The sequence below is a fragment of the Xanthomonas chitinilytica genome (assembly GCF_026107455.2).
Classification (GTDB): domain Bacteria; phylum Pseudomonadota; class Gammaproteobacteria; order Xanthomonadales; family Xanthomonadaceae; genus Stenotrophomonas; species Stenotrophomonas chitinilytica.
The window spans coordinates 1-114791 of the sequence record NZ_JAPCHY010000005.1; the positions used below are offsets into that span (position 1 = coordinate 1).

Below are 114791 nucleotides of genomic sequence, written 5' to 3' on the forward strand. Positions count from 1 at the left end.
AACGAGGAGCGACCCAAGAAGGTGCTCGGCGGACTGACCCCGAGCGACTACGCCAGCCAGCTGGCATCCGCTACGATTGATCCCGGACTCTAAACCGCCGTGCTACTGAAGGCGGGGGGGACGTCGGTGAGGGCAACGCTGGTGATGCCTGCTGCGAGCGCGATGTTGATGGCGTCGCACAGCTTGCGTGACTTGTTCATCTGCTCTCTCTCCAGATCTTGAGTTGTGACTGCGAGAGGTGCCCAAAGTAGGGGCGCCAAAAACCCGTCAGTGCTCCGATAGTGGCGAGGATTGGGCGCTAATTAAAGATAGGTTAAATGGTTGATTCCTGTGCCTTGACCCTTCTGCGGCTTCTGGAGTTCGAAAATGACTACGGCCCCTTTCGGGGCCGTAGTGTGGTATGGACCTTGGAACCTTTGGGATCAGAAGTTCTGCTGGTACTTGACGTAGACGAAGCGGCCGATATCGAAGCCGCCGTAATAGGCGAAGTTCGAGGACTGCTGCGAGTACATCGGAGCGGCGTAGTGGTTGAACACGTTGTTCGCGCCGACTGCGATGCGGGCGTCCCACGGGGCCGACCAGCTGACCTGAAGGTCGTGGAAGGCGTTGGAACCCAACTGGTTCTTCGGCACGATGCGGCCCAAGGTTTCAGGAGCCGCCCAGTCCGGGATATTGCAGCGGTCGGAGTACGAGCAATTCTCCTTGGTCCCGGAGTAGTAGCGCACGCCCCAGTTGACCGACCAGTCTTCCAGCTTCCAGTTCAGGTTGAAGTTGGAGCGGGTGCGGAAGTACGCATTACGGCCGTTCCACTGGTTCGGGACCGTTGCCGGATCGTTGGTGGCCTTGGACTCATACTTGCTGACGTAGGTGGTAGCCCACTTGGCAGTGAAGCGGCCAAAGCCGGTTTCGAACGCGTAGTTCAGGTCAACATCGAAGCCTTCCGTCTCGGTGTAGCCGGCGTTGCGCAGACCATACTTGAGGTTGGTGACGATGCCGGTAACCGGATCACGGGTGAAGTTGGCGCAACGCGATTCGATCAAGGCGACATAGCAGTCTTCCACGATCAGGTTCGGGCTGTCAGACACCATGGTGTCATCGATGCGGATGCTCCACCAGTCAACCGATGCGGTCAGCCCCGAAACGAAGCTTGGGCTGTACACCAGGCCGATCGTCTTGGACTCAGACTTTTCCGGCTGCAGGTTCGGGTTCGAGCCGCTGGTGAACGGTACCGGGGTCTGGTCGGAACTACTGGTGGTGGGGACGAAGCCCTGCTTCAGCTGACGATAGTCGGCAGCTACGTCCTGCAGGCAGCGTGCGCTGCCACGGGCAACGCCGTAGACGCTGTCGCATGGATCGGCAAAGCCGGTGGTAAAGGTCTGCGAGCCGCCGCCATACAGGTTGCCGATGGTCGGAGCACGGAAACCTTCAGCATAGGTCGCGCGGACCAGCAGGTCGTCGATCGGGCGCCACTTCAGGCCGAACTTGTTATTGGTGGTGTCGCCGAAGGTGTTGAAGTCCGAATAGCGCGTGGCGGCGTTGAAGGTCAGCTCTTGGGCGCCCGGCAGGTTGGCCAGGATCGGCACGTTCAGTTCCAGATAGACTTCATCGACCGCGTAGGAGCCGTACGTCGAACCGGCAGCCAGGTTGGTCGAGTTGCCGGACTGGGAGATTGCGTCGGGCGAGAAGCCACCTTCTTCCTTGCGGTATTCATAGCCGACCGCGAAGCCAAGGTCGCCAGCCGGAAGGGCGAACAGCGAGCCGGCAAGGTTGGCGAAGTAGCTATTGGTTTTGGTGTTGCCGATGGCATGTTCTTCGCGGAACAGGAAGTTGCGGACTGCCTCGTCGTCCAGCGAGTTGGCGACCGCGCCGGTGCCGAAACCGGCAAACGGGTTCCACGGCACGCATTCCGTCAGGCTGATGGGGTTGGCGGCAGTACCGCACTGAACCTGGCCGGAGGAGTTCAGGAACGACGGCCCGACTGCAGCTTGAACGGCCGGAATGTAGAAGTTGCCATTGTTGACAATGCTGGTGTCGCTTTCGTTGAACAGGTAGCCAGCATCCCAGTCGAAGTAACGCTCACCGATTTCGAAGGAGCCTTCCAGGGCGGCGGTAAAGCGCCAGGTGGTCTGGTCGGTGGCGGTGGTGCGCGGCACTTCCCAGCCACGACGACGCCAGTCAACCACCGAATCGCCACCGGTCGGGTTGAAGTAACTGTCGGTGGACATCGGCGCATCCACGGCGGTGGATTGCAGCGGATAACCCGCGATCTGGCGGAACGACTCGCGCTTGGTGTAGCCGATGTCGGTCGTGAAGCGGATATTGTCGGTGATGTCGTAGTTGGCGTTTACATACAGCGCGCGACGCTCGAGCGGAGTCAGCAGGTGCATCTGGTCCGAGCTGCGGCTCGTGTCGTCCATGGTCTGCACGTGGAAATCGGATTCTTCCAGCGCATCGCTACCGCGATTCGGGGCATACCAGGGGGCCGTGGAGGCAGCGCCCACGCGGCGCCAATTGCCCCACTGGCCGACGGTCGTCAGGCCGGAGGTCGGGTAGCCCGGACGGGTGTCTTCGGAGAACCAGCGATCCTGGGCCCAGACTGCTTCTTCCTTGTGATATTCCGCGCCGACGGTCACCGAACCACGTTCGCCGGAGAAGCCGACCATGAAGTCGTAGCTCTGCTTCTTGCCGTCGCCCTGGCTGTACTGGCCGATATAGGCATTGGCTTCAGCACCTTCGAAGTTCTTGCGGGTGATGATGTTGATCACGCCCGCCATCGCGTCGGAGCCATAGATCGACGAGGCGCCGTCCTTCAGTACCTCGATGCGCTCGACCATCACACTCGGAATGCTCGACACGTCTTGGTAACCATTCGGGCTGATACCCAGGCGCTTGCCGTTGACCAGCACCAGAGTGCGCTGGGCACCCAGGTTGCGCAGGTCGATGTACTGGCCGCCGGCCTCCTGGTTGGAGGTCAGCGGGGAGGCACGGCTGAACGAGGGGCTGCCGGCGGCCGAGATGTTCTGCAGGATATCGGCGACAGAGCTGAAGCCCTGGGACTCGATGTCCTGGCGGGAGATCGTCAGAACCGGTTGAGCGGATTCGACATCAACCTGGCGGATACGCGAACCGGTGACCTCGATACGGTCAAGGTTGGTGGTGCTGCCGGATTCCTGAGCGATGGCAACGCCGCTGCTGCCTGCGCCTACGACTAGCGCGAAGACAACCGCGTCGCGCAGCTTGTTGGTCTTGCAATTCATTGGCTCTCTCTCTCCAAGTGAACTTGGACATTGCGAAGGGTTTGGCCTGCGGTGGAGTCGAAGGACGACGCCAAGAACCGAAGGGTGACCCGATGGTAGCCGGCCCCGATGAAAAATTAAAGCGGCGTTAAGAAGAAAGAGAAGCGAGTGTGATAACGGGGGGGGCGCGCAGAAAAAAAGCGCCCTGCAGGGCGCCTTTGGGCTTGTCGTTGGAACACCGGACTGGGAATGATCGGCCTAAAGGTCCTGCTCGTACCTGACGTACGGGACCGTACCTTCGCCGTTGCTCTCGTTGCGCGGCGAGAACGGGTTCTTGCCGCGGGTGATGACGTTCTCCGCGCCTACCGTGAGCTGGCCGCTCCACGGGGTGCGCCAGGTCAGGCCCAGGCCCAAGCCTTCCCATTTGCCTGGCTGGCCGGGGGCGTCGACGACGCGGCCGATGATGTTGGCGCTGAACGGGCCGTAGCCGCCGCCGATGCTCAGGCTCTTGCTGTCCCACTGGTCGACCAGGGCCGGGCCGGCGTCGGCCAGCGGCACCAGACGGGCCTTGGCGTAGGTGCCGCCGATGGAGACGAAGCCTTCGCGGCCGATGTTCTTCTGGCCGAAGACCGTCAGGTCGTTCTGTTCCATGCGCATCGCCGGGGTCTTGCCGTTGCCGGAAAGCCATGCGGGCAGGGTGTCGCGGCCGGTGCCGGCGGACAGCCCGACGCGCCCGCCGGGCCGGTTGAAGCTGGTGGTGGCGGAAATCCGCCGGCCCAGTCCGTTGTCGTCCTCGTCGTCATCGCCCAGGCTGGCGAGCATGCAGTGGCTGGCCAGCCCGCTGATGCTGCTGCCGCGGCTGCTGTTGCACAGCAGGCCGAGGGAGTCGCCGGAGGAGAGCCCGAAGGCGGCATCCAGCGAGTTGCGGCCGAAATGCCAGCGCGCGCCGGTCATCTGTTCGCCGGTGGGCTCCAGGTACAGCAGCGCTTCGACCTTGCCGCTGCCCTTGTTCCAGATCGGCAGCACGGTGCTGTCCTGGGTGCCGGGCACGCTCTGCGCGTGCACGCCCGTGATCGCGCCAAGGGCGATCAGCAGGGCTAGCGGCAGGCGCAGGAGGGGTCGCATGGGATATCTCAGACACGGGGGCAGACAGGAAGTTCCCGCAGCAGCGGGCTCCAGATCCTAGGTCGTTTATGAATCCTTAACAAGTCTCCGTCCTCCCCAGAACGCAACTCGTCACAGTTTCACTGCAGCCGGTCCGGCGCACGTTGCGTGGCCGGTGTATCGGCGAACAATACGCCGAATTCGGTCAAAGGGAAGTGATATTCGCGCCCGCAGAACTCGCAGCGCACTTCCACCTGTCCGGTGGGTTCGGCGGCGGCGCGGGCTTCTTCCTCGCCCAGCGACTGCAGCATCGAGCCCACCCGCTCGCGCGAGCAGGAACAGGCGAAACGCAGCGGCTTGCTGCCCAGCCGTTCCGGGGCTTCCTCGTGGAACAGGCGGTGCAGCAGTTCCGGGGCGGGCAGGTCCAGCAGCTCGTCCTGTCCCAGGGTGTCGAACAGCGCGCCGACCCGGGTCCAGCCGTCGTCGTCGCCGCTGTCGCCCGGCAGCTTCTGCAGCAGCAGGCCGGTGGCGCGATCGCCGTCGGCGGCCAGCAGCAGGCGGGTGGGCAGCTGTTCGGACTGGCGGAAATAGTCCTCGAAGGCCTGGTCCAAGCCTTCTGCGTCCAGCGCCACTAGGCTCTGGTAGCGCTGCGGCTCGCGCGGGTCCAGTCCCGGGTTCTCGATGGTGATGGCCAGCAGGGCGTCGTCGCCCAGGCGGCGCAGGTCCAGCGGTGCGTCCTCTCCCTCCTGCAGTTGCACGATGCCGCGCAGGGTGCCGGCGGCGGTGCATTCGGCGAACAGGGTGCGCAACGCGCCGCGGCTGCGCAGCTGGATGGAGAGCCGGCCGTCGACCTTGGTGTGGCCGGTGAACAGTGCCGATGCCGCGCAGGCTTCGCCCAGCAAGCGGATGGCCGCGGCGGGATAGTCGGCATGGGACAGGATCTCGCGCCAGGTGTCGGCGAGCTGGACATGGACGCCGCGGACGCCGGCTTCGGGGAGCAGGAAGCGGACGAGGAGGTCGTGCTGGTCGGTCATGGGTTCGGTGTCTGTGCGTAGGGGAAGCCGGTTGCCGGATAATGCGGCAGACACCGGATCGGGAAGGGATGCACCTGCAATGGGGGCTGGGCACGACAAGGTCAAGGCAGCAGAGGCGGTCGCCGCGCGGCGGCCGTGGCGCCGTCGCCTGTGGCGGGTGTTGCTGGCGCTGCCGGTGCTGTTCGTTGCATTCACCGTGCTGCAGGTGCTGGTGCTGCGGTTCGTCGACCCACCCTGTTCCACGGTGATGGCATGGCGGCAGCTGGAAGCCTGGGGCGAGGGCGACTGGAAGTACCGGGTGCATTACCAGTGGCGCGACCTGGGACGGATGTCGGCCAGCGTCCCGATCTCGCTGGTGGCGGCCGAGGACCAGCGGTTCCCGCTGCACCGCGGTTTCGACCTGGAGGCGATCAGGAAGGCGCGCAGCCACAACGTGCAGGGCGGGCGCCTGCGCGGGGCCAGCACCATCAGCCAGCAGGTGGCCAAGAACCTGTTCCTGTGGCAGGGGCGCAGCTGGCTGCGCAAGGGGCTGGAGGCCTGGTACACGGTGCTGATCGAGGCGTTGTGGCCGAAATCGCGGATCCTGGAGATCTACGCCAACATCGCCGAGTTCGGCGACGGCATCTATGGCGTGCAGGCGGCATCGCAGCAGTTCTGGGGCAAGGATGCGGCGCAGTTGAGCGCCAACGAAAGCGCGCGCCTGGCGGCGGTGCTGCCGGCGCCGCGCCGCTACGACGCGCGGCAACCGGGTCCCTATGTGCAGCGACGCGCGGCCTGGATCCAGCGCCAGGCCCGCCAGCTGGGCGGCAACGCATATCTGGAAGAAGGCCGTTGACGGCTGCGCCCTGCGCCGCCGCCGCATAGAATCGTCCGATGAATAGCGATCGCCTCACCGTTGTCGTCGCCGCCCATGACGAGGCCGCCGCGCTGCCGCTGGTGCATCCGCGCATCCGCCAGGCGCTGGACGCGATTCCGGGACTGGAAGGCCACGTGCTGTACGTGGATGACGGCAGCAGCGACGCTACCTGGGAGGTGATGCAGCGGCTGGCGCAGGAAGACCCGCGGGTCGCCGCGTTGCGGCTGTCGCGCAACTTCGGCAAGGAGGCGGCGCTGACCGCGGGGCTGGATTTCGTCGAGGAGGGCGCGGCGCTGATCCTCGATGCCGATGGCCAGGACCCGCCGGAACTGATTCCGCAGTTCGTGGCGTTGTGGCGCGAGGGCTACGACGATGTCTTCGGCACGCGCCTGGCGCGCGAGGGCGAGGGCTGGATCAAGCGCGCCACGGCCTCGGCGTTCTACCGGGTGATCGGGCGCCTGTCGAAGACGCCGATTCCCGCCGATACCGGCGATTTCCGCCTGTTGTCGCCGCGCGCGCTGGCGGCGCTGAAGCAGCTGCGCGAGCGCCACCGCTTCATGAAGGGATTGTTCGGCTGGGTGGGCTTCCGGCGGGTGGCGCTGCCGTACCGGCGCGGGCCGCGGCTGGCCGGCAACAGCAAGTTCGGCTGGTGGCGGTTGTGGAACTTCGCGCTGGAGGGCATCACCAGCTTCTCCACCGCGCCGCTGCGCGTGGCCACCTACCTGGGCCTGTTCACCGCGGCCTCGGCGTTCGGTTTCGCGCTGTGGGTGGTGGGCAAGGCGGCGCTGTACGGCGACCGCGTGGCCGGCTGGCCGACGATGATGGCGGTGATCCTGTTCCTGGGCGGCGTGCAGCTGATCGCGCTGGGCCTGATCGGCGAGTACCTCGGGCGGCTGTACGAGGAGGCCAAGCGCCGGCCGCTGTACCTGGTTGACACCTGGCAGGCGCCGGGCGTGGCAGTATCGGTGGTCGAGCCCCTGGTTGGAGGAGAGCGAGATGCAAACCGTTCGGCAGTTGCTCGGAGGGAAGGCCCCTGAGGTCTATGCGGTATCCCCGGACGCCGCGGTGATCGAGGCGATCCGCCTGATGGCGGAAAAGGGCGTGGGCGCGGTGCTGGTGATGGACGGCAGGCGCCTGGCCGGGATCATGTCCGAGCGCGACTACGCGCGGAAGATCGTGCTGCGCGACCGCTCCTCGGCCAACACGCCGGTGCGCGAGATCATGACCGCCGAGGTGGTCACGGTGGCGCCGGATGCGGAAGTCAACGAATGCCTGCAGGTGGTCACCAACCGCCGCATCCGCCATCTGCCGGTGCTGGAGCAGGGCGAAGTGATCGGGGTCATCTCGATCGGCGACCTGGTCAAGGCGGTCATCGAGGAGCAGCGGCAGGAACTGGACCACCTGCAGCACTACATCGTCTCCGGCTGAGCCTCACTTCGCGTACTTGCCGCCGCAGTCGCTGTCCTCGCCCGGGCCGGGTTCGAACGTGGCCAGCAGCGCGGCCGGCGGGGCGATGCTGGCCAGGGTCACGGCGAGCGCGCCACGCAGGCCCAGCGCCTTGAAGTCGGGCCGGAACGAAGGGTCCTTGAAGCTGCCGCCGATGCGCAGCGGCGAGCGCAGCACCAGCAGGCTGATGTCCTTCGGCCGCGGTTTCAGCAGCAGGTCCAGGGTTTCCTCCTTCAGGCTGATGCTGCCTTCGCCGACGATCAGGGTGTCGCTGGTATCGAAGGCCAGCGCCCGCGATTGCATCACCCCGTCCTTCACCCTGAAGTCGCCGAACGCGCAGCGCAGGGGGATCTGGCGGTCGCCGGTGAGCAGGAACTTCAGCGATTCGGCCACGTCCAGTCCGGCCAGTTCCATCACCAGGTTGCCGATGTGGCCGCGGCCCATGCCCAGCGCGATGTTGCCGTCGGAGCTGCCGAGCATGGCGGCGATCGAGTTGCCGTTGCCGGCGATGTCGATCTCGCCGTTGATCCCGCCCGACGCCTGCTCGGCCAGCCTGGCGTCCGGGAACAGCTGTCCCAGCTGCAGCCCGCGCACGCTGGCCTGCAGCCGGGTGGAGATGGTCTGTTTGCGCGCATCCATGCGGATCGTGCTGCGGATGTCGCCGCCGGCGACACCGAAGTTGAGCGGCTCCAGCCGCAGCAGGCCGTCGTCGAGCAGCAGGTGCGCATCCATGTCGTCCAGCGGCAGCGGCGGCGAGTCGATGCGCTGCGCCTTCCAGCGCACGTCCGCGTCCATCGCCCGCAGCTTGCCCAGGTCGTAGGGCGTGTCCGGCAGGATCCGGCCGCTGGCCGCCAGCTGCGCCGCCTGCGCCTTCTGCGCGGCGTTGGCCGATTCGCCGGCGCCGGTCTTCGGCGGCGCGCCGACGAATCCGGCCAGGTCGTCGAAATCCAGCCGTTTCGAGACCAGGTCGGCTTTCAGGAACGGGCGCTCGCCGCCGACGTCGATCTGCGCGGTGCCCGCCAGGTCGCTGTCGCCGGCGGTGCCGGTGAAGTCCTCGTAGTGCCAGACCTCGTTGTCGCGCTTGAGCCGGCCATCGAGCCGGTAGGGCGGGGTGGAGGGGATGGCCAGGCCGATCAGCGGGTACAGGTCCTCCATGTCCTGGCCGCTGAGCGTCAGTTGCAGGTCGAAGGTGCGCAACTGGAAGGGATTGGTCAGGGTGCCGCTGGCGATGGCATGGGTGCTGCCGGCGCGGCCATCGAGATGGATGCGGAACGGATGGTCGCTGCTGGTCAGCTCCAGTGGCGATTCGGTGTTGCCGTGCAGGGTGAACGCATTGCCCTGCCAGCGGCCCTTGCCGCGTACCAGCAACGGCGGCGCGGCGTCGCCGTCCTTGCGCTCGCCGCTGTCGAGCGTGACCTGGATGTCGGTCCTGCCGGCGGCATCGACGAACTGCAGGCGACCGTCGTCGATCAGCAGGCGCTGCAGTACCGGTCCATCGCCACCGCCGGGTTCGCCGAGGAAATCCCAGTTGCCCGGTTCGCCCGCCGTCGGCGCGGTCTGCAGCAGCAGGTCGGGGCGGGTGAGGCGGATCTCGGGAATGTGCACGCGGCCGCGCAGCAGCGGCCAGAGGCGTAGGTCGATCTCGGCGCGGTCGGCGCTGGCCATGTCGGCACGTTCGGCCCATGGCGCGTTGGCGAACGTCAGGCGGTCGCCACGCAGGGTGGTGGTACTGCCCAGGTCGACGTCGAGATTGCCGGCGATGCGGAATTCGCGCCCGGTACGCGCCTGTACCGCCCGTTCCAGCGGGCCCTTGAACCAGTTCCAGTCGAACAGGGCGAAGAACAGCGCCAGCAGCCCCAGCACCATCGCCGCGGCGGCGAGCCAGCGTTGGCCACGGGTTCCGGGAACCTGCCAGCGGCGGCCGGTGGCCGCACCGCTTGCGGGAGTCGGGGCGCCATCGTTCATGCGCCCATGGTTGGCGATGCGACGTGCAGGCAGCGCGAAAGCGCGTTGCCCGCACGGATCGCGGCGTCGCTCAGAGGATCTGCGCGGTGACCGAGACGAAGTGGCAGACGCTGCCGCCGATCACGAACAGGTGCCAGATCGCGTGCGAGTACGGAATCGATTCGCGGTGGTAGAACCAGGTGCCTAGGGTGTAGAACACGCCGCCGGCGAACAGCCAGCCGATGGTCCAGCCATCCAGCGAGCTCCACATCGGCTTGATCGCCACCAGCACCAGCCAGCCCATGGCGATGTAGACGATGGTGGACAGCAGCTTGAAGCGGCCGGTGTAGAACAGCTTGAACACCACGCCGAACAGCGCCAGCGCCCAGATCGCGGCGAACAGGCCCCAGCCCCACGGGCCGCGCAGGCCGATCAGGGTGAACGGGGTGTAGGTGCCGGCGATCAGCAGGTAGATCGCGCAGTGGTCGAACACCTTGAGCCGGCCCTTGGCGACCGGGTGCTGGATCGCGTGGTACAGGGTGGAGGCGGTGTAGAGCAGCAGCAGGGCGACGCCGAAGACGATGGCGCTGGCCAGTTGCCAGGCGTCGCCGTAGATCGCGGCCAGGGTGATCAGCACGGCGCCGGCGGCCAGTGCGGCGACGGCGCCCAGGCCGTGGGTCAGGGCGCTGGCGATTTCTTCACGGATCGATGCGGCGGAGGTCATGGAAGTCCGGAGTGCGGGGTGGGGGGAGCCCGCTCCCCGCTATCATCGCCGCGATGGCCCGCGCTTGCACGCGGGCCTGCCGGGTTCACTCGACCGAGACGCTGTGCGCGGCCTCGCGGGTGGCCGAGAAGCGCACGTCCGGCGCGCGCTCCTGCGCCAGTTGCAGGTTGACGCGGGTCGGTGCGAGATAGACCAGTTGCCCGGCCGCGTCCACGGCGAGGTTGTTGGCGTTCTTCTCGCGGAACTCCTCCAGCTTCTTCGCGTTGTCGCAATGCACCCAGCGCGCGGTGACCACGCCGACCGGTTCGAAGATGGCTTCCACGCCGTACTCGTCCTTCAACCGGTAGGCGGCCACGTCGAACTGCAGTACGCCGACCGCGCCCAGGATCAGGTCGTTGCTCATGATCGGGCGGAAGAACTGGGTGGCGCCCTCCTCGGACAGCTGCGCCAGGCCCTTCTGCAGCTGCTTGAGCTTGAGCGGGTCCTTCAAGCGCGCGCGACGGAACAGTTCCGGGGCGAAGTTGGGGATGCCGGTGAACGTGACCGCCTCGCCCTCGGTGAAGGTGTCGCCGATGGAGATGGTGCCGTGGTTGTGGATGCCGATCACGTCGCCCGGCCACGCCTCGGCGGCGATCTCGCGGTCGGAGGCCATGAAGGTCAGCGCGTTGGCCAGCTTCATCTCCTTGCCGCTGCGCACGTGGAAGGTCTTCATGCCGGCGTTGAAGCGGCCCGAGCACACCCGCATGAACGCCACCCGGTCGCGGTGCTGCGGGTCCATGTTGGCCTGGATCTTGAAGACGAAGCCGGTGAGCTTGTCTTCCTGCGGGGCGATGTCGCGGCCGGTGGTGGCGCGCGGCTGCGGCGCCGGCGCATGCTCGACGAAGAAGTCCAGCAGCGGCTGCACGCCGAAGTTGTTGACGCCCGAGCCGAAGAACACCGGCGTCTGCCGGCCGGCCAGGTACTCGGCCACGTCGAACGGGTGGCTGGCGCCCTGCACCAGTTCCAGTTCGTCGCGCAGCTCGGCCAGCATCCGCTCGCCGATCTTCTCGGCCAGTCCCGGCGCATCCAGCGACGGAAAGATGGTCGAGTCCTGGCGGGTGAAGTTGCGGCCCTGCTCGTACAGGTGCACCTCGCCGGTGAGCAGGTGCACCACGCCCTTCAGGCGCTGGCCCATGCCGATCGGCCAGGTCACCGGCGCGCACTGGATGCCGAGCACGGTCTCCACTTCGTCCAGCAACTCGATCGGGTCCTTGCCCTCGCGGTCGAGCTTGTTGATGAAGGTCATGATCGGGGTGTCGCGCAGCCGGCACACTTCCATCAGCTTGATGGTGCGTTCCTCCACGCCCTTGGCCACGTCGATCACCATCAGCGCCGAGTCCACCGCGGTCAGCACGCGGTAGGTGTCCTCGCCGAAGTCGGCATGGCCGGGGGTGTCGAGCAGGTTGACGATCTTGTCGCCATACGGGAACTGCATCACCGACGAGGTCACCGAGATGCCGCGCTCCTTCTCCAGCGCCATCCAGTCGGAGGTGGCGTGGCGGCTGGTCTTGCGCGACTTCACCGAGCCGGCCATCTGGATCGCGCCGCCGAACAGCAGCAGCTTCTCGGTCAGCGTGGTCTTGCCGGCGTCAGGGTGGGAAATGATGGCGAAGGTGCGGCGGCGCGCAGCTTCGGTAGCGACTTCGGACATGGCGAGCGCGCCCGCCGGGGGCGCATCAGGAAAAAGGAAGGCGGTGATTATAGCGGTCCGCCCGCCTGCGCGCGGATCAGGGCGCGCGGGCGTCGTCGTCGCTGTCGCGCGGGAAGCGCAGCTCGCCGCGGGGGGAGGTCATGCGGAACGGGATTGACTGCAGGCGCAGGCCGGTATTGGCCTGTACCGCGAAATGCAGGTGCGGCGCGGTGCTGAAGCCGGTGTTGCCGGACAGGCCGATGCGCTGGCCGGCCTCCACCCGCTGCCCGGGGCGCACCGGCACGCCAGCCAGCAGGTGCGCGTAGACCGCCATGCTGCCGTCGTCGTGGAGGATGCGCACCAGGTTGGCGCGGTCGGCCGCGCGTTCGCGCTCGCGGCTGCCGTCGGCATGGCCGTCCTGCACCTGCATCACCGTGCCGGCGCGCGCGGCCAGCACCGGCGTGCCTTCGGGCAGGGCGAAATCGACCGCGTGGCGGTTCTGCGCGTCGGCATGGCTGAAACGGCCGCCGAAGCCCTGGTCGACACGGATGCGCTCGCCTTCGAACGGCAGCCGGTAGAGATGGTCGCGCGGCCGTGCCGCCGGATCGCCGGGCACCGCATCCAGCACCAGGTCGAGGCCGCTGCGGCTGCCGTCGGTGGCCAGGTGCAGGTGGGCGAGTACCCGGCTGGCACCGGTCGGCAGCACGGTGCGCAGCGGCAGCGCGGGCAGGGCGGTGGCTTTTCCCGGCTGCCGGTCGCGCAGCTGCACCTGCAGCGGCCCGGCGAGCAGGTTGTCCACCCGTGCCTGGTAGCGCGGCGCGGCGCCTTCCAGCCGCAGCCGCGCCAGTGCGCCGGCATCGCCGGCAGGGGTGTCGTCGGCCGGAGGCGGCGTCGCCGGGCGGGTCAGTCCCCAACCCTGGCGCCACTGGCTGCCGGCCGGGGTCGCGGCCAGGGACAGCGGCAGGAGCAGCAGGACGGACAGGCAGGCGATGGAGCGGCGGCAGCGCAAGGTGGCGGGAGAGTCGTGGCGTGGGGAGCGGCCGATTATGCGGCCGGCGCCGTCATGCCGGAAAATCATATCGCTTTATCCGAATAAAGAGATTGACATGTGCCGAATGGGCTGGCATCGTGGCCGCACCATCGAGACCGGCGGAGGGACAGGCCCTTTGATGCCGGGGCAGCCCGCGGAAGCGCAAGCGACCGCGTAGGTGCCAAATCCTGCGGGGACCTGCGCGTCCGCCGAAAGATGGTTCGAACCGTGCCTTCGCACGTCGAACGCGAGCTCCGCGAAGCTCGATGGCCGTTTCCACCCGGATATCGCCATGAGCCTCGTGAACACTGCCAGCGCCCCCGATCCGTTCCTCGCCCCCACGCCGCCCGCCGACGACGATGGCGGTTTCGCCGTGCGCGGCGAGGTCGCGCTGGCGCTGCCGATGCGCCATGCCGGGCTGCGGCCGCTGCGCGTGCGCTACGAACTGGCCGGCGCGGCGCAGGCGCCAGTGGTGCTGCTGGCCGGCGGCATTTCCGCCCATCGCCATGTCGCGGCCAATGCGGTCTTCCCGGAAAAGGGCTGGGCCGAAGGCCTGGTGGGCGCCGGCCGCGCGCTGGACCCGGCGCAGCGGCGGGTGCTGGCGTTCGATTTCGTCGGCGCCGACGGCGGCCTGGACGCGCCCATCGACACTGCCGACCAGGCCGATGCGGTCGCGCTGCTGCTCGACGCGCTGGGCATCGCCCGGCTGCACGGATTCGTCGGCTACTCCTACGGCGCGCTGGTCGGCCTGCAGCTGGCGATCCGCCATCCGCAGCGGTTGCAGCGGCTGGTGGCGGTGAGCGGCGCGCATCGCCCGCATCCCTATGCCTCGGCGTGGCGCGCATTGCAGCGCCGCGCGGTGGCGCTGGGCCAGCTGCAGTGCGCCGAAAGCCACGGGCTGGCGCTGGCGCGGCAGTTCGCGATGCTCAGCTACCGCACCCCGGAGGAATTCGGCGAGCGCTTCGACGCCGCGCCGGAAGTGGTCAACGGCCGCGTGCGCGTGGCCGCCGAGGACTACCTGGACGCCGCCGGCGCGCAGTACGTCGCCCGTACCCAGGTCGATGCCTACCTGCGCCTGTCCGAATCGATCGACCTGCACCGGGTCGACCCGGCCGCGGTGGCGGTGCCGACGGTGGTGGTCGCGGTCGAGGGCGATCGCCTGGTGCCGCTGTCCGACCTGGTCTCGCTGGTCGAGGGCCTGGGGCCGCGCGGCAGCCTGCGGGTGCTGCGCTCGCCCTACGGCCACGACGCCTTCCTGAAAGAAACCGATCGCATCGACGCGATCCTCGCCACCGCCCTACGCACCTCCGGAGAAACCGCATGAGCCTGTCCACCGCGACCGAGTCTTCCTGTAGCAGCGCCACCGCCGCGGTACGTGCCGGCATCGACTGCGACACCGCCCACGGCGCGGTGACCCCGCCGATCGTGCTGTCGTCCAACTTCAGCTTCGACGGCTTCGGCAACAAGCGCCAGTACGACTACACCCGCAGCGGCAACCCCACCCGCGACCTGCTCGGCGAGGCGCTGGCGCAGCTGGAAGGCGGCGCCGGCGGCGTGGTCACCGCCACCGGCATGGGCGCGATCAACCTGGTGCTCAACGCGCTGCTGCAGCCCGGCGACCGCCTGGTGGTGCCGCACGACGCCTACGGCGGCAGCTGGCGGCTGTTCGACGCGCTGTCGCGCAAGGGCCACTTCGAGCTGATCACCGCCGACCTGACCGACCCGCGCTCGCTGGCCGACGCACTGGCGCGGTCGCCCAAGCTGGTGCTGATCGAGACCCCCTCCAACCCGCTGCTGCGCATCACCGACCTGCGCTTCGTGATCGAGGCTGCGCACCGTGCCGGCGCGTTGGCGGTGGTGGACAACACCTTCCTGTCGCCGGCGCTGCAGAAGCCGATCGCGTTCGGCGCCGACCTGGTGATCCACTCCACCACCAAGTACGTCAACGGCCACAGCGACGTGGTCGGCGGCGCGGTGATCGCGCGCGATGCCGAGCTGCACCAGCAACTGGTGTGGTGGGCCAATGCGCTGGGCCTGACCGGTTCGCCGTTCGATGCGTTCCTGACCCTGCGCGGCCTGCGCACGCTGGATGCGCGGCTGCGCGTGCACCAGGAGAACGCCGCGGCCATCGTCGAGCTGCTGCAGGAACACGATGCGGTGGCCAGGGTGTACTACCCGGGGCTGGCCGCGCACCCGGGCCATGCAGTGGCCGCGCGCCAGCAGACGGGGTTCGGCGCGATGATCAGCTTCGAGCTGCAGGGCGGCGAGGAGGCGGTGCGCGCGCTGGTGGACGGGCTGCGCTACTTCACCCTGGCCGAATCGCTGGGCGGGGTGGAAAGCCTGGTCGCGCATCCGGCGTCGATGACCCATGCGGCGATGACGCCCGAGGCGCGCGCCACCGCCGGCATCGGCGACGGCCTGCTGCGGCTGTCGGTGGGCATCGAGTCCGCCGACGACCTGCTGGCCGACCTGCGGGCCGGGCTGGCGCGCGCGCAGCAGGCGATCGACGCCGGCGCGAAAGCGCCGCGGCTCGAGCGGGTGGATGCGTGAGCGCGCTGGCATCGGAGCTGCTGCGGCAACCGCCGGCGACGGCGCGGGCACCGAAGCTGGCGCTGCTGGGTACCGGCACCGTGGGCAGCGCCTTCGTGCGGCGCTACCAGTCGCTGCTGGCGCGCGGGCTGCACCTGCCGCAGTTTTCGTGGCTGGCCAATTCGCGCATCGCCCACGCCTGCGTGCGGCCGCCGGAGCAGGTGCTGGCCGACGCCAACCGCGCGCCGCGGCTGGCCGTGCCGTTGCAGCCCTGGGCCGAGGCCGAGGGCCTGCAGGCCGGCGACGTGGTGGTCGATGCCACCGCCAGCGAAGAGGTGGCCAACTGGCACGTGCAGTGGCTGACGCGCGGCGTGCACGTGGTCACCGCCAACAAGCTGGGGCAGGGCGCGCAGCTGGCGCGGGCGCAGGCGATCGGCCAGGCGCGGCGCGACAGCGGCGCGCGCTACGGCGACAGCGCCACGGTCGGTGCCGGGTTGCCGTTGCTGGGCAGCATCCGTGCGCTGGTGGCCGGCGGCGACCATATCCATGCGGTCGAGGGTGTGCTGTCCGGCTCGCTGGCCTGGCTGTTCCATCGCTACGACGGCAGCACGCCGTTCTCCGAATGCGTGCGCGAGGCGGCGGCGGCCGGCTATACCGAGCCGGACCCGCGGATCGACCTGTCCGGCGAGGACGTGCGCCGCAAGCTGTTGATCCTGGCCCGCGCCGCAGGCGTGTCGCTGGACGCGGAGCAGGTGCGGGTGGAATCGCTGGTGCCGGCGGCGCTGGCCACGGCCGCGCCGGCCGCGCTGGACGCGGCATTGCCGCTGCTGGATGCGCCGCTGGCCGCGCGCTGGCAGCAGGCGCAGGCGCACGGCCGGTGCCTGTGCGTGGTCGGTCGTTTCGACCGCGACGGCGCCAGCGTGGCCCTGCGCGAACTGGCGGCCGACCATCCGCTGGCGGCCGGCAGCGGCACCGACAACCGCGTCGCCATCCACAGCGATCGCTATGCCGCGCAGCCGCTGCTGATCCAGGGGCCGGGCGCCGGCGCCGAGGTCACCGCCGCAGCATTGCTGGATGACGTGCTGGCCATCGTCCGCGGCGGTCCTGCGGGTTGAGCGTCAGCGGTCCGGTCGTGCAGGAACGCCGGTGGTGCGCAGGGCTTCCAGCAGCGCGGCGTTGAAGCGTCCGGGGTCCTGCACCTGCGGCGAATGGCCCAGCTGCTCGAACTCCACCAGCCGCGCGCCGGGAATCGCCGCGGCGGCGGCCCTGCCCAACCGCGGATAGTCGCCGAGCGTCGCCTTCAGCGCGGGCGGCGCCAGATCGCGGCCGATCGCGGTGCGGTCCTTCTGGCCGATGAACAGCGTGGTGGGTACGCGCAGTTCCTGCAGTTCGTAGACCACCGGCTGGTTGAACACCATGTCCGAGGTCAGCGCCTGGCTCCAGGCCACCGCCTGCCTGCCGGGACCGGCGTACATCCCGGCCTGCATCCGCGCCCAGCGCTCGTACTCCGGCTTCCACTGGCCGTCGTAATAGACCTCCAGCTGGTAGTTGCGGATGCTGTCGTAGCCGGTCTTCAGCTCGTTGGCGTACCAGGCGTCGACGCTGCGCCACGGCACGCCCAGTGCCTTCCAGTCCTCCAGCCCGATCGGGTTGACCAGCGACAGGCTGGCCACCTGCTGCGGGTACATCAGCGCGAAGCGGGCGGCGAGCATGCCGCCCATCGAATGGCCGACCACGTGCACCTGGCCGCCATCGATGCCCAGATGCCGCAGCAGCGCCTCGGTGTTGGCCGCCAGCTGGCCGAACGAGTACTGGTAGGCGGCCGGCTTGCTGGACTTGCAGAAGCCGATCTGGTCCGGCGCGATCACCCGGTAGCCGGCGGCGGCGAGCGCCTGGATGCTGTCTTCCCAGGTGGCCGCGCAGAAGTTCTTGCCGTGCAGCAGGACGACGATGCCGGCGAACGCGGAGCCGGCCGGCGGCACGTCCAGGTAGGCCATCTCCAGCGCCTGTTGCTGCGAATCGAAAGCGAAGGTATGGACCGGATACGGGTAGTCGAAGCCTTCCAGGCGCGGGCCATGGGACTGGGCATGGGCCAGGGCGGCGCTGCCGGCCAGCAGCAGGGTGGCGAGGATGCGCGAGGAACGGGGCATCGGTGCGACTCCGGGGGGAATTGTCCGCCACGTTAATGGAGCCGGGCCGGGAATGGCCAACCCGGAGGTCCATCGGGATGGCCGGAGCGCGACCTCTGCGCAGGGGGAGCCGGGGCCTTCGCCACACGATGCGGGGCATGAGGATCCGGGCAACCGGTGGAACCGGGCATCGGGGATGTGGTGGATGCATGGGGTCGCGGTTGTGAGCCGCTCCTCCCCGGCGAGGGTCGCTGCCGCCACGATGCCGCGCGAGTGTGGATCGGGGCGGCGGGCGATGCTGGCTGTACGTACCCGCTCAACCGGGCGCCGGCAGCACGCTGTCGGTGGGCGCGGCGTTGCCGGCATGCAACAGCTGCAGGCAACCGCATTGCGTCATCTCGGCGGAGGGGCCGTGCAGCGCGTCCAGCACCTCGTCGACAGTCGCCGTCGCGGTCGGGCGGTACGCCGCCCAGCCGTTGCGGCCGTGCTGCTTGACCCAGTACAGGGCGCGGTCGGCCAGCACCAGCAGCTGCTCCCAGCCGATCCTGCCTTCCGGGTCGGCGATCATCGGGAATTCGGCCAGCCCCAGCGAGCAGGTGACGTGCCCGTCGTGGTCCCCGCCCAGGTCGAACGCATGCGTGGCGATCGCCCTGCGCAGCCGCTCGGCGGTGGCCGCGAGCTGGTGGCGCGGAGTGGCGCGCAGCACCAGCAGGAACTCCTCGCCGCCCCAGCGCACCACGTAGTCGCTCTCGCGCGTCTGCCGTTGCAGCAGCTGCGCCATCTGCTGCAGCACGGCGTCGCCGGCATGGTGGCCGGCGCTGTCGTTGATCGCCTTGAAGCGGTCGACGTCGATCAGCACGAACAGCATGCCCGGGCTGTCCGGTTCCAGATTGCGCGGCATGCGCCGGTACATGGCGATGTCGCGACGGATGTGCATCGACAGGTAGCGGCGGTTGCGCAGCTGGGTGAGGTCGTCGGTGAAGCTGGCTTCCTGCAGCTTCTGGTTGGCGCCCTGCAGGGCCTCGGTGCGTTCGCGCACCAGCCGTTCGAGCACGTTGCGCTGGCGGCGGTGCCAGGCCAGCATCACGCGCCAGCCGGCGGCCAGCGTGGCCAGGGCGGCAAGCACCAGCAGCGCATGGAACCAGGCGGTCTCGTGGAAGCGGGGGGCGATGCGGAACGCCAGCGCCGCGGGAGCCTCGGCCCAGTGGCCGGCGTTGTTGGAGCCGGTGACCTGGAACAGGTAGTCGCCGGCCGGCAGATTGGTATAGGTGGCGCTGCGGCGGCGCGGGTCGCCCACGCCGTGCCACTCGGCGTCGTAGCCGAGCAGGCGGTAGCGCAGGTCGACGTTTTCCGGGGCCTGGAACGAGGGCACGGTGAACTCGAAGTCCAGGTCGCGCGCGTCGGCCGGCAGCGACAGCACGCCGTCGCCATCGGTGTCGTGCCAATGGCCCTGCGCACGCACGCGTTCCACCCGCGGCAGCGGCACGACCGGGTTGGGCAGGATGTCGGCGGTGTCCAGCGCCACCACGCCGTCGCGGCTCGGCAGCCACAGGGTGTTGCCATCGACCACGCCGCGCGCGCTGCCGGCGCCGTTGCAGCAGGGGCCCTGGATGCCGCCATGGCGTATCCCGCGTTCGTTCAGTACCAGTTCGCCGTGCAGGCGCCTGCCGGGCGCGCGTGCGGCGGCGACCAGCCCGGACAGCGAGGTGCGGTAGACCCCGCGCATGCCGGCCACCCACAGTTGTCCATGGCGGTCGTCGGTGAGGAAGAACGGTGCATTGGTGGGCAGTCCCTCGGCCTCGCCGAAGGCGCTCCAGCGGTCGCGGTCGAACAGCCACAGCTGCTCGCCGAGGGTGCCGGCCAGCAGCTGGCCATCGGGCAGTTCGTGCAGGGCGCTGATGTCGGCCGCGGCGAGCTGGGCGTTGCCCTGGTCCAGCGCCACCAGCCGTTGGTCTTCGTCCAGCGCATACAGGCCGGCCTGGGTGCCCAGCAGCAGGCGGCCGTCGCGCGCCTGCATCACCAGCCGCACGCGTGCGTCGCGCAGGCCTTCGGCGATGCCGTAGTGGCGCCAGTGCCGGCCATCCCAGCGGTGCGCGCCGTTGCTGGTGGCGAACCACAGCCGTTGCTGCCGGTCGCGCAGGATGGCGTTGATCTGGAGCCCGCCCAGCGGCGCCATCCAGGGCGGGGCGGTCGCGCGTCCGTGCTCGTACAGCAGCGCCCCGCGACGGGTGCCGACCCACAGCCGCCCGGGTTCGGCGAGCAGGGCGTAGGCATCCTCCTGCGGCAGGTCGGCGGCGCCGAGCACGCGCCGGTAGCGGCCATCGCGCAGCAGGAACACGCCGCCCTGCGTACCCACCCACAGGCCACCGCTGTCCGGGTCGCGCGCCACCGTCCAGGCGAGCGGATCGGCCAGCCCCTCGGCGCGGCTGAAACGGCGTGTCCAGCCGTTCCACAGGCGGGTGACGCCGAAGTAGCGGCTGCCCAGCCACAGGTTGCGTTCGCGGTCCTCCAGCAGCGTGCGCACGCCCAGCCCGCGCTCGCCTTCGACCACGTGTTCGGCGACCTGGCGGTCGACGATGCGCAGCAGGTGGTCGGCCTGGCTGACCCACAGATTGCCGCCGCTGTCGGCATGGAGCGCGTCGATCGGGGCGCCGGTGGCGACGGGCGAGGCGGTGTAGCGCCGCCACTGGCCGTCCTGCAGCCAGAACAGGCCGCGGCTGGTGCCGGCCCAGAGCGTTCCCTGGGCGCGTACCAGCCGGCGGACCTCGGCGGCGCTTTCGTGCGCCGGCAGCGGCATCGGCCGGCCGGTGCCGGCGGCATCGAGCCGCAAGACCGTACCGGTGCCGCCGACCAGCAGCCCGGCAGCGTCGGGCAGCAGCGCGAACGCGCCGCCGGCGACGGTGGCGTGCAGCACCAGTTCGCCGCCATGCTCGCGGTAGACCCCGTCCTGCGCCGCCACCAGCACCTGGCCGTCGCTGTCCAATGCCAGCGCCTGGATGTCCAGCAGCTCGGGATGGCCCTTCACCGGAAGGTTGCTGAAGCGGCCGTTGCGGTGCAGCGCCAGCCCCTTGTAGGTGCCGATCCACAGCTCGCCGTCGCGACCGGCCAGCAGCGCCTGGATCCACGGTCCCGGCAGCCGCGCCGGCGGCGCTTCGCCGTAGGCGGTCATGCGTACGCCGTCGAAGCGCGCCAGGCCACCCTGGGTGCCGAACCACAGGTAGCCGTCGCTGTCCTGCGCGATCGCGTAGACGCTCAGCTGCGGCAGGCCCTGCTCGATGCTCCAGCGCTCGCGGACGTAGTGGTTGAACGCCTTGTGCGGGTCCAGCGCGGCAGCCGGCCCGCTCCAGCCCGCCAACAGCAGCGCGCAGCCCAGCAGGCATGAGCACAGCCACCGGTGGAGCGGGAGAAGGCGGTATGGCATTCCCTGACCTGGACACGGGTACCTGATCGGTATCGGCCGTGCCGGGGCGGGCTTGAGTCCAGGGGGAAGGGGACGCTGCGGAGGGCGTGTTCAGCAAGCGGCCGGAAGGGACCGGGGCATCGGTCCGGCAGCGTTCCCGCCACGGGGCCGACGCTGCGGCGCGCTCAGCACTCGATGACGTTCATCGCCAGGCCGCCGCGGCTGGTTTCCTTGTACTTGCCCTGCATGTCGCGGCCGGTGTCGCGTACGTCCAATGGGGCGATCCAGTGGGCCAGGCGATGGATCACATCGGATCACGGCGAGCAGTGAGTGCATGGCGACCGAGACAGCGTCGATTTGAATGCGGGCCGGCCAGTCCTCGCGACGCTTGCCGGCGACCCCGCGCCCGGGCGCGACCTTTCAGCGACGCAGGATTCTCTCGGCAAGGTGGCGTTGCACGTCGGCCCGGCTCATGTGCTTTCCCTCGCGGTCGACCACGCTGAAATCCACGCCGTTCTCCCAGAGCTGGGGGGCGGACAGCACGGCGATGTCCTCCGGTGCGGTCCCCGACTGGAGGTCGAGCAGGCGCTGGTTGAAGCCGGCGTCGCGCAGCCATGCCCGGTAGCTTGAGTCGTGGTCGGTGGCGAACTGCACCTGGTAGTGGCATTCCTCGCGTTCGGGCGAGGGGCGTGCGTCGCACTGGGCGTTCCACTGGTGCAGGCCGATCAGCGCCTCCGGCTCCATCTGCCGCTGCGCGGCGGCGGCCCAAAGCGCGACGCACATGCTTGCGCAGTGGGATTGCACGCGCACGGTGAGGTTGCGCCTGCGGATCATCCGCGCCGCTTCCAGGCCGGGGCCGGCGTATCCACCGCCGCTGGTGATGTCGATGCGCCGCAGCGACGGGTTGGCGTCCAGAGCCGCCCGCAGGTTGTTGGCGAAGTTCCTGCCGACGTTGCCTTCGATCCGCAGCACCTCGCCCAGTGCGTCCACCGACATGCGGGCCTCGTTCACGGTCCGCAGGGTGGTGGATTTCTCGCCCCGCACCACGGTGGCTGCGGGATGCGGGGCGGCAGCCGGGGCCTTGATCGCGGGCGCGGCCGCTTCGGCATCGAGGGCGGCCGGTTTGTTGCGGTTGCCGATGAACCAGGCCAGCAGTAGCAACGCGCCGGCCGCAAGCACCAGCCTGGTCAGGCTCAGGCCGCCCTTGCGCGGCGCGGCGTGCGCGCGGAGGGCGCGCGGGACGGACGGCGGTTGGTTGCCCGGATCCTGTTCGGAATGCATTCGTTTCCCTGGAAGAGTTCGCGTGGCGGGATCGCCGCGGCGCTCAGCACTCGATGACGTTCACCGCCAGGCCGCCACGGCTGGTTTCCTTGTACTTGTCCTGCATGTCGCGGCCGGTGTCGCGCATGGTCTTGATCACCTTGTCCAGGCTGACCTTGTGCTTGCCGTCGCCGCGCACGGCCATGCGCGCGGCGTTGATCGCCTTGACCGCGCCCATCGCGTTGCGCTCGATGCAGGGGATCTGCACCAGCCCGCCGATCGGGTCGCAGGTCAGGCCGAGGTTGTGTTCCATGCCGATCTCGGCGGCGTTCTCGATCTGCCCGGGGGTGCCGCCCAGCGCGGCCATCAATCCGCCGGCGGCCATCGAGCAGGCCACGCCGACCTCGCCCTGGCAGCCGACCTCGGCGCCGGAAATGCTGGCGTTCTCCTTGTAGAGGATGCCGATGGCCGCGGCGGTGAGCAGGAAGTCGAACACGCCCTGCTCGCTGCTGCCGGGGCAGAAACGGTCGTAGTAGTGCAGCACCGAGGGGATGATGCCGGCCGCGCCGTTGGTCGGGGCGGTGACCACGCGCCCGCCGGCGGCGTTCTCCTCGTTCACCGCCAGCGCGTACAGGTTGACCCAGTCCAGCGTCGTCAGCGGATCGCGCATCGCCGCTTCCGGGCGCGCGGACAGTTCGCGGTACAGCGTCGGCGCGCGCCGCGAGACGTGCAGGCCGCCGGGCAGGGTGCCTTCCTCGCGGATGCCGCGCGCAACGCAGGCCTGCATCGCCGCCCAGATCTCGCGCAGGCCCGCGCGGATCTCGTCCTCGCTGCGCCAGCACTTCTCGTTCTCGAACATCAGCGCGGCGATGCTCAGGCCGCTGCGCGCGGCCTGCGCCAGCAGCTCGTCGCCGCTCCTGAACGGATACGGCAGCGGGGTCTGGTCGGGCACGATGCGGTCGTCGGCGGCATCGTCCTCGTTGACCACGAAACCGCCGCCCACCGAGTAGTAGTCGCGGGTGGCGATGACCTGGTCGTCGGCGTCGTAGGCGGTGAAGCGCATGCCGTTGGTGTGGTACGGCAGCTTCTGCCGCTTGTTCATGGCCAGGTCGCGCTTCTCGTCGAAGGCGATCTCGCGCTGGCCCATCAGGTTGATGCGCTTGCGCGAGCGGATGCGGTCCAGCGCGGCGGGGATGATGTCCGGGTCGATCAGGTTCGGGCGTTGGCCTTCCAGCCCCAGCAGCACCGCCTTGTCGGTGCCGTGGCCGCGGCCGGTCAGCGCCAGCGAGCCGAACACCTCGGCGCGGATCCGTACCACGTCCTGCAGCCGGCCCGGGTCCAGCAGCCAGCGGTGCACGAAGCGCTCGGCCGCGCGCATCGGCCCCACCGTGTGGGAGGAACTCGGACCGATGCCGATCTTGAACAGGTCGAACGTGCTGACGGACATGCGTTTCTTCTTTCCGTGGCGAGGCTGCGTGAAGGGTGGCTATTCTATGCCGGGCGCGTTGCCGGCCCCGCCCGCAGCGCAACATCATTCATCGACGCCACATCTTGCATGAACCTGATCCTGTACCAGCGCGACGACTGCCACCTCTGCGACCTGGCGCTGGAGGCGCTGGCGCAGGCGCGCGCACCGGAGTTCGAAAGCGTGTTCATCGACGACGATGAGGTGCTGGAAGCGCGCTATGGTATCCGCGTGCCGGTGCTCAGCGACGGCACGGGACGCGAACTGGACTGGCCGTTCGATCCGGCCGGGCTGCAGCGGTGGCTGGCGGCCGCAGGCTGACCCTGCCTGCGCCGGGCCGGTGCATGACCGGCCGGCCGACCACCCGATCCATTCCCGCCCCGGTGCAGCCGCGCTTCGCGGCGGAGACCCGGCGCCGGCCGGTGCGTCGATAGCTGTCTGGTCCTGTCTTCCTGCCGCGGTGGCCTGGCTGGAGTTGCGCGGGCGCGATATCCGGTTCGAATGACCCTGGACCGCGGAGCGCTGGCCGCCGCGGCTGCATCCCCGGCCGTGGCGCCCGCTGCCTGCGCAAACAGGCGCGAATCGCTTGTTGTCCCGCACCATCGCACTGCCGTGGCGGCGCGGATCGTGCCCTGCGCGGACGGAATTCTGTGATGGGACGCCAGGATTCCGATGCCCGGGGAAATATCTTTTGACAGCGCTGCCATCGCTGCAGAAAGGTCGCCCTCGGATCGCCGTAATCGGGGCGATTCCATCCGACAACCACGCAAGAACCTCGAGGAGGCCAGAATGGACTGGTTACGCGCTCCCGTTGTTTCTCTCGTTTTTCTCGCCGGCCTGGCCGCATCTTCCGTCACGCCGGATGCGCATGCGCAGACCCTGGTATGGCAGGACAATTTCGACGGACCCGGCATCGACGGAAACAAGTGGACCTACGACGTCGGCACCGGCTGCCAGATCGGCATCTGCGGCTGGGGCAACAACGAACTGCAGTACTACACCAGCCGGCCGGAGAACGCCCGGATCGAGAACGGCGTGCTGGTGATCGAGGCCCGGCGCGAGAATTTCGAAGGCAGCGCCTTCACTTCCGCCCGGCTGAAGAGCGAAGGGCGCATGCACTTCAAGTACGGCACGCTCGAGGCCAGGATCAGGACGCCCGAGGTCGGCAACGGCCTGTGGCCGGCGTACTGGATGCTGGGCACGATCGGCGTCTGGCCCGGCCGCGGCGAGATCGACCTGATGGAGGCCGGCTCGGCGGCGGCGATCGCCGACGGCATGGCCAACCGCCGCATCGGCGCGGCGGTGCACTGGGACTACAACGGCTCGCAGGCGGACTACGGCCACGACTACGACAGCCCGTCCGACCTGCACACCGCCTTTCACGTCTATCGGTTGACCTGGGACCCGCAGTTCATCCGCGTCTCGATCGACGGCCAGCAGTATTTCGAGTTCGCCATTTCCGACATCGAGGGCGGCTCGCTGCACGAGTTCCACCAGCAGTACTACCTGCTGCTGAACCTCGCCGTGGGCGGGACCTACACCGGCGTGGGCTCGGCGGCGGGCGTCACCGCGCCATTGCCGGGCAGGCTGGAAGTGGATTACATCCGGCTGTACCAGAATCCCGGGGACGAGCTCTACGTCGGCGCCGATCACGCCGTCCCGGCCGGAAAGTTCGGCGTCTTCACCGAACGGATGGACACGGTGGGCCAGGTGAATTTCGGCCAGGACGGCGAGCTCTACCTGTGGAACAACCTGACTCCGATCCCCGAAGCGCCGTTCGAGGGCTCGGAAGTAATGGCATTCCTTGCCAACGCCGGCGACTGGTTCGGCATGGGCATCGTGACCAGCGACCGCAACATGGGCGCGTATGCCGGCGGTGCGCTCAAGTTCCAGCTCAAGACCACCACGCCTTCCACCTTCAAGATCGGCATCAACACCTCCTTCGGCGACAGCTGGGTCGATTTCGTGCAGGGCGGCCCGCAGTACGGCCTGGTCCGCGATGGCGCCTGGCACGAGGTGAGCATTCCCTTCAGCGCCTTCCACGACCTGGACCTGCAATCGGTGAAACAGATGTTCATGCTGGTGGCCGACGCGCCGGCCTCGCACGTGGACATCGCCATCGACGATGTCTACTACCAGTCCGGCGGCAACGGCAACGGTGGCGGCAATGGCTGGACGACGCGGGTGGAGGCCGAGGACTACGCCTTGATGAGCGGCGTCGATGTCGAGCCGTCGTCGGAGGGCGGACAGAATGTCGGCTGGATCGATGCCGGCGACTGGATGGTCTGGAACATCGACCTGCCGTCGTCCGGCAGCTACAAGGTGGAATACCGCGTCGCCGGCTTGAACGGTGGCCGCATCCAGCTGGAGAAGGCCGGCGGCAGCCCGGTATACGGCGGCATCGACGTGCCGGTGACCGGCGGCTGGCAGACCTGGCAGAGCATCTCGCACACGGTGACGCTGGACGCGGGGCCGCAGCAGATCGCCATCTACGCGCCGGCGGGCGGCTACAACCTCGACTGGATACAGTTCACCCGGCTGTGAGGCGGTTCATGGCGATCCCGGTCCCCGGGCCGGGATCGCCGTGCAGTGCAGATGCCGTGCGGGGAACGGCCGCATCCTGGCGGAAGAGGATAGCGACGGGGTAGGGGGGATTGGGAATGGTTGTCGGGGTAGGGGGGTGCAGTTTCCGACCCAAAGCGGACATGTGGGAATGCGGTGCGGCAATATCGAGCGCTTGAGCTGCCGGACGGCTATGCCTGATCGGTGGGCATCACCCAGAGCTCGGCGATGGACGCCCGTCGGGGTCGGGTGACCATGAAGGCGATCGCGTCGGCGATGTCATCCGGTGCGAGGCGCTCGTGTTGCGCGTTGAATGGCTCCAGCATCTCGGTTCGGATCTGATCGTTGTTGTGGGATCCCAACTCGGTGTCGACCGCACCCGGTTCGACTACTCCGACGCGGACGTGTCGTTGCGTGATTTCCTGCCGGAGCGATTCGGTGAAGCCGTTTACGCCGAACTTGGTCAAGTTATAGACCCCGAAGTTGGCCCAGGCCTGCCTCCCAGCAATAGAGCTGATGTTGACGACGTCCGCCACTTGCCTCTCGCTCTTGGCAGCAGCACTCAACAAGTGCGGCAAAGCGGCGCGGGTCGTGTAAAGCAGGCCGCCAACGTTAATCGCCAGCATGCGCTCCCACTCGCCTATGTCCGCTCCCACGATGGGACCAAGCAACATGAGCCCCGCATTGTTGACAAGGATATCGAGCCTACCGAAGTGGTCGACGACCGCTTGGACCGCCGCCTCTGCCTCCGCGCGCCTGGTGATGTCGGCTTGGACGGCATATGCAGTCCCGCCCGCAAGGTGGTGGATATCAGCCACCAGCTTGTCCAGTCGTTCCTTGCGACGGGCGAGGACTGCGACCGCAGCTCCCTCCTGTGCGAGGCGACGTGCGGTCGCCTCGCCAATGCCACTGCTCGCGCCTGTGATAAGCGCCACGGTGCCGGAAAGCTTGGGTGTCACGATCGTTCTCCAAGAACTTGTGTAGTGGATAAGGTCGGTGCGTTCGGCGCGTCGAAGCCCAAAGACGAAGACAAAGAGAGCTGCGCATCCGACTGGGCAAGCAGAGCGGATGCCTTCGCCTGGAAGACCTGCACGGCATCGGCACCGGCTGCGAAGCGCATCGGCGGCTCCTCCAGTCCGGCAAGATGGACCAGCGCCTCCGCCAGCCTTTTCGGGTCGCCGCCCTGTTTGCCGTCCATCCTCTTCCAAGCGGCGACCGTCTCGCGGGTGCGCTCGGCATAGTCCGGGATAGACGGCGGTGCGTACGTGGTGGAGCCGGTCGTAAGCAGGTCGGTGCGGAAGAAGCCTGGCTCGACCAGCATCGAGCGGATTCCGAACGGCTCGATCTCGACAGCCAATGATTCGATCCAGCCTTCGAGGCCGAACTTCGCGGCGGAATAGGCCGAGCAGAACGCACCACCGACGATGCCCGCCGTTGAAGACACGGTCATCAGCAAGCCAGCTCGACGCTTGCGCATGTGCGGTAAAGCCGAACGTGTGACGTTCATCGGACCGAATAGCAGCGTCTCGAGCTGGTCGCGGATCTGCTGCTGGGTGAGCTCTTCGAAAAATCCTGCGTAGAAGTTTCCGGCGTTGTTGACCAGCACGTCGATGTGGCCGAAACGCGCGATTGCGGCAGCCACGGCCGCGTCCGCCTCCTGCGGGCGCGTCACGTCGAGTCGGAGGCTGAGCAGGTCTGCCTGCGCGCCGATGGCAGTTTCGACTTTGCTCGGGTCGCGACCTGTGGCGACGACCGCATGGCCCGCTGTGAGGGCGGCCCTGGCGATGTGGGTGCCAAGACCCCGGCCGGCGCCGGTGATGAACCAGACTTGTTTGTCGGTCACTGGATTCTCCTCAAAGGTTGTCTGCGAAGAAGGTGGAGAGCTTCGCGACGGCTTGGCCCACGTGCGCAGGACCGTCGTACAAAGTCATGTGGGTCGCGCCATCCACTACGAACAGTTCCTTGGCCCCTGCGGCCTTGGCGACCAACTCCTGGCTCTGCCACAGCGAGCCGGCTTCGCTGCCGGCGATCATGAGCAGGGGTTGGGTGAGCAGGGTATCGGCGCCGCCGAACCCGTCGAACGAGATCGCATGGGCGGCGCTGGTGAGCAGCATCTTGTTCGGGGCGTTGGCATGCTGGCCGCGAGGAGTCAGGTAGTACTCCGCCGCCTCCTGCAGGTCGCGCGGAGCCGTGCGGTCGCCCACCTCCGGCACGTAGGGGACGTACACCGGCGCGGCGCCCGCCGCTTCGGCGGACCGCTGTTTGGCCACTGCGTCCAAGGTCGCGAACTGCAGGGCCGGATCAGCCTTGCCGTCCCAACCACGTCGCGATGCCGCGCCCACGTCCACGGCGCTGACGGTTCCGATAGCCTTGATGCGTCGCTCGGTCATAGCTGCCTTGACAGCCGCGCCGCTGCCGGCACAGATGCCAAGCGCGCCAAGACGGCCTGCGTCGACTCCGGGCAGTGTCGTCAGGTAATCCACTGCGCTGTAGATGTCCTTGACCCGCTGCATCGGATCGTCGAGATACCGAGGCAGGCCACCGCTCGCACCCTGGTGCGATGCGTCGAAGGCCAAGGCGACGAAGCCCTGCTCTGCCAGCTTGCGCGCGTATAGTCCGGCGACCTGTTCCTTGACGCCACCGCCCGGGTGGACGACGACGACCGCAGCATGGTGCTTACTGGGGTCGAAGCTCGCTGGGAAATAAACGTTGCCGGCCATGGTGATGCCGCCGTTGTCGAAGCTGACTGTCTGCATCGTCGCAGCTTGTGGGGACTCTACGGCCGGGGCAGCTGCGAAGGAGGTCGCGGGCAACATCAGGGCGACGCTCAACGCCAAGGTGCCCAGGACGAACGCGCGGCGCCCGGCGTTGGAGTAGATGGGGTTGCGGGCTCGCAGGTTCATGTCGTGACCTCGATGGGGAATGTCGTGGAGTGCCCAGTCAAGATATGCCTGTCCAATTATTCCTACTAGACACTAATATCTGGATGTACCTATTACGGAGACAAATAAATGAACCGCGACGAGATGGCGGACCTGACCGCATTCGTGGTGGTTGCAGAGGAACGCAGCTTTACAAAGGCGGCTGCCAAGCTGGGGATCTCGCAATCGTCGTTGAGCCAGATCGTGCGCCGCGTCGAAGGCAGGCTGGGACTGCGCCTGCTCACGCGGACAACCCGCAGCGTGGCCCCGACCGAGGCAGGTGAACGCTTGTTGCGAACGCTGGTGCCCGCACTGCGGGAACTCGACGCTAGCTTGGAGGAACTCAGTTCGGTCCGGGAACGGCCTGCGGGAACGATCCGAATCTCGTCGGTCGAGCACGCAGCGAAGACGGTGATCTGGCCGGTCCTCCAGCAACTCCTACCGGACTACCCTGACATCACGGTGGAGCTCTCGCTCGACTACGGGCTGGTCGACATCGTTGCGGAGCGATTCGATGCCGGTGTTCGCTTGGGCGAGCAGGTGGACAAGGACATGATCGCCGTGCGCATCGCTCCGGACATGCCGATGGCCGTTGTCGGCGCGCCGTCCTACTTCGCGCGGCATGCGCCGCCAAAAACCCCGCAAAAGCTGGTGGATCACGCGTGCATCAACCTGCGCTTGCGCACCTCGGGCGTGCTGTATCCATGGGCCTTCAAGAGAAAAGGCAGGGAGTTGAATGTGCGGGTACGGGGACCGCTGGTGTTCAACACCATCGACCTGATCCGCGACGCCGCGCTTGCGGGCTTCGGCCTCGCCTATCTCCCGGTCGACCAGGTACGTGAACACCTCGACGACGGCCGGCTCGTCAGCGTCCTCGACGATTGGTGTCCCCGACTGTCGGGCTACCACCTGTACTACCCGAACCGCAAACCGCCGGCGGCGTTCGCGCTGTTGGTCGAAGCGCTCCGGTACAAGGGTTAGCCATAACGGCGGACGGTAGCCAGTGCGTGTGTCCGCTTCTGGCCGCTCCCCGACCCTCTACGGTCGAGGAGCGAGCCTTATGGCTTCAGACATCCATCTGCTCGGCGATCTCCAGAGCGTCATCGACCTCTATACCTAGGTAACGCACGGTGCTCTCTAGCTTCGTATGCCCAAGCAATAGCTGAACCGCCCTGAGGTTTCGCGTCCGGCGGTAGATCAACGAAGCTTTGGTCCTGCGCATCGTGTGCGTGCCGTAGGAACCCGACTCGAGGCCAGCATCTTCTACCCAGCGATGGACGATGCGGGCGTACTGCCTCGTCGACAGGTGGGGCGAGTCCGAAATACGGCTTCTAAATAGAAAATCCGACTGCTTGAGCTCAGCGTGGGTGATCCAAGCCTGCACGGCCTCGCGAGTCGATTGGGTGATCTCGAACTGGACGGGTCGGCCGGTCTTCTGCTGCATCACGATGGCGCGGGATGCCATTTGACCGCTATGGGAAACATCCGATACCCGCAGCTTCACCAAGTCGCAGGCGCGTAGCTTGGAATCGATCGCCAGGTTGAAGAGGGCGAGGTCACGGACCTTGTGGCCGAGCTGAAGGCGAATGCGAATAGCCCAGATGTCTTTCAGCTTGAGCGGTGCCTTCTGCCCGATCAGCTTGCCCTTGTTCCAGGGCTCGTGGTGCTGAGATGTGTGAAGAATTGCCATGCCCAACTCCTGATGAAGGGTTGGTCAGGCTTCTCCTACACCCAGAAGGAAAGCGTGATGCGACCCAAAGCGGACTCAGGCACGCAGCGCATCGACCACCAACCGGAACGCAGGTGATGGCTGCCTCCGACTGGGGTAATACAGGTGGTATCCAGGGAATGGCGGGCACCACCGCGCAAGCACCCGTACGAGTTCGCCCGATTCGAGGTGCGGCGCGAACTCGTCTTCGGGCAGGTAGGCGATGCCCAAGCCACCCAGCGCGGCCGCGACGATGTGGTGGCTGGCGTTGAAGATGACTTGCCCTTCCACGCGCACGTTCTGCTGCCGACCAGCCCGCTCGAACTCCCACACGTAGAGCCCGCCATGCGTCGGGAACCGGATATTGATGCAGCGATGCGCGACCAGGTCCCGTGGCGTCTTCGGCGGAGGATGCTTTTCCCAGTATGCGGGCGATGCGACTGCCGCCATGCGTAACCTGGGCCCGATCGGCACGGCGATCATGTCCTTGTCGATCTCCTCGCCCATCCGCACGCCGGCATCGAAACGATCCGCCACGATGTCCCGTAAGCCATAGGAGACATCGAACTCGATGTGGATGTCGGGGTACTGATGCATCAGCGGCGCGAGCTTCGGCAGCAACGTGGTGCGCAGCACGTGGTCGCCGCAGGTGATGCGTACCGTCCCGGCGGGTTTCTCGCGCAGTTCGGTAATGGCATCGAGCTCGGCCTCGATTTCGTCGAAGCGATGTCCAATCGCCCGCATCAGGCGCTCGCCGGCAGGCGTTGGCGCCACGCTGCGCGTGGTGCGGGTAAGCAGGCGGATCTGCATCCGCGCCTCCAGGCCGCTGATCGCCTGGCTAACGGCCGATTGGGTGACCCCCAATTGGGCGGCAGCACGCGTGAAGCTGCCCTCGCGCGCGACGGTGACGAAGGCAAGCAAATCGTTGAGGTTGCTCCTGGCCATGGAAGCCAGTGTGCCACACACATCAATTAGCAGAGCTAATGGATGCATTCAGTAATCAGTACCTAGTCGCTGAAGCGACGCGGCGCCAGACTGGCCGGGCAATGGTGGTCTTCCGACCACCGCCAGGAGACTCAAATGAAAGCATTCGCACTGTCCGCCGCGCTGATGTTGGCCTTGTCACCCCTTGCCGCCGGCGCCCAAGACGTCCCGACCTCAGGAGGAAAGACGATGGCGCTGACCCAGGACTGGGACAAGGTGTTCCCAAAGAGCGACCGGGTCGAGCACCGGAAGGTAACGTTCAAGAACCGCTACGGCATCACGCTGGCGGCCGACCTGTACCAGCCGAAGAACGCCAGCGGCAAGCTGGCGGCGATCGCGGTGGGTGGCCCCTTCGGCGCGGTGAAGGAACAGTCGTCCGGCCTGTATGCGCAAACGATGGCCGAACGCGGTTTCGTCACCCTGGCGTTCGATCCGTCCTACACCGGCGAAAGCGGCGGTGAGCCGCGCAATGTCGCCTCTCCCGACATCAATACCGAAGATTTCAGCGCCGCCATCGATTTCCTCGGACTGCAAGCCAACGTCGACCGCGAGCGCATCGGCATCCTCGGCATCTGCGGCTGGGGCGGCATGGCGCTCAATGCCGCCGCCGTGGACAAGCGCGTCAAGGCCGTCGCGACCAGCACCATGTACGACATGACGCGCGTCATGTCCAAGGGCTACAACGACAGCGTGACCCTCGAGCAGCGCACGCAAACCCTGGAGCAGCTGAGCCGGCAGCGTTGGCAGGACGCGGAGAAAGGCGCTCCCGCGCATGGTCCGGCCATGAACGAGCTGAAAGGCGGCGAAGCGCAATTTCTGGTGGACTACCACGACTACTACAAGACGCCGCGCGGCTTCCATCCGCGGTCCGTCAATTCGAACGGCTCGTGGACCGTCACCAACCCGCTGTCGTTCATGAACATGCCGCTGCTGACTTACATCAACGAGATCGCGCCGCGCCCGATCCTATTCATCCATGGCGAAAAGGCCCACTCTCGCTACTTCAGCGATACCGCCTACGCGGCCGCGGCGCAGCCGAAGGAGCTGATGATCATCCCGGACGCGAACCACACGGACCTGTACGACCGCGTGGACGTGATTCCGTTTGACAAGCTGACGGCCTTCTTCCGGCAGAACCTGGCCGCGCAATGACCACGTTGATGGACGTTCCGGCAGTCACCGGCCAATACGAGGCCACGGCGCGCCCCGCCCACTGGGGCGGTGTGCTCGCCATGACGCTGTGCGTGTTGGCGCTGATCGCGTCGGAGTTCATGCCCGTGAGCCTGCTGACGCCGATGGCCGCCGACCTGCACGTCAGCGAAGGGCTGGCGGGCTATGGCATCGCCATCTCCGGCGCGTTCGCAGTGATCACCAGCCTGTCGATTTCCACGCTGGCCGGCAGCATGAACCGCAAAACCCTGCTGCTGGCGCTGACCGGACTGATGGCCGTGTCCGGTGCGGTGGTCGCGCTGGCGCCGAACTATGTCGTCTACCTGGCGGGACGCGCACTGATCGGCGTGGTGATCGGCGGTTTCTGGTCGATGTCGGCCGCCACCGCGATACGTCTGGTGCCGACCGCGCAGGTGCCGCGCGCGTTGGCAGTCTTCAATGGCGGCAACGCGTTGGCGACCGTGATCGCGGCGCCGCTGGGCAGCCACTTGGGTTCGGTGGTCGGCTGGCGCGGCGCCTTCTTCTGCCTGATCCCGGTGGCTGCCGTCGCCTTCATCTGGCAGTGGATCAGCTTGCCGTCCATGGCCGCCGAGCGCGCCGACGGCTCCGGCAATGTATTCCGTCTGTTCAAGCGTCGCACCGTGGTGCTTGGGATGGCCGCCTGCGGTGCGTTCTTCATGGGGCAGTTCACGCTGTTCACGTATGTGCGGCCCTTCCTGGAAACGGTGACTCGCGTGGATGTGTCCACGCTGTCCCTGATCCTGCTCGCGATCGGGATCGCCGGCGTCATCGGTACGGCGATGATTGGCACCTTCCTCAAGGGGGGCCTGTATCGCATCCTGATCGTCATTCCTGTTCTGATGGCGGCAATCGCGCTCGCGTTGATCCCCTTGGGTGCTTGGATGTGGCCAGTTGCAGTTCTCTTCGCGTTGTGGGGACTTCTGGCCACTGCGGCACCCGTCGGCTGGTGGAGCTGGATCGCGGATGCGATGCCGGAGGAGGATGCCGAAGCCGGTGGCGGCCTGATGGTCGCCGTGATCCAGTTGGCGATCGCATTGGGCTCCACCGTGGGCGGGATGTTGTTCGACGGCAGCGGCTACCGAAGCACGTTCGTGGCGAGCGCAGTGGCTCTTCTGCTCGGTGCCTTCCTGACGTTGCTGACGTCGCGCGCGTCGGCCGGACGGGCCGCTTGAGCAATGGTTAATAGGCGGCCCCTCGCGTTTAACGATGCTCGTTCCACATTGCGGCTGTTGCGGCAAGCGAGCCTGCTGGTGCTCGGCCTGTTGATACTGGGAGGCTGCAATGCCAGTGAGCGAAAGGAACCTGTCGGGAATGTTCAAGAGGTCATCGAAGTACCTGCCACACAGGAGAGAGCCCGCATGTGGATGACCATCGGCGAACATCGCTTCTCTATCACGTTGGCGGATACCGATGCCGCGCGGGCATTCGCGGCCCGGCTCCCCTTGACATTGGAGATGGCCGAGCTCAACGGCAACGAGAAACACGTCGACTTGCCGCAAGCATTGCCCACCGATGCAAGCCATCCCGGCACGATCCGGAACGGCGATCTGATGCTCTATGGCTCGAAGACCGTGGTCCTCTTCTACGAGACCTTCCGTTCGTCCTATTCCTATACCCCGCTGGGACACGTGAACGATCCCCATGATCTAGGACGGGTGCTTGGCCATCGTAGTAGTCGAGTGGCCTTTTCAGAATGACCGCTTCTGGCCGCTCCCCGACCCTCTACGGTCGAGGAGCGAGCCTTATGGCTTCAGACATCCATCTGCTCGGCGATCTCCAGGGCGTCATCGACCTCTATACCTAGGTAACGCACGGTGCTCTCTAGCTTCGTATGCCCAAGCAATAGCTGAACCGCCCTGAGGTTTCGCGTCCGGCGGTAGATCAACGAAGCTTTGGTCCTGCGCATCGTGTGCGTGCCGTAGGAACCCGACTCGAGGCCAGCATCTTCTACCCAGCGATGGACGATGCGGGCGTACTGCCTCGTCGACAGGTGGGGCGAGTCCGAAATACGGCTTCTAAATAGAAAATCCGACTGCTTGAGCTCAGCGTGGGTGATCCAAGCCTGCACGGCCTCGCGAGTCGATTGGGTGATCTCGAACTGGACGGGTCGGCCGGTCTTCTGCTGCATCACGATGGCGCGGGATGCCATTTGACCGCTATGGGAAACATCCGATACCCGCAGCTTCACCAAGTCGCAGGCGCGTAGCTTGGAATCGATCGCCAGGTTGAAGAGGGCGAGGTCACGGACCTTGTGGCCGAGCTGAAGGCGAATGCGAATAGCCCAGATGTCTTTCAGCTTGAGCGGTGCCTTCTGCCCGATCAGCTTGCCCTTGTTCCAGGGCTCGTGGTGCTGAGATGTGTGAAGAATTGCCATGCCCAACTCCTGATGAAGGGTTGGTCAGGCTTCTCCTACACCAAGAAGGAAGGCTTGATGCGACCCGAAGCGGAAATTCGCAGCATTGGTCCCTACAGACCAGCTTTTTAGGCTGATGAGACAAGATTGGATGTTAATTTAAGCTATCAATCCAGTTGAGGTATCTGTGGACGCTTTCGAAAACAGCCTATCGCAGCTAGGCACCAGAGTCCGGTCACGCCATGACGCCGGCCTGGTTGGTGAATCTACCGGCCGCACGCGTAACGACGGCGACGGCTTGATGGTGCAGATCCGTTTTCCGGGCCAGCAGCCACGCTTCGAGATGGCCGAGGACCTGGAGCCTGCCGATACCGAACTCGACGACCGCGATCAGGTGCTGTCCGGCAAGTTTGCCAGCGCGACACATCTGCGCAAGCGCTTGACCTCGGTCCAGCTGGCGGGCCAGTTGTCGGAGATGATCTACAGCCTAGACACCACCGATACCCAGTTCATGCCGCACCAGTTCAAGCCTCTGCTCGCATTGCTGGACTCGCCGTCAAAGGGGGTGCTGATCGCTGATGAAGTGGGCCTGGGCAAGACCATTGAGGCTGGGCTGATCTGGACCGAGTTGCGCTTCCGTACCCATGCCACCCGCTTGTTGGTGGTTTGCCCGGCCGTGCTGTGCGACAAGTGGAAACAGGAGCTGTATCGCCGTTTCGGCACCACCGCCCAGGTAATGAATGCGCGCGAGCTGCTACAGCACCTGCAAGCGGGCGAGGCTGCACCCAAGGTGCCGGCCATCATCTGCAGCCTGCAGGGCATCCGGCCGCCGACCGACGCCACCGATGACGATGCGAACACCACATCGACGGTCGTGCGGTTAGCCCGCCACCTCAATGACGCTCAGGGCCAGACCTTGTTCGACCTGGTGGTGATCGACGAAGCGCACTACCTGCGTAATCACCAGACATCTTCGGCCTTTCTCGGCCAGCTGCTGCGGCCGGTGGCGGAGTACTTCGTTCTGCTCTCGGCCACGCCAGTCAACAACTGCAGCACTGACCTGTTCAACTTGGTGTCGCTGGTGGACCCTGACCAGTTCCGCTTCGAGGGCGAGTTCGAGAACGTGCTCCGCGCCAACCAGCCGCTCGTGCGTCTGGCCAACCAGCTCAAGCGGCCGGAGGCCAGCATCGGCATGGTGCGCGAAGCGCTGGACGAGGCCGAACTGCACTGGCTGTTCCGCAACAGCGAAAGCCTGAAACTGCTCAAGGACAGCTTGGGCGTGCGTGACGATGCCGAGGTGCTGGTGCCGGAAGAGCGTGTGGAGATGAACCATCGCCTGGAGCGCGTCAACCTGCTGGGACAGGTGATTGTCCGCTCGCGCAAGCGCGAAGTTCTCGAGAACCGGGTGGAGCGACTGGTGCAAAATTTCCCGGTGCCCATGACTACCCTCGAGCAGGACTTCTACCAGCGGGTGACCGAAGCGGTGGTCACCTATGGCCTGCACAATGGCGGAGTACAGGGCTTCCTGCTGGCCACGCCGCAGCGGCAGATGTCCAGCTGCATGTTCGCGGCGGCATCGCGTTGGCTGGGGCGTGCTGGCGAATGGTGCGAGGAAGAGGCTGAGGCTTTCGCTTACGACGCCTTCGGTGAAGACATCGAGCCTAGGGACCTGACATCGGTGTCCAGGCATGTCGCCCGTGCGCTGGTGGGCCATGTCGACCTGACGGCGTTGCGCGCCCATGACTCGAAATACGAACAGCTAGAGGCGCTGCTGAAGGAGTATGCCTACGACTATCCACGGGAGAAAGTCATCGTCTTCAGCTATTTCCGGGACACGCTCGGTTACCTGAAGGAGCGGCTGGAGGCGGTGGGCATCCCGGCGCTGATCGTGATGGGTGGCGACGACAAGCAGGCCCGCATCGACGAGTTCCGCCAGTCCGATCGCTACAAGGTATTGCTTGCATCGGAAGTCGCGGCAGAGGGCGTGGACCTGCAGTTCATGCGCTTCTTGGTCAATTACGACCTGCCCTGGAACCCGATGCGGGTGGAGCAGCGCATCGGCCGCATCGACCGTATCGGCCAGCAGGCCCAGGCCATCTCGATCGCAAATCTGGTGTACCAGGACACCATCGACGATCGCATTCTGACCCGCTTGTTCGAGAAGCTGAAGCTGTTCGAGGATGCACTGGGCTGCACGGAAGACGTGCTCCAGGACGGCATCAGCCTGTTGACGCGTGACTTGCTCAGCGGCCACCTGACCCCCGAACAGCAGGAGCGGCGCATCGACCAGACGCGCGCGGTGATGGAGCAGAACCGCCGCAATATGGCCGAGATCCAGGAGCACGAGGCCGATTTCGTTGGGCTGGGCGAGTTCGTGCGCAACAAGGTCTCGCATGCGCACGACACCCAGCGGCGCATCACCGACCAGGACTTGCAGCTGCATATCCGCGAGTATCTCGAAGAGAACGCACCCGGCTACGCCATGCGGATGGATCCCGGTGGCGCCACCGGCAGCATTCGCTTGGGCGCAGACGCCACCGCCAAGCTGATCCGCTTCCGGGAACGCCACCAACTGCCGCGCTCGAAGCTGGAAAGCGGCGGTGATTGCGAGGTGGTGATTCGCAACCATGTCAATCGTGGCGAGCATCCGCCCAAGTATGAGCTGATCAACCAGTACCACCCGCTGGTGCGCATGATCGCCGACCATGAGGGCCGTGGCCAGCATCGCGACTTGGTGGTGGCGGCCGAGGTGGAACTGGCGGAACTCGGGCTGGACATCTCATCGGGTGACTACGCGTTTGCGGCCGAGATCTGGCAGTTCGAAGGTGCGCGACGTGAGGAGACCATCCGCGCATGCTTCCTTCCTGTGCGCGGAGGCGAACCTATCAGTGGGGAAAGCGGCTTCGACCTGATCAACGCATTGCGTGCACAAACTCGCGACTGGGTGGACATAGGGTCGTGCCTGCCAGATAGGAAGGCTTCTGCCGACCTGCTGGAGAGCACGAAGGCAGCATTGCTGCGCCAGTTCCGCGAAGCGAGGCGAGTCTTCCAAGCCGAGAACGCCGATCGCATCCGCATCCAGCGCGAAAGCCTAGCGCGCAATCTTGAGCGCCGTATCGACAAGCTCGAACTGGCTATGCAGCGGGTGGCAGAATCGCATCGCGCTAACTATCGGCGGATGGCGGAGGGGCAGATCCGCGACTTGCGCCAGAAGCATGATGTGGCGGTTGCCGGCCTGGATCAGCGAGAGCAACCCAGTGTGACGCGAAGTGCATTGATTTCAGGATTCGTCAGGATCAGGGGCTGACCGGATGGAAAAGGGGAAAGGGAAGTCGAAGCCGACGCTGCGGGATTCCGCCGCGGACTTCATGGCGCACTGGAAGGCATCTAGGCCCAAAGAGCCGGTGGCAACCGCTGGCATGAACGGCGGCGACGCGAGATCCGGGCGCTCGGAAGACGTTGATAATGCGCTTCGAAACTGGAAGCGCGGCGGTGGTGAAGCCACTAGCAGGAAAGGTGCTCCCGATGTCCAAGTTCGAATCAAAAGGAGAGTTGCTGCTCCTTCACTTACTAGGGAAGGAAAGGGAGCGAAACACCGCTCGAATACGCGGAATCAGGAAGCAGCTGCTCCTACCTACGCGCGTTCCGAGCTGAATCGGCCTTCCAAGCCCATGGGCAACCAGCTAGGGGTTAGGACGTCGGGCGTCTGGCAGGAAATCACCACGAGAAAGCCCCAAAAGGTCGAGACGGGGTCGCGAAGGCCACCTCCTATTACTGCACCTCCAAGCTCAGCGAGGGGGCTTGGGCAGCGCCTGCTCGAAGCCTCGGCTGATGTGCGCAATCTTCGGATTGCCGCCGGCATGTCACGCCCGCGTGGCGTGGCCGGGCTGACTCCGGTAATCGAGGCCCAAGATGGCAGACTTGCCATCCTCGGGCTGGACTTCGGCACCGCGTTCACCAAGGCTGTGGTGCGCTGGTCCGGCCGCCACTACGCCGTCGACTGGTCCGATGCGGTCGAGGGTGGAGACCACCATCTGCTGGCCTCGGTCTTCAGCGAAGCGCCGGATGGACGCTGCGTGCTGGGCGCACATCCGGCCGTAGGTTGGTCCGTCCGCGAAGGTATCAAACTCCAGCTTCTATCTTCCGACGGAGCGAGCATCGATGGGCGCATGGCGGACGCGGTAATCTTCATCGCCTTAGCGTTCCGCTATGTGGATGGTTGGCTGCGCCGGACGAACCGTGAAGTCGAGCAGGGCCTGAGGTGGCGCCTGCATGTCGGCTTGCCGACAAAGTCGTGGGATAGCGACGCCACCACGGAGACGTTCAAAACGGTCGCGCAGGCTGCGAGAGTGCTGGCCTGTATGCCAGCGCCGGTGACGCGAAGCGCGGCGCTTGAGGCCTTGCGGATGACAGACCAGGTTGACAGGCCCGCCGTGGACGTCTTTCCTGAGTTTGCATGCCAGTTGTATTCCTACCTGCTATCGTCCGAACGCAGGGAAGACCTGCATGCGTTGATCGACATCGGAGCGGGCACGCTGGACATCGCCTACTTCAACGTGTTCATGAAAGACGGCGAGACAATGCTGCCCATCTTCGCTTCTGAGGTAGACAGTTTGGGGGCGCATTACCTCATCGCTGCCTTATCAGGCGCGGAGAATCGTCTCGTCTGGTCGGATAGCGAATCCTCTCTGTCAGACGAGGAGGTCGGAATAAAGCTCGATTGTTCGCCCAACGAGGTAGGCAGCCGACGATCACTCTACCTAAGTTCGGTGGCAGAAGTATTCAGCCTAGCCACCATCGCGGCAAAGGCGGCGTACCCCACGTCCCCGGCATTCCGACGGGAGGAAAACGTGCGTCTCTTCCTGTGCGGCGGGGGAAGTCGCATCCCATCGTTGCAGAAGCGGTTTGAACGTATCGCTAGGGAAGCCCCGAGTTGTCTTGACATCAGGTTCCAGATCTCGGATCTGGTTAGGCCGCCCGATATCGTGGGCAAGCTGCACTCGGGGTTTGACCGACTCTCCGTCGCCTACGGGTTGAGCCAGAACGCAGCGAATATCGGGAGCGTGATGCGCAGTGCAACGCTTGAACCCGTCCTAAACAGATCGGTGGTTGAACGCGAAGATCGAGATGCGAGCAGGTAGTGAATGTCTGCTTCTGGCCGGAGGCGGCCGTTCCAGGTCCCTGACGGTCATGGTGCGCGGCGACGGCTGCGCCGCACACCATCCAGACCGTTGCATGCCGGATACCACGGTGGTGAACCCGGCGAGGCCACCGCCGCGGGCACTTACTTCGCCTTGAACACCACCCGCGTGCTGATCGCGGTTTCGTTGGGGATGGTCTTGGTATCGGCCCAGTCGCCGCCGCCGACGTCGAAGTCCAGCCGCTTGACCGTGGCCTTGCCGGCGAGCACCGGCTGCGTGCCCGGGGTCCATGTGAAGGTGAGGGTGACCGGCTTGCTGATGCCGCGCAGTTCCAGCGTGCCGTCGGCCGCGTACTGGTCGCCGCCCAGGGCGCGGAACTTGTCGGCCCGGTAGTGCGCGGTGGCGAACCGGGCGACGTTGAAGAAGTCCGCGCTCTGCAGCGTGGAGTCGCGGTCGCTGTTGCCGCTCCTGGCGCCGGCCAGCGGAATGGTCACGTCCAGCTTGGCGTCGGCCAGGTTGGCCGGGTCGAAACTCAGGGTGGTGGCGAAGCCGGGAAAGGTGCCGGCGAAGACTTCGCCGTCGTACTTGGTGGCGAACGCCAGGGTCGAACCCGGGGCCTGCACGTAGTCGGCGGCCAGCGCCGGGGCGGTGGCCAGCATGGCCGCCAGGGCGGCGGCGACGGTGGCCGGGGAGGTCAGTCTGATGGTCATGCGGCATCCTTCTTCGGGGTCTTGAGCCAGCCTTGCGGCAACATGCGCGCGAGGGTGTCATCGCGCTGATGAACATGGTGGTAAAGCGCGGCGCCGGCATGCGCCAGCACCACCGCGACCAGCAGCCAGAAGCCCCATTCGTGGATGGCGTGGGAGATCTGGCTGGTGCGTTCGTCCGGCGCGCTGAGCTTGGGCATCTCGACCAGGCCGAACAGCCGGAACGGACGCAGCCCGCTGGCCGAGTCGTACAGCCAGCCCGACAGCGGCAGCGCGAAGATCAGCGCGTACAGCAGCCAGTGCGTGGCCGAGGTGATGCGCTCCTGCCAGGTGGGCGTGCCCGGCACCGGCCGCGGCGCGCCGGCATACAGGCGCCAGCCCAGCCGCAGCACCGCCAGCGCCAGCACGGTGATGCCCAGCGACTTGTGCGCGGTATACACCCAGAAGTACTTGGGCGTGCGCGGCAACTCGCCCATGGTCAGGCCGACGATGCCCAGCAGCAGGATCAGCGCGGCGATCAGCCAGTGCAACGACTGGCTGACGGCTCCCCAGCGGTCGGCGGTGTTCTTCAGGGGCATGGCACGGGTTCCGGATCGGGGGGAGGGGTGTCCTGCGGCAACGTATCGGCCGGTGCAGGGTCGTCGACGGCGTCGTCGCGGTCATTGGCCCGTCGTTCGCGTACCGCCTCGGCCTCGATCCGCAGTTCGACGCGGTCGCCGATCACCGACTTCCAGGCGTCGATGCCGAACTCGGCACGGCTGAGCGTGGCGGTGGCGGAAAAGCCGGCGGTGCGCCGGAACGGCGGCAGCGGGTGGCGCTTGAGCGCGTTGAGCACCACTTCCAGGGTCACCTCGCGGCACACCCCGCGCAGGGTCAGCAGTCCGGTCACCCGCGCGCGCTGCGCGTCCACCGGCTCGACCCGGGTGGAAACGAAGCGGGCCTGCGGGAAGCGCTCGCCATCGAGCAGGTTGCGCGCCAGCGTGGCCTGGTTCCATTTGGCATCGCCCAGGTCCAGCCGTTCGACCGGGATCGTCACCTCCAGCTGCGCCTGCGCCCAGTCGTCGGGGTCGAACACCAGCACGCCCTCGCTGCCGGAGATCGTGCCCAGCGCCTGCGAGAAGCCGGCGTGCTCGACCGCGAACAGGATCCGGGTATGTACCGGGTCCAGCGCGTAGCGGACGGGAGCGGCCAGCGCCAGCGCCGGCAGCGCCCACAGCAGGACTAGGAGGATGGATCGCTGCAATGGCTGGCTCCGGCTCGGGATGGACGGATTCTAGACACAGTCCCGTCGCCATCGGTGCGGGAATGCCGCAACGGATCGTTACGGTGCTGGCGCCATTGCCGCCGGCCAGGCGGCGCTGGCGACCGGCGCCGGCGTGCTTTTTGCCGCAGCGGCGGGTATACATTGCGGCTTCCGGAACACGGGCCGGCGCGGCGTGCGTGCCGCGCCGGACGTTCCCCGCCGGGGAGAGCGGCGGGTACCAGAGGAGAGCCGGCAGCGATGACGTGGGAATGGAGACGTGCGGGCACGGGACTGCTGACGCTGCTGCTGGTGTGGCTGCCGTTGCAGGCCGTGGCGGCCGGGATCGCGGAGACGCCGCGGATGCGCCGCCTGGGCGCGGCCGAGGGCCTGCCGTCGCGGATGGTGCTGGCGCTGGCCGAGGACCGGCAGGGCTACCTGTGGGCGGCGACCGACGACGGGCTGGCGCGCTACGACGGCGTCGGCCTGCGCGTGTGGCGGCACGATCCGGGCGATCCGGCCTCGCTGCCCAGCAATACCCTGGAAACGCTGCTGGTGGACGCGCACGACCGCGTGTGGGTGGGCAGCAACGGCGGCGGCCTGAGCATGCTGGACACCGATCGCGCCGGCTTCCGCCACTTCCCCGAACTCAACCGCGTCTGCGAGCAGCAGGTATGGGCACTGGCCTACGCGGAGCAGTCGCTGTGGGTCGGCACCAGCGGCGGCGGCCTGTGCCGGCGCGACGAGGATGGCATCATCACCCGCTACCACGCCGAGGAAAACGACCCGCGCAGCCTGCCCGACGACACCATCTATTCGATGCTGGCCGATGAGCAGGGCCGGGTCTGGATCGGCACCAGCGCCGGGCTGGCGCGCTGGGACGGCGACGGCTTCCGCCGCATCGCCCCGGCGCAGCTGGGCGACAAGAACGTATTCCGGCTCAGCCGCGAAACCGACGGCACCGTCTGGGCCGGCACCAGCAACGGCCTGTACCGGGTGGACGGCGACGGCCGTGCCCATGCGGCGACCTGGGCACAGGGCGCGCAGGCACGCGCGGCGATGGTGCTGCACGACCGCCACGGCGGCTACTGGGTGGGTACCGCCAACGGCCTGTTCCGCGGCGACGAACGCGAATTGACGCTGCTGCAGGGCGACCGCGGCAGCGGTTTCCTGACCGACCGCAGCGGCGTGCTGGATCTGCTGCAGGACCATGAAGGCGGCATATGGATCGCCATGCTGACCCAGGGCCTGGCCTACCTGCCGCCGGACTGGAAGCGCTTCGCCACCTATTACCAGCTTGACGGGCAGCCGCTGGAAAGCCTGTACCTGCTCAATGCCGCGGCCGACGGCGACGGCTTCCTGGTCGCCGGCGCGCATGGCGTATACCGGCTCGACGGCGAGGGCGTGCTGTCGCAGGTGGTCGGCGAAGCGGGGATCGGCAAGGGCAGCGTGTGGTCGGTGCTGCCGCGTACCGATGGCGGCCTGTGGCTGGGCCGCATCGGGCGGCTGGACCTGTACCAGCCGGCGGGAGGGCGTCTGCAGTCGTTCGACCTGGGGGTCGGCAGCGACCCGCAGCGGCGTGTGGACCTGCTGCGCCCGGCCGCCGACGGCAGCGTGTGGCTGTCGATCGTCAACTACGGCCTGCAGCACCGCGCCGCCGACGGCCGCCTGCTGGAGGACGTGCCGTTCGGGTCCGGGCGGGACCTGCCCGATGCCCTGGTGGAGCAGTTGCTGGTCGATCCGGACGGGCAGCTGTGGGTGGCCGGCGGTGCCGGTCTGCTGCACACCCGCGACGGCCGCTTCGTCGCCGTGCCCGGGGTGGCGCCGGGGATGGTGTACGACGTGATGTTCGGCCCGCGCGACGACGTGTGGCTGGCGCGCCAGGGCGCGCTGGAACGCTATCGCCGCGACGGCGGACAACTGCTGCTGGAAGAGCGGGTGGACACCGCGCAGGGCGTGCCGGCGGTGGCGATCGGCGGGCTGGTGCCGGGCAGCCATGGCCAGGTGTGGGCGACCACCCCGCGCGGCCTGCTGTCCTGGCAGCCGGAAACCCGCGCCCTGCGCCTGCATGGCGAGCGCGACGGCCTGCCCGACGTGGAATTCACCCTGCGCCCGCCGGCGCGCAATGCCCGTGGCCAGGCGCTGGCGGTATCGGCCACCGGCCTGGTCAGCTTCGACCCGGACGGCAGCGGGGTGGCATTGCCGCCGTCGCAGCTGGTGGTCGACAGCCTGCATGTGCGTCGCGACGATGCCGAGCAGGAACAGTCGCTGGCGCTGCCGGGACCGGTCACGCTGGGGCCGGACGACCGCGACCTGCGCATCACCGCACGCCTGCTCTCCTATGCCGATCCGCTGCGCAACCGCTACCGCTTCCGGGTCGTCGGCTACGACCAGAACTGGGTGGAACAGGGGCACGAAGGCGAGCGCACGCTGTCGCGGCTGCCGGCCGGCAGCTACCTGCTGGAGGTGCAGGGCGCCGCGGCCGGCGGCGCGTGGTCGCCGCCGCAGCGCATCGACCTGGAAGTGCTGCCGCCATGGTGGCGCAGCCACGCCGCGCTGGCCGGCTATGCGCTGGCGGCATTGCTGGCACTGTGGGTGCTGGTGCGCGGCTACCGTGCACGCCTGCGCCGGCGCCATGCGTGGCAGCTGGCGCTGCACAAGCAGCAGGTGGCCGAACAGGCCTCGCAGGCCAAGACCCGCTTCCTGGCCACGCTCGGCCACGAGGTGCGCACGCCGATGACCGGCGTGCTGGGCATGAGCGAACTGCTGCTGGCCACGCCGCTGGACGACACCCAGCGCAACTACGCCGGCGCCATCCAGCAGGCCGGCAGCCACCTGCTGCGGCTGGTCAACGATGCGCTGGACCTGGCCCGGATCGAGGCCGGGAAGCTGGAACTGGAAGAGCGGTCGTTCGACCTGACGCGGCTGCTGGAGGAGGTATCGGCGCTGATGATGCCGATGGCGCGCCGGCGCGGACTGGCGTTCCAGCGCGACATCGAGTTGCCGGCGGCGGTCAGCGTCCGTGGCGACGCGATGCGGGTGCGGCAGATCCTGATGAACCTGCTGGGCAACGCCATCAAGTTCACCGATCGCGGCCATGTCGGCCTGGCCGTGCGCCTGCTGCCCGAAGGCGGCGGCCTGCAGCTGGAGGTCAGCGACACCGGCCCGGGCATCAATGCCGAACAGCAGGCGCGGCTGTTCCAGCGCTTCGAGCAGGCCGAGGGCCCGCGCACCGCCTCGCGCTATGGCGGCAGCGGCCTGGGCCTGGCGATCTGCCAGGAACTGGCGGTGGCGATGGGCGGCCATATCCGCATCGAAAGCCGCCCCGGCGCCGGCGCGCGTTTCGTCGTGCAGCTGCCATTGCCGTGGAGCGTGCTGCCGCCGGGCCGTACCGCCCACCCGACGGCACCGGCGCCGCCGGCGCGGCCGCTGCAGGTGCTGCTGGTGGAGGACGACCCGACCGTGGCCGAGGTGATGCTTGGGCTGCTGAAGGCGCGCGGGCACCGCGTCGTCCACGCCGCGCACGGGCTGTCGGCGTTGTCCGAAGCGGCGGCGACCGCGTTCGACGTCGGCCTGCTGGATCTCGACCTGCCGGCGCTGGATGGCCTGGCGCTGGCGCGGCAACTGCGCGGCATGGGCTACGAATTCCCGTTGATCGCGGTGACCGCGCGTTCCGACGCGCATGCCGAAACACAGGTGCGTGCCGCCGGTTTCGATGGCTTCCTGCGCAAGCCGGTGACAGGCGACATCCTCGCCGAGGCGATCGCCGCGGTCTGCAGCGCCACCGTGGCGGCCGCGGAGGACATGCGGTGACCCCGGCCCGGCGCCGCAGCGGCCGACGTGCGCCGGTAGCGGCGTCGGCGCTGCGCCGCTGGCTGGCGGCGGGCCTGTGCCTGTGGCTGCTGGCCGCCATCGCCCCGCTGCATGCGCAGGTGCCGGCCACGCCGCAGCCGCGCCAGCTGACCGTGGCCGACGGGCTGCCGTCGAGCAGCATCAATGGATTCGCCGAGGACCATTTCGGCTACCTGTGGCTGGCCAGCCGCGACGGCCTGGCGCGCTACGACGGCCGCGGCTACCGCTTCTGGCGGGCCGAGGACGGCCTGCGCGACAACCTGGTGTGGAGCGTGCACGTCGATGCCCGCAACCAGCTGTGGATCGGGACCCAGTCCGTCGGGCTGGTGATGCTGTCGGCCGACCGCCGCCACTTCCGTTTCTACAACCGCCGGACCCATCCGCAGATCGGCAGCAACACGGTCTGGAGCATCGCCTCCACGCCCGACGGCAGCGTCTGGTTCGGCACCGCCACCGGCGGCCTGCACCGGCTGGGACCGGACGGCCAGGTCCGTCGCTTCATGCCCCAGGAAGGCAACCCGCGCAGCCTGCCGTCGCCGGCGGTGGGCTACCTGGCGGTCACGCCCGACGGCAGCCTGTGGGTGGGTACCAAGAACGGCCTGGCGCGCTGGACCGGCGGCGGCTTCGAACGGGTGGACGACGACCTGCTGCCTTCGCCGAAGGTCAACGGCCTGACGGTGGACGAGGACGGCAACCTGTGGGTGGCGTCGGTCGCCGGCGTGGTGGTGCGCGGCAGCGATGGCCGCTTCCGCGATCCGCCGTGGCGCGGGCAGGCGCCCGGGCACGTGCTGGGCATGATGCTGCGCGACCGCGACGGCGGCTATTGGCTGGATACGCTTTCCGGGCTCGGCCGCGGCAGCGGCGAGGTGGTCCACAACGTCCCGCTGTACAGCGCGGTGGCGCGCGGCATGGTCAAGCCGAACTGGTCCACTGCCTACGAGGACCGCGAGGGCGGACTGTGGTTCGCCAGCACCAACGCCGGGCTGTGGCACCTGGCGGCCAACTGGCGGCAGTTCTCGGTGCTGTCGCGGCGCGTGGACGATCCCGGCTCGCTGCGCAACGGCTATGCGCTGGGGCTGGCCGCGGCGGCCGATGGCGGCATCTGGGTGGTCGGCACCCGCGGCGCACTGGACAAGCTGGATCCGGCCACCGGCGAGGTGGAACACCACCTGGCGGTCATCGACGGCGCCAACTGGGCGCAATCGGTGGCCGAGGACCAGAACGGGCGGGTGTGGATCGGCAGCGTGGACGCGCTGGTGCGCTACGACCCGCGCGACGGCGGCGTCGTGCGTTGGTACCACGGCCAGCCGCGCGATGCCGCCATGCCCGGCGAAAGCGAGATCATCCGCGTCTGCGAAGGCGGCCTGGTGTGGATCTTTTCCGAGGACAGCGGACTGCAGCAGCGCGACCTCGACGGCCGCGTGCTGCGGCAGGTCGCGCCGGGAACGGCCGGGCTGGCGGCCAACCAGACCATCGAGGACATGCACTGCGGGCCGGAGGAGGCGCTGTGGCTGGCCACCAGCCAGGGCCTGATGGGCTGGAGCGAGGCCGATGCGGCGTTCTTGCCGGTGCCCGGTGGCCCGGCCAGCCACCTCTACACCTTCAACGTCACCGATGCCGGCGTGGCCTGGCTGGTCGGCATGGGCACGATGGAGCAGTACCTGTGGGATGGCCATCGGCTGAGCCTGCTCGACCGCATCGGCATCGAACGCGACCTGCCGGCGCTGGCACCGGGGGCGCTGCTGGTCGACGGTGCCGGCGTGGCCTGGGCCAGCAGCGCCCGTGGCCTGATCCGGATCGACCCGGCGAGCAAGGCGGTGCGCCGCTACGGCGTGCACGACGGCCTGCCCAGCCAGGAGTTCCGCCGCCGCGCGCTGGTGCGGTCGGGCAACGGGCAGATCGCCGGCGGCACCCCGGAAGGACTGGTGCTGTTCGACCCGGACCGGGTGCGTCCGGCCACCCGGCAGCCGCCGCTGGTGATCGAGCGCGTCGACGTGCGCCGCGGCGACGAGGTGCTGGACCTGACCCATGTCATGCCGATGGAGATCGCCGACGGCGACCGCGACCTGCACATTGTCGCGCGGCTGCTGTCCTTTGCCGACTCGGCGGCCAACAGCTACCGGTTCCGGCTGGGCGGCTACGACCCGGACTGGGTGGATGTCGGCGCCAGCGGCGAGCGCGTGTTCTCGCGCCTGCCACCCGGGCGCTACCTGCTGGAAGTGCAGGCCAGGACCGCCGACAACGTGTGGTCGCAGGTGCAGCCGTTGCGCTTCCGGGTACTGCCGCCGTGGTGGCGAAGCACCGGCGGCATCGCCCTGTTCGTGGCCGCCGGGCTGCTGCTGGCCTGGTGGCTGGCGCACCTGTACCGCCGCCGCCTGCGCCGTCGCCATGCGTGGCAGCTGGCGCTGCACAAGCAGGAGCTGGCCGAGCAGGCCTCGCTGGCCAAGACCCGCTTCCTGGCCACGCTCGGCCACGAGGTGCGCACGCCGATGACCGGCGTGCTGGGCATGAGCGAGCTGTTGCTGGCCTCGGAACTGGACCCGAAGCAGCGCGGCTACACCGAATCGATCCGGCGCGCCGGCGAGCACCTGCTGCGGCTGGTCAACGATGCGCTGGACCTGGCGCGGATCGAGGCCGGGCGGCTGGAGCTGGTGCAGCAGCCGTTCGACCTGCAGCAGCTGATCGGCGAGGTGCACGGGCTGATGGCGCCGCTGGCGCAGCAGCGCGGGCTGCGCTTCGTGCTCGACAACCGGCTGCCGCCGCGCATCAGCGCCAGTGGCGATCCGATGCGGGTACGCCAGATCCTGCTCAATCTGCTGGGCAACGCGATCAAGTTCACCGCACGCGGCTCGGTGTCGCTGTGCGCCGAGGCGTTGCCCGGCAACGTCGGCCTGCGCTTCGAGATCGCCGATACCGGGCCGGGCATCAACGCCGAGCAGCAGCAGCGGCTGTTCCAGCGCTTCGAGCAGGCCGACGGCGCACGTACCGCCGCGCGCTATGGCGGCAGCGGGCTGGGGCTGGCGATCTGCCAGGAACTGGCGGTGGCGATGGGCGGGCGCATCGGCATCGACAGCACCCTGGGCAGCGGCAGCCGCTTCAGCGTCGAACTGCCGTTGCCCTGGGTGGAGTCGGTGGTCGAGGCGGACGCTGCCGTGGCGGACGCTGCCCGGCGGCTGTCGCCATTGCCGCCGCTGCGGATCCTGCTGGTCGAGGACGACGCCACCATCGCCGACGTCATCAGCGGCCTGCTGAGCGTGCGCGGGCACCAGGTGGTGCACGCCGCGCACGGCCTGGCCGCACTGGCCGAGGCGGCGGGATCGACCTTCGACGTCGGCCTGCTCGACCTGGACCTGCCCGGGCTGGATGGCCTGGCACTGGCGCGGCAGCTGCACGTGCTCGGCTACGACATGCCGCTGATCGCCGTCACCGCGCGCTCGGACGCCAATGCCGAGCCGCAGGCCTACGAGGCCGGGTTCGACGGCTTCCTGCGCAAGCCGGTCACCGGCGAACTGCTGGTGGAGGCGATCGCGCGGATACTGCAACCGCACCTGCACCCCGATGCCGGTGCGACGGAGAAGGACGTGGACCCATGAATGGATTGCGCTCGATGCTGCTGGCCGGCCTGCTGCTGCAGCCGTGGATGCCGGCAATGGCCGACCCGGCGCAGTCGCCGTTCCTCGGCGGCTTCCTGCAGGAGAGCCGGGTGGTATACCCGTTGCACCTGGACGGCTGGGAGGCGGACAAGGAACACCGCTACGAACAGCCGGAGGAAGGGGCCTCGGTGAACTATCGCGATCCCGACAACCCCGGCGCGCTGCTGAGCGTGTACTTCTATCCGGCGGGCATATTGCCGGCCGGGCAGCTGGAGCAGATGGCCCGGCACACCCTGGACGGCATCGCCGCCCTGGCCGACGACCCGCGGGCCAGCTACGACAAGGTCGAGACCGGCCGGCTGGTGCCGGTCAAGCTGCCGGCCAGGGACGGCGCGAAGGCCCCGGAAGCATGGTTGGCGACGATGCGGATCGAGTCCGGCGGGCAGGCCTTCGACTCGGCGCTGGGGCTGATGGTCAAGGACCTGTACTTCATCAAGCTGCGGTTGAGCATGGCCAAGGGCAAAACCCGGCCGGCCAGGCTGCGCAGGGAGATGGAGGGGCTGCTGCGCGAACTGGCCGGACGCGCGCGGATCGTCAGCACCGGCGACTGCTGGAACCCGTTGCCGCTGGTGGCCCGCGAGCGGCTGGACCCCGCGGCCGAGGGCGCGCTGCTGAACATGAGCACAGAGGGAGGGGGCGCCAGCGCGGTGGCCTTCGACGACCGGGTGGAGGCGTTGGATACGGGCTCCTCCGAGGCGCTGGTGGTGCAGGCGCTGGCGTCGGCGCTGCTGGGGCGTATCGCCCCGGGGTGCGTCATGCCGCAGGACATCGACCCGGAGGTGGCCGAAGGCATGCGCGAGCTGCGGCTGGAGTACCGGCGAGCGCGGGCGGCGAAGATGGGCGCCGACGCGGTCGCGGACTGATCATTCCGCCACTTCCTCCACCCGGCGCGGGTGCGGCCGGGTTTCCGGCAGCTGCCAGAAGATCAGCGTCGAGGTCAGGGTGATCGCGCCGACGCAGACGAAGGTGGCGTGCAGCGCGGCGAGGGCGTCGTGGCTGGCGGACAGGTGGCTGCTGAACGCGGCCAGCAGGCTGCCGGCCGCCGCCGCGCCGAAGCCGGTGGCCAGCATCATCACCATCGACAGCAGGCTGTTGCCGGCGCTGTCCTGCTCGCGGTCCAGGTCGCGCAGGGTCACGGTGTTCATCACCGTGAACTGCAGCGAGTTCACCGCGCCGAACGCGGCCAGCTGCGCGATCCGCCAACCCAGCGGCTGATCGGCCGACACCAGCAGGAAGCTGGCCATCGCCACGCCCACCAGCACCGTGTTGACCATCAGCACCCGGCGGTAGCCGAAGCGCTGGACCAGACTCACCGCGGCGCGCTTGGAGGCCATGCCGGCCAGCGCCACCGGGATCATCATCATCCCCGCGTGCATCGGGCTCATGCCCAGGCCCACCTGCAGCAGCAGCGGGATCAGCAGCGGCATCGCGCCGCTGCCGATGCGCGCGAACAGGTTGCCGAGGATGCCGATGCGGAAACTGGCGACCTTGAACAGCGCCAGCGGGAACAGCGCCGCCGGGCGTCCGGCCGCATGCAGCCAGTAGCCGGCCAGCGCCGCCAGCCCGGCCACGGCCAGCAGCATCACCAGCGCGTGCGGCGTGCCCAGCCCGGAAATGCCGTCCAGCGCCAGCGACAGCGCGACCATGCCGAACGCCAGCATCAGGTAGCCGGCCAGGTCGAAGCGGGTGCGTCGCTCCGCGCGGTGGTCGGGCATGATCCGCATCGCGGCGATGAACCCGGCCACGCCGATCGGCAGGTTGATCAGGAACACCCAGTGCCACGAGGCCACTTCCACCAGCCAGCCGCCCAGGGTGGGGCCGAGCAGCGGGCCGACCAGCGCCGGGATGGCGATGAAGCTCATCGCGCGCAGGAACTGCTCGCGCGATACCGAACGCATCACCGCCAGCCGTCCCACCGGCAGCAGCATCGCTCCGCCGATGCCCTGCAGCACGCGCGCGGCGACCAGCTGCTGCAGCTGCTGCGCCAGCGCGCAGGCCAGCGAGCCCAGGGTGAACAGGATGATGGCGACCAGGAAGGTGCGGCGGGTGCCGTAGCGGTCGGCGACCCAGCCCGAGGCCGGGATGAACATGGCCACCGCCAGCGCGTAGCTGAACACCACCGACTGCATCTGCAGCGGGCTTTCGCCCAGGCTGCGCGCCATCGCCGGCAGCGCCGTGTTGACGATGGTCGAGTCCAGCATCTGCATGAAGATCGCCAGCGACACCAGCCACAGCAGCGGTTTGTGGGAATTGTCGGCGGCGGGTGCAGGAGTCGGCGGGGTCATCGGTATTTCGGGACGGCGGGGCAGGTACCGATTGTCGGCAACGGTCGGTGCAGGCGATGCGTCGCCGGATGCGCCAGCAAGGCGGTGCAAGCCGTTCCTGCAGGGGAATGGGAGGGACGCGGAATCCGCCGGAGGATCGTCAGGCTGCCGCCAGCTTGAGCCTGCCGACGTTCCTCAGGTCGACGTGCTGGCGTGCGACCCAGAGGTCATGCGCGTCCTGCATGGCCAGCCAGCTCTCCGGGCTGCGGCCGATGGCCTTGGAAAGGCGAAGAGCCATTTCCGGAGTGACGCGGCTGGAGCCATTGAGGACGCGACTCAGCGTGGAGGCCGCAACCCCGAGCTTTTCGGCGAGCTCGCGGCCGCTGATGTTGTTCGGCTCCAGGTAGACGCCGGAGATGAACTCGCCGGGATGGGGAGGGCAGTACATGTTCATTCAGTGATAGTCCTCGTAGTCAAGCACGTAGGCATTGCCATCCTTGAACTCGAAGGTGACGCGCCAGTTGCCATTGACGGCAATCGACCAACGGCCGTTCATCGTTCCTTTCAACGGGTGAAGCCCGAAGCCCGGAATATCCATGTCCTCGATGGACTGGGCGGTATCCAGGGCGGCGAGCTGGAGCCGAAGCCGCTTCGCATGGCTTGCCTGGACGCCGGAGGTGTTCCCCGTTTCATGGAGGCGGCGCAATCCTTTGTGCCGGAACGACTTGATCATGTCCGGAGCTTAGCATGTTGCGCACCGCGCAACAAATTCGATGTAGGAGCGACGTCAGTCGCGATGGGGCCTTGCCGGGAAACCTCCCATCGCGACTGACGTCGCTCCTACAAAGGCAAGAAGTCGTCAGCGTGCGCTCAGTTCGTGCACCGCCTGCACCAGCACGGCGACGTGTTCCGGGTCCATGTCCGGCGACATGCCGTGGCCGAGGTTGAACACGTGGCCCTCGCGCGAGCCGCCGTTGCCGTCGCGGTAGCTGTCGAGCGCGCGCCCGACCTCGCGCCGGATCGCCTCGGGCGAGCCGTACAGCGTGGCCGGGTCCAGGTTGCCCTGCAGTGCCACCCGGCCGCCGCTGCGGCGCGCGGCATCGCCCAGCTCGATGGTCCAGTCCACGCCCAGCGCGTCGGTGCCGCTGGCGGCCAGCGCCTCGACGTGGCTGCCGTTGCCCTTGCCGAACAGGATCAGCGGCGTGCGCGCGTCGCCCTGGCCACGCTCCAGTTCCTGCGCGATGCGGGTCAGGTAGCGCAGCGAGAATTCGCGGTACATCGCCGGGCTCAGCACTCCGCCCCAGGTGTCGAACACCTGCAGCGCCTGCGCGCCGGCCGCGCGCTGCGCCGACAGGTAGGCGATCACCGCCTCGGTCACCACCGCCAGCAGCCGGTGCAGCGCCGCCGGCTCGTTCAACGCCATCGCCTTGATGCGGGCGAAGTCCTTGCTGCCGCCGCCTTCGATCATGTAGCAGGCCAGCGTCCACGGGCTGCCGGAAAAACCGATCAGCGGCACCTTGCCGTCCAGCTCGCGGCGGATCAGGCGCACCGCGTCGGTGACGTAGCGCAGTTCGGTTTCCATGTCCGGCACCGCCAGCCGGGCGATGTCGGCTTCGCTGCGCACCGGGCGGCGGAACTTCGGGCCCTCGCCGTCGACGAAGTAGAGCTCCAGGCCCATCGCATCGGGAATGGTGAGGATGTCGGAGAACAGGATCGCCGCGTCCAGCTCGAACCGCTGCAACGGCTGCAGCGTGACTTCGCAGGCGATCTGCGGATTCTTGGCCATGGCCAGGAAGCTGCCGGCGCGGGCGCGGGTGGCGCGGTACTCCGGCAGGTAGCGGCCGGCCTGGCGCATCAGCCACACCGGCGTGCAGTCCACGGGCTCGCGGCGCAGGGCGCGCAGGAAACGGTCGTTGCGAAGGGGGCTGGACAAGGTGGGATCCTCGGAAGTCAGGCCGGGGATGGCGTCGCCCGGGCCGGGGAAAGAAGGCGGGCGCCCACGGCCGGGGCGGGCCGCGGCATCACTGTGGCTGCGCGCCGCTGGTGAACATCACCTGGAAGCCGCGCTTGAGCTGCAGGTCGCGGGCCTTCTCGAACGCGGCGCTGGCTTCCTCCTGCAGCAGGTATTGCTCGCGCCGCAGCTGGGCGCGGCCGCCGATCTGGCCGGCCTCGCGCAGCAGCTCCCAGCCGCCGAACAGGTCCGGTTGCAGGGTGAGCTGGACGTAACGTGGATTTTCGTTGCCGCTGGGCGGTTGCTGCAGGAATACGCGCATGGCCCGATTGTAGCCGTTGCCGCGGCATCCGGCCGCGTCGCGGCGAAAGGCCGGTTACCCCTGCCGCAGGATTTCCAGCACCCGTGCTTCGTCCACGTCGGCCACCACCTCGGCCTTGCCGATGCCGCGCCACAGCACCAGCCGCAGGCGGCCGGCGATGTTCTTCTTGTCCAGCCGCATGTGGCCCAGCAGCACCTCCGGGTCGAGTCCGGGCGGGACCGCGGTGGGCAGGCCGTAGTCGTGCAGCAGCGCCTGCAGGGTGCCGGTATCGGCCGTATCGGCCATGCCCAGCGCCGCCGACAGTTTTGCCGCCAGCACCATGCCCACCGCCACCGCCTCGCCGTGGTTGAGGTTGTCGTTGCCGGGGGCGCCGTAGCCCTGGGCGGTCTCGATGGCATGGCCGAAGGTGTGGCCGAGGTTGAGCAGGGCGCGTTCGCCCTTCTCCAGCGGGTCGCGCTCGACGATCTCGGCCTTGTGCTCGCAGCTGCGGGCGATCGCCTGCGCCAGCGCGTCGGCGTCGCCGGCCAGCAGCGCGCTGCGCTCGGCCTGCAGCCAGCGGAAGAACAGCGGATCGCGGATCGCGCCGTACTTGATCACCTCGGCCAGCCCCGCACGCAGCTCGCGCACCGGCAGGGTGCGCAGCGCCGAGGTGTCGGCGATCACCGCGCGCGGCGGATGGAACGCGCCGACCAGGTTCTTGCCCTGCGGGATGTCCACCGCGGTCTTGCCGCCGACCGAGGAGTCCACCATCGCCAGCAGCGTGGTGGGCAGCTGCACGCAGTCCACGCCGCGCATCCAGCAGGCGGCGGCGAAGCCGGCCAGGTCGCCGACCACGCCGCCGCCCAGCGCCAGCACGCAGGCATCGCGGGTGGCGCCGAGCGCGGCCAGCGCGGCGATGGCGTCGCCGAAGCTGGCCAGGGTCTTGGAGGCCTCGCCGGCGGCGATGACGAATTCGCCGATCCGCAGCTGCGGCCGCACCGCCTGCAGCGCGTCGCGCACGCCCGCCAGGTACAGCGGCGCCACCTGGCTGTCGCTGAGCAGCAGCACGTGGCGGCCGCGCACCTGCGCGGCCAGCATTTCGCCGTCGGCCAGCAGGCCGGGGCCGATGCTGATGCGGTAGGGGCGTTCGCCGCCGACGGCGACGGTGCGGGGGGAAGCGGTCATGCGGGGATTTCCGTCATCTGCCATTGCGCGGCCAGCCGTACCACCAGTTGCGCGGTGGCCTCGGCCGGGGTGTATGCGTCGGTGTCCATCGTCAGGTCGGCGACTTCGCGGTACAGCGGATCGCGCTGCCGCGCCATCGACTGCAGCAGCTGCTCGCGGTCCTCGCGCTGCAGCAGCGGGCGGGTGCGGTCGCGCTGCAGGCGCTGCAGCTGCGCCCGCACGCTGACCCGCAGGTACACCACGAAGCCGCGTTCGCGGATCAGCCGGCGGTTGCCGGCGTCGAGCACCGCGCCGCCGCCGGTGGACAGCAGGATCCCGCGCCGTTCCAGCAGCGCGGCCAGCACTTCGCGCTCGCGTTCGCGGAAACCGGCCTCGCCGGCATGCTCGAAGATCGAGGTGATGCTGGCGCCGGCGGCCTCGACGATGGCCTGGTCGGCATCGACGAACTCCAGGCTGAAGCGTTCGGCCAGGCGCCGTCCGATGCAGCTTTTGCCGGCGCCCATCGGGCCGACCAGGATGAGGTTGGGGGCGGGATTCATCGCTCCGGATGCTAGCACCTCGTGCCGGCGCCTTAACACGCATGCGGCGACCATGGCCCCAGCTGCGGAACCCCCGCAGTCCCTGCAAAGGAGTTCGACATGTCAGTTGCCAAGGTCATCGAAGTGAACGCATCGTCCCCGACCAGCGTGGAGGACGCGGTGCGCAGCGGCTTGAAGAAGGTGGCGGAGACCGTCAAGGGCATCCGCGGGGCGTGGATCAACGAAACCAAGGTCGTCACCGACGACAGCGGCAACATCAAGGAATGGCGGGTGAACCTGCGCGTCACCTTCCTGGTGGAGTAGCCCCGACGGTTCGTGCCTGCGCGCCCGGATGACGGGCGCGCGCTGGCCGCTGGCGGCCGCAGCCACCGTTGCGGTGGGTGAGGGCCGGTTCGGGGGCAGGATCATGCGATGGCTTGGGCGCAGCGGCATGCGGGCGGCGGTGTTGGCGGGACTGTTCGCCGCAACGGTGGCGGGTGCGGTGCCGCTCACCCACCTGGACGATTTCAGGCAACTGCACGGCCGCTACGCGCCGGCGGGCGACTGCGGCCGGCAGCCGCAGATCGTGGTGGACCGCAGCGGCTTCGGCTTCGAGATCGGCACGATCCGCGAGCACGCGGCCACCCCCGAGTTCGCCGCCAGCTACGGCGGCAACTATTACCAGGGCATCAGCCTGTGGTTCTTCCCCTGGTTCGGCGACGACAGCCCCAAGCCGCTGCTGCTGGTGTTCAACGCCGACGAGCAGCCGGGCGTGCTGGTGGTGGAAGCCAACGACCACGACTATCCCGGTGGCCCGGCGTTGCCGGCGCGGTATCGCACGCTGGTGCAGGGTTCGCCTTATCTCAGGTGCGAGTGAACGCGAACGCGCGCTGCGTGCGGCTCACTCCAGCGGGCGCCGGAATGCGTCCAGCCGCACCACGCGGTCGGCGATGCCGGGCAGGGTCCGCAGCGCCTGCCGGCTGACGCGCTCGTAGAACTGCACGAAACGCTCCAGCTGGGATCGGGTCATGCCGCTGCGGCCCGGGGCGGCGGCCTGCATCGACTGCTCCTGCTGCCAGCGCCAGCGCGGCACCACCGAGAAATCCGGCGGCTGCAGGAACCACAAGCGGTCGCAGCGTTGCCACAGCGCCGGGTAGTCGTGCGCCAGCGCGTGGTTGCACCAGCGCCGCCAGCGGCCGTCGCCGTCGGCCTGGCGCTCCAGGTCGTTCAATGGCTCGGCCAGGCTGTCCGCGTCCTCGGCCGGGGTACCCAGGAACCAGCCTTCGAACACCAGCAGGTCCAGTGGCGATTCCTCCGCCGGCCAGTGCGCTTCGGCCAGGCGGTCGTCGGCCAGCTTGTCGAAGCGCGGCAGCCTCAGCGGGCGGCCGTCGCGGGCGGCGTCGAGCGTGGTCAGCGCCAGCGGCAGGTCGTGGGTGCCCGGCGGGCCGCGGGTGGCCAGCAGTGGGTGGACGCGGTCGGCCAGGCGCTGGCGCTGGGCGCGGGTCAGGTAGGTGTCGTCGATCGACAGCGTGGCCGCGCGCAGTCCGCGCGCCTGCGCGGCTGCCACCAGCTGGCGGGCGAAGGTGGACTTGCCGCTGCCCTGCAGGCCGCTGAGCGCCAGCACCGGGGTGCGCCGGTCCGTCGCCAGCGCATCTTCCAGCGCGGCTTCGACCAGCATGCCGGGAAAGCCGGCGACACGGGGCATGTACGGATCGGATGGCATGCGGCCACAATAGCGCAACCGTTGCCGTCCGAATCCGCCATGACCGATCTGTACGCCGAAGCGCTATCCACCTTCGCCCGCCTGTTCGAAGAGGCCAGCGCCGGCGACGAAATCGAACCCAATGCGATGACCGTGGCCACCGCCTCGGTGGAAGGCCGGCCCTCGGCGCGCACGGTGCTGCTCAAGGCGTTCGACGAGCGCGGATTCGTCTTCTACACGCACCTGGACAGCCACAAGGGCCGCGAACTGCAGGCCAATCCGCAGGTCGCGCTGCTGTTCCTGTGGCGGCGGCTGCGCGAAGCCGGGGTGCAGGTGCGGATCGAGGGTGTGGCGCAGCAGGTCGCCGCGGCCGAAGCCGACGCCTACTTCGCCTCGCGGCCGCGGTTGAGCCAGATCGGTGCCTGGGCCTCGGCCCAGTCGCGCACGCTGTCCTCGCGCGAGGAGTTCGAGCAGCGCGTGGCCAAGGTCGAGGCCGGTTTCGAGGGGCGCGAGGTGCCGCGCCCGGAAGGCTGGAGCGGGATCCGCGTGGTGCCGCAGCGCTTCGAGTTCTGGTACGGCGCGCAGTTCCGGCTGCACGAGCGCTGGTGCTACGAAAGCGACGCGGCCGGCGACTGGAGCAAGCGGATGCTGTATCCGTGAACGGCGAAGGCGCGCGCATCCGGCGTGCGCAGGCCGGCGACCGGCCGGCATGGGCGGCGATGCGCCGTGCGCTCTGGCCGGACTGCGGGACCTCGCTGGCCAGGCTGCAACAGCTGATCGAGGTTCCCGACAACGCCTGTTTCATCGCGCTGGACCGGCAGGGGCAGGCGATGGGCTTGGCCGCGGCCAGCCTGCGCCGCGACCACGTCAACGGCACCGCCGGTTCGCCGGCGGGATTCCTGGAGGGACGGTCTGTGCGTCCGCCGGCGCGCAGGCAGGGCACGGCTCGGCGGCTGGTCGAAGCGGTCGCGCGCTGGACCGTCGCGCACGGTTGCCGCGAGCTGGCCTCCGACGCCGCGCTGGGCGATCCACGGGCGCGGGCGGCGCACCGGGCCTGCGGCTTTGCCGGGACCGAGCGCGTGGCGTACTACCGGATGGCCGTCGGCCCGGAGGAAACATGAGCCTGCACCTGCACCCGGTCTACCGCGTCACCGTGTTCGTGCCGCCTTCGCATCTGGAAGCACTCAAGCACGGCATCCTCGCGGTGGACGCGTTGGCGGCCGGCGGCTACGAACACGGCATGTGGGAGTCGGCGCCGGGCCACGAGCAGTACCGCGCCCAGGCCGGCACCGCGGCGGTACGGGGGGAGGCCGGCGAGCCGGTGCGCGAACCGACGGTGCGGCTGGAGTTCTGCATCCCGCGCGATCCGCAGCGGCTGCAGCGGCTGCTCGACCAGGGCATCGCCGCCCACCACCCCTGGTGCACGCCGGCGGTGTTCGTCGACGAAACGTTGTTCGCCGCGCCATGACCGGTCCGCGCCGCATCGTCTGCCTGACCGAGGAGCCGACCGAGACCCTGTATGCGCTCGGCGAGCAGGACCGCATCGTCGGCATCAGCGGTTTCACCGTGCGGCCGCCGCAGGCGCGGCGCGAGAAGCCCAAGGTCAGCGCCTTCACCAGCGCCAAGGTGGAGGAGATCCTCAAGCTCCAGCCCGACCTGGCGATCGGTTTTTCCGACATCCAGGCCGACATCGCCGCCGAGTTGATCCGCCGCGGGGTGGAGGTGTGGATCGCCAACCACCGCAGCGTCGCCGGCATCCTCGACTACGTCCGCCGGCTCGGCGCGCTGGTCGGGGTGGCCGCGCGTGCCGAAGCCTATGCCGATGAACTGCAGCGCGGGCTGGACGCCATCGCCGCACAGGCGGCGCGGCTGCCGCGGCGGCCGCGCGTCTATGTGGAGGAGTGGGACGAGCCGATCATCACCGGCATCCAGTGGGGTGCCGAGCTGGTGGAGATCGCCGGCGGCATCGACGTGTTCCCGGAGCTGTCGCGCGAACCGCTGGCGAAGGCGCGCATCCTCGCCGACGGCGACCCGGTGGTCGCGCGCAACCCGGACATCATCATCGGCTCATGGTGCGGCAAGAAGTTCCGCCCCGAGCGGGTGGCCGCGCGGCCAGGCTGGGCGGCGATCAACGCGGTGCGCGATGGCGAGCTGCACGAGGTCAAGTCGCCGATCATCCTGCAGCCGGGGCCGGCGGCGCTGACCGATGGCGTGCAGGCGATCGCGGCCATCGTCCAGCGCTGGGCGCAGCGGCACACGTAGGTGCGGGGCTTGCCCCGCACGGGCTTTGCCGGTAGAGCTTCATGCGGGGCAAGCCCCGCATCTACGGGATGCTGGTCGATACCTGTAGCTGGGGACGGCAGTGGTGCCCGATGGCGTGCATGTGGTTACGGCCATCGTCCTGCATTGAGCGCAGCAGCACGCGTAGGAGCGCACCTTGGTGCGCGATGGAGCTTTCCCGGTAAAACCCCATCGCGCACCAAGGTGCGCTCCTACGGGTTGGGTGGTCGTCGCCTCACGGCTTCAGGCCGCGGGTTTCGTCGTCCAGCCTTTTCTCCAGATTGGCGCGCCCGGCCCGGGCGTAGCGTTCGCAGGCCCCGGCATCGACCAGCGGTTTGCCGGGCACGCCTTGCAGGCGGTCGAACAGGTCCGAGGCCCGGGGATGCGGGGTCATCTGGATGTCGCAGGGCAGCGCGGCCAGCGTGTCCAGTCCACGGCGGAACGCGGCGACCATTGCCGGGTGGTCGAGGTAGCGGTATGCGTGGTCGGAAATCGCGCTCGTGCTGTCGGTGTAGGCCATGTCCAGGCAGCGCGTGCCCCCGCAGGAGCGCCAGGTCCAGCTGGTGCCGCCGGGCGTGTGGCCGGGCGTGGCATGGGCGGTCAGCGTCAGCGGGCCGACCTGGACGATGCCGTCATCGCCGATGGCCTCTACGCGGGCCACCGGCGGGAACGCCGAGTGCGGTTCGAGCTGCTGCGGGTCGTCGCGGCCGCTGCGGCCGTTGCGCAGGGTGGCGATGGCGGGTTCGCGCGCCAGCAGGGGCGCGCCGGTAACGCCTTGCAGATAGGCCAGGCCCGCCGCGTGGTCGTGGTGCTCGTGCGTGTTCAGCAGGTACTTCACGTCCTTCGGGTCGAAGCCGAGCGCGCGTATGTTCGCTTCGATCAGCGGACCGGCCGCCTCGGTGGCGCCGTCCAGCAGGACGTGGCCCTGGTCCGAAGTCACCAGCAACGCGCTCAGGCCGCAGGTGCCGACGTACCAGGTGTTGCCGAAGATGCGCCGCGGCGGCGCGCGGTCGTTCCAGCCATCCATCACCGTTGCATCGGCGGGGCAGGGCGTGACCGTGGCCGCCGTGTCGTCGGTGTGCGCCGGTTCCGCTGTGCCCGATGCGGGAACCATTCCGCGTGGTCCGGGCTGGCAGGCGGCCAAGGCCACGGCGGCGGCGAGGATGGCAAGGGTGCGAACGGGGGCACCCGGCAAGCGGCGGGCCACGGGGTTCGGCAATGCAGGTGAAGTCGTCATCGGTATCTCTCCCGGTAGGCGCAGGAGTGTAGGGATGGCCCGCGCATCGGCACCAACGCGAAAAATGAGGCCCAGCCATGAACTGGGCGCATGCCTCGCAGGCTACAGCGGCCGGCCCGGCGCCAGCCCGGTGTAGCGCGCACGTGGGCGGATCAATGTGCCCAGCGCCTGTTGTTCCAGCGCATGCGCCAGCCAGCCGGTCAGGCGCGCGGTGGCGAACATCACCAGCGCATGCGCGGCCGGCAGTTCGTGGACGTAGCAGATCGCCGCCAGCAGGCCGTCGATGTTGGGGGGCTGGCCGCTGTGCTCGGCGGTGGCCGCCAGCACCGCTTCGACGTGCTGCATGCGTGGCGTGCCGCCGCGCAGTTCGCGCAACTGGCGCAGCACCTCGGCGCCACGCGGGTCGCCATCGGGGTAGAGCAGGTGGTTGAAGCCGGGCAGGTCGTCGCCGCGCCGCCAGCGTTCGGCGATGAACGCAGCCGGCTTGCCGCTGGCCTGCGCGTCGAGCAGCAGCGCATGCGCGCGCGCGGTGGCGCCGCCGTGGCGCGGGCCGGACAGCGCGGCGAGCCCGGCACTGACGGTGGCGTGCAGGTGCGCGCCGGTGGAGGCGACCACGCGCGCGGCGAACGCCGACACGTTCAGTTCGTGGTCGGCGCACAGCACCAGCGCCGAGCGCAGCAGTTCGGCGAAACCGGCGTCGCCGGGCCGCCATGCGTCGGCGAGCAGGCGATGTACCGGGCGCGCGTCGGGCTGGGTGCCGACCAGCAGCGCGGCGTTCTGCCGCAGCAGCAGCGCGGCCACTTCGCGCCGCACCGGGGCCGCGGCGTTGAGCGATTGCCGCTGTTCCAGCGCCAGCAGCGGGATGCAGGCCATCGTCCGTTCCAGCGGCGGCAGCGTGGCGTCCAGTGCCAGCGTGGCGATGCGTTGCGGCCACGCGGCGGGCGGCGTCGCCGCGAACGGATCCTGTTCCTCGCACTCCCACAGCAGCCGCGCGATGTCTTCCAGCGTGGCGCCGCCCTGCGCCGCGGCGACCGCCGAACGGCCACGGTAATAGGGCGCGTCGGGGCGGATCAGCGAGATGCGCGTTTCCAGCACCGGCAGGCCGCGGTCAAGGCTCTGCGCCGCGCCGCGCGCCGCGCCGCGGCCGGCGCGTTTGCGCTGCGCCAACCGTTCCACCTCCGCACGCAGGTACACCCGGCTGCGCGGGTCGGGGCCGGGGCGCGAGCTGAGCTGGCCGCGGCTGACGTAGGCGTACAGGGTGGCCGGGCTGATGCCGAGCAGGGCGCAGGCGTCGCTGGCCGGGATCAGTTCCGGATCGGGAGAATTGGAGGGCGTATTCAATATGTTGATTTTTTGAATCAAGATTGATCAATGCGTGCGATGGTGCCAGATTGTGCGCCATCGCGGAACGGCCCCGCCGTCGCCGCCCGATCAGGAGCCAAGCCATGAGCCTTTCTTCCGCCGGCGCCCACTTCCGCGCCGCCCTCGCCGCCGAGAAACCCTTGCAGGTGATCGGCGCGATCAACGCCAACCACGCGCTGCTGGCCAAGCGCGCCGGTTACAGGGCCATCTATCTGTCGGGCGGTGGCGTCGCCGCTGGCTCGCTGGGCCTGCCGGACCTGGGCATCAACACGCTGGAAGACGTGCTGATCGACGTGCGCCGCATCACCGACGTCTGCGACCTGCCGCTGATGGTGGACATCGACACCGGCTTCGGCCCCAGCGCGTTCAACATCGCGCGCACGGTGAAGTCGCTGATCAAGGCCGGCGCGGCCGCCTGCCACATCGAGGACCAGGTGGGCGCCAAGCGCTGCGGCCATCGCCCGGGCAAGGAGATCGTCACCCAGGGCGAGATGGTGGACCGGGTGAAGGCCGCCGCCGATGCCAAGACCGACCCGGATTTCTTCCTGATCGCGCGCACCGATGCGATCCAGGTGGACGGCGTGGATGCGGCCATCGAGCGCGCCATCGCCTGCGTCGAGGCCGGCGCCGACGGCATCTTCGCCGAGGCCGCCTACGACCTGGACACCTACCGCCGCTTCGTCGATGCGGTGAAGGTGCCGGTGCTGGCCAACATCACCGAGTTCGGCAAGACCCCGCTGTTCACGCGCGACGAGCTGGCCTCGGCCGGCGTCGCCATCCAGTTGTTCCCGCTGTCCGCGTTCCGCGCCGCCAACAAGGCCGCCGAGAACGTCTATGAGACCATCCGCCGCGATGGCCACCAGAAGAACGTGGTCGATGCGATGCAGACGCGCGAGGAACTGTACGACCGCATCGGCTACCACGCCTTCGAGCAGCAGCTCGACGCATTGTTCGCCGCGAAGAAATAACAGTCCCCAACTACCCACCTGCAGGAGCGACGTCAGTCGCGACCGGGCATTGCCGGGAAAGCTTCATCGCGACTTACGTCGCTCCTACAAGGGCAACCCATCGATCGGGAGAAACCACGATGAGCGAGACCACCGCCACCCCCGGCTTCAAGCCGAAGAAATCCGTCGCCCTGTCCGGCACCGCCGCCGGCAACACCGCGCTGTGCACGGTCGGCCGTTCCGGCAACGACCTGCACTACCGCGGCTATGACATCCTCGACCTGGCCAACACCAGCGAGTTCGAGGAAATCGCCCACCTGCTGGTGCACGGCAAGCTGCCGACCCGCGCCGAACTGCGCGCCTACAAGGCCAAGCTGAAGTCGCTGCGCGGCATCCCGGCGGCGGTCAAGGCGGCGCTGGAAGAGCTGCCGCCGTCGGCGCACCCGATGGACGTGATGCGCACCGGCGTGTCGGTGCTGGGCTGCGTGCAGCCGGAGAAGGACGACCACAACCACCCCGGCGCGCGCGACATCGCCGACAAGCTGATGGCCAGCCTCGGTTCGATGCTGCTGTACTGGTACCACTGGAGCCACAACGGTCGCGTCATCGACGTGGAGACCGACGACGACTCCATCGGCGGCCATTTCCTGCACCTGCTGCATGGCGAGCAGCCACCGGAATCGTGGGTCAAGGCGATGCACACCTCGCTGATCCTGTATGCGGAGCACGAGTTCAACGCCTCCACCTTCACCTGCCGCGTCATCGCCGGCACCGGCAGCGACATGCATTCGTGCATTGCCGGCGGCATCGGCGCGCTGCGCGGGCCGAAGCACGGCGGCGCCAACGAAGTGGCGTTCGAGGTGCAGAAGCGCTACGAGACGCCGGACGAGGCCGAGGCCGACATCAAGGCGCGGGTTTCCGCCAAGGAAGTGGTGATCGGCTTCGGCCACCCGGTCTATACCGTGTCCGACCCGCGCAACAAGGTGATCAAGGAGGTCGCGCGCGAGCTGTCGGCCGAGCAGGGCAGCATGAAGATGTACGACATCGCCGAGCGCCTGGAATCGGTGATGTGGGACATCAAGAAGATGTTCCCGAACCTGGACTGGTTCAGCGCCGTCAGCTACCACATGATGGGCGTGCCGACCGCGATGTTCACCCCGCTGTTCGTCATCGCCCGTACCGCCGGCTGGAGCGCGCACATCATCGAGCAGCGCATCGACGGCAAGATCATCCGCCCGAGCGCGAACTACACCGGTCCGGAAGACCAGCAGTTCGTGCCGATCGACAAGCGCGCTTGATGCTTGAAGCTTGAAAGCCCCTCTCCCTGCGGGGTGAGGGGGGCAGCTTGCGAACCCCCGGTTCGCTGCCCCACGAACGCCCTTGCGCCAGCGCAAGGGCCGGGGCGCGGAGCGGGGGGGGGTGAGGGGCGATGGAGTCCCGATGGTTCGGTTATCAATGACTCCGCTCGCCCCTCATCCGCCCTTCGGGCACCTTCTCCCGATGGGAGAAGGAAAAGCGGGCTACTGCGCCTCCATTCCCAACTCCCAGCTTTTCGAGCCAGCCATGAACAGCCAGCACCGCAAATCCCTCCCCGGCACCACGCTGGACTACTTCGACGCGCAGGCCGCCGTCGATGCCATCGCCCCCGGCGCCTGGGCCACGCTGCCCTACGTCTCGCGCGTGCTGGCCGAAAACCTGGTGCGCCGCTGCGACCCGGCCACGCTGGCCGATTCGCTCAGGCAGCTGATCGAACGCAGGCGCGACCTCGATTTCCCGTGGTTCCCGGCGCGCGTGGTCTGCCACGACATCCTCGGCCAGACCGCGCTGGTCGATCTGGCCGGCCTGCGCGACGCCATCGCCGACAAGGGCGGCGACCCGGCCAAGGTCAATCCGGTGGTGCCGGTGCAGCTGATCGTCGATCACTCGCTGGCGGTGGAGTGCGGTGGTTTCGACCCGGATGCGTTCGCCAAGAACCGCGCCATCGAGGATCGCCGCAACGAGGACCGCTTCCACTTCATCGACTGGACCAAACTGGCCTTCGAGAACATGGACGTGATCCCGCCCGGCAACGGCATCATGCACCAGATCAACCTGGAGAAGATGTCGCCGGTGGTCTACGTGCAACGTGCTGATAACGGCAGGGGCGTGGCGTTCCCGGACACCTGCGTCGGCACCGACAGCCACACCCCGCACGTCGATGCGTTGGGCGTCATCGCCATCGGCGTCGGTGGGCTGGAAGCGGAGAACGTGATGCTGGGCCGCGCCTCGTGGATGCGCCTGCCCGATATCGTCGGCGTCAAGCTGACCGGCAGGCCGCAGCCGAACATCACCGCCACCGACGTGGTGCTGGCGCTCACCGAGTTCCTGCGCACCGAGCGCGTGGTCGGCGCGTGGCTGGAATTCTTCGGCGAGGGCGCCTCGGCGCTGACCATCGGCGACCGCGCCACCATTTCCAACATGTGCCCGGAATACGGCGCCACCGCGGCGATGTTCCATATCGACCAGCAGACCCTGGACTACCTGCGCCTGACCGGCCGCGAGGAAGCGCAGGTGCAACTGGTCGAGAACTACGCCAGGACCACTGGTCTGTGGGCCGATGCGCTGGCTACCGCGCAGTACGAGCGCGTGCTGGAATTCGACCTGTCCAGCGTCGTGCGCAACATGGCCGGCCCGAGCAACCCGCATCGCCGCCTGCCGGTGTCCGACCTCGCCGAACGCGGCATCGCCGACGAGGCCAAGCTGGCAAGCGGCAAGGGCGAGGAAGCACAGGGCCTGATGCCCGACGGCGCGGTGATCATCGCCGCCATCACCTCCTGCACCAACACCTCCAACCCGCGCAACGTGATCGCCGCCGGCCTGCTGGCGCGCAACGCCAACGCGCGCGGCCTGCTGCGCAAGCCGTGGGTGAAATCGTCGCTGGCGCCCGGTTCCAGGGCGGTGCAGCTGTATCTGGAAGAGGCTGGCCTGCTGCCCGAGCTGGAAAAGCTGGGCTTCGGCATCGTCGGCTTCGCCTGCACCACCTGCAACGGCATGAGCGGCGCACTCGATCCGAAGATCCAGCAGGAGATCATCGCGCGCGACCTGTACTCGGTGGCGGTGCTGTCGGGCAACCGCAACTTCGACGGCCGCATCCATCCCTATGCCAAGCAGGCGTTCCTGGCCTCGCCGCCGCTGGTGATAGCCTACGCCATCGCCGGCACCGTGCGCTTCGACATCGAGAAGGACGTGCTGGGCGTGGATGCCGACGGCAACGCGGTGCGGCTGAAGGACATCTGGCCGAGCGACGCCGAGATCGACGCGGTGGTGAAGGCATCGGTGAAGCCCGAACAGTTCCGCAGCGTCTACGACCCGATGTTCAACGTGCGCGTCGAGCATGGCCGCAAGGCCAGCCCGTTGTACGACTGGCGCCCGCAAAGCACCTACATCCGCCGCCCGCCGTACTGGGAAGGCGCGCTGGCCGGCGAACGCACGCTCACCGGCATGCGCCCGCTGGCGGTGCTGCCGGACAACATCACCACCGACCACCTCTCGCCCAGCAACGCCATCCTGCCGTCCAGCGCCGCCGGCGAATACCTGGCGAAGATGGGCCTGCCAGAGGAGGACTTCAATTCCTACGCCACCCACCGCGGCGACCACCTCACCGCACAGCGCGCCACCTTCGCCAACCCCAAGCTGTTCAACGAGATGGTGCGCAACGACGACGGCAGCGTGAGGCAGGGCTCGCTGGCGCGGGTGGAGCCGGAGGGCAAGGTGATGCGCATGTGGGAGGCGATCGAAACCTACATGCAGCGCAAGCAGCCGCTGATCATCATCGCCGGTGCCGACTACGGGCAGGGCAGTTCGCGCGACTGGGCGGCCAAGGGCGTGCGGTTGGCCGGCGTGGAAGCCATCGTCGCCGAAGGCTTCGAGCGCATCCACCGCACCAACCTGGTCGGCATGGGCGTACTGCCGCTTGAGTTCAAGCCCGGCACCGACCGCAACACGCTGGGCATCGACGGCACCGAGACTTACGACGTCGTCGGCGAGCGCAGGCCGGGCGCCGACCTGACCCTGCTGGTCCATCGCAGGGACGGCAGCACGGTGGAGGTACCGGTGACCTGCCGGCTGGATTCGGACGACGACGTGGCGACCTACGAGGCCGGCGGCGTGCTGCAGCGCTTTGCGCAGGACTTCCTCGAAGCCAGCGCCGCTTGATACTGTGAACTCCATGAAGATGTGTTGGCACCATTGATGAAGCGGTGATCCTGCCGTTCCAGCCCGTGGAATGGGTCAATCGCAGCCGGGTGAAGCCGTTCCCGGCTGCGGTTAATCCGGCAGTTGGAGTGGCCCCCATGTTCAGGATCGGCTACACGCGGGAGCATCCACGGAAATACGGGCAACGCGTTGTCATCCGGTAGAATTTCCTGTCGAAATCCAGCCTGGCCGGGCGTTGCAGGGCAGGCTTCATCTGCGCACGGGGTTTGCATGCATATCAGGGAAAGCACCATCGAGCAGGAGCTGATCGAAAAGCTCGGGCAGCTCAAGTACACGCTGCGGCCCGATATCCGCGACCGTGCCGCCATGGAACGCAACTTCCGCGAGAAGTTCGAGGCCCTGAACCGGGTCAAGCTGACCGACGCCGAGTTCCAGCGCCTGCTGGACGGCATCGTCACCCCGGACGTGTTCAAGGCCGCGCACACGTTGCGCCACCGCAACGCCTTCACCCGCGACGACGGCACCCCGCTCAACTACACCCTGGTCAACATCAACGACTGGTGCAAGAACGACTTCGAGGTCGCCAGCCAGCTGCGCATCAACACCGATTACAGCCACCATCGCTACGACGTGCTGTTGCTGATCAATGGCGTGCCCGTCGTGCAGATCGAGCTGAAGACGCTGGGCATCAATCCGCGCCGGGCCATCGAGCAGATCGTCGAATACAAGAACGACGTGGGCAACGGCTACGCCCGCACGCTGCTGTGCTTCATCCAGCTGTTCATCGTCAGCAACCGCGACGCCACCTATTACTTCGCCAACAACAACACGCGCCACTTCGCCTTCAACGCCGATGAGCGCTTCCTGCCCATCTACCAGTACGCCGCGCCGGACAACAGCAAGATCAGCGGGTTGGATGCCTTTGCCGATGCCTTCCTGCCCAAGTGCACGCTGGGGCAGATGATCAGCCGCTACATGGTGCTGGTGGCCAGCGAGCAGAAGCTGCTGATGATGCGGCCCTACCAGATCTACGCCGTCAAGAACATCGTCGAGTGCATCGACAAGAACCTGGGCAACGGCTACATCTGGCACACCACCGGCAGCGGCAAGACGCTCACCAGCTTCAAGGCCTCCACCCTGCTCAAGGCCAACCCGGCCATCGACAAGTGCCTGTTCGTGGTGGACCGCAAGGACCTGGATCGCCAGACCCGCGAAGAGTTCAACCGCTTCCAGGAAGGCTGCGTCGAGGAAAACACCAACACCGAATCCTTGGTGCGGCGGCTGCTGTCTGACGATGCCGCCGACAAGGTCATCGTGACCACCATCCAGAAGCTGGGCCGCGCGCTGGACCCAACGCGGGCCGACTACGCCCAGCGGCTGGAACCGCTGCGCCAGGCGCGCATCGTCTTCATCTTCGACGAATGCCACCGCAGCCAGTTCGGCGAGAACCACCAGGCCATCAAGGCGTTCTTCCCCAAGGCCCAGCTGTTCGGCTTCACCGGCACGCCGATCTTCGACGACAACGCCAGCTACAAGCGCATCGAAGGCGACGAGCAGACGCTGAAGACCACCGACGACCTGTTCCAGCAGTCCCTGCACGAATACACCATCACCCATGCCATCGAAGACAGGAACGTCCTGAAGTTCCACGTCGAGTACTACAAGCCGGATGGCAAGCTCGCACCCAAGCCCGGCGAAACCCTGGCCAAGCGCGCCGTGGTGGATGCCATCCTGGCCAAGCACGATGCCGCCACCGGCGGCCGGCGCTTCAACGCGCTGCTGGCCACCGCCTCCATCAACGATGCCATCGCGTACTTCGACCTGTTCAAAGCGGCGCAGGCCGAGAAGCAGCAGGCGGAGCCGGACTGGCAGCCGCTCAACATCGCCGCCGTGTTCTCGCCGCCCGGCGACGTCAGTGCCGACGTGCGCCAGTTGCAGGAAGACCTGCCGCAGGAGTTGGAAGACAACAAGCAGGACCCGGAGGCCAAGAAGGCGGCGCTGAAGGCCATCATTGCCGACTACAACGCGCGCTTTACCACCAACCACCGCATCGAGGAGTTCGACGCCTACTACCAGGACGTGCAGCAGCGCATCAAGGACCAGCAGTTCCCCAGTGCGGACCTGCCGATGAAAGGGCGCGAGAAGCTGGACATCGTGATCGTGGTGGACATGCTGCTCACCGGCTTCGACAGCAAATACCTCAACACCCTGTACGTGGACAAGAACCTCAAGTACCACGGGCTGATCCAGGCGTTTTCCCGCACCAACCGCGTGCTCAACGACACCAAGCCGTACGGCAACATCCTGGACTTCCGCGGCCAGCAGGCGGCGGTGGATGCCGCCATCGCGCTGTTCTCCGGGGCACGGAAGGACCAGGCGCGCGAAATCTGGCTGGTGGACACCGCGCCCGTGGTCATCGACAAGCTGAAGGAGGCGCGCGCCGCCCTCGACAGCTTCCTCGCCTCTCAGGGCTTGAGCGGCAAGCCGGAAGACATCGCCAACCTCAAGGGCACGGCGGCCAAAGTGGCCTTCGTCCAGCACTTCAAGGACGTGCAGAAGCTGCAGACCCAGTTGGACCAGTACACCGACCTGAGCGTCGAGCAGCGCGAACAGATCGAGACCATCCTGCCGAAGGACGAGCTGCGCAGCTTCCGCGGCCAGTACCTGCAGAAGGCCGAGGAACTGCGCGCCGACCAGAAGAAGCCCGGCGACCTGGACGAGGCCACGCGCAACGCGGTGGAGCAGCTCGACTTCGAGTTCGTGCTGTTCGCCTCCAGCACCATTGACTACGACTACATCATGAAGCTGATCGCCGACTACTCGGGCAAGGCGCCGGGCAAGGCCAGCATGAGCCGCGAACAGCTGATCGGCCTGATTGCCAGCGATGCCAAGTTCATCGGCGAGCGCGAGGACATCAGCGCGTACGTGCGCGGGCTGAAGGCCGGCGAAGGCCTGAGCGAGGACGCCATCCGCGCCGGCTACGAGAAGTTCAAGGCCGACAAGGCCGCGCAGGACATGGCCGCGCTGTCCGCAAAGCACGCCCTGCCGGTGGCAGAGGTGCAGGCATTTGTGGACGGGATCCTGTCCCGCCGCATCTTCGACGGCGAACAGCTCACCGAGCTGCTGGCCCCGCTGGAACTGGGCTGGAAGGCGCGCGCGCAGAAGGAGCTGGCGTTGATGGGTGACCTGCTGCCGCTGCTTAAGAAACGGGCGGGCGGGCGGGAGATCGCCGGGCTCAAGGCGTATGAGGATGCGCAGTGATGGCGAAGCAGGGAAAAGCGGCGGTTACGCCGCGGTTGCGGTTCCCAGAATATCGCGGCTCTGAAGATTGGACGAAGGTCGAGCTTCGGCGGCTCGCAGTGATCATCAATGAGCGTGTGGGCGCGACCCGCTGCACGCCCTACACCATTACTTCGGGTGTGGGATTGGTCAGTCAGCAGGAAAAACTGGGTCGCACGATTGCGGGAAATTCCCTCAAGAATTACATCGTCCTTCAACGAGACGATTTCGCCTACAACAAGAGCGCAACAAAGGCATTCCCTCAGGGTTTCGTTGCCCGGTATGTCGGCGAGGAGCGGGCGGCTGTTCCCAACAGCATCTTCACCTGCTTCAGAGTCAAGGAAGACAAGGTTGCTCCTGCGTTCCTAGACGACTTGTTCGCAACCAATCTTCATGGCAGCTGGCTACGCAGCCGGATAGCTGTTGGTGCTCGTGCGCACGGCTCGCTCAACGTTAGCGACGATGATCTGATGGACCTGCCGGTACCTTTGCCTGGCGGCTCGTCATCGCTTGCGGAGCAACAAAAAATCGCCGACTGCCTGACCTCGCTGGACGAGGTGATTGCCGCGCAGGGGCGCAAGGTGGAGGCGTTGAAGGCGCACAAGCGCGGCCTGATGCAGCAGCTGTTACCCCGCGAAGGCGAAACCCGTCCCCGCCTCCGCTTCCCCGAGTTCCGGGATGCACCGAATTGGAGGGAAACGCCTTTGGGCGATCTGGTTGATCTTCTGTCCGGCTACCCATTCGATGGGAAGGACATTGTTGAAGACAGTTCCGGTGAGCCTCTTATGCGGGGAATCAACATTACGGAAGGCGCTGTCCGGCACAGTGTCGAGATCGACCGCTACTATCTAGGCAGCGTGGATGGGTTTGAGAAATTCCGTCTCAGGAAGAACGATCTTGTAATCGGGATGGATGGATCGAAGGTCGGAAAAAACTCTGCGCTGATCGGAAACGAGGACGTAGGCGCCTTGCTCATCCAGCGAGTTGCTCGGCTTCGAGCCGAGTCCGCGGAATTGATGGCCTTCCTATTTCAGCAAGTCCACTCGCCTAGGTTTCACGCCTATGTGGAGCGCATAAATACGAGTTCTGGAATTCCGCACATTAGTGCAAGGCAAATCAAGGATTACCCAATCCACTCTACGAGCGAGGCGGAACAACGGCGCATCGCCGACTGCCTCTCCTCCCTCGACACCCGGATCACCGCCGAAACCCACCACCTCGCCGCCCTCAAGACCCACAAGCAGGGCCTGATGCAGCAGCTGTTCCCGGCGCCGGAGGCGGCCACCGGATGAGCGGCCTGATCCTCTACACCAGCGAGGACGGCAAGAGCCGCATCCAGCTGCGCGCCGACGGCCAGACCGTCTGGCTGACCCAGGCGGAGATGGCGGAACTGTTCGACGTCAGCGCCGACAACATCAGCCTGCATTTGAAAAACATCTTTTCAGACAAGGAGTTGGAACCTGAACGAACTACCGAGGAATCCTCGGTAGTTCAACGGGAGGGCGGTCGCGCCGTGCGCCGGCCGGTCACGCTGTACAACCTCGACGCCATCCTCGCCGTGGGCTACCGGGTGCGCTCCCCGCGCGGCGTGCAGTTCCGCCGCTGGGCCAGTACGGCGCTGAAGGAATACCTGCTCAAGGGCTTCGTCATGGACGACGAGCGCCTGAAGAACCCGGATGGACGGCCGGATTACTTCGACGAGATGCTGGCGCGCATCCGCGATATCCGCGCCTCGGAGAAGCGCTTCTACCAGAAGGTGCGCGACCTGTTCGCGCTGAGCGTGGACTACGACAAGACCGACCGCGCCACCCAGACCTTCTTCGCCACCGTGCAGAACCTGCTGCTGTACGCGGTGACCGGGCAGACAGCAGCGGAGCTGATCCTGGCCCGCGCCAATCCCGACGAGCCGCACTTCGGCCTGCGTGCCTGGAGCGGTAGCCGGGTGCGCAAGCAGGACATCCTGATCGCCAAGAACTACCTCACAGAAGATGAGATCGACACCCTCAACCGGCTGGTGGTGATCTTCCTGGAAACCGCGGAGCTGCGGGCCAAGAGCCGCCAGGAGATTCCCATGCGCTTCTGGATGGAGAACGTGGGCCAGATCATCGCGTCCAACGGCTTTCCGTTGCTGAAGACCGCCGGCTCGGTCAGTCACGAGCAGATGGAAGCCGCCACCAGCGAGCGGTACCTCGCCTTCGACGAACAACGCAAGCAGCAGGAGGCGCGTGCCGCCGATGCTGCCGACGCGGCCGAACTGGCTGCTATCGAAAACAAGATCAAACGACGCCTGAAACCATGACCGACGACGACCAGAAACAACTCGGCAAGACCCTGTGGGCCATTGCCGACCAGCTGCGCGGCAGCATGAACGCGGACGACTTCCGCGACTACATGCTGTCGTTCCTGTTCCTGCGCTACCTGTCGGACAACTACGAGGCGGCGGCGAAGAAGGAGCTGGGGTCGGACTATCCCGACCCCCAGGCCATCGGCAACGGCGGCAAGACGCCGCTGTCGGTGTGGTACGCGGCCAACCCGGACGATATCGCTGCGTTCGAGCAGCAGATGCGGCGCAAGGCGCATTACGTCATCCAGCCCAGGTACCTGTGGGGCAATATCGTCCACCTGGCGAAGACCCAGGACGGCAGCCTGCTGGACACCTTGCAGAAGGGTTTCAAGCACATCGAGGAAGATTCCTTCGAGAGTGAGTTCCAGGGCCTGTTTTCGGAAATCAACCTGACCTCGGACAAGCTGGGCAGGAAGTACGAGGACCGCAATGCCAAGCTGTGCTCGATCATCAGCGAGCTGGCCCGCGGCATGGCGCTGTTTTCCACCGAGGCGGACACGCTGGGCGATGCCTACGAGTACCTGATTGGCCAGTTCGCCGCCGGCAGCGGCAAGAAGGCCGGCGAGTTCTACACGCCGCAGCAGATTTCCAACATCCTGTCGGCCATCGTCACCCTTGACAGCCAGGAGCCGAAGACCGGCCCGCGCGGCAAGCTGGAGAGCGTGTTCGATTTCGCCTGCGGTTCGGGCTCCCTGCTGCTCAATATCCGCCACCGCATGAAGAAAGCGGGCGGCAGCATCGGCAAGATCGTGGGGCAGGAATACAACATCACCACCTACAACCTGGCGCGCATGAACATGCTGCTGCACGGGGTGAAAGACACCGAGTTCGAGATCTACCACGGCGACACGCTGAAGAACGACTGGGACTGGCTGCGCGAAACCAACCCGGCCAGGAAGCCGCGCTTCGACGCCGTGGTCGCCAACCCGCCTTTCAGCTACCGCTGGGAGCCGGGCGAGGCGATGGCGCAGGACCCGCGCTTCAAGAACCACGGCGTGGCACCCAAGAGCGCAGCCGACTTCGCCTTCCTGCTGCACGGCCTGCACTACCTGAAGGACGATGGTGTAATGGCAATCATCCTGCCGCATGGCGTGCTGTTCCGCGGCGGCAAGGAAGCGGATATCCGCCGCAAGCTGCTGGAAGACGGCCACATCGACACGGTGATCGGTTTGCCGGCCAATTTGTTCTATTCCACCGGCATCCCGGTATGCATTTTGGTGCTGAAGAAGTGCAAGAAGCCGGACGACGTGCTGTTCATCAATGCGGCCGAGCACTTCGCTAAAGGAAAGCGTCAGAATCAGTTAAGCGATGCGCATATCGAGCGGATCGTTTCTGCGTATCGCGACCGCTCGGAACAGGAGCGCTACTCCCGCCGCGTATCGATGAAGGAGATTGCCGACAACGACTACAACCTCAACATCTCGCGTTACGTCAGTACTGCTGAGGCGGAGAAGGAGATCGACCTGGCAGTGGTACATGCCGATTTGATGAAGATTGAGGCCGAGCTGGCTGAAGCGAAGGCGCGGCATAACGGCTTTTTGGCTGAGCTGGGATTGGCACCTCTGCCATGAGCGATTTTGATGTACAGCCAAGCCATTCGTAGCCATGCCGTCACATGGTGTCGTGCAACAGCCGGAGCGCTCCCGTCATGAGTCCCTGTCTTTCAAGCCCCCAACTCCGCATCCCCGCCACCTACATGCGCGGCGGCACCAGCAAAGGCGTGTTCTTCCGCCTTCAAGACTTGCCGCTGGAGGCACAAACACCCGGCGCGGCGCGCGACGCGCTGTTGATGCGGGTGATCGGCTCGCCCGATCCCTACGGCAAGCACACCGACGGCATGGGCGGGGCGACGTCGAGCACCAGCAAGTGCGTGATCGTCGCCCCGGCCTCGGTGCCGGAGCATGACGTGGACTACCTGTACGGGCAGGTGTCCATCGACACGCCGTTCGTCGATTGGTCGGGCAACTGCGGCAACCTCAGCACCGCGGTGGGGCCGTTCGCGATCGCCAACGGCTTCATTCCCGCCGAACGCATTCCGCGCGACGGCACCGTCACCGTGCGCGTGTGGCAGGCCAACATCGGCAAGACCATCCTCGTGCATGTGCCGGTGCGCGACGGGCAGGTGCAGGAAACCGGCGACTTCGAGCTGGACGGGGTGACCTTCCCGGCGGCGGAGGTCGTGCTGGAGTTCATCGACCCGTCCGATGACGGTGAAGGCGAGGGTGGCTCCATGTTCCCTACCGGCAACCTCGTCGATGATCTCGACGTGCCGGGCATCGGCACGCTGAAGGCGACGATGATCACCGCCGGCATTCCCACCGTGTTCGTCAACGCCGCCGATATCGGCTACGACGGCACCGAGCTGCAACCGGCGATCAACGAGGACAAGGCGGCGCTGGCGAAGCTGGAAGCCATCCGCGTGGCCGGCGCGCTGCGCATGGGGCTGATAAAAACGCCGGAAGAGGCGCTCAAGCGCCAGCACACGCCGAAGGTGGCATTCGTCGCGCCGGCGGCCGACTACGCCTCCAGCAGCGGCAAGCAGGTCGCGGCGGGCGACATCGACCTGAACGTGCGCGCGATGTCGATGGGCAAGCTGCACCACGCGATGATGGGCACCGCGTCGGTCGCCATCGCTGCCGCGGCGGCGGTGCCGGGCACGCTGGTGAACCAGGCTGCCGGTGGCGGGCAGCGCGAGGTGGTGCGTTTCGGACACCCCTCCGGAACGCTGCGCGTCGGCGCCGAGGTGGCGCTGGTCGACGGCCAGTGGACGGTGACCAAGGCGGTGATGAGCCGCAGCGCCCGCATCCTGATGGAAGGCTGGGTGCGGGTGCCGGGCGACAGCTTCTGAACGATGGGGCAGGGCCCGGGGGCTCCGGCCTGCGCCAGCGTCGGCGGGCGGCGCAGCGCTCCCGGGCGAGACGCGTCATTCCCGCGGATGCGGGACGGCATGCTGATGCGGATGGGGACTTTGGCGTGGGTGGGCACGTGCCGGCTACGAGCACGGCGGTGGCTTGCCGCGTCACGCCGCGCCGGCCCGACCCGCTCTGTGGGTCATCCCGTCGGTCGGGAAGCGCCGGATGCGGCGATCCGCGTCCCCGTCCATCCCGGTGAAACGCGCTCCGGGCAGCATGGCAGGGAGCTCCGGGCGGGGGGGGCGCAATCAATCTGCCGATGGGGCGGTTGGCGCGAGAAACGGCCGGCACCGGAGGGCATCGCCCAGGGCGCATGGACGTGGCGGCAACCTTCCCCGGGCGATGATCCGCAGTCCAGCCGCTGCCCCATCCAGGAGACCGCCATGTCCGTCCATGCAGCGCCTTCCGCCGCCCGCCCCGACTGGGACGGGGTGCTGGTCGACATCGTCGACTACGTACGCGACTACCGCGTCGATTCCACGCTGGCCTGGGACACCGCCGGCCACTGCCTGATCGACAGCCTCGGCTGCGCGCTGGAGGCGCTGGACTATCCGGCCTGCACCCGGCTGCTGGGGCCGCTGGTCCCCGGCACCGTGGTCCCGCACGGGGCGCGGGTGCCGGGCACCGGGTTCCAGCTCGATCCGGTGCAGGCCGCCTTCGACCTCGGCGCGATGATCCGCTGGCTGGATTTCAACGACACCTGGCTGGCGGCCGAGTGGGGCCATCCTTCGGACAACCTTGGCGGCATCCTGATGGTCGCCGACTGGCTCGGCCGCAGCCGCGTCGCCGCCGGGCAGCCGCCGCTGGCGATGAAGACGGTGCTGGAGGCGATGATCAAGGCGCACGAGATCCAGGGCTGCCTGGCGTTGGAGAACAGTTTCAACGACGTCGGCCTGGACCACGTGCTGCTGGTGAAGGCGGCCAGCACCGCGGTGGTGGCCGGGCTGCTGGGGCTGGAGCGCGAGCGGATGCTGGCGGCGCTGTCGCTGGCGTGGGTGGACGGCCAGAGCCTGCGCACCTACCGGCATGCGCCCAACACCGGTTCGCGCAAGAGCTGGGCCGCCGGCGACGCCAGCAGCCGCGCGGTGCGGCTGGCGCTGATGGCCCGGGCCGGCGAGATGGGCTATCCGTCGGCGCTGAGCGCGCCGTTGTGGGGCTTCTACGACGTGTCGTTCCACGGCAGGCCGTTCGCGTTCCAGCGCCCCTATGGCAGCTACGTGATGGAGAACGTGCTGTTCAAGGTCAGCTATCCGGCCGAATTCCATGCGCAGACCGCGGTGGAGGCGGCGATGGTCCTGCATGCGCGGCTGGCGGCCGCCGGGCGGCGGGTGGAGGAGATCCGGCGGATCACCATCCGCACCCAGCAGGCCTGCCTGCGCATCATCGACAAGCAGGGGCCGCTGGCCAACCCGGCCGACCGCGACCACTGCATCCAGTACATGGTGGCGGTGCCGCTGATCTTCGGCCGGCTCACCGCCGCCGACTACGAGGACGCGGTGGCCGCCGATCCGCGCATCGACGCCCTGCGCGCGCGCATCGCCTGCATCGAGGACCCGCGCTTCACCGCCGATTACCACGACCCGGACAAGCGCTCGATCGCCAACGCGCTGGCCATCGAGTTCGACGACGGCACCTTGCTGGAGGAGGTGACGGTGGAGTACCCGCTCGGCCACCGCCGTCGCCGCGCCGAGGGCATCCCGCTGCTGCTGGAGAAGTTCCGCCGCAACCTGGCGCGGCGGCTGCCGGCCGAGCGGCAGGCGGCCATCCTGGCGCTGTCGCTGGACCGCCCGCGGCTGGAGACCACGCCCGTGCACGAATATGTGGACCTGTTCGTGCCCTGAAGCCCGCCGGCAGGGGCGGAGCGGCAAGGGTGTCCGTCTATACTCTGGCCGACATCCAGGGAGTGACACGATGGACACGAAGTCGGAGCCGAACCGCGGACAGTGGCGGGCGAGGGTGGTGCAGGGATTGCTGCTGCTGGTCCTGGCGGTGGGACTGGGGGCCTGCAAGCGCAACGAATCGGGGCAGCTGCCCGGTGCCAGCGGCGAGGCCATCAAGGCCACGCAGGAGGAGGTGACCGAGTTCGCCCTGCTGCGCGCCTGGCCCGACCAGCGGGGCGAGAGCCTGTCGCTGGCGCTGGAGTTCTCGCGGCCGCTGGTCGGCACCCAGGACTTCGACAAGCTGCTGCGCTTCGAGGAGAAGGCCGGCACCGAGGAGAGCAGCTGGTCGCTGTCCGACGACGGCAAGACCCTGCGCTATCCCTTCGTCGAGGCCGCCAGGGACTACACCGTGGTCGTCTCCGCCGACCTGCTGGCCGCCGACGGCAGCCGCCTGGGCAAGGAGCTGAAGCAGAAGGTGCACACCGGCGAACTGCGCCCGGTGGCCGGTTTCGCCTCGCAGGGCAGCGTGCTGCCGGCGCGCGACAGCCGCGGCCTGCCGGTGGTGTCGGTCAACGTGCAGGAGGTGGACGTCGAGTTCCTGCGCGTGCGCGAGAAGCAGCTGCCCACCTTCTTCAGCCAGTACCAGCGCGGCGGCCGCCGCGGCAGCTGGGAACTGGACAGCGACTACGGCGACAAGACGCCGTTGTCGACGCTGGCCGAACCGGTCTACGTCAACCGCTTCGTGCTCGGCGGCAAGCAGAACGAGCGGGTGCTGACCTACCTGCCGACCCAGGACATCAAGGAACTGCAGCAGCCGGGCCTGTACTTCGCGGTGATGAAGCGCACCGGCAGCTTCGACAACGAATACGACACCGCGTTCTTCACCGTCAGCGACATCGGCCTGCACACGCGCGCCTACAAGGACACGCTGTTCGTGCACACCGCCTCGTTGCAGAACGGGGCGCCGGCCAAGAAGATCGAGCTGCGCATCCTCGACGCCAAGGGCGAGCTGTTCCTCAAGGGCCAGACCGACGCCAACGGCAACGCGCTGCTGAACTACAAGCTCGACGCCGGCCACGTGCTGGTGGCCAGCAGCGGCGGCGACACCACCCTGCTGCCGTTCAACCAGCCGGCGCTGGACCTGAGCGAGTTCGCCGTGGCCGGCCGCCAGAACGCCTGGTTCGACGTGTTCGCCTGGTCCGGGCGCGACCTGTACCGCCCCGGCGAGACCGTGCAGGTGTCGGCGCTGCTGCGCGACAACGACGGCAAGCCGGTCGCCGGGCCGGACAAGGGTGCCCAGCCGGTGTTCCTGCGGCTCAAGCAGCCCGACGGCAAGATCTTCCGCGAGACCCGGCTGCAGCCGGGCGAGCAGGGCTATTTCAGCTTCGAGCAGGCCATTCCCGGCGATGCCCCGACCGGCCGCTGGCAGGTGGAATTCCGTACCGACCCGGCCAGCAAGGAGGCGGTGCAGGGCATGACCCTGCGCATCGAGGAGTTCCTGCCCGAGCGCATGAAGCTGGACCTGGACAGCGCGCAGAAGACGCTCAAGCCGGGCGAGCCGTTCAAGCTGCAGGCCGATGCGGCCTACCTGTACGGCGCTCCGGCCGACGGCAACCGCTTCACCGCGCGGCTGGCGGTGGCGGTGGAACAGCACCCGCTCGAATCGCTGCCGGGCTACTTCTTCGGCGACCCCACGGTGGAGCTGCCGCGCGAGGCCAAGGACGTGATCGACGGCAGCTTCCCGGCCGACGGCAAGCTGCGCCAGGACGTCGCCCTGCCGGCCGAGGCCAAGCCGACGACGCCCATCGCCGCGCTGCTGTCCGGCAGCGTCTACGAGACCGGCGGCCGCACCGTGACCCGCACCCTCAAGCGGGTGCTGTGGCCGGCGCCGGCGCTGGTCGGCGTGCGCCCGCTGTTCGACGACAAGGACGGCGCCGACGCCAATTCCAACGCGCGCTTCGAGCTGGTGCGGGTGGATGCCGACGGCAAGCCGCAGCCGGCGCAGGGGCTGAAGGTCACCCTGGTGCGCGAACTGCGCGACTACCACTGGACCTGGAACGACAATCGCTGGGACTACGACTTCACCCGTCGCTTCGAGAACAAGGAGACCCGCACCATCGATGCCGGCGCCACGGCGGCGAAGTTCGACTTCGCGGTGGAATGGGGCGAGTACCGGGTCGACGTGTTCGACCCCGCCACCGGCCTGACCATGCGCTATCCGTTCCGCGCCGGCTGGAGCTGGAACGACGACAACCGCGGGCTGGACGCGCGCCCGGACAAGGTCAAGCTGGCGCTGGACAAGACCGGCTACAAGGCCGGTGACACCCTCAAGGTCACGCTCACCCCGCCGCACGCCGGCCGCGGCGTGCTGCTGGTGGAGAGCGACAAGCTGCTGTACGTGCAGGACATCGACGTCAAGCCGGGCAGCACCTTCGAGATCCCGGTCAGCGCCGAATGGGAGCGCCACGACGTCTACGTCACCGCACTGGTGTTCCGCGGCGGCAGCGCACCGAGCAAGATCACCCCGGCCCGCGCCGTGGGCGTGGTCCACGTGCCGATGGACCGCAAGGGGCGCCGCGTCGCGGTGGGCCTGGTGGCACCGAAGCAGATGCGTCCGGAGCAGCCGCTGCCGGTCACCGTCAGCGCGCCGGAACTGGCCGGCAGGCAGGCGCACGTGACGGTGTCGGCGGTGGACGTGGGCATCCTCAACATCACCCGCTTCCCGGTGCCCGACGCCAACGCGCAGTTCTTCGCGCAGCGGCGCCTGGGCGTGGACGCCTACGACATCTACGGCCGCGTGATCGAGAGTTTCGAGGGCGCCAGCGGCAAGCTGCGCTTCGGCGGCGACATGGCGCTGGCGGCGCTGCCGCAGGCCAAGCGCCCGACCGCACGGGTGCAGACGGTGGACCTGTTCTCCGGGCCGGTGAAGCTCGACGCCAAGGGCAACGCCCGCATCAACCTGCCGGTGCCCGACTTCAACGGCACCCTGCGGGTCTCGGCGCTGGTGTATTCCGACGACCGCTACGGCAACCGCGACGTGGAAACGCTGGTGCGCGCGCCGATCGTGGCCGAGGCCAGCATGCCGCGGGTGATGGCGCCGGGCGACCGCAGCACGGTCACCCTGGACGTGCAGAACTTCACCGGCACGCCCGGCGAGTTCAGCGTGCGCGTGGACGGCGAGGGCCCGCTGTCGCTGGGCGAACCGGCGCGCAGCGCCAGGCTCGCCGACGGCGCCAAGGCCACCCTCAGCTTCCCGCTGACCGCGCGCGAGGGCTACACCGTGGCCAAGGTGCGGGTGCGGGTGGAAGGCAACGGCTTCAAGGTGGATCGCCGCTACGACCTGCCGGTGCGCGCGGCCTGGCCGTCGGTGCTGCGCTCGCAGACCCGGACGCTCGACCCGCTGGCGCCGGTGGCGCTGGGCAGCGACTTCGCCGCCGGGTTGATGGACGGTTCGGTCAACGCCCGCATGCTGGTCAGCGCGTTGCCGCCGATCCCGTTCGCCAGCGCCTTGCAGGGTGCCTTGAACTACCCCTACGGCTGCGCCGAGCAGACCACCAGCAAGGGCTACGCCGCACTGATGCTGGACGAGGCGACCTCGGCGATGCTGGGCGCCGACGGCCTCAGTGCCGAGGCGCGCCGCGAACGCATGGAAGGCGCCTTCGGACGGCTGGCATCGATGCAGGTGGCCAACGGCAACTTCTCGATGTGGGGCAATGATGGCTACGTCAATCCGTGGCTGACGCCGTACATCGCCGAGTTCCTGCTCGATGCCAAGGACGCCGGTTTCGCGGTGCCGGACAACGTGCTGCAGAAGGCGCTGAACCGGCTCAGCGAGGACCTGCTGGCCGGCGGCAACCAGTTCTACGGGCAGGAGCGCCGCGAGAACCTGAAGTTCGCCAACCAGGCCTATTCCGGCTACGTGCTGGCGCGGGTCAACCGCGCCCCGCTCGGCACCCTGCGCGCGCTGTACGACAACGAGCGCAGCAAGGCGGCGACCGGGCTGTCGCTGGTGCACCTGGGCACGGCGCTGGCGCTGCAGGGCGACCGCAAGCGCGGCGAGGCGGCCATCGCCGCCGGTTTCGCCAAGAGCGGCAGCGACCGTCCCGGCTACTTCGGCGACTACGGCAGCGTGGTGCGTGACGACGCGCTGATGATCGCGCTGCTGCACGAGCGTGGCCTGGCCAAGCCCGAGTACGACGCCCGCGCGGTGGCGCTGGGCCGCGAACTGGACGTGCGCCGCAACCGCGGCTGGCTGTGGCTGAGCACCCAGGAGCAGGTGGCGCTGGCGCGGCTGGGCAAGGCGCTGATGGCCAACCAGAAGAAGCTGGTTTCCGGCCAGTTGGCGGTGGGCGACGCGGTCGAGGAGATCGGCCCGCGCAAGGCCTTCGGCCGGTTGTTCGACTCGGCCGAGCTGGCGCGCGGAGTGCGCTTCACCCCGCAGGGCGAGCCGCCGATGTTCGCCAGCCTGGAAGTGGCCGGCGTGCCGCGGCGCGCGCCGGAGCCGGACAACAGCGTGATCGGCATCGAGCGCCACTGGTACACCACCGACGGCAAGCCGTGGTCGCCGGGGCCGCTGAAGGAGGGCGAGGCGCTGATCGTGCGGCTGAGCGTCACCGCCAACTCGGCCATGCCCGACGCGCTGCTGACCGACCTGCTGCCGGCCGGGCTGGAGATCGAGAACTTCAACCTGGGCGACGCCAAGCAGTGGGCCGACGTGGTGGTGGACGGCATCGGCATCAGCGACCGGTCCGACGCGGCCGACGTCAGGCACGAGGAGTTCCGCGACGACCGCTATGTCGCCGCGCTCAAGCTCGCCCGCGGCCGCACCGCCCGCGTGTTCTACCTGGTGCGCGCGGTGACCCCGGGCACCTACACCGTGCCGCCGCCGCTGGCCGAGGACATGTACCGCCCCGACCTGCGCGGCGTGGGCCGTAGCAACCCGACCACGATCACCGTGGTGCAGCCGTGATGCGGTGTCGGGCGGCAATGCATTGCAGGGCGCTCCATGGACTTGATTTCCCGCATGTCGTCATGCGGTCGGGTTGCATGAACCTCTTGCCCAAGGCCTGAAACGGATTTGAAGAACGCTGTTACATCTCTTTCTCGATCACTGACAGCGTTCTTTCAATGAAGCGGACACGTGCTTTTCCCGGAATGAAATCCTGTTTGTTTTCAAGATTGAATTTTTCCAGGATGGCTTTTGCCTGCACGTCGTTGATGATTTCGGCGGCTGTCATGCCGTCGGCCTTCAGCTCCCTTATCCGTGATGCCCATGCCAGGGTGTTTTCCCGGAATGCCCGCAACTCGACCTTGCTCGTCGGTTTTCCATGCCCCGGGACAATGATGCTTCCGTCGTTGCCCAGCATCAGGATTTCTTCAATGGCGCTGCCAAACCCGGACAGCCCTCCGGCATAAAAAGTCGGGTGCCAACGGGTGTCGTAGATGTCGCCGACAAAGATGCTGTTGCTTTTCTCGTGGAAAAGAATCCTGTCCTCGGACGTGTGGGACATTGCCGTTGATTCGTGGATTTCCGTGAGGTCGGCGGCGCCGTCAAGAAGCGCGCCTCCTTTCTCGACGAGATAGGCGTTCCCTCCGGTGTGGTCGCTGTGTTCGTGCGTGTTCAATATGAACTTTGCGGGTTCGCCGGCGAGATCTTTCACGGCTTTGTCCAATGCGTCCAGATTTTCGCTTCCCGGCATGGGGTCGATCAGGACGACTCCCTCTGCGGTCTTGAGCAGGCCAATGTTCGTTTGGTGATCGACGAATTTCAGGATGAATGCATCCTCTGAAAGCCGGGTGACCAGAAGCTTGTCCGAAATTTCCGGGGTTGTCGTTTCGGCGGTTGGGGGAGGTGGATCTGCCGCGTGAGTGAGGGGCGTGGACAGCATGGCCAAAACAAGAACAAGTGATCTCATTGATGTCTCGCTTGCGAGTGGAAGCTTGTGACATGCGGGCGCCGCTGCGCGGCGCGGCTTGATTCGGATATGCCCGCCGGGCGTTGCCGAGCGGGGTGTGCAGGTGGTGTCCGACGCGTGCCGGCCAACGGTCGGCACGCCAGCCCACCCGCTTTCTTCCAGTGCGGCCGCCGGCGAACCGGCGACCGCACTCAAGCTTTCACCGAAAGCGACGCCGCAGGTTCTCCCACATCTGCCGCCGCAGTTGATAGGCGCTCATGCCCAGCAGCAGCGCCGACAGCCAGATCGTGCCTTCGGTGGCCAGCGCTGCAATGCCGGCCAGCACGATCCTCGTCCCGGTGCCGACTTCCAGCACGATGCCCGCGCCCAGCGCCAGCCACGACAGCACGCTGATGCTGGCCGCCACGGCAATCCAGCGCCACTTGTGGCGGGACAGTGCTTGTCGGGCGGGCGTGGTCCAGGCCTTGACGGGGTTCATTTCGCCACCCCGCCGGTGGCCGGCTGCATGTCCGCGGGCAGCGGCGAGTCCGCCGTCTCGATGATCCCCACGTTGGAGACGATCCACCAGCGTTCGCCATCGTTGAGCGCCTGGAAGTGGTTCAACCCGCGCATCAGCGGCTCCTTGTCGCTTTGCCGCAGCCGCACCTCGAAGCTGCTCATCACCGAGGCCAGCAGGCCGTGCTGTTCCACCCGCGTCACCAGCGGGGTTTCGTGGAAGCCGGTGGCGGCGTAGGCGGTTTCGGTCTGGGCCACCAGTTCCTCGCTGTCCATGCCCATGATGCCGCTGCCGATCTTCGAGTCCATCGCCATGGAAAGCCGCGCGCCGTCGAGGAACAGGGCGCGATAGCGGTCCCAGTCGCGCTGCACGCCGGCATCGGCGGAGATCGTTTCGTACAGGGCGTGGACGAGGGCCTCGGGCGATTCCCAGTCGCGCGGGCCGGCGTGGGCGGTGGCGGCCAGCCCGAAGCCCAGGCCAAGGGCCAGCAGGCTGCGGCGGATGAGGGGCTTGGAGGTGTGCTTCATGGTCATTCTCCCTTGAGTTGGTTCAGTGCATCGGTGGCGAGGAATTGGCCGTCAAGCACGACGGCGTGGATGTGGCGGGTGTGGCGTATGTCGTCGAGCGGGTTGGCGTCGAGCACCAGCAGGTCGGCCTCGAAACCGGGGGCGATGCGGCCCAGCCGCTGGCCTGCGCCGAGCGCTTCGGCGGCGGTGACGGTGGCGGCCTGCAACAGCTGCGTGGCGGGGACGCCGGCCTCGGCCAGCAACTGCATTTCGCGATGCAGGCTGATGCCGGGCGCGATCCAAGGGTTGCTCATGTCCGTGCCCAGCGTCATGCGCGCGTCGGTGGTGTGCAGCCGCACGGCCATGCGCTGCACCTTCGGCCACACGGCGCGGGCGCGCGCGAAATCCTCCGGCTGCCAGCCGATGGCGAAGGTGAACCAGTCGTTCCAGTGCGCCAGCAGCCGCGGGTGGGCGTAGCGGCGGGCATCGTCCTTGTACGGGTTGTCCTGGTCCTGGACGAAGGCGGCGTGGAAGGCGACGAGGGTGGCGTCGAACACCGGGCGGTGCTGCTGGTAGGCGGCCACCAGCCGGTCGGCCTGCGGGCCATCGGGGTCGAAGTGTTCCCACCATTCGAAGAACGACCAGGTGCCGCCGCGCGCGCCGGCCTGCCATGCCTCGCGCTGCTGCGGGGTCAGCAGGTCGGGGCTGAGCGGCATCAGGTGGACGATGCCGTCCAGCCCCATCGCCAGCGCGTCCGGCCATCCGATGCTTTCCAGATGCGCGACGGCGGGAAGGCCGTGCCGGTGCGCGGCGTCGATGCCGGCCTTCAGCAGTTCCGGCGACAGGCCGGTGTAGAGCTTGATCCAGTCGGCGCCGGCCTCGGCCTGCGCCTGCACCACGCGCTGCATGGCCTCGGCATTGCGCGCTGCCGTGGACAGGCCCGGCAGGTCGGCGTTGTTGATCACCGGGCCGGCGTTGAAGGCTTCCGGGCCGGTCAGTTCGCCTGCCGCCAACCGCGCCTTGTAGCGTGCGGCGGCCGGCAGGTCGCCGCCGGGGTTGCGCACGGTGGTGACGCCGAAAGCCACCAGCCGGCGGGCGTTGTGTTCGGCAATGTCGTCGTCGGGCAACGCCTGCATCACCATGCGGCCACGCTCGCGCTTGCTCTCCAGCGGGCCGAGGGTGAGGTGGGCGTGCATGTCGATCAGGCCCGGCAGCAGGTAGCGCTGGTGCAGGTTCACGGTGCGCGCGCCGCGCAGGCAGGCCTTGTCGCCGGCGGCGGTGATGCGGGCGATGTGCTTGCCTTCCACACGCACGCAGCGTGGCGCGCTGGCGCGGTTGTGCTCGGCTTCGATGATGCGCACATTGTCCAGGGCCAGCGTGCCGTTGGCCGATTGGGCCGCGGCCAGCGCCGGGGCCAGCAGGCCGCAGGTGAGGGCGAGCGGGAGCCAGCGCCTTGTTGCCGGTGAGCGTTGCATCGCGGGTGTTTCCTTTCGAGTGGGTCTGCCTCCAAAGTCGGGCGTGCCGGGGGATTTCTTACGCAAATAAATATTTTCTTTTGGTGTAAGAAATGCGCGGCAAGCGACGACTGAAGGATTGCTGGCCCCCATCGACTCCCCGATCCGTTACCGAATGCATCCACTCTGGCCCCGTGTGCAAACCTTCCGACCGCAACTGTGGCGCGCGGTGTGCGGGTATGAATTGAATCCCGCCGTGCGCGAGGAGCTGTTGCAGGACGTGCTGCTCGCCATCTGGGAAAGCCTGCCGCGTCTGCGCGAGGCGGAGATGCTGCTGCCCTTCGTGCTGCGCATCGCCCACAACCTCGGGGCGAGCCACGTGCGCTCGGAAATCCGCCGGCCCACCTCGCTGCCGTTCGACGCGAAACTGCACGACGTGGCGGACACGGGCAGTAGCTGCGCCCGCACGCAATGGTTGTTCGAGGCGCTGGCGACCTTGCCGCTGAACCAGCGGCAGGTGCTGATGCTGCAACTGGAAGGCTACGACTACCAGCAGATCGCGGATTTGCTGGGCATCAGCGCCGAGAACGTGGGCGTGCGCCTGCACCGCGCCCGCGAACGCCTCAAAGCCCTGTCCCGAGAGGAGGACGCCCCATGAATTTCGATGACCTGCTGAAAGACGCATGGCAGGGCGAAGCGCCTGCCGCCCCGCTGCACGACATCACCGCCCGCGTGCGCCGGCGGCAATGGCGCGTGCGCCTGTATCGCGGGCTGGAGGTGGCGGTCACCGTGTTGGCGCTTGCCGTGTTCGGCCGTGCCTTGGCCAGTGGCAACCTCACGCCCTCGCACTGGTTGCTGATGCCTTTCTACGCGGTGTTCCTGCCGATCGCATGGGCCAACATCCTGCGCGCGCCGCGATGGCCCGCCCGCGACGCCGCCGAGCCTGCCGGCGCCTATGCGCGGATCCGGCTGGCGCAACTGCGCACCGGCCTGCGCGATTTGTGGCTGGCCCGCGCCACGGTATGGGCGCTGCTGGGGTATGCACTGCTGGCCAATGCCGGCACGTGGTGGCTGGCTGGCGATGCGTGGCGCAGCGCGGCGTGGGAGCTGTTGCTGGTGGCCGCTGCGTGGCTGGTTGCCACGCTGTGGGTGAGCCGCAGGTTGCGCCAGCGGTGGCTGCGGGAATACCGGGCGGTGCGGCGGCTGGCCGGCGCCTGAGCCGCATCCCGGCTCTCGGCACCGAATGGGGGCTTGCCGGCGACCTGGCCGCCATTGCGGTTCGAGGTTCGCGCGTTTGTCCGCGTGCGGTCGCCCCATGTACGAGAACGGGTGGCGCTATCGCCTGCCAGTCGGCTGCCATCCGATGTTTCCGATGACTTGCGTGTTGGCATGGTCTGGCAGGTGCGCCGTGGTCATTGCGGCACGGGCATCGCCAGACCCGACCCGAGTGCCGGCTGGCGCCGTTCGCGCGCCTTGTCGATCGCAGGTATCGCGGCCGTCGCCCTGTTCGCCCTGACCCGCGGTCAGGCGTCACCGCGCGCGGAGCGTGCCAGCCTGTGGATCGGCACGGCCGAGCGCGGCAACGTGGTGCGCAAGATCGGTGCCAGCGGCACGCCGGCACCGCAGGACATTCGCCGGCTGACCGCCGGGCATCTGCCTGGAGCTGCCGCGGCGGATCATCGAGGTCCAGCGCGGCAGCCTGGAATTGCACGGGCGCGAGGTTGCCTCCGGCACAGTGGCCGAAATCCTTCTGCCGCTGCATGCTTGGCAGGATGGATGAAGCGCGCGACCCGACGGCGAAAGACAAGGAAGAGGCGGCGAGGCCGCGCCGTCGTTGGCGCTGGCTGCGCTGGAGCATCGCCGCGCTGTTGTCGCTGCTGCTGGTGCTGGACCTCGCCTTCCCGCCGCCGCTGCCGGCCTCGCGCGACACCAGCACGCTGGTGGTCGCGCGCGATGGCACGCCGCTGCGCGCCTTTGCCGATGCACAGGGCGTGTGGCGCTACCCGGCCACGCCCGAGAGCGTGTCGCCGCTGTACCTGCAGGCGCTGCTGAACTACGAGGACCGCTGGTTCTGGCGGCATCCGGGCGTCAACCCGTGGGCGCTGCTGCGCGCCGGCAGGCAATGGGTCAGCGAGCGCCGCATCGTCTCCGGCGGCTCCACCCTGACCATGCAGGTGGCGCGCATCCTCGACCCGCACACGCGCACGCCCTGGGGCAAGTTCAAGCAGCTGCTGCGCGCGGTGCAGCTGGAGGTGCACTTGGACAAGCGGCAGATCCTGCAGCTGTACCTGGAGCGCGCGCCCTACGGCGGCACCATCGAGGGGGTGGAGGCGGCCAGCTGGGCCTACCTGGGCAAGCCGGCGGCGCAGCTGTCGCAGGCCGAGGCGGCGCTGCTGGCGGTGCTGCCGCAGTCGCCCAGCCGGCTGCGTCCGGACCGGCACCCGGAAGCGGCGCAGCGCGCCCGCGACAAGGTGCTGGAGCGGATGGTGGAACTGGGCGTGTGGTCGCCGGAAGAGGTCGCCGATGCGCGGATCGAGCCGGTGGTGGCGCGCTCGCTGCAGGCGCCGCTGCATGCCGCGTTGCTGGCGCAGCGGCTGCGCCAGCAGCAGCCGCGCGCCGCGCGCATCGAGAGCACGCTCGACATCGGCCTGCAGCGCACCCTGGAGGAACGGGTATCGGCCTACTTCTCGCAGCTGCCCGAACGCACCTCCGCCGCCCTGCTGGTGGTGGACAACGCCACCCTGGAAGCCCGCGCCTACGTCGGCTCGGTGGCGTTCGGCGACAAGGCGCGGCTGGGACACGTGGACATGGTGCAGGCCTGGCGTTCGCCCGGTTCCACGCTCAAGCCGTTCCTGTACGCGATGGCGCTGGACGACGGCCTGATCCACTCCGAAAGCCTGCTGGTGGACGCGCCGCAGAGCTTCGGCGGCTACCGCCCGGGCAACTTCGATGCTGCCTTCAATGGCCCGGTGGGCGCCGCCACCGCGCTGCGGCTGTCGCTGAACGTGCCGTCGGTGGACCTGCTCGACCGGGTCGGTCCCTCGCGTTTCGCCGCGCGCCTGGGCAACGCTGGCATCGGCCTGCGCTTCCCGCACGGCAGCCAGCCGAACCTGGCGCTGATCCTGGGCGGCACCGGCGCCAAGCTGGAGGAACTGGTCGGCGCGTTCGCCGCGCTCAACCGCGACGGCATCGCCGGCCACGTGCGCTACACCCCGGACGATGCGCTGATCGAGCGCCGGCTGGTATCGCCGGGCGCGGCCTGGATCGTGCGCGAGATCCTCGAGTCCAACCCGCGTCCGGGCTACGGCAGCGGCACCTTCGACGTCGGTTCGCGGCCGCGGGTGGCGTGGAAGACCGGCACCAGCTACGGCTACCGCGATGCCTGGGCGATCGGCAGCACCCGCCGCCACACCGTCGGCGTGTGGGTCGGCCGCCCCGACGGTACGCCGCTGCCGGGCCAGTACGGCGCGGTGACCGCGCTGCCGCTGATGTTCGAGGTGATCGACAGCCTGCCGCGGGCGCAGGGCGACAACGCGCCGCGCGCGATGCCCGCCAGCGTGCAGGAGCAGGACATCTGCTGGCCGCTCGGCACCGCCGCTGCCGAAACGCCGCCGGCGCTGTGCCAGCGCCGCTTCCCCGCCTACGTGCTGGACGGGGCGGTGCCGCCCACCTTCGCCGAACGCGATGCGCGGCTGTGGCAGCCGGGTCTGGTGCGTGTCCAGGTCGATGCCGCCAGCGGACTGCGGGTGTCGCCGGGATGCGAGGGCCGGCGGGTATTGAAGGAGGTCGAGATCGCGCGCTGGCCGGCGCGGGTCTCGCCCTGGCTGCCGGCCGCGCAGCGGCAGGCGTCGCGGCTGCCGCCGCTGGCGCCGGGCTGCCCCGGCGACGGCCGCGACAGCGGCGGCGCATTGCACATCGAGGGGCTCAACGACCGCGCGGTGCTGGCGCGGGCGCCGGGTTCCCGCCACGGCGTACGCCTGCAGGTGCGCGCGCTGGGCAGCGACGAGCCGGTGGACTGGTTGCTGGACGGGCGCTGGATCGCCCGCACCCAGGGCGCGCGCCCGTTCCTGCGCGACTACGACGAACCGGGCGAGCACACGCTGACGGCGCTGGCCGGCGACGGCGCCTGGACCCAGGTGCGTTTCCGGGTGCTGCGCCCGGTGCGGGAGGAGACGCGGTAGCGCATCCGCTTCCAGCGTCGTCCCCGCTCAGGCGGAAGGCGCTTTCCGGCGGCCGCATGGCCGGCCAACCGGCGGTTTCCGGCTGGATCGCAAGTCGCTGGGCGACCAGCGACTTGCGCTGTCGTGGAGCTTCTCCCGCCCGGGCGGGTCGACGGCGGAAAAATCGGCATGCCGCCGCTTCGCCGGCGCGCCAGCGCCGGCCGCCGCCGGTGTCAGCCCGGGATGTGCGCCAGCACGTACTCGGCCGAGGAGACCTCGAACTTGCCGGGTTCCTCGATGAAGCATTCGCGCACTATGCCGTCCTCCAGGTACAGCGCGAAGCGGCGCGAGCGCATGCCCATGCCCGAGCCGCTGGCGTCCATCTCCAGCCCCAGCGCCCGCGACAGGTCGCCGTTGCCGTCGGACAGCATCTGCAGGCCGTCGGGCACCGACTGGGTCTTGGCCCAGGCCTGCATCACGAACGGATCGTTCACCGCCATGCAGTACACCTCGATGCCGCGGTGGCGGAACTCGTCGAAATGCTCGACGTAGCCGGGCAGGTGGCGTGCCGAGCAGGTGGGGGTGAAGGCGCCCGGCACGGCGAACAGCACCGCGTTGCGGCCGTCGAACAGCGTGTGGGTGTCGACGGTCTCCATGCCTTCGCGGATGCGCTTGAGGGTGACTTCGGGGATGCGGTCGCCGACATGGATGGTCATCGGGTTCTCCTAGGCTGAATTGAAGTTTAGCGGGCGCTGCGGGAAGGCGGCGTCGTTGCCTTGAAAACCGGGCATGCACGCACATTTCCCCGCCATGGGACCGGCATCGCCATCCCGGCATGCCATCTCCCGCCATTCTTGCAGGAGTACACGATGAGCATCGTACGTTACCGCCAGTGGCCGGCACAGGCCGCTTTCCAGAATGAGATCCGCCAGCTGTTCGGAGCGTTGCTGGACAACGACGGCCAGGCCGCGACCGACGATTCGGCCGTGGTCACCGCGCAGTGGGTGCCGGCCGTCGACATCCGCGAGGAAGCCGGCCAGTTCGTGCTGTACGCCGACCTGCCGGGCATCGACCCGGCGCAGATCGAGGTGCAGATGGACAAGGGCATCCTCTCCATCAAGGGCGAGCGCAGGCTGGAGAACGCGCCCGAAGGCGAGCGCTTCTCGCGCGTGGAGCGCCGCCACGGCAGCTTCCACCGCCGTTTCGCGTTGCCCGACAGCGCCGATCCCGAGGGCATCAGCGCCAGCGGCAACAACGGCGTGCTGGAGATCCGCATCCCCAAGCGCGCCGAAGTCACCCCGCGCCGCATCCAGGTGGAAACCGGCAGCCGTACCGCGCAGTGACCGGCGCACGGTGGCGGCTTTGGCCGCCACCGGCCACGGCCGGCTGCCGGTAGAATCGGCCGGTGGCAACAGCCCGTTCGAAACGGCCCGTCGCCGCAAGGTGCCGGGCCGACTCTTTGAGGTAAGTGGATGGAATTCAAGGATTACTACGCCACGCTGGGGGTGGAACCCAGCGCAGGTGAAGCGGAGATCAAGACCGCCTACCGGCGGCTGGCGCGCAAATACCATCCCGACGTCAGCAAGGAGGCCGGCGCCGAGGAGAAGTTCAAGGCGGTCAACGAGGCCTACGAGGCGCTGCGCGATCCGCAGAAGCGCGCGGCCTACGACCAGCTGCGGGCCCAGGGCTACCGCCCGGGCGAGGAATTCCAGGCGCCGCCCAACTTCGGCGGCGGCCAGGGCTTCGATTTCGAGGAAGTGTTCGGCGGCGGTGCCGGCGGCGGCTTCAGCGATTTCTTCGAGAGCCTGTTCGCGCGCCAGCGCGGCGGTGGCCGCGCCAGCGGCTTCGCCGGCGCCGGTGCCGGCCCGCAGCCGATGCGCGACACCCGCGCCAAGCTCGCGGTGCCGCTGGAGGCCGCCTACAACGGCGATACCCTGCGCATCACCGTCAACGGCCGCCAGCTCGACGTGCGCGTGCCCAAGGGCATCCGCCCGGGGCAGGTGATCCGCCTGGCCGGGCAGGGCAGCGGCGGCGGCAACCTGATGCTGGAAGTGGAATACGCCGCGCACCCGCAGTTCGAGGTCGACGGGCGCAACATCCTGTACACGCTGCAGGTCACGCCGTGGCAGGCAGCGCTGGGCACCAGCATCAGCGTGCCGACCCTGGGCGGAGCGGTGGAACTGAAGGTGCCGGCCGATTCGGAAGCCGGGCGCAAGCTGCGCCTGCGCGGCCGCGGCCTGCCGGGCAGCCCCGACGGCGACCAGATCGTGGAACTGGAGATCGTCGCCCCGGTCGCCACCGACGAGGCCCAGCGCAAGGCCTACCGCAACCTGGCCAAGGCCTTCGGCGAGACGGCGTAAGCGCAATGGACAGGGGGCGGGCCCGCGGCTGGCCGGCACGCCCGCAACCCGTCGGCCGGGAAGCCCCCGGGTCAGGAGGCGCACCGAGGGCGTGGGGCGTCAGCTCCAGTGACGCCGGCGCACTTCAGGCCGCCGGCGGTTCGTCGCTGCTGAATACGCGCTCGATCACTTCCGACAGCTCGTGCTCGGAGAACGGCTTGGTGATGTAGGCGCGGGCGCCCTGGCGCATGCCCCACATGCGGTCGGTGTCCTGGTCCTTGGTGGTCACCAGGATCACCGGGATGTCCTGCGTGCTCGCTTCGCGGCGCAGCGTGCGCGTGGCCTGGAAGCCGTTGAGATTGGGCATCACCACGTCCATCAGGATCAGGTCCGGCAGCGAGGCCTTGGCGGCCTCGACCCCGGCGGCGCCATCGGTGGCGGTGATGGTTTCGTGGCCAAGCTTCTCGACAATGCGCTGGATGCCCAGCAATTGCGACGGCGAATCGTCGACGATCAGGATGCGCGCCATGTTTTTCCCCATGTGAAGCCGGCAGTGTAGTGCGGCGATCGCACTGTCGTGAAGATGCCTGCGTCACGTCTGCGCAACGCCATCGCGGCTCAGTCCAGCCGCACCACGGTGCGGCCGAACGACTGCCCCGCCAGCATGGCCGCGAACACCTCCGGCAGTTGTTCCAGGGTGGCTTCGCGGGTGCAGATGGTTTCCAGGTGGCGCGGCCTCCAGTCGCTGCCCAGGTGCTGCCAGACCTGGTCGCGGATGTCGCGCGCGGTGCCGGCCGAGGCCACGCCCAGCAGCGACACGCCGCGGATGATGAACGGCATCACCGTCATGGCCAGGTCGGCGCTGCCGGCCAGGCCGGCCGAGGCGACGTTGCCGTAGGGGACGGTCTGCGCCAGCAGGCTGGTCAGCATGCCGCCGCCGACGTTGTCCAGGCCGCCGCCGAAACGGGCCGATTCCATCGGCCGGGCGGTGGCCAGCGCCTCGCGGCCGAGCACCTCGCTGGCGCCCAGCGTCCTGAGGTAGCCGGCGCGGTCGGCCTTGCCGCTGATCGCATGCACCTCGTAGCCGGCGCGGCTGAAGATGTCCACCGCCAGCGAGCCGACACCGCCGGTGGCGCCGGTGACCGCCAGCGGGCCAAGTTCGGGCGTCTGCCGGTTCTCGCGCAGGCGCAGCAGCGCCAGCGCGGCGGTGAAGCCGGCGGTGCCCAGCACCATCGATTCGCGCAGCGACAGCCCGGCCGGCAACGGGATCGCCCATTTCGACTCCAGCCGCACATAGCGGCTGTAGCCGCCGTCGCGGGTCTCGCTCAGGCCGCAGCCGGTGGCCAGTACCGCATCGCCCTCGCGGAATGCCGGGTCGGTCGAGGCAACCACCTCGCCGGCCACGTCGATCCCGCCCACCAGCGGGAAGCGGCGCAGGATCCTGCCCTGGCCGGTGCCGGCCAGCGCATCCTTGTAGTTGACCGAGGACCAGCGTGCCCGTATCACCACCTCGCCCGGGCTCAACTGGTCCAGGGCCAGCGGTTCGATCCCGGCGCGGTAGCCGGCGTCGTCGTTGTGGATGCGAAATGCGGGAAACTGGGCGGGGATGGACATCGATGGACCTGGGTCGGCAACGGAAAAAGGCAAGATAGCCCTTCCAAAACGGCAGGTCTGCCCCATCTAGTAGAATCAGCGTCCGATTTACGGCTGGCGCTGCGGGAGTGGCCCGCGGAGCAGCCTCACCAGATGGAGCGTGCATGGCCTGGAATACACCCGGCGGCAAGGGCGGAGACGGCCCCGACGACACTCGACGTGGCCCGTGGAAGCCGCGCGGCGGCAATGGCGGCGGAGGCTGGGGCGGCAATTTCCCCGGTCCGCTGAAGGATCTGTTGGATGGCGGCGTCTGGCGCTGGGTGCTGATCGTGGTCGCCCTGCTGGTGCTGTTCAGCAGCTTCCAGCTGATCGGCGAACAGCAGCGCGGCGTGGTGCTGCGCTTCGGCCAGTTCTCGCGGATCCTGCAGCCCGGCCCGAACTTCAAGCTGCCGTGGCCGATCGAGTCGGTGACCAAGGTCAACGCGACCCAGATCAAGACCTTCAGCAGCCAGGTGCCGGTGCTGACCCGCGACGAGAACATCGTCAACGTCTCGCTGAACGTGCAGTACCGGGTCGACGAGCCGCGCCTGTACCTGTTCGGTTCGGTCGATGCCGACCAGGTGCTGGAACAGTCGGCGCAGAGCGCGGTGCGCGAGCAGGTGGGCCGTGCCGACCTCAACGCCGTGCTGAACGCCCGCGGGCCGCTGGCCGCGGCGGCCGAGGAACGCCTGCAGGCCGCGCTGGGCGCCTACCGCACCGGCCTGTCGGTGACCGGCCTGACCCTGCCCGACGCCCGTCCGCCGGAAGAGGTGAAGCCGGCCTTCGACGAGGTCAACGGCGCCCAGCAGGTCAAGGAACGCCTGATCAACGAGGCCCAGGCCTACGCCGCCAAGGTGGTGCCGGAAGCGCGCGGCCAGGCGTCGCGCACCCGTACCGTGGCCGAGGGCTACAAGCAGGCGCTGGTCGCCCGCGCCCAGGGTGACGCGCAGCGCTTCAGCCTGCTGCAGGCCGAGTACAGGAACGCCCCGGAAGTGACCCGCAAGCGGTTGTGGCTGGAGACGGTGCAGGCGGTGCTGGCGGAGAACCGCAAGATCATCGGCGGCGATGGCCGCCAGCTGATCTACGTGCCGATGCCGGCCGATAGCGGCCGTACCAGCGCATCGCCGCTGCTCACTCCGGAAGTGCTGATGCCATCGGCCGGTACCCCCGCCGACAGCATCCGCAACCCGGATCGCAGCGTCACCCGCTCCACAGGTCGTGAGGAGGCCCGGTAATGAAGAATTCCCTGTGGATTGGTCTGGCCGTCGCCGTCCTGCTGGGCCTGATGGGCTCGGTGTACGTGGTGCGCGAGGACCAGACGGCGATGGTCCTCAACCTGGGCAAGGTGGTGCGCGCGGACATCAAGCCGGGCCTGCACTTCAAGGTGCCGGTGGTGGAGTCGGTGCGGGTGTTCGACCGCCGCTTCCAGGTGCTGGACACCGCGCCGGCGCGCTACTTCACCGCCGAGCAGAAGGACGTCAGCGTCGACTTCTTCGCCATCGGCTACATCTCCGACGTGCGTGCCTATTACCGTGCCACCGGCGGCGACGGCCGCATCGCCAATGCCCGGCTGGCGCCGATCATTACCGACTCGCTGCGCAACCAGATCAACTCGCGCACGCTGCAGCAGCTGGTTTCCGGCGACCGCAGCGAGCTGATCGCCAACCAGCTCAGCGCGATCAACGATGCGGTGAAGACCCTGGGCATGCAGATCATCGACCTGCGCATCAAGCAGATCGACCTGCCGACCGACAGCCAGGTGATCACCGACGTGTACGAGCGCATGCGCGCCCAGCGCAAACAGGAGGCGGCCAAGCTGCGCGCCGAGGGCGAGGAGCAGTCGCTGACCATCCGCGCCCAGGCCGACCGCGAGAGCACCGTGATCGTGGCCGAGGCCGAGCGCGATGCGCAGCAGCTGCGAGGCGAGGGCGATGCCCTGGCCGCGGCCATCTACGGCAAGGCCGGCTCCGCCGACCCGTCGTTCTACGCCTTCTACCGCAGCCTGGAGGCCTACCGCGGCTCGATGGCCGACGGCAACGGCGTGATCGTGCTCGACAAGAACGATCCGTTCCTGCAGTACCTCAAGAGCGACCGCTGACGGCCGGAGCCGTCGCGGCGACACCTGCGGGGACCCGGCGCATGCCGGGTCCCCGTTTCGTTTTGGTGCCGGCCCCGGGGCCGGCTGGCCGCGGCCGGACGGCCGCGGGAAGGGAGTAAGCGATGCAAGACCTGTTGGTGGCGCTGTGCCTGGTCGCGGTGCTGGAGGGGCTGCTGCTGTTCGCCGCGCCGCAGGCGTGGAAGCGCATGGCCGAACAGCTGCTGGCCATGCCGCTGCCGGTGCTGCGCCGGATCGGCGCGGTGACCCTGGGCGCGGGCCTGCTGGCGCTGTGGCTGCTGCGGCATTGAGCCGGGCCGGGCGCGGCCTTGCGGGCTGAACGGCCGGGGGTGGTGGGCGGCGATCAAAACCCGGATAATCCTGAAAAGCCGGTCGGGCCCGCTCCATGCAGAGCGCCCCGTTCGGCTTTTTCCGTGTATGGCCGGCCGTTTGCCGGATGCTCCCCGATGGCGCATCCACCCGGGTGAACAGCGCCGGCCTGCGCGGTCCCCGTCCGCGGCCCCGATGGCCGCAGCAAACCAGGAGTCACCCGTCATGGGTCAATCAGTAGTCGTTCTCGGCGCCCAGTGGGGCGATGAAGGCAAGGGCAAGATCGTCGATCTGCTGACCGAGGAAATCGGTGCCGTCGTCCGTTTCCAGGGCGGTCACAATGCCGGCCACACGCTGGTCATCAACGGCAAGAAGACCGTGTTGCATCTGATCCCGTCCGGCATCCTGCGCGACGACGCGCTGTGCCTGATCGGCAATGGCGTGGTGATTTCCCCGGCTGCGCTGCAGAAGGAAATCGAGGAGCTGGAAACGGCCGGCGTCGAAGTGCGTTCGCGCCTGAAGATCTCCCCGGCCGCGCCGCTGATCATGCCGTACCACATCGCCCTGGACCAGGCGCGCGAGCGCGCTGCCGGCGGCAAGGCGATCGGCACCACCGGTCGTGGCATCGGCCCGGCCTACGAAGACAAGGTGGCGCGTCGCGGCATCCGCATCGCCGACCTGCATTACCCCCAGCAGCTGGAAGAACTGCTGCGCACCGCACTGGACTACCACAACTTCGTGCTGACCAAGTATCTGGGCACCGATGCGGTCGACTTCCAGAAGACCTACGACGAGGCGCTGGCCTTCGGCGAGTACGTCGAGCCGATGAAGTCGGACGTGGCCGGCATCTGCCACGAGCTGCGCAAGCAGGGCAAGCGGGTGCTGTTCGAAGGCGCGCAGGGCGCGCTGCTGGACATCGACCACGGCACCTATCCGTACGTCACCAGCTCCAACACCACCGTCGGCGGTGCGCTGGCCGGTGCCGGTGTGGGCGCCGATGCCATCGACTACGTGCTGGGCATCGCCAAGGCCTACGCCACCCGCGTTGGCGGCGGCCCGTTCCCGACCGAGCTGGACGACGAGATCGGCCAGGGCATCCGCGACCGCGGTGCCGAATACGGCGCCTCGACCGGCCGCCCGCGCCGCTGCGGCTGGATCGACATCGTCGCGCTCAAGCGCGCCGTCGCCATCAACGGCATCAGCGGCCTGTGCATCACCAAGCTCGACGTGCTCGACGGCATGGAGAAGCTCAAGGTCTGCATCGCCTACGAATACCGCGGCAAGCGCACCGAGTACGCGCCGCTGGACGCGCAGGGCTGGGAAGAATGCACCCCGGTGTACCTGGAGTTCCCGGGCTGGAGCGAGAACACCCACGGCATCACCAACTGGGACGACCTGCCGCCGGCCGCCCGCGCCTACCTGCGCGCGCTGGAAGAACTGGCCGGTTGCCCGGTCTCGATCGTGTCCACCGGCCCGGACCGCGACCACACCATGATCCTGCAGGATCCGTGGGGCTGAGTCGCAGCAGGAATGCCGTAGGAGGAAAGCCCCGCCGATGCGGGGCTTTTCTTTGTGCGGACGGTCGAAGTGCGGGGAGCCTGGTGGCTTCTTCCGGCTTCTTCCGGCTTCACGGTTTTTTCGGTGACGCTGTGGCCGCCAACAGGAGGAGAAAAGCACGATGCGGCCAGGAGCGGAGAGTGAAGCGGGGCAGACAGCAAGCCTGGTTGCCGATGGGACGCCCCGTGCGCCGGACAGCTGGTCGCCGATTCCGGACATCGCCCAAGGCGGACGCTCCTGGGTGGCCCGCCTGTGGCGGCGGATATGCCGCGAGCCAGCCCTGCTGTTTTCCACGGCCTATGTGCTGGTGGCCTTCCTCGGGTTGTGGTCGAGCTACTGGTTCCACCGGGGCTTCGGCATCGCCATCCTCGACTACCTGCAAGCCAGCGACCATCTGGTGGGGGGCTGCGCAACCCTGCCCCTCTCCTGATTTTCGCCAGTGGCGTGCTGCTGGCGGTGCGGGTGAGCTGGCCGGATACGCTGCGCCGTCGCGCCCCGGCGTACATCGGCGCGTTGATGCAACGGCTCAGGCCCGGCCCGGTGGGGCACTGTTGAGTTGCCGCTCGACGACTTCCAGGATGGTCGGCACGTCGACATCGAACGAGCCGGCGTGTCCAGCGTCGAACGCCTGCCGCCACTGGGCATGGCCCTTGCGGTAATCCGCCGCCGGCGCATGCGTTCCCAGGTACGTCATGCCGCTGCGCTTGAAGGTCTGTTCGGTCACCGGCACGTGCGCCAGCCGGGTCATCATGCCGCTTGGCAGGCCGGGGTGACGCAGGCGCAGGCCATCCAGGGTTACATGGAAGATGCGCCCGCCCAGCGGATGCTGTTCGACCAGGTTGATCAGCACGGTGGGGTGTTCCCCGGCATCGCGGCCATCGCAGCGCCAGAGCTGGCCGGCGGCATAGTCTTCGGGGACAGGTAGATCGTTCATCATGGTCTTCCGCTGCATACACCCGCGATGATGCATGGCCGGAATCACCCCCGCCTTGCGCAATCTGGCGGCGTGGCGGGCATCAGTGTTTCCTGACGGCTGACGGCTGACGGCTTGCGGCCGCTGCCGGACTTCTTGCCGCCGCCGTCCTGCTTGTTGACCGTGGCCCAGGCGATCCGCTCCGCCGCGGCATCGCTGCGGCCATGTTCCTTCTCGCTCTGCTCGATGTGCGCGGCCTGGCGTTTCTGCTTCCCGGTATAGCTGGACTTGTCTCCGCGTGGCATGGCTGTCTCCTAGCGTGTCGGGCCGGCGCCGCCGGCAGGTTGCCGGCGGCGCAGGACATCGCCGAGGGTGGGAGGGCCGTGGTTAAAAGGCGGTGGGCGCGAAGTCGTGCCGGCGTGCATGCCGACCATCGTGGACGCCGGCGACGGGCGTGACGGGTATGCGCGAATGACTAGAATGGCCTGCGCTGGCGCGCGCTCCGGCGCCACCGCGATACCCCGTCCTGTTCCGGTGGCCATGGCCGCAAGCCGGTCTTTCCCCGATGCAAAGGCTGCCCGATGCGTATCGACCCTGCCGAAATCGAAGCCCTGTTCGACGCCATTCCCAGCGTGCTGTTCTTCGTCAAGGATGAAGAGGGCCGCTACACCCACGTCAACATGACCATGATGCGGCGGCTGGGGCTGAAATCGCGCAGCGAGGTGATCGGCAAGCGCGCCGGCGAGATCTATCCGGCCGGACTGAGCGAGGACTACACCCGCCAGGACGAACGGGTGCTGGCCGGGGAGGTGATCGAGAACCTGATGGAACTGCACCTGTTCGCCAACCAGGAACCGGGCTGGTGCCTGACCTGCAAGCGGCCGCTGGTCGTCGACGGCCAGGTGCGCGGCATCATCGGCATTTCCCGCGACCTGGGGCAGAAGGGCGGACTGGAATCGCAGTACGAGCCGCTGCGGCTGGCGCTGGACTACCTCAACACCCACTACGCCGAGAACGTGCGCATGCAGACCCTGCTGGACATCACCGGCTTCTCGCTGTCCAAGCTGGAGCGCAGCTTCCGCAAGGTGTTCCAGATGACTCCGCAGCAGGTACTCACCCGGCTGCGGATCCAGATCGCCATGCATCTGCTGCACGGCGAGGACAGCGTGGCCAGCATCGGCCAGGCCTGCGGCTTCAGCGACCAGAGCGCGTTCACCCGCAAGTTCAAGGCGGAAACGGGCATGGCGCCGCGCCAGTACCGGGCGATGGTCGCCACGCGGACGGAGCCCGGTGGGGGGGCGGGCGCGTGATCGGGGTGCCGGGCTTCAGCCCGGATAACCCGGGTGCGGTTCCGGCACCCTGCCGCCGGTACCGACGGTGAGCCGGAAGCGCAACCAGGCCGCGGACTCCGCTTCACTGGTGGAGCCTTCGGCAAGGCCGAGCATGGCGATGTATTTTTCCTCGTCGGTTGCGCTTGGTTTCCCGTCGTTGAGGGCAATGAGCACGCGGTAGCAGGCGTGCGCAGTGCGCCTGTTGCCATCGACGAACGGTTGATTGCGGGCCAGGCCGAAAGCCAGGCTGGCAGCCAGGTCGGCAAGGTCGGGCGGTGGGTTGCCGCAAGCGTGCAACTGCTGCGGACGGGCAAGGGCGGAGTCGGGCAGGGTGTCGTCGCGGACGCCGCTGCCTCCGCCATGCTCGGCAAGCTGGCAGTCGTGGATGGCCAATGCCAGCGGCTTGCCGATCCAGCGAATCGTCATCGTCTCACTGCGCCAGCTTGTGCAGCACCTGGCGATCTTCGCGCATGATGGCTTCGGCAACTTCCATCTGCGCGGCAAGTTCCGGGTCGAATGCGGTCAGGCGAATGCCATCGGGCGTTTCCAGTGCATACAGCTCGTCGCCCTTGCCAAGACGCAGGCGTGCGAGCAGTTCCTTGGGCAGGATGACGCCGGCGGAGTTGCCGCTGCCGGTGATCTTGAGTTTCATGGCTGGCCTCACGACTGTTGTGACTTGAGTCATCACTGGCAATGAGGGGCAGCAACGCCGCCGCGGCATCGCTGTCCGGGCCGCGGCATGGGCCGGTCAATCCTGGCACCGTGGGCTGCTTCCGGATTCAGGGTTGCCGGTAGGGATCGGTTTCGCAGTCTCTGTCCAAGCTGCGACAGGGCCATTGTTCCGGCAAGGCCTGCTGGCGCAGTTCGAAACGATCGCCGGTCCAGACCACGAAACCACCGTGCAGCATCGGCGAGGAATCGCCGACCAAACCTTTGATGCCTGGCGGGAAACCCCGTTCCGGATCCGGTTCGATCAGCAGACGGATCGCGTCGGTGCGCGCGAGCGTGGCGATGTCCGCAAACGGGGCGCTGGCCCCGGCCCGGCGTAGCGCCTGCCAGTCGTGCGGGTCGAGCTGGGGAAAGGGCGTGCCGGGGACGTCGCCGGCAGGCTGCAGCCGGCCATCGGCCGCCAGGAGGAAAAGCAGGAGGCCGCTGTCGAATTCCGAACGCTGCCGTTGCGAGCAGCTACGGTTCAAGGTGGCCTGGTCGTCGGGGGCAAGCCGGCCGATGCCAGCCGGGAGGCGATTGCAGGAGCCAGCGATCTGTAGCGCCAGGCCGTCGGGCGCACCACCGCGGCCAGGGAAGCGACGGATCCACACGGTGACGCCGTCGCGCCGCGCATAGAAAGGTTTCTGCCGCGCATGGGCATACGACAGCTTGGCCAATACCTCACGGCCGGGGCGGTCCAGCGGCGCCAGCGTGTCGGGCAGGTCGGCCAGCACCGCGGCCAGTTCCGGCGGAAGCGGCCCCCAGTGCGCATCCTCGGTGGGCGGATAGGGCAGGGTGTCGTAACCGTTGAGCGACGTGGATGCTGCCGTATCCGCACGGGGGAAGGCGGTGCATGCCGCCAGGCCGAGAACTACGATCAAACCGACGATGGGGCGGCGAACCATGGAGGCTCCTATGTTTCAGCGTGAAAATCCGGGTGCCGTTTGCGTATGGGCATCCACGTCGCGTTGCTGCTGGTCATGGGCGGCTTGATCGCGGGCATGCGCGGCGAGTTGATCCAGGCTCCCTTCCGTGGTGGCGCGTGCAAGCGTCGTAACCGATACGCCGATCCGTTGGTCGGCCGGGTCGTTGCCACTCTCCCGGACCAGGAACAGGGTTTCACCAGCCTGTCGACCGTTGACCGGGTGGCTCATGCGGATGTCACTGACGGATGTCCAGTTTTTCTCCTTGGCGCTATGCAGCAAGGCCAGGCTGACGGCGTCGGCATTGTCCCGCCAGGAGTCTCCCAGCGTATCCACATGCTGGCGGATCTGGCTGTACAACGTATTGTCCGGGTGACCCGGCAGACGAGGATCGGCTAGCTGTCGCTGCGTGTTGCCGATGCCTTCTGCACCCAGTTCGTGCTGCCTTGGCGGTTCGTGCCTGGTGCTGGTGAGTACATACTGCCAGCGCTCTTGCCCTGGGGTGCCGCGTACCGCCTCGATATAGCTGCTATAGAAGTTCTGGTCCGTTTCGGTCTGCCGGGGGAGGGTTTGGCAGCCGGCAGAGTCGGTGTTGCGGGCGCTGCCCATATGGTGCTTGAAAGTGTCGTTGAGCGGCTGGATACCATGTTTGTCGGCCGAGTCGAACCACCCGTCGCCATTCGTGTCGCGGTGTACACCACCGGCCCCGTTGTCTACGGCATCCAGGCTGGGGCGCAGGGAGAAGTGCGTCGTCCCGCGCCCTCCCGGAGTGAGATGGGTGGTTGCCCGCATTTCTATCGTCCCCTCGGCCAGACGCCCCAAGTCGGGGGTGCCATCGCGGTCGCTATCCAGGCCCTCGGCGCGTCGGAAAGCCGAGCCTTGATATGGAGCCGGTTGCGGGTCCTGTCCGGCGCGTGCATCGTATTGGGAAGTGGGCTCGGTACTTGCCTGGTGGAACTGGGCTAAACCGGTTGTATTGTCCGGATTTTGCCACAGCACCACAATGCGGTCGTCATATGCGCCGCGACCGCCATGGTCCGTGGTGCGGGTTTCGTTGCGCAGGCCGAGTATCACGCGGTTGCCGGCCTCAAGCTCGCTCATCGCCTGTGCGTCGCCCCGTGTGGCCACGATGCTGGCGTATACGTGGAATTGCTGGGCAGCGTCCAGTCCTTCCAGTTCCTCGGAGGAGGGAAAGCGGGGTGGGCCGGAACTGTCCATCAGCCGTTCATGGGTTGGCCGCAGTACAGCGATAGCGGGTGAAGACGGAATGTTCCTGTCGATGGCCTCCAGGTGTTCGCGGTTCTCGGCGGCCACGTAGCGGTCTAGGGCTTCCTGCACGACAAGAGGCTGGTTCTGCCGCAATTGGTCGAGTCTGCGTAATGCGGCCGTTGGTTGGCCCTCTGCAAGGAGTCTGCCGACCTCATCGGCGGAAGTGCGGATGTCAAGCGGACTCGCTTCGTTCATGGCGACCTCCTGTCCCAGTGTGCGATAGGCCCATCCTAGGCCATGTCAGAGGCTAGGGACCGTGTGTGCAGTCACAGCCTATCGACGATTCTGCCTGCCGGTTCGCTGCCGGTTCCGTATGCAGCAAGGCCCCGCGAGCGGGGCCTTGCCTGTTGCATCGCATTCAAGAGTGAAAGCGCTTACGCCTCGGCGTCTTCCTTGTACGCATCCACCGGGATGCAGGCGCACATGACGTTCTTGTCGCCGTAGACGTTGTCCACGCGTGCGACCGGCGGCCAGTACTTCTGCAGCTTCAGGGTCGGCAGCGGGAACGCGGCCAGCTCGCGCGGGTAGGCGTGGGTCCACTCGCTGGCCGACACCTGGGTGGCGGTGTGCGGGGCGTGCTTGAGCGGGTTGTCCTCGCGGTCCAGGCGGCCGTCCTCGATCGCGGCGATCTCCTGCCGGATCTGGATCATCGCGTCGATGAAGCGGTCCAGTTCGTGCAGCGATTCGCTTTCGGTCGGCTCCACCATCAGCGTGCCGGCGACCGGGAAGCTCAGGGTCGGGGCGTGGAAGCCGAAATCGATCAGGCGCTTGGCCACGTCCTCGGCGCCGATGCCGGTGGCCTTCTCCAGCGGGCGCACGTCGAGGATGCACTCGTGCGCGACCAGGCCGTTGCGGCCGGTGTACAGCGTGCGGTAGTGCGGGGCCAGGCGCTTGGCGATGTAGTTGGCGTTGAGCAGCGCGACCTGGGTCGCCTTGCGCAGGCCGGCGCTGCCCATCAGGGCGATGTACATCCAGCTGATCGGCAGGATCGAGGCGCTGCCGAAGGTGGCGGCCGAGACCATCGCGCCGTTGCCCACGCCCTGCGTGCGCACGCCGTCCTTGACCAGCGCGCCGGGCAGGAACGGCGCCAGGTGCGACTTGACCGCGCACGGGCCGACGCCCGGGCCGCCGCCGCCGTGCGGGATGCAGAAGGTCTTGTGCAGGTTCAGGTGCGACACGTCCGAGCCCCACTTGCCGGGCTTGGCCACGCCGACCAGGGCGTTCATGTTGGCGCCGTCGGTGTACACCTGGCCGCCATGCTTGTGGATGATCTCGCAGATCTCGACCACGTCTTCCTCGAACACGCCGTGGGTGGACGGGTAGGTGATCATCAGTGCGGCCAGGCGGTCGCCATGCTTCTCGGCCTGGGCGCGGATGTCTTCGACATCGACGTTGCCGTTGGCGTCGCACTTGGTGACCACGACCTTCATGCCGCACATCTGCGCCGAGGCCGGGTTGGTGCCGTGCGCCGATTCGGGGATCAGGCAGATGTCGCGATGGCCCTCGCCGCGCGAGCGGTGGTAGGCGCGGATCGCCAGCAGGCCGGCGTACTCGCCCTGGGCGCCGGAGTTGGGCTGCAGGCTGACCGCGTCGTAGCCGGTGCATTCGACCAGCATCGCTTCCAGCCCGTCGATCAGTTCCCTGTAGCCCTGCGCCTGTTCGGCCGGGGCCAGCGGGTGGATGTTGGCGAACTCCGGCCAGGTCACCGGGATCATCTCGGCGGTGGCGTTGAGCTTCATGGTGCAGCTGCCCAGCGGGATCATGGTGCGGTCCATCGCCAGGTCCTTGTCCGCCAGCGAACGCAGGTAGCGCAGCAGTTCGTGTTCGCTGTGGTGGGTGTTGAACACCGGGTGGGTCAGGAACGCGCTGGTGCGCAGCAGGCCGGCCGGCAGCGCGTCGGCGGTGGCGGCATCGAGCGCGTCCACGTCCACGGACACGCCGAACAGCTGGCCGAGCGCGACGATGTCGGCGCGGGTGGTGGTCTCGTCCAGGCTGATGCCGACCGCTTCGCTGTCGATCGCGCGCAGGTTGATGCGGGCATCGCGGGCCTTGGCGTGGATCGCCGCGGCGTCGATGTCCTTGACGTGCAGGGTGTCGAAGAAGTGCTCGCCGACGTTGACGCCGGCGCCGCGCAGCGCGGCGGCCAGGATCGCGGCCAGGCGGTGGGTGCGGCGGGCGATGCGGGTCAGGCCCTCGGGGCCGTGGTACACGGCGTACATCGAGGCCATCACCGCCAGCAGCACCTGCGCGGTGCAGATGTTGGAGGTGGCCTTCTCGCGGCGGATGTGCTGCTCGCGGGTCTGCAGGGTCAGGCGGTAGGCCGGGTTGCCCTGGGCATCGATCGAGACGCCGATCAGGCGGCCCGGCATCGAGCGCTTGTAGGCATCGCGGCAGGCCATGAACGCCGCGTGCGGGCCGCCGAAGCCGAACGGCACGCCGAAGCGCTGCGAGTTGCCGACCACGATGTCCGCGCCCCATTCGCCGGGGGCGGCGATCACGGTCAGCGCCAGCAGGTCGGTGGCCACCGCGACCAGGCCGTTGCGTGCGTGCACGGCCTCGGCCAGGGCCTTGTGGTCGCCGACGTGGCCGAAGGTATCCGGGTACTGCAGCAGCACGCCGAAGCAGTCGGCTTCCAGCGCCTCGGCCGGGGTGCCCACGCGCAGCACGATGCCCAGCGGCTCGGCGCGGGTGCGCAGCAGTTCCAGCGTCTGCGGGTGCACGGCGTCGTGCACGAAGAAGGTGTCCGACTTCGACTTGGCCGAACGCCTGGCCAGGGTCATCGCCTCGGCCGCGGCGGTGGCTTCGTCCAGCAGCGAGGCGTTGGCGATCTCCATGCCGGTCAGGTCGGCGCACAGGGTCTGGAAGTTGATCAGCGCTTCCATGCGGCCCTGCGAGATCTCGGCCTGGTACGGGGTGTAGGCGGTGTACCAGGCCGGGTTTTCCAGCACGTTGCGCAGGATCACGTTCGGCGTGTGGGTGCCGTAATAGCCCTGGCCGATGAAGCTGCGGAACACCTGGTTCCTGTCGGCGATGGCGCGGATCCTGGCCAGCGCTTCCACCTCGGTCAGCGATTCGGGCAGCGCCAGCGGTGCCGGCGACTTGATCGAGCCGGGAACGATGGCGTCGGTCAGCGACTCCAGCGAGTCGTGGCCGACGATGCGCAGCATCTGCGCGATCTCGGCGTCGTTGGGGCCGATGTGGCGTTCGACGAACGCGGTGTGGTGTTCGAGGTCGCGCAGGGAAGGGGTGTTCTGGGTCATGGCTGACGTCCGGAGAAGGCATGCGGGCTGGGGCGGCAGGCGCGCTCGCGGCCAGCCGGCCAATGGTCCCGCGCAGGCGGTGCCCCGGCCGGCAAGCCGGCGGCTTGCCTCGTGCCCCTCTGTCCTTTTGCCTGAGAGTTTGGAAGCGACGCGACGGGGAGTCGTGCGCTTCGTGCCCCTTCGGCGCCGGAGTCAACCGGTCTCTCCAGAGTTTTGTTGCAGGTGGTATCGGGCCTGAGCGATTTACGGGCGTTTGCGCCTTCGGCAGCGGGGTCAGCCGCTTCTCCCACCGTGTTGCGTACAGCCCGCCGATTATAGCCGGGTGCAGACCTGCGCACCGGCTTGGATTACCATTGCCCCCCCCAGCCCGGAGACCGCGCGTTGCACGCGGCGGGGCGGGTCGTACCGGGATCGCCGGCCGTCGCGGGTGAATGTCCGGACAAACCAGTGCATCATGGCCGTGTACCGCGTCAGCGCCCGGCCTTGTCGATTTCCTTTTCCACCCCCGCACCTGTGCAGGCACCGGTGCCGTTGCCCGTTGTTCACAGGAAGCCATGGAAGCAAGCAAGCAGGTCTCGCTGCGCCGGATCGCCGTATTGGTCGGCGGCCTGTCGATGTTCGGTCCGTTCGCCATCGACGCGGTGTTTCCCGCCTTTCCGCAGATGGGAGCGCAGCTGGGGGCCGACAAGCTGGCCATGCAGCAGGTCATCAGCGTCTATCTGCTGGCCTATGCCCTGATGAGCCTGGTGCACGGCGCGCTGTCCGATGCGCTGGGGCGCAAGCGGGTGATCATCGGTGGGCTGGTGGTGTTCATCGCCGCCTCGATCGGCTGTGCTCTGGCCCGGGACATGGGCGTGCTGCTGCTGTTCCGCGCATTGCAGGGACTGTCGGCCGGCGTGGGCTACATCATCGGCCGCGCGGTGATCCGCGACCTCTACGACGGCGACGACGCGCAGCGGCTGATGAGCCAGGTGTCGATGATCTTCTCCATCGCCCCGGCCATCGCCCCGATCATCGGCGGCTGGCTGCTGGGCTGGAGCAACTGGCAGGGCGTGTTCTGGTTCCTGGTGGCGTTCTCGGCGGCACTGCTGCTGATCACCTGCGTCTGGCTGCCGGAAACCCACCCGCCGCACGCGCGCCTGACCCTGCACCCCGGGCGGCTGCTGCGCGATTACGTGGGCATCGGCATGAACCCGCGATTCCTGCGGCTGGCCGCCGCCGGCTCGCTGGGCTTCGGTGGCCTGTTCCTGTACATCGCTTCGGCGCCGGCCGTGGTGCTGGATCTGCTGCACCTGAACGAGCAGCAGTTTGCCTGGTTGTTCATCCCCACCATCGGCGGCATGGCGCTGGGAGCGTATGCCTCCGGGCGGGCCGCCGGCCGCATCGCCGGCGCGCGTGCGGTGCGCATCGGCTACATCTGCATCGCCGTGGCCACCGTCTACAACATCGCCTACAACGCGCTGGCGCCGCAGATGACGGTGCCGTGGGCGCTGCTGTCGCTGACCCTGAACGCCTTCGGCGTGGCGTTGATCTTCCCGATCCTGAGCCTGGCCATCCTGGACATGTACCCGCGCCAACGCGGGTCCGCCTCGTCGATGCAGGCGTTCAGCACGCTGGTCACCAATGCTTTCATCGCCGGCGTGCTGTCGGCGCTGCTCAGCCGCAGCGGCTTGTGGCTGGCCATCGGTGCGGGACTGTTCGCCATGGCCAGCTGGTCGATGTGGAAGTGGGAACGGCGCAGCCAGCGCGCGCTGCGCTCGACGCAGGCGCGCTGACACCCTCACCCCCCCGCATCGGGGACAATAGACGGGCTGCCACCGGGGCGGCGGTTCAAGAGCACACAACGATGTCGATCCAATCCAAGGGCCGCCGCGAGGCGAAGAAGAAGCAGGCCGAGCGCGAGCGCAACCAGGCCAGCGCCAATCCGCCGGCGCAGGCAAAGGTGGAGCCGCATGCCGAACTGCGCGACCAGCAGCGGACCCTGCTGGCCGGCATCGTGCGCCGCGACGGCGAATGGGTACTGGGGATGGATGGCCGCATCGCCGGCGAAACCACCAGTGCGGCCCGGGTGCTGGCGCTGATCATGCAGGCGGCCGAACTGCACGAACGCACCGGCACGCCGGTGCGGCTGATGTACTCGGATGCGCTCAAGGATGCCGCGCACGCCGAAGCGGCGGCGCAGGGCCTGGAGTTCGAACAGTTCAAGGCGAATCTGGCCGGCGAACTCGGCTTGCGGCCCGGGAACTAGGCGTCCAGCCGCAGCGGGCCGGCATGGCTCCCGGTTTCGACCCGCAGCGGAGCGTGCGCGCCGTCACCGGGGCGCGCGGCAGCGCGCATGTGTGGCCGTCGCAGACTCAGGCTACACTCCGCCTGCGCTCCTGGGGGAGGGCCTGATGGGGGAATGGCTTGTTCACCAAGCGGGGATTCCATGGGCTTGCGCGCCGGGAAGCGGTCAACCACGTGGTTGCATCGACCATTTATTTATAAGGAGATAGAGAATGCGGGAGCCTGTAAAGCGCGTGCTGCGCGGAGCGTTGGTGGGAATGGCGATGGTCGCCGGTGCCTCGGGCATCGCCCATGCCGCAGAGCTGACCAATGCGGATGTGCAGAAGATGGTGGCGGCCAAGCTGGCGCCGCAGACCATCATCATGACGATCCAGTCGTCGCCGTCGAAGTTCAACACCTCGCCCGACCAGGTCATCCGCCTGAGCAAGGCGGGTGTGCCGCAGGCCGTCATCGAGGCGATGATTGCCGCCAACGGCGGAAGCGGCGCCGGTGCCGCGGCTGGCGGCACCGCGACGGGTTCGGCCGCCATCCGTGCCGATGAAGTGGTGATGCTGGATGGCAACCAGCGCATCAGCATGCGTTATACCGTCGGCACGATGCGTACCGCGGTGCGCGCGCTGGGCTTCGGTGGCGCGGCCACGTACGCCTCGTTGCCGGGGCCCAAGGCCCAGCAGCGGATCAGCAACAAGCGTCCGTCGTTCGTCGTCGCCGCGCCGAGCAACGCACGTCCGGAAGGCCATGTGATCCTGGCCAGTTTCGAGACGCGCAAGAACGGCACGCGCGAGGTCAGTATCGCCAGCGGTGGCGGTTACAGCTTCTCCACCGGCATCCACCCGGACCGCATCATCGCCACCACCTTCGAACCGCTGGCCAGCCAGGCCGGCGCGCCCAGCGGCCACACCGTCTATCGGATCACGCCGAACGTCGACCTGGCACCGGGCGAATACGCGCTGGTGCCGGCCTCGGGCCAGGCCCAGCAGACCGGGTTCGGCGCCACCGGCAGCAGCAACTATTTCGACTTCGGCGTGGATTGATCCAGCGCCGCGCAGGTTGAACGAAAACTCCCGGCGATGCCGGGAGTTTTCGTTTGTGCGGCGAATTCCGGCGCTGGCGGCAACCCGGCCCGGCGCCTCTGGCCCCGGGGCGGATGTCCGGTGCAGCGGGCGCCGGGCAGGCAGCCGCCGATCAGTCAGCCCGCATTGTCCTGCGGCGGGGCCTGCGTGGCGACTTCCCAGCCGCACATCTGCCCCTCGTTCTGCTGCTTCAGCCACTCCTGCACCGGAGCGAAGTACTCCAGCATCGGGCCGGCGTCGAGCTTGTCGTTGCCGGTCAGCTCCTTGAGCGTCGCCTGCCACGGCTGGCTGGCGCCCTTCTGCAGCATCGCCCAGAACTTCTGCCCGGCTTCCTTGTTGCCATAGAAGCTGCACTCGTTCAGCGGGCCCTGGTGCCCGGCGGCGTCGCACAGGCCCTTGTAGAACTGGAACTGCAGGATGCGCGCCAGGAAGTAGCGGGTGTACGGCGTGTTGCCGGGGACGTGGTACTTGGCGCCGGCGTCGAAGAACTCCTCGCCGCGCGCGCTGGCCGGGGCCACGCCCTGGTACCTGGCCTTCAGTTCCCACCAGGCGGCGTTGTAGTCGTCCGGGGCGATGGAGCCGTCGAACACGCCCCAGCGCCAGCGGTCGATCATCAGCCCGAACGGCAGGAACGACACGCCGCTCAGGGCCATGCGCATCTGGTTGTTGATCACCGCCTCGCGGCTCTCCTGCGGCTGGTCGACCAGGCCGATCGAGTGCAGGTAACCGGGGGTCATCGCCAGCACGATGGTGTCGCCGATGGCCTCGTGGAAGCCGTCGTTGGCGCCGTTCTGGAACAGCGGCGGCAGCGGGTTGTAGGCCAGGTCGTAATAGATGTGGCCCAGCTCGTGGTAGATGGTGGTGAAGTCTTCCTCGGTCGGCCGGATGCACATCTTGGTGCGCACGTCGCCGGCCATGTCCAGGTCCCAGGCGCTGGCGTGGCAGACCACGTCGCGGTCCAGCGGCTTGATGAACTGGGTGCGTTCCCAGTAGCTCTTGGGCAGCGCCGGCATGTCCAGCGAGGTGTAGAAGTCCTGCGCGCGCTCAGTCATCTGCCGCGCGGTGTTCAGTTCGGCCTCGCGCTGCGCCTTGAACAGGGTTTCGACGTTGGCGTTGTTGCCGGCGCGGGCCAGGGCGCCGCTCAGGTTGACCTGGTACTGCTTCTCCAGCGCGGCGGTGATGTCCAGGCTGCCGGTGCCGGGATAGGGTTCGAGCTGGTCCCACAGGTTGGACCAGTCCTGCTGCCACATGTTGCCGGTCAGGTGCGCGGCGATCATGCCGCCGCCCACCTCGGCCTTGTCCTTGCCGTAGGTCTTGCCCAGCTTGCCGCGGGTGTAGCAGTGCAGCTGCTCGTACAACGGCTTGACCTGCTCCCACAGGCGATCGGTTTCCGGGCCGATCTGCGCGGCCGGCATGTCGTAGCCGCTGCGCCACATCTCGCCGGCGTCGGCGAAGCCCATTTCCTTCGCGCCCTCGTTCACCAGTTCGACGAAGCGCACGTAGTCCTTGCGGATGGTGCTGGCGGTGCCGTGCCAGCCCTGCCAGGCATCCAGCTGCTGGCCGTAGTCGCGGCTGCGCGCCAGTACCTTCTCCAGGTCGCCGAGCTGGCGGCAGGAGGCCGGGTCGTTCTCGTCGGTGCAGTACTTGCCGGCGCCGTAGCTGCCTTCCATGCGCGTGGCGATGCGGGTCAGCTCGCCCAGCTTCGCCGGGTCGCGCGGTGCCGGCATCGAGGTCATCAGCTTGAGCAGGTGGATGGCGCGGGCGGTGTCCTCGGACATCGGCTGCCCGTCGTATTGGCCGGCCTGTTCGATCCAGCCGTTGAGCACGGTCAGCCAGCGCTCGTTGGCCTTGGCCGCCACGCGCTCGGAGTCGGCGTTGATGTAGGTGGACGACAGCCACTGCGCCGAGCTGATCTCCGGGTACATCGCGCGGTACTCGTCGTTGACGCGGGCGATGAACTGGTCGGCGGATTCGGTCGCGGCCGCGGCCGCGGAGGGGCTGGCGGCGTCGGCCGCACTTTCCTTCTTGCACGCGGAAAGCGACAGGACGCCGGCGCCGACGGCGAGGGCCAGCAACAGGTGGCGATGGTTCACGGTGGTTCCCCGGATGGATGTGTGAAAGTCCGGCGAAGGCTAGAGGGCCGCCGCAGTGGCCGCAAGTGCGTCAGGTCGCGGGCAAGGAGATGTGCCGGGAAATCATGGCCCGGCGTTCGCCACGCGCCCGGATGTTGCCGCGTCGTGCGCGGAACCGGTTATTCGAGCAGGCCGCGAACAGCCCGCCACTGCCGCGCGTCCTCGGCGTCGCGCTCGAGTCGCGCCAGGCGGAAGCCAGGGCGCCGCATGGATTGGCGCGTCGCCACGCGCCCGGATGTTGCCGCGTCGTGCGCGGAACCGGTTATTCGAGCAGGCCGCGGACAGCCAGCCACTGCCGCGCGTCCTCGGCATCGTGCTCGAACCGCGCCAGGCGGAAGCCAGGGCGCCGCATGGATTGGCGCGTCGCCACGCGCCCGGATGTTGCCGCGTCGTGCGCGGAACCGGTTATTCGAGCAGGCCGCGAACAGCCAGCCACTGCCGGGCGTCCTCGGCATCGTGCTCGAACCACGCCCGCGTGGACCCCAGCCGGTACGTATACCCCCACGCATCCATGTCGGCCATCAACCGCGCGCTGCCGACGCCGGGCAACTGCGCGGCCAGCACGATCTGCAGGTAGCAGGTGGCATCTTCTTCCTCGACCGAATCGGTGGCATCGGTATGCACCGCGGCACGGCGCTCGGGCGGCAGCACGATCAGGTGGCAGGCTTCGTGCAACATCGAGTGCACCGGCGTGTCGCCGCGCACGTAGACGTCGCTGCCGATCACCCCGGCCTCGGGTTCGCCCCAGTAGCTGCCGGGAATCTTCTGCCCGTCGTCGACCCGGTTCAGGCGCAGGCCATGGCGGGCGAGCAGGGCGCTGGCGTCGGTCCAGCCGATGTCGCCCACGCACAGCACGTCGGGGGGGGAGTCCGCGGCGGCGGGATGCTCGGGCATGAGGGGAAGCTGGGTGGGGGGAATGGCTGGTGGCACCGGTTGCGCGGGCCGCCTTGCGGCGGGTCCCGCATCTGCCGGCCGGCGGATCAGGCCTGCGGGCCGTCCGGCAGTGCCACCGAGATGTCGAGCACGTCGTGCTCGCCGTCCTTGACCAGGTCCACCTTCACCGCATCGGCGTCGATGTTGACGTATTTCTTGATCACTTCCAGCAGCTCGCGCTGCAGCAGCGGCAGGTAGTCGGGGCCGCCACGGTGGCTGCGTTCCTGCGCGATGATGATCTGCAGTCGATTCTTCGCGGTTTCGGCGGTGGTCTTCTTGGCCTTGAGGAAATCGAAAAGTCCCATGCTCACCCTCCGAACAGCTTGCTGAAGAAGCCTTTCTTCTCCACGGATGTGAAGCGCAACGGGCGGTCCTCGCCGAGGATGCGGCAGACGGTGTCCTCGTAGGCCTGTCCGGCCGGCGATTCGGTGTCCAGGATCACCGGCTCGCCCTTGTTGGAGGCGTTGAGCACGTCGCCGGATTCGGGAATCACGCCCAGCGCCTTCAGTCCCAGCACTTCCTCGACGTCGCCGATGCTGAGCATCTCGCCGGTTTCCACCCGTGCCGGGCTGTAGCGGGTCAGCAGCAGGAACGCCGGCACGTTGCCGCCGTTCTCGGCCTTGTGGGTCTTGGAGTCGAGCAGGCCGATGATGCGGTCGGAGTCGCGCACCGACGACACTTCCGGGTTGACCACGACCACGGCGCGATCGGCGAAGTACATCGCCAGGAACGCGCCCTTCTCGATGCCGGCCGGGGAGTCGCAGATGATGAAGTCGAAGCCTTCGGCGGCCAGCTCCTTGAGCACCTTCTCCACGCCTTCCTTGTTCAGCGCGTCCTTGTCGCGGGTCTGCGAGGCGGCCAGCACGAACAGGTTGTCGAAGCGCTTGTCCTTGATCAGCGCCTGCTTCAGCGTGGCTTCGCCGTGGACGACGTTGACGAAGTCGTACACCACGCGGCGCTCGCAACCCATGATCAGGTCGAGGTT

Annotated in this window: 94 protein-coding genes, 1 pseudogene and 2 riboswitches (1 of these 97 running past the window's edge); of the genes and pseudogenes, 47 read left to right on the plus strand and 48 right to left on the minus strand. The window is 68.1% G+C overall.

The genetic code is table 11. The features are described from left to right. Nucleotides 1-422 precede the first annotated feature (422 nt). The 3 genes from OK345_RS07580 to hslO form a co-directional block, all read right to left on the minus strand. The gene (locus tag OK345_RS07580; protein WP_265127326.1) at nt 423-3257 is read right to left on the minus strand and encodes a TonB-dependent receptor; all 2835 of its coding nucleotides are present in this window, start codon (nt 3255-3257) and stop codon (nt 423-425) included. Between the two features lie 237 nt (nt 3258-3494). After that, nucleotides 3495-4361: an XOO1806 family protein gene (locus OK345_RS07585; protein ID WP_265127327.1), complete on the minus strand. Its 867-nt coding sequence runs from the start codon at nt 4359-4361 to the stop codon at nt 3495-3497. Between the two features lie 119 nt (nt 4362-4480). Then, complete coding sequence (gene hslO, locus OK345_RS07590; RefSeq protein WP_265127328.1) at nt 4481-5374, minus strand: Hsp33 family molecular chaperone HslO; 894 nt, start codon at nt 5372-5374, stop codon at nt 4481-4483. Between the two features lie 79 nt (nt 5375-5453). Between hslO and mtgA the strand changes: the two genes are divergently transcribed. The 3 genes from mtgA to OK345_RS07605 are packed head-to-tail and all read left to right on the plus strand — an operon-like array spanning nt 5454 to nt 7658. Further along, nucleotides 5454-6209 carry a monofunctional biosynthetic peptidoglycan transglycosylase gene (mtgA, locus tag OK345_RS07595; RefSeq protein ID WP_265127329.1) on the plus strand — a complete coding sequence of 252 codons (756 nt, stop codon included), beginning with the start codon at nt 5454-5456 and terminating at the stop codon, nt 6207-6209. Between the two features lie 38 nt (nt 6210-6247). After that, nucleotides 6248-7267, plus strand: a complete 1020-nt coding sequence (locus OK345_RS07600) for a glycosyltransferase family 2 protein (protein ID WP_265127330.1) — start codon at nt 6248-6250, stop codon at nt 7265-7267. After that, nucleotides 7227-7658: a CBS domain-containing protein gene (locus OK345_RS07605; RefSeq protein WP_265127331.1), complete on the plus strand. Its 432-nt coding sequence runs from the start codon at nt 7227-7229 to the stop codon at nt 7656-7658. Before OK345_RS07600 ends, OK345_RS07605 begins: the two co-directional genes overlap by 41 nt. Nucleotides 7659-7661: 3 nt before the next feature. Here OK345_RS07605 and OK345_RS07610 read toward each other — a convergent pair whose 3' ends face one another. From OK345_RS07610 to OK345_RS07625, 4 genes are all read right to left on the minus strand, one after another. Further along, nucleotides 7662-9641, minus strand: a complete 1980-nt coding sequence (locus tag OK345_RS07610) for an AsmA family protein (RefSeq protein WP_265127332.1) — start codon at nt 9639-9641, stop codon at nt 7662-7664. Between the two features lie 70 nt (nt 9642-9711). Then, nucleotides 9712-10344 (minus strand): PAQR family membrane homeostasis protein TrhA, encoded by a 633-nt coding sequence (gene trhA / locus OK345_RS07615; RefSeq protein WP_265127333.1) that lies wholly within the window; start codon nt 10342-10344, stop codon nt 9712-9714. Nucleotides 10345-10429: 85 nt separating this feature from the next. Further along, nucleotides 10430-12034: a peptide chain release factor 3 gene (locus OK345_RS07620; RefSeq protein ID WP_265127334.1), complete on the minus strand. Its 1605-nt coding sequence runs from the start codon at nt 12032-12034 to the stop codon at nt 10430-10432. A 76-nt stretch (nt 12035-12110) separates the two neighbouring features. Continuing rightward, nucleotides 12111-13091: a M23 family metallopeptidase gene (locus tag OK345_RS07625; RefSeq protein ID WP_265155009.1), complete on the minus strand. Its 981-nt coding sequence runs from the start codon at nt 13089-13091 to the stop codon at nt 12111-12113. A gap of 56 nt (nt 13092-13147) precedes the next feature. Further along, nucleotides 13148-13266, plus strand: a riboswitch (SAM riboswitch). A 69-nt stretch (nt 13267-13335) separates the two neighbouring features. Between OK345_RS07625 and metX the strand changes: the two genes are divergently transcribed. From metX to OK345_RS07640, 3 genes are read left to right on the plus strand one after another with little or no spacing between them, the layout of a single operon-like run. Further along, a complete protein-coding gene (metX, locus tag OK345_RS07630; RefSeq protein ID WP_265127335.1) occupies nt 13336-14367 on the plus strand; it encodes a homoserine O-succinyltransferase MetX in 1032 nt (343 codons plus the stop codon). Further along, nucleotides 14364-15593 (plus strand): O-succinylhomoserine (thiol)-lyase, encoded by a 1230-nt coding sequence (locus tag OK345_RS07635; protein WP_265127336.1) that lies wholly within the window; start codon nt 14364-14366, stop codon nt 15591-15593. Before metX ends, OK345_RS07635 begins: the two co-directional genes overlap by 4 nt. After that, complete coding sequence (locus OK345_RS07640; RefSeq protein WP_265127337.1) at nt 15590-16687, plus strand: homoserine dehydrogenase family protein; 1098 nt, start codon at nt 15590-15592, stop codon at nt 16685-16687. Before OK345_RS07635 ends, OK345_RS07640 begins: the two co-directional genes overlap by 4 nt. 3 nt (nt 16688-16690) lie before the next feature. On the opposite strand, the gene OK345_RS07645 is transcribed toward OK345_RS07640, so the two are convergent. The 4 genes from OK345_RS07645 to OK345_RS07660 form a co-directional block, all read right to left on the minus strand. Continuing rightward, nucleotides 16691-17722, minus strand: coding sequence for an alpha/beta fold hydrolase (locus OK345_RS07645; protein ID WP_265127338.1), 1032 nt, complete (start codon nt 17720-17722; stop codon nt 16691-16693). A 295-nt stretch (nt 17723-18017) separates the two neighbouring features. After that, nucleotides 18018-21122 carry a ligand-binding sensor domain-containing diguanylate cyclase gene (locus OK345_RS07650; RefSeq protein WP_265127339.1) on the minus strand — a complete coding sequence of 1035 codons (3105 nt, stop codon included), beginning with the start codon at nt 21120-21122 and terminating at the stop codon, nt 18018-18020. A 399-nt stretch (nt 21123-21521) separates the two neighbouring features. Further along, nucleotides 21522-22382 (minus strand): hypothetical protein, encoded by an 861-nt coding sequence (locus tag OK345_RS07655; RefSeq protein ID WP_265127340.1) that lies wholly within the window; start codon nt 22380-22382, stop codon nt 21522-21524. 43 nt (nt 22383-22425) lie between these two features. Next, nucleotides 22426-23808, minus strand: coding sequence for an L-serine ammonia-lyase (locus OK345_RS07660; RefSeq protein ID WP_265127341.1), 1383 nt, complete (start codon nt 23806-23808; stop codon nt 22426-22428). A 108-nt stretch (nt 23809-23916) separates the two neighbouring features. Here OK345_RS07660 and OK345_RS07665 point away from each other — a divergent pair, with 108 nt between their 5' ends. Further along, nucleotides 23917-24147 carry a glutaredoxin family protein gene (locus OK345_RS07665; RefSeq protein WP_265127342.1) on the plus strand — a complete coding sequence of 77 codons (231 nt, stop codon included), beginning with the start codon at nt 23917-23919 and terminating at the stop codon, nt 24145-24147. 468 nt (nt 24148-24615) lie between these two features. Next, on the plus strand, nt 24616-26370 hold the full coding sequence (locus OK345_RS07670) for a carbohydrate-binding protein (protein ID WP_265127343.1): 1755 nt from the start codon (nt 24616-24618) through the stop codon (nt 26368-26370). Between the two features lie 209 nt (nt 26371-26579). Here the strand turns inward: OK345_RS07670 and OK345_RS07675 are convergent, their stop codons facing one another. Genes OK345_RS07675 through OK345_RS07685 form a run of 3 tightly spaced genes read right to left on the minus strand, consistent with a single transcriptional unit; the run spans nt 26580 to nt 29291 of the window. Beyond that, nucleotides 26580-27347 (minus strand): SDR family NAD(P)-dependent oxidoreductase, encoded by a 768-nt coding sequence (locus tag OK345_RS07675; RefSeq protein ID WP_265127344.1) that lies wholly within the window; start codon nt 27345-27347, stop codon nt 26580-26582. Next, the gene (locus OK345_RS07680) at nt 27344-28231 is read right to left on the minus strand and encodes an SDR family oxidoreductase (protein ID WP_265127345.1); all 888 of its coding nucleotides are present in this window, start codon (nt 28229-28231) and stop codon (nt 27344-27346) included. Before OK345_RS07680 ends, OK345_RS07675 begins: the two co-directional genes overlap by 4 nt. Before the next feature lie 10 nt (nt 28232-28241). Continuing rightward, nucleotides 28242-29291: an alpha/beta hydrolase gene (locus OK345_RS07685; RefSeq protein WP_265127346.1), complete on the minus strand. Its 1050-nt coding sequence runs from the start codon at nt 29289-29291 to the stop codon at nt 28242-28244. Nucleotides 29292-29399: 108 nt separating this feature from the next. Between OK345_RS07685 and OK345_RS07690 the strand changes: the two genes are divergently transcribed. Then, on the plus strand, nt 29400-30290 hold the full coding sequence (locus OK345_RS07690; RefSeq protein ID WP_265127347.1) for a LysR family transcriptional regulator: 891 nt from the start codon (nt 29400-29402) through the stop codon (nt 30288-30290). 85 nt (nt 30291-30375) lie between these two features. Here OK345_RS07690 and OK345_RS07695 read toward each other — a convergent pair whose 3' ends face one another. Both OK345_RS07695 and OK345_RS07700 read right to left on the minus strand, forming a co-directional pair. Beyond that, on the minus strand, nt 30376-30999 hold the full coding sequence (locus tag OK345_RS07695; protein ID WP_265127348.1) for a tyrosine-type recombinase/integrase: 624 nt from the start codon (nt 30997-30999) through the stop codon (nt 30376-30378). A 75-nt stretch (nt 31000-31074) separates the two neighbouring features. Then, nucleotides 31075-31962, minus strand: a complete 888-nt coding sequence (locus OK345_RS07700) for a LysR family transcriptional regulator (RefSeq protein WP_032969003.1) — start codon at nt 31960-31962, stop codon at nt 31075-31077. A 135-nt stretch (nt 31963-32097) separates the two neighbouring features. On the opposite strand from OK345_RS07700, the gene OK345_RS07705 reads away from it, so the two are divergent. From OK345_RS07705 to OK345_RS07715, 3 genes are all read left to right on the plus strand, one after another. Further along, nucleotides 32098-33153, plus strand: coding sequence for an alpha/beta hydrolase (locus OK345_RS07705; RefSeq protein ID WP_004146588.1), 1056 nt, complete (start codon nt 32098-32100; stop codon nt 33151-33153). After that, nucleotides 33150-34364, plus strand: a complete 1215-nt coding sequence (locus OK345_RS07710; RefSeq protein ID WP_265127349.1) for an MFS transporter — start codon at nt 33150-33152, stop codon at nt 34362-34364. Before OK345_RS07705 ends, OK345_RS07710 begins: the two co-directional genes overlap by 4 nt. A gap of 186 nt (nt 34365-34550) precedes the next feature. Further along, entirely contained in the window at nt 34551-34889 is a 339-nt protein-coding gene (locus tag OK345_RS07715) for a cyclophilin-like fold protein (RefSeq protein ID WP_261998244.1), read from the plus strand. A gap of 53 nt (nt 34890-34942) precedes the next feature. On the opposite strand, the gene OK345_RS07720 is transcribed toward OK345_RS07715, so the two are convergent. Beyond that, entirely contained in the window at nt 34943-35566 is a 624-nt protein-coding gene (locus OK345_RS07720; protein ID WP_265127348.1) for a tyrosine-type recombinase/integrase, read from the minus strand. 166 nt (nt 35567-35732) lie between these two features. Here OK345_RS07720 and OK345_RS07725 point away from each other — a divergent pair, with 166 nt between their 5' ends. Next, complete coding sequence (locus OK345_RS07725; protein WP_265127350.1) at nt 35733-38852, plus strand: DEAD/DEAH box helicase; 3120 nt, start codon at nt 35733-35735, stop codon at nt 38850-38852. A 553-nt stretch (nt 38853-39405) separates the two neighbouring features. Next, nucleotides 39406-40686, plus strand: coding sequence for a hypothetical protein (locus OK345_RS07730; RefSeq protein ID WP_265127351.1), 1281 nt, complete (start codon nt 39406-39408; stop codon nt 40684-40686). 143 nt (nt 40687-40829) lie between these two features. Here OK345_RS07730 and OK345_RS07735 read toward each other — a convergent pair whose 3' ends face one another. From OK345_RS07735 to OK345_RS07745, 3 genes are read right to left on the minus strand one after another with little or no spacing between them, the layout of a single operon-like run. Beyond that, a complete protein-coding gene (locus OK345_RS07735) occupies nt 40830-41396 on the minus strand; it encodes a YceI family protein (RefSeq protein ID WP_265127352.1) in 567 nt (188 codons plus the stop codon). Then, nucleotides 41393-41971, minus strand: coding sequence for a cytochrome b (locus OK345_RS07740; RefSeq protein WP_265127353.1), 579 nt, complete (start codon nt 41969-41971; stop codon nt 41393-41395). Before OK345_RS07740 ends, OK345_RS07735 begins: the two co-directional genes overlap by 4 nt. After that, nucleotides 41962-42636 carry a YceI family protein gene (locus tag OK345_RS07745; protein WP_265127354.1) on the minus strand — a complete coding sequence of 225 codons (675 nt, stop codon included), beginning with the start codon at nt 42634-42636 and terminating at the stop codon, nt 41962-41964. The genes OK345_RS07740 and OK345_RS07745 overlap by 10 nt, the downstream gene beginning before the upstream one ends. Before the next feature lie 258 nt (nt 42637-42894). Between OK345_RS07745 and OK345_RS07750 the strand changes: the two genes are divergently transcribed. From OK345_RS07750 to OK345_RS07760, 3 genes are read left to right on the plus strand one after another with little or no spacing between them, the layout of a single operon-like run. After that, nucleotides 42895-46446 (plus strand): hybrid sensor histidine kinase/response regulator, encoded by a 3552-nt coding sequence (locus OK345_RS07750; RefSeq protein WP_265127355.1) that lies wholly within the window; start codon nt 42895-42897, stop codon nt 46444-46446. Nucleotides 46447-46496: 50 nt separating this feature from the next. After that, on the plus strand, nt 46497-50078 hold the full coding sequence (locus OK345_RS07755; RefSeq protein WP_425510958.1) for a hybrid sensor histidine kinase/response regulator: 3582 nt from the start codon (nt 46497-46499) through the stop codon (nt 50076-50078). After that, a complete protein-coding gene (locus OK345_RS07760; RefSeq protein WP_265127356.1) occupies nt 50075-51001 on the plus strand; it encodes a hypothetical protein in 927 nt (308 codons plus the stop codon). Before OK345_RS07755 ends, OK345_RS07760 begins: the two co-directional genes overlap by 4 nt. On the opposite strand, the gene mdtD is transcribed toward OK345_RS07760, so the two are convergent. From mdtD to OK345_RS07795, 7 genes are all read right to left on the minus strand, one after another. Continuing rightward, a complete protein-coding gene (gene mdtD / locus OK345_RS07765) occupies nt 51002-52423 on the minus strand; it encodes a multidrug transporter subunit MdtD (RefSeq protein WP_265127357.1) in 1422 nt (473 codons plus the stop codon). Nucleotides 52424-52562: 139 nt separating this feature from the next. Next, complete coding sequence (locus tag OK345_RS07770) at nt 52563-52856, minus strand: HigA family addiction module antitoxin (RefSeq protein ID WP_265127358.1); 294 nt, start codon at nt 52854-52856, stop codon at nt 52563-52565. After that, entirely contained in the window at nt 52857-53135 is a 279-nt protein-coding gene (locus tag OK345_RS07775) for a type II toxin-antitoxin system RelE/ParE family toxin (RefSeq protein ID WP_265127359.1), read from the minus strand. It abuts the gene before it with no gap. A gap of 126 nt (nt 53136-53261) precedes the next feature. Continuing rightward, nucleotides 53262-54335 (minus strand): uroporphyrinogen decarboxylase, encoded by a 1074-nt coding sequence (hemE, locus tag OK345_RS07780; protein ID WP_265127360.1) that lies wholly within the window; start codon nt 54333-54335, stop codon nt 53262-53264. Nucleotides 54336-54423: 88 nt separating this feature from the next. Then, nucleotides 54424-54675: a WGR domain-containing protein gene (locus tag OK345_RS07785; protein WP_265127361.1), complete on the minus strand. Its 252-nt coding sequence runs from the start codon at nt 54673-54675 to the stop codon at nt 54424-54426. Nucleotides 54676-54729: 54 nt separating this feature from the next. Next, the gene (gene aroB / locus OK345_RS07790) at nt 54730-55839 is read right to left on the minus strand and encodes a 3-dehydroquinate synthase (protein WP_265127362.1); all 1110 of its coding nucleotides are present in this window, start codon (nt 55837-55839) and stop codon (nt 54730-54732) included. Continuing rightward, entirely contained in the window at nt 55836-56378 is a 543-nt protein-coding gene (locus tag OK345_RS07795) for a shikimate kinase (protein ID WP_265127363.1), read from the minus strand. Before OK345_RS07795 ends, aroB begins: the two co-directional genes overlap by 4 nt. A gap of 99 nt (nt 56379-56477) precedes the next feature. On the opposite strand from OK345_RS07795, the gene OK345_RS07800 reads away from it, so the two are divergent. Then, nucleotides 56478-56681, plus strand: coding sequence for a dodecin family protein (locus tag OK345_RS07800; protein WP_265127364.1), 204 nt, complete (start codon nt 56478-56480; stop codon nt 56679-56681). Nucleotides 56682-56784: 103 nt separating this feature from the next. Next, nucleotides 56785-57234: a hypothetical protein gene (locus tag OK345_RS07805; RefSeq protein ID WP_265127365.1), complete on the plus strand. Its 450-nt coding sequence runs from the start codon at nt 56785-56787 to the stop codon at nt 57232-57234. Between the two features lie 24 nt (nt 57235-57258). On the opposite strand, the gene OK345_RS07810 is transcribed toward OK345_RS07805, so the two are convergent. After that, nucleotides 57259-58080 carry a kinase gene (locus OK345_RS07810; protein ID WP_265127366.1) on the minus strand — a complete coding sequence of 274 codons (822 nt, stop codon included), beginning with the start codon at nt 58078-58080 and terminating at the stop codon, nt 57259-57261. Between the two features lie 39 nt (nt 58081-58119). Between OK345_RS07810 and pdxH the strand changes: the two genes are divergently transcribed. The 4 genes from pdxH to OK345_RS07830 are packed head-to-tail and all read left to right on the plus strand — an operon-like array spanning nt 58120 to nt 60321. Beyond that, nucleotides 58120-58719: a pyridoxamine 5'-phosphate oxidase gene (pdxH, locus tag OK345_RS07815; RefSeq protein ID WP_265127367.1), complete on the plus strand. Its 600-nt coding sequence runs from the start codon at nt 58120-58122 to the stop codon at nt 58717-58719. Next, on the plus strand, nt 58716-59180 hold the full coding sequence (locus OK345_RS07820; RefSeq protein WP_265127368.1) for a GNAT family N-acetyltransferase: 465 nt from the start codon (nt 58716-58718) through the stop codon (nt 59178-59180). Before pdxH ends, OK345_RS07820 begins: the two co-directional genes overlap by 4 nt. Then, nucleotides 59177-59527, plus strand: a complete 351-nt coding sequence (locus OK345_RS07825) for a YqfO family protein (protein ID WP_265127369.1) — start codon at nt 59177-59179, stop codon at nt 59525-59527. Before OK345_RS07820 ends, OK345_RS07825 begins: the two co-directional genes overlap by 4 nt. After that, entirely contained in the window at nt 59524-60321 is a 798-nt protein-coding gene (locus OK345_RS07830; RefSeq protein ID WP_265127370.1) for a cobalamin-binding protein, read from the plus strand. Before OK345_RS07825 ends, OK345_RS07830 begins: the two co-directional genes overlap by 4 nt. A 253-nt stretch (nt 60322-60574) precedes the next feature. Here the strand turns inward: OK345_RS07830 and bla are convergent, their stop codons facing one another. Continuing rightward, a complete protein-coding gene (gene bla / locus OK345_RS07835; RefSeq protein ID WP_265127371.1) occupies nt 60575-61453 on the minus strand; it encodes a subclass B3 metallo-beta-lactamase in 879 nt (292 codons plus the stop codon). A 225-nt stretch (nt 61454-61678) separates the two neighbouring features. After that, nucleotides 61679-62917 carry a citrate synthase family protein gene (locus OK345_RS07840; RefSeq protein ID WP_265127372.1) on the minus strand — a complete coding sequence of 413 codons (1239 nt, stop codon included), beginning with the start codon at nt 62915-62917 and terminating at the stop codon, nt 61679-61681. Between the two features lie 104 nt (nt 62918-63021). Between OK345_RS07840 and prpB the strand changes: the two genes are divergently transcribed. The 10 genes from prpB (at nt 63022) to OK345_RS07890 (ending at nt 83463) form a co-directional block, all read left to right on the plus strand. Continuing rightward, entirely contained in the window at nt 63022-63906 is an 885-nt protein-coding gene (gene prpB / locus OK345_RS07845; protein WP_265127373.1) for a methylisocitrate lyase, read from the plus strand. Nucleotides 63907-64025: 119 nt separating this feature from the next. Beyond that, nucleotides 64026-65183 (plus strand): bifunctional 2-methylcitrate synthase/citrate synthase, encoded by a 1158-nt coding sequence (prpC, locus tag OK345_RS07850; RefSeq protein ID WP_265127374.1) that lies wholly within the window; start codon nt 64026-64028, stop codon nt 65181-65183. Nucleotides 65184-65448: 265 nt separating this feature from the next. Next, nucleotides 65449-68079, plus strand: a complete 2631-nt coding sequence (gene acnD, locus OK345_RS07855; protein WP_265127375.1) for a Fe/S-dependent 2-methylisocitrate dehydratase AcnD — start codon at nt 65449-65451, stop codon at nt 68077-68079. Between the two features lie 270 nt (nt 68080-68349). Then, nucleotides 68350-71340, plus strand: coding sequence for a type I restriction endonuclease subunit R (locus OK345_RS07860; protein ID WP_265127376.1), 2991 nt, complete (start codon nt 68350-68352; stop codon nt 71338-71340). Next, a complete protein-coding gene (locus OK345_RS07865) occupies nt 71340-72650 on the plus strand; it encodes a restriction endonuclease subunit S (protein WP_265127377.1) in 1311 nt (436 codons plus the stop codon). The genes OK345_RS07860 and OK345_RS07865 overlap by 1 nt, the downstream gene beginning before the upstream one ends. After that, nucleotides 72647-73657, plus strand: coding sequence for a virulence RhuM family protein (locus OK345_RS07870; RefSeq protein WP_265127378.1), 1011 nt, complete (start codon nt 72647-72649; stop codon nt 73655-73657). The genes OK345_RS07865 and OK345_RS07870 overlap by 4 nt, the downstream gene beginning before the upstream one ends. Beyond that, nucleotides 73654-75273: a type I restriction-modification system subunit M gene (locus OK345_RS07875; protein ID WP_265127379.1), complete on the plus strand. Its 1620-nt coding sequence runs from the start codon at nt 73654-73656 to the stop codon at nt 75271-75273. Before OK345_RS07870 ends, OK345_RS07875 begins: the two co-directional genes overlap by 4 nt. Nucleotides 75274-75350: 77 nt before the next feature. Next, complete coding sequence (prpF, locus tag OK345_RS07880; RefSeq protein ID WP_265127380.1) at nt 75351-76550, plus strand: 2-methylaconitate cis-trans isomerase PrpF; 1200 nt, start codon at nt 75351-75353, stop codon at nt 76548-76550. Between the two features lie 447 nt (nt 76551-76997). Further along, entirely contained in the window at nt 76998-78455 is a 1458-nt protein-coding gene (locus OK345_RS07885; RefSeq protein ID WP_265127381.1) for a bifunctional 2-methylcitrate dehydratase/aconitate hydratase, read from the plus strand. Nucleotides 78456-78525: 70 nt separating this feature from the next. Beyond that, nucleotides 78526-83463, plus strand: coding sequence for an alpha-2-macroglobulin family protein (locus OK345_RS07890; protein ID WP_265127382.1), 4938 nt, complete (start codon nt 78526-78528; stop codon nt 83461-83463). A 121-nt stretch (nt 83464-83584) separates the two neighbouring features. Here the strand turns inward: OK345_RS07890 and OK345_RS07895 are convergent, their stop codons facing one another. Genes OK345_RS07895 through OK345_RS07910 form a run of 4 tightly spaced genes read right to left on the minus strand, consistent with a single transcriptional unit; the run spans nt 83585 to nt 86886 of the window. Next, entirely contained in the window at nt 83585-84604 is a 1020-nt protein-coding gene (locus OK345_RS07895; protein ID WP_265127383.1) for an MBL fold metallo-hydrolase, read from the minus strand. 4 nt (nt 84605-84608) lie between these two features. After that, nucleotides 84609-84887 carry a hypothetical protein gene (locus OK345_RS07900; protein ID WP_265127384.1) on the minus strand — a complete coding sequence of 93 codons (279 nt, stop codon included), beginning with the start codon at nt 84885-84887 and terminating at the stop codon, nt 84609-84611. Then, nucleotides 84884-85432, minus strand: a complete 549-nt coding sequence (locus OK345_RS07905; RefSeq protein ID WP_265127385.1) for a hypothetical protein — start codon at nt 85430-85432, stop codon at nt 84884-84886. Before OK345_RS07905 ends, OK345_RS07900 begins: the two co-directional genes overlap by 4 nt. Nucleotides 85433-85434: 2 nt before the next feature. Further along, entirely contained in the window at nt 85435-86886 is a 1452-nt protein-coding gene (locus OK345_RS07910) for an amidohydrolase family protein (protein WP_265127386.1), read from the minus strand. Nucleotides 86887-87040: 154 nt separating this feature from the next. On the opposite strand from OK345_RS07910, the gene OK345_RS07915 reads away from it, so the two are divergent. The 3 genes from OK345_RS07915 to pbpC all read left to right on the plus strand — a co-directional run bounded on the left by OK345_RS07915 (nt 87041) and on the right by pbpC (nt 91046). Next, nucleotides 87041-87523, plus strand: coding sequence for an RNA polymerase sigma factor (locus tag OK345_RS07915; RefSeq protein WP_265127387.1), 483 nt, complete (start codon nt 87041-87043; stop codon nt 87521-87523). Continuing rightward, complete coding sequence (locus tag OK345_RS07920; protein WP_265127388.1) at nt 87520-88083, plus strand: hypothetical protein; 564 nt, start codon at nt 87520-87522, stop codon at nt 88081-88083. Before OK345_RS07915 ends, OK345_RS07920 begins: the two co-directional genes overlap by 4 nt. 554 nt (nt 88084-88637) lie before the next feature. Beyond that, nucleotides 88638-91046: a penicillin-binding protein 1C gene (pbpC, locus tag OK345_RS07925; protein ID WP_265127389.1), complete on the plus strand. Its 2409-nt coding sequence runs from the start codon at nt 88638-88640 to the stop codon at nt 91044-91046. Between the two features lie 212 nt (nt 91047-91258). On the opposite strand, the gene OK345_RS07930 is transcribed toward pbpC, so the two are convergent. After that, nucleotides 91259-91741: a peroxiredoxin gene (locus OK345_RS07930; RefSeq protein WP_265127390.1), complete on the minus strand. Its 483-nt coding sequence runs from the start codon at nt 91739-91741 to the stop codon at nt 91259-91261. A gap of 153 nt (nt 91742-91894) precedes the next feature. Here OK345_RS07930 and OK345_RS07935 point away from each other — a divergent pair, with 153 nt between their 5' ends. Both OK345_RS07935 and OK345_RS07940 read left to right on the plus strand, forming a co-directional pair. Then, nucleotides 91895-92368 carry an Hsp20/alpha crystallin family protein gene (locus OK345_RS07935; protein WP_265127391.1) on the plus strand — a complete coding sequence of 158 codons (474 nt, stop codon included), beginning with the start codon at nt 91895-91897 and terminating at the stop codon, nt 92366-92368. 129 nt (nt 92369-92497) lie between these two features. Beyond that, nucleotides 92498-93385, plus strand: a complete 888-nt coding sequence (locus tag OK345_RS07940; protein ID WP_265127392.1) for a DnaJ C-terminal domain-containing protein — start codon at nt 92498-92500, stop codon at nt 93383-93385. A 124-nt stretch (nt 93386-93509) separates the two neighbouring features. Here the strand turns inward: OK345_RS07940 and pilH are convergent, their stop codons facing one another. Together pilH and OK345_RS07950 are read right to left on the minus strand one after the other, a co-directional pair. Continuing rightward, the gene (gene pilH, locus OK345_RS07945) at nt 93510-93893 is read right to left on the minus strand and encodes a twitching motility response regulator PilH (protein WP_265127393.1); all 384 of its coding nucleotides are present in this window, start codon (nt 93891-93893) and stop codon (nt 93510-93512) included. Nucleotides 93894-93982: 89 nt separating this feature from the next. Next, on the minus strand, nt 93983-94978 hold the full coding sequence (locus tag OK345_RS07950) for an acrylyl-CoA reductase family protein (protein ID WP_265127394.1): 996 nt from the start codon (nt 94976-94978) through the stop codon (nt 93983-93985). A 143-nt stretch (nt 94979-95121) separates the two neighbouring features. Here OK345_RS07950 and hflK point away from each other — a divergent pair, with 143 nt between their 5' ends. From hflK to OK345_RS07975, 5 genes are all read left to right on the plus strand, one after another. Continuing rightward, entirely contained in the window at nt 95122-96231 is a 1110-nt protein-coding gene (gene hflK, locus OK345_RS07955) for an FtsH protease activity modulator HflK (protein ID WP_265127395.1), read from the plus strand. Beyond that, nucleotides 96231-97094, plus strand: coding sequence for a protease modulator HflC (hflC, locus tag OK345_RS07960; protein ID WP_265127396.1), 864 nt, complete (start codon nt 96231-96233; stop codon nt 97092-97094). The genes hflK and hflC overlap by 1 nt, the downstream gene beginning before the upstream one ends. Nucleotides 97095-97216: 122 nt before the next feature. Continuing rightward, nucleotides 97217-97402 carry a DUF2065 domain-containing protein gene (locus OK345_RS07965; protein ID WP_265127397.1) on the plus strand — a complete coding sequence of 62 codons (186 nt, stop codon included), beginning with the start codon at nt 97217-97219 and terminating at the stop codon, nt 97400-97402. Between the two features lie 244 nt (nt 97403-97646). Next, nucleotides 97647-98939 (plus strand): adenylosuccinate synthase, encoded by a 1293-nt coding sequence (locus tag OK345_RS07970; RefSeq protein ID WP_265127398.1) that lies wholly within the window; start codon nt 97647-97649, stop codon nt 98937-98939. 160 nt (nt 98940-99099) lie between these two features. Beyond that, a complete protein-coding gene (locus OK345_RS07975) occupies nt 99100-99408 on the plus strand; it encodes a hypothetical protein (RefSeq protein WP_265127399.1) in 309 nt (102 codons plus the stop codon). Nucleotides 99409-99504: 96 nt separating this feature from the next. On the opposite strand, the gene OK345_RS07980 is transcribed toward OK345_RS07975, so the two are convergent. After that, nucleotides 99505-99912 carry a hypothetical protein gene (locus OK345_RS07980; protein WP_265155006.1) on the minus strand — a complete coding sequence of 136 codons (408 nt, stop codon included), beginning with the start codon at nt 99910-99912 and terminating at the stop codon, nt 99505-99507. A gap of 113 nt (nt 99913-100025) precedes the next feature. Further along, nucleotides 100026-100196: pseudogene (locus OK345_RS07985) on the minus strand (HupB); the annotation flags it as partial. A 276-nt stretch (nt 100197-100472) separates the two neighbouring features. Here OK345_RS07985 and OK345_RS07990 point away from each other — a divergent pair. Beyond that, nucleotides 100473-101201 carry a helix-turn-helix domain-containing protein gene (locus tag OK345_RS07990; RefSeq protein WP_265127400.1) on the plus strand — a complete coding sequence of 243 codons (729 nt, stop codon included), beginning with the start codon at nt 100473-100475 and terminating at the stop codon, nt 101199-101201. 15 nt (nt 101202-101216) lie between these two features. On the opposite strand, the gene OK345_RS07995 is transcribed toward OK345_RS07990, so the two are convergent. The 5 genes from OK345_RS07995 to gcvP form a co-directional block, all read right to left on the minus strand. Further along, on the minus strand, nt 101217-101648 hold the full coding sequence (locus OK345_RS07995; protein ID WP_265127401.1) for a type II toxin-antitoxin system death-on-curing family toxin: 432 nt from the start codon (nt 101646-101648) through the stop codon (nt 101217-101219). A gap of 4 nt (nt 101649-101652) precedes the next feature. Beyond that, entirely contained in the window at nt 101653-101874 is a 222-nt protein-coding gene (locus OK345_RS08000; protein ID WP_265127402.1) for an AbrB/MazE/SpoVT family DNA-binding domain-containing protein, read from the minus strand. A gap of 127 nt (nt 101875-102001) precedes the next feature. Beyond that, entirely contained in the window at nt 102002-102835 is an 834-nt protein-coding gene (locus tag OK345_RS08005) for a hypothetical protein (protein WP_265127403.1), read from the minus strand. Nucleotides 102836-102850: 15 nt separating this feature from the next. Beyond that, nucleotides 102851-104317: an XVIPCD domain-containing protein gene (locus OK345_RS08010; RefSeq protein ID WP_265127404.1), complete on the minus strand. Its 1467-nt coding sequence runs from the start codon at nt 104315-104317 to the stop codon at nt 102851-102853. A 179-nt stretch (nt 104318-104496) separates the two neighbouring features. Next, nucleotides 104497-107382, minus strand: a complete 2886-nt coding sequence (gene gcvP, locus OK345_RS08015) for an aminomethyl-transferring glycine dehydrogenase (RefSeq protein WP_265127405.1) — start codon at nt 107380-107382, stop codon at nt 104497-104499. 109 nt (nt 107383-107491) lie between these two features. Next, nucleotides 107492-107601: riboswitch (glycine riboswitch) on the minus strand. Nucleotides 107602-107936: 335 nt separating this feature from the next. Between gcvP and OK345_RS08020 the strand changes: the two genes are divergently transcribed. The 3 genes from OK345_RS08020 to OK345_RS08030 all read left to right on the plus strand — a co-directional run bounded on the left by OK345_RS08020 (nt 107937) and on the right by OK345_RS08030 (nt 110702). Continuing rightward, on the plus strand, nt 107937-109157 hold the full coding sequence (locus OK345_RS08020; RefSeq protein WP_265127406.1) for a multidrug effflux MFS transporter: 1221 nt from the start codon (nt 107937-107939) through the stop codon (nt 109155-109157). A gap of 71 nt (nt 109158-109228) precedes the next feature. Next, on the plus strand, nt 109229-109630 hold the full coding sequence (locus tag OK345_RS08025) for a hypothetical protein (protein ID WP_265127407.1): 402 nt from the start codon (nt 109229-109231) through the stop codon (nt 109628-109630). A gap of 250 nt (nt 109631-109880) precedes the next feature. Then, nucleotides 109881-110702, plus strand: coding sequence for a hypothetical protein (locus OK345_RS08030; protein WP_265127408.1), 822 nt, complete (start codon nt 109881-109883; stop codon nt 110700-110702). Nucleotides 110703-110857: 155 nt separating this feature from the next. Here the strand turns inward: OK345_RS08030 and OK345_RS08035 are convergent, their stop codons facing one another. The 4 genes from OK345_RS08035 to minD form a co-directional block, all read right to left on the minus strand. Then, a complete protein-coding gene (locus OK345_RS08035) occupies nt 110858-112834 on the minus strand; it encodes a M2 family metallopeptidase (RefSeq protein ID WP_265127409.1) in 1977 nt (658 codons plus the stop codon). A gap of 444 nt (nt 112835-113278) precedes the next feature. Then, nucleotides 113279-113767 carry a hypothetical protein gene (locus tag OK345_RS08040; protein ID WP_265127410.1) on the minus strand — a complete coding sequence of 163 codons (489 nt, stop codon included), beginning with the start codon at nt 113765-113767 and terminating at the stop codon, nt 113279-113281. Between the two features lie 86 nt (nt 113768-113853). Further along, nucleotides 113854-114111 (minus strand): cell division topological specificity factor MinE, encoded by a 258-nt coding sequence (gene minE, locus OK345_RS08045; RefSeq protein WP_265127411.1) that lies wholly within the window; start codon nt 114109-114111, stop codon nt 113854-113856. A gap of 2 nt (nt 114112-114113) precedes the next feature. Beyond that, nucleotides 114114-114791: the 3' portion of a septum site-determining protein MinD gene (gene minD, locus OK345_RS08050; RefSeq protein ID WP_265127412.1), read on the minus strand. It continues 132 nt past the right edge of the window; only the last 678 of its 810 coding nucleotides appear in the window; its start codon lies beyond the right edge, outside the window — the gene reads right to left on this strand; the stop codon is at nt 114114-114116.

Excerpts from the sequence above, each read along its gene's own strand:
- OK345_RS07580 (WP_265127326.1), bottom strand. The coding sequence starts at position 3,257 with ATGAATTGCAAGACCAACAAGCTGCGCGACGCGGTTGTCTTCGCGCTA.
- OK345_RS07585 (WP_265127327.1), bottom strand. The coding sequence starts at position 4,361 with ATGCGACCCCTCCTGCGCCTGCCGCTAGCCCTGCTGATCGCCCTTGGC.
- hslO (WP_265127328.1), bottom strand. The coding sequence starts at position 5,374 with ATGACCGACCAGCACGACCTCCTCGTCCGCTTCCTGCTCCCCGAAGCC.
- mtgA (WP_265127329.1), top strand. The coding sequence starts at position 5,454 with ATGGGGGCTGGGCACGACAAGGTCAAGGCAGCAGAGGCGGTCGCCGCG.
- OK345_RS07600 (WP_265127330.1), top strand. The coding sequence starts at position 6,248 with ATGAATAGCGATCGCCTCACCGTTGTCGTCGCCGCCCATGACGAGGCC.
- OK345_RS07605 (WP_265127331.1), top strand. The coding sequence starts at position 7,227 with ATGCAAACCGTTCGGCAGTTGCTCGGAGGGAAGGCCCCTGAGGTCTAT.
- OK345_RS07610 (WP_265127332.1), bottom strand. The coding sequence starts at position 9,641 with ATGAACGATGGCGCCCCGACTCCCGCAAGCGGTGCGGCCACCGGCCGC.
- trhA (WP_265127333.1), bottom strand. The coding sequence starts at position 10,344 with ATGACCTCCGCCGCATCGATCCGTGAAGAAATCGCCAGCGCCCTGACC.
- OK345_RS07620 (WP_265127334.1), bottom strand. The coding sequence starts at position 12,034 with ATGTCCGAAGTCGCTACCGAAGCTGCGCGCCGCCGCACCTTCGCCATC.
- OK345_RS07625 (WP_265155009.1), bottom strand. The coding sequence starts at position 13,091 with ATGATTTTCCGGCATGACGGCGCCGGCCGCATAATCGGCCGCTCCCCA.
- metX (WP_265127335.1), top strand. The coding sequence starts at position 13,336 with ATGAGCCTCGTGAACACTGCCAGCGCCCCCGATCCGTTCCTCGCCCCC.
- OK345_RS07635 (WP_265127336.1), top strand. The coding sequence starts at position 14,364 with ATGAGCCTGTCCACCGCGACCGAGTCTTCCTGTAGCAGCGCCACCGCC.
- OK345_RS07645 (WP_265127338.1), bottom strand. The coding sequence starts at position 17,722 with ATGCCCCGTTCCTCGCGCATCCTCGCCACCCTGCTGCTGGCCGGCAGC.
- OK345_RS07650 (WP_265127339.1), bottom strand. The coding sequence starts at position 21,122 with ATGCCATACCGCCTTCTCCCGCTCCACCGGTGGCTGTGCTCATGCCTG.
- OK345_RS07655 (WP_265127340.1), bottom strand. The coding sequence starts at position 22,382 with ATGCATTCCGAACAGGATCCGGGCAACCAACCGCCGTCCGTCCCGCGC.
- OK345_RS07660 (WP_265127341.1), bottom strand. The coding sequence starts at position 23,808 with ATGTCCGTCAGCACGTTCGACCTGTTCAAGATCGGCATCGGTCCGAGT.
- OK345_RS07665 (WP_265127342.1), top strand. The coding sequence starts at position 23,917 with ATGAACCTGATCCTGTACCAGCGCGACGACTGCCACCTCTGCGACCTG.
- OK345_RS07670 (WP_265127343.1), top strand. The coding sequence starts at position 24,616 with ATGGACTGGTTACGCGCTCCCGTTGTTTCTCTCGTTTTTCTCGCCGGC.
- OK345_RS07685 (WP_265127346.1), bottom strand. The coding sequence starts at position 29,291 with ATGAACCTGCGAGCCCGCAACCCCATCTACTCCAACGCCGGGCGCCGC.
- OK345_RS07690 (WP_265127347.1), top strand. The coding sequence starts at position 29,400 with ATGAACCGCGACGAGATGGCGGACCTGACCGCATTCGTGGTGGTTGCA.
- OK345_RS07695 (WP_265127348.1), bottom strand. The coding sequence starts at position 30,999 with ATGGCAATTCTTCACACATCTCAGCACCACGAGCCCTGGAACAAGGGC.
- OK345_RS07700 (WP_032969003.1), bottom strand. The coding sequence starts at position 31,962 with ATGGCCAGGAGCAACCTCAACGATTTGCTTGCCTTCGTCACCGTCGCG.
- OK345_RS07705 (WP_004146588.1), top strand. The coding sequence starts at position 32,098 with ATGAAAGCATTCGCACTGTCCGCCGCGCTGATGTTGGCCTTGTCACCC.
- OK345_RS07710 (WP_265127349.1), top strand. The coding sequence starts at position 33,150 with ATGACCACGTTGATGGACGTTCCGGCAGTCACCGGCCAATACGAGGCC.
- OK345_RS07715 (WP_261998244.1), top strand. The coding sequence starts at position 34,551 with ATGTGGATGACCATCGGCGAACATCGCTTCTCTATCACGTTGGCGGAT.
- OK345_RS07720 (WP_265127348.1), bottom strand. The coding sequence starts at position 35,566 with ATGGCAATTCTTCACACATCTCAGCACCACGAGCCCTGGAACAAGGGC.
- OK345_RS07730 (WP_265127351.1), top strand. The coding sequence starts at position 39,406 with ATGTCACGCCCGCGTGGCGTGGCCGGGCTGACTCCGGTAATCGAGGCC.
- OK345_RS07735 (WP_265127352.1), bottom strand. The coding sequence starts at position 41,396 with ATGACCATCAGACTGACCTCCCCGGCCACCGTCGCCGCCGCCCTGGCG.
- OK345_RS07740 (WP_265127353.1), bottom strand. The coding sequence starts at position 41,971 with ATGCCCCTGAAGAACACCGCCGACCGCTGGGGAGCCGTCAGCCAGTCG.
- OK345_RS07750 (WP_265127355.1), top strand. The coding sequence starts at position 42,895 with ATGACGTGGGAATGGAGACGTGCGGGCACGGGACTGCTGACGCTGCTG.
- OK345_RS07760 (WP_265127356.1), top strand. The coding sequence starts at position 50,075 with ATGAATGGATTGCGCTCGATGCTGCTGGCCGGCCTGCTGCTGCAGCCG.
- mdtD (WP_265127357.1), bottom strand. The coding sequence starts at position 52,423 with ATGACCCCGCCGACTCCTGCACCCGCCGCCGACAATTCCCACAAACCG.
- OK345_RS07770 (WP_265127358.1), bottom strand. The coding sequence starts at position 52,856 with ATGAACATGTACTGCCCTCCCCATCCCGGCGAGTTCATCTCCGGCGTC.
- OK345_RS07775 (WP_265127359.1), bottom strand. The coding sequence starts at position 53,135 with ATGATCAAGTCGTTCCGGCACAAAGGATTGCGCCGCCTCCATGAAACG.
- OK345_RS07785 (WP_265127361.1), bottom strand. The coding sequence starts at position 54,675 with ATGCGCGTATTCCTGCAGCAACCGCCCAGCGGCAACGAAAATCCACGT.
- aroB (WP_265127362.1), bottom strand. The coding sequence starts at position 55,839 with ATGACCGCTTCCCCCCGCACCGTCGCCGTCGGCGGCGAACGCCCCTAC.
- OK345_RS07795 (WP_265127363.1), bottom strand. The coding sequence starts at position 56,378 with ATGAATCCCGCCCCCAACCTCATCCTGGTCGGCCCGATGGGCGCCGGC.
- OK345_RS07800 (WP_265127364.1), top strand. The coding sequence starts at position 56,478 with ATGTCAGTTGCCAAGGTCATCGAAGTGAACGCATCGTCCCCGACCAGC.
- OK345_RS07805 (WP_265127365.1), top strand. The coding sequence starts at position 56,785 with ATGCGATGGCTTGGGCGCAGCGGCATGCGGGCGGCGGTGTTGGCGGGA.
- OK345_RS07810 (WP_265127366.1), bottom strand. The coding sequence starts at position 58,080 with ATGCCATCCGATCCGTACATGCCCCGTGTCGCCGGCTTTCCCGGCATG.
- pdxH (WP_265127367.1), top strand. The coding sequence starts at position 58,120 with ATGACCGATCTGTACGCCGAAGCGCTATCCACCTTCGCCCGCCTGTTC.
- OK345_RS07825 (WP_265127369.1), top strand. The coding sequence starts at position 59,177 with ATGAGCCTGCACCTGCACCCGGTCTACCGCGTCACCGTGTTCGTGCCG.
- OK345_RS07830 (WP_265127370.1), top strand. The coding sequence starts at position 59,524 with ATGACCGGTCCGCGCCGCATCGTCTGCCTGACCGAGGAGCCGACCGAG.
- bla (WP_265127371.1), bottom strand. The coding sequence starts at position 61,453 with ATGGTTCCCGCATCGGGCACAGCGGAACCGGCGCACACCGACGACACG.
- prpB (WP_265127373.1), top strand. The coding sequence starts at position 63,022 with ATGAGCCTTTCTTCCGCCGGCGCCCACTTCCGCGCCGCCCTCGCCGCC.
- prpC (WP_265127374.1), top strand. The coding sequence starts at position 64,026 with ATGAGCGAGACCACCGCCACCCCCGGCTTCAAGCCGAAGAAATCCGTC.
- acnD (WP_265127375.1), top strand. The coding sequence starts at position 65,449 with ATGAACAGCCAGCACCGCAAATCCCTCCCCGGCACCACGCTGGACTAC.
- OK345_RS07860 (WP_265127376.1), top strand. The coding sequence starts at position 68,350 with ATGCATATCAGGGAAAGCACCATCGAGCAGGAGCTGATCGAAAAGCTC.
- OK345_RS07865 (WP_265127377.1), top strand. The coding sequence starts at position 71,340 with ATGGCGAAGCAGGGAAAAGCGGCGGTTACGCCGCGGTTGCGGTTCCCA.
- OK345_RS07870 (WP_265127378.1), top strand. The coding sequence starts at position 72,647 with ATGAGCGGCCTGATCCTCTACACCAGCGAGGACGGCAAGAGCCGCATC.
- OK345_RS07875 (WP_265127379.1), top strand. The coding sequence starts at position 73,654 with ATGACCGACGACGACCAGAAACAACTCGGCAAGACCCTGTGGGCCATT.
- prpF (WP_265127380.1), top strand. The coding sequence starts at position 75,351 with ATGAGTCCCTGTCTTTCAAGCCCCCAACTCCGCATCCCCGCCACCTAC.
- OK345_RS07885 (WP_265127381.1), top strand. The coding sequence starts at position 76,998 with ATGTCCGTCCATGCAGCGCCTTCCGCCGCCCGCCCCGACTGGGACGGG.
- OK345_RS07890 (WP_265127382.1), top strand. The coding sequence starts at position 78,526 with ATGGACACGAAGTCGGAGCCGAACCGCGGACAGTGGCGGGCGAGGGTG.
- OK345_RS07900 (WP_265127384.1), bottom strand. The coding sequence starts at position 84,887 with ATGAACCCCGTCAAGGCCTGGACCACGCCCGCCCGACAAGCACTGTCC.
- OK345_RS07905 (WP_265127385.1), bottom strand. The coding sequence starts at position 85,432 with ATGAAGCACACCTCCAAGCCCCTCATCCGCCGCAGCCTGCTGGCCCTT.
- OK345_RS07910 (WP_265127386.1), bottom strand. The coding sequence starts at position 86,886 with ATGCAACGCTCACCGGCAACAAGGCGCTGGCTCCCGCTCGCCCTCACC.
- OK345_RS07915 (WP_265127387.1), top strand. The coding sequence starts at position 87,041 with ATGCATCCACTCTGGCCCCGTGTGCAAACCTTCCGACCGCAACTGTGG.
- OK345_RS07920 (WP_265127388.1), top strand. The coding sequence starts at position 87,520 with ATGAATTTCGATGACCTGCTGAAAGACGCATGGCAGGGCGAAGCGCCT.
- pbpC (WP_265127389.1), top strand. The coding sequence starts at position 88,638 with ATGGATGAAGCGCGCGACCCGACGGCGAAAGACAAGGAAGAGGCGGCG.
- OK345_RS07930 (WP_265127390.1), bottom strand. The coding sequence starts at position 91,741 with ATGACCATCCATGTCGGCGACCGCATCCCCGAAGTCACCCTCAAGCGC.
- OK345_RS07935 (WP_265127391.1), top strand. The coding sequence starts at position 91,895 with ATGAGCATCGTACGTTACCGCCAGTGGCCGGCACAGGCCGCTTTCCAG.
- OK345_RS07940 (WP_265127392.1), top strand. The coding sequence starts at position 92,498 with ATGGAATTCAAGGATTACTACGCCACGCTGGGGGTGGAACCCAGCGCA.
- pilH (WP_265127393.1), bottom strand. The coding sequence starts at position 93,893 with ATGGCGCGCATCCTGATCGTCGACGATTCGCCGTCGCAATTGCTGGGC.
- OK345_RS07950 (WP_265127394.1), bottom strand. The coding sequence starts at position 94,978 with ATGTCCATCCCCGCCCAGTTTCCCGCATTTCGCATCCACAACGACGAC.
- hflK (WP_265127395.1), top strand. The coding sequence starts at position 95,122 with ATGGCCTGGAATACACCCGGCGGCAAGGGCGGAGACGGCCCCGACGAC.
- hflC (WP_265127396.1), top strand. The coding sequence starts at position 96,231 with ATGAAGAATTCCCTGTGGATTGGTCTGGCCGTCGCCGTCCTGCTGGGC.
- OK345_RS07965 (WP_265127397.1), top strand. The coding sequence starts at position 97,217 with ATGCAAGACCTGTTGGTGGCGCTGTGCCTGGTCGCGGTGCTGGAGGGG.
- OK345_RS07970 (WP_265127398.1), top strand. The coding sequence starts at position 97,647 with ATGGGTCAATCAGTAGTCGTTCTCGGCGCCCAGTGGGGCGATGAAGGC.
- OK345_RS07975 (WP_265127399.1), top strand. The coding sequence starts at position 99,100 with ATGCGGCCAGGAGCGGAGAGTGAAGCGGGGCAGACAGCAAGCCTGGTT.
- OK345_RS07980 (WP_265155006.1), bottom strand. The coding sequence starts at position 99,912 with ATGAACGATCTACCTGTCCCCGAAGACTATGCCGCCGGCCAGCTCTGG.
- OK345_RS07990 (WP_265127400.1), top strand. The coding sequence starts at position 100,473 with ATGCGTATCGACCCTGCCGAAATCGAAGCCCTGTTCGACGCCATTCCC.
- OK345_RS07995 (WP_265127401.1), bottom strand. The coding sequence starts at position 101,648 with ATGACGATTCGCTGGATCGGCAAGCCGCTGGCATTGGCCATCCACGAC.
- OK345_RS08000 (WP_265127402.1), bottom strand. The coding sequence starts at position 101,874 with ATGAAACTCAAGATCACCGGCAGCGGCAACTCCGCCGGCGTCATCCTG.
- OK345_RS08005 (WP_265127403.1), bottom strand. The coding sequence starts at position 102,835 with ATGGTTCGCCGCCCCATCGTCGGTTTGATCGTAGTTCTCGGCCTGGCG.
- OK345_RS08010 (WP_265127404.1), bottom strand. The coding sequence starts at position 104,317 with ATGAACGAAGCGAGTCCGCTTGACATCCGCACTTCCGCCGATGAGGTC.
- gcvP (WP_265127405.1), bottom strand. The coding sequence starts at position 107,382 with ATGACCCAGAACACCCCTTCCCTGCGCGACCTCGAACACCACACCGCG.
- OK345_RS08020 (WP_265127406.1), top strand. The coding sequence starts at position 107,937 with ATGGAAGCAAGCAAGCAGGTCTCGCTGCGCCGGATCGCCGTATTGGTC.
- OK345_RS08025 (WP_265127407.1), top strand. The coding sequence starts at position 109,229 with ATGTCGATCCAATCCAAGGGCCGCCGCGAGGCGAAGAAGAAGCAGGCC.
- OK345_RS08030 (WP_265127408.1), top strand. The coding sequence starts at position 109,881 with ATGCGGGAGCCTGTAAAGCGCGTGCTGCGCGGAGCGTTGGTGGGAATG.
- OK345_RS08040 (WP_265127410.1), bottom strand. The coding sequence starts at position 113,767 with ATGCCCGAGCATCCCGCCGCCGCGGACTCCCCCCCCGACGTGCTGTGC.
- minE (WP_265127411.1), bottom strand. The coding sequence starts at position 114,111 with ATGGGACTTTTCGATTTCCTCAAGGCCAAGAAGACCACCGCCGAAACC.